Source organism: Streptomyces sp. ISL-98 (assembly GCF_018614055.1).
GTDB lineage: Bacteria > Actinomycetota > Actinomycetes > Streptomycetales > Streptomycetaceae > Streptomyces > Streptomyces spiramyceticus.
On the sequence record NZ_JAGGPB010000001.1, the window covers coordinates 54950 to 168469 of the forward strand.

A 113520-nucleotide genomic window follows, 5' to 3' on the forward strand; every position below is an offset into this window, starting at 1 on the left:
CGATAGGCCCTCGGCGGTCAGCGGGGTCTTGCCGCAGGGGGCGGGCTCGGGGAAGCGCAGCTTGGCGACCTTGTCGGAGACGCGTACCGCTTCGAGTCCGGACAGCAGGCGCTCGGCGCGCTTGGCCATGTTCTGCGCGGCGACGGTCTTGGTGGCCTTGGCGCGCATCTTGTCGGCCTGCGAGTTGAGGGCGGCGGCCTTCTTCTCGGCGTTCTGACGCTCGCGCTTGCGGCGCTTCTCGTCGGCCTCGCGCTGCTGCTGGTAAAGCTTCCAGCCCATGTTGTAGATGTCGATCTGCGAGCGGTTGGCGTCCAGGTAGAAGACCTTGTTGACGACGGTCTCGACGAGGTCGACGTCGTGCGAGATCACGATGAAGCCGCCGCGGTACGTCTTGAGGTAGTCCCGGAGCCAGACGATCGAGTCGGCGTCGAGGTGGTTGGTGGGCTCGTCGAGGAGCAGGGTGTCGGCGTCCGAGAAGAGGATGCGGGCCAGCTCGACGCGGCGGCGCTGACCGCCGGAGAGCGTATGCAGGGGCTGGCCGAGCACGCGGTCGGGCAGGCCGAGCGCGGCGGCGATGGTGGCGGCCTCGGCCTCGGCGGCGTATCCGCCCTTGGTGAGGAACTCCGTCTCCAGGCGCTCGTACTTCTTCATCGCCTTTTCGCGGGTCGCGCCCTGGCCGGTCGACATGCGCTCCTCGTTCTCGCGCATCTTGCGCAGGACGGAGTCGAGGTCGCGGGCGGAGAGGATGCGGTCGCGGGCGAGGACGTCGAGGTCGCCGGTGCGGGGGTCCTGCGGGAGGTAGCCGACCTCACCGGAGTTGGTGATGGAGCCGCCGGCGGGGGTTCCTTCACCCGCGAGGCACTTGGTGAGGGTGGTCTTGCCCGCTCCGTTGCGGCCGACGAGGCCGATGCGGTCGCCCTTGGCGATACGGAAGGACGCGTTCTCGATGAGGATGCGGGCGCCGGCGCGCAGCTCGATGCCGGAAGCGGTGATCACGGAAAAACTCCAGGGCGGTATGGACGGCGGAAGAAGGGCAGGCGGAGGTGATTCTTCGACGCCGGCTAATGCACAAGGAGAGATGCCATACGGCCCAGTCTAACGGGCGCCCGCAACCACTTTTCTGGCGCGGCCCTCTCCGCCCGGCAGGGCATTGCCGAGCGGTCTGCGGTCGGGCACGATCCGGCCGAGATCGTCGACGGCCACCAGCTCGGTGGTCCAGGCGGCGGTTGGCCCGCAGGGCTGGGCGACCAGGAGCGCGCCGCCGATACGGGCTGTGCGGCGCGGCTCGAAGGCGCATCCGCGGGCGGCGGGCAGCACCCAGCGCAGGTCACCGTCCATGGTGCGGTACGCGGCGATGCGCTGCGGGGTGATGACGGCGAGCATGCCGGAGGCGGGGTCGAGCGACTGCAGGACGTCGGCGGCCCGGCCGGTGCCTCCGGCCGCCAGCCAGCCGGAGAGCCCCGGGACGGCACGGTGCCAGTTGACCGTACGGCCGTGGGTGCGGGCGGTGTCGGTGACCAGACCGTCGCTCCACAGCGCAAAGGCGTGGCCGGGTGCGGGGCGCAGGGCGAGGGGGCGGCGGCCGTCACGGGTGTACGTCCAGTGGCGCCGGCCGGAGGCGGGGTCGTACGCCTCTACTGCCTGCCCCTTCATGCGCAGGGCCGGGTCGGCGCGGACCGCAGGGGTGTGGGCGGTGAGGTGATCGCCGTACGGGGTGGGCCGGATCTGGTGGGCAGCGGTGACCAGGGGCATGGCCAGGGTGGCCGCGGCGAGGGTGAGGGTGATGCGGATGCCTCGGCGGAGGGTCCCGTTCCTGGCTGCCGGTGCCGTCGGCGTACTGGCAGTCACGGTTTCCCCCTTGTGGCGCCGCCCATGGATCAGGGACAGAACGTAGCGGCGGGGATGTGGGGGGCGGGGCCGGGAGCCCGGCCGACACGGTGGTGGGCGTGCGCCGGTCCCCCATTCGGCCCTGTCCCGGTCCCCACCGAACACCCCTGGAACAGGGCGGAAGTGGATGAACTGGCCGATACTCGGCGGAGGGCGGCGGGGCTCCCGTCCCCCGTGGAACAGAGGGTTGGTGGGCCCGTGCGGTTCGACGACGACGCCGGTCCGGACGCCTCCGATGTGCGCCAGGTGCGCGGCAGCCGGGTCCCTGGCGGCAGGGCCACGATCGGCGGTGGCATCGTCGGCCTCGTCGCGCTGGTGCTCGGAGTGCTCTTCGGCGTCGGGCCCGAGCAGGTCGGGCTCTCCGAAGACGATCCGGAAGCGGGCGGTACGTCGTCGTCCCGGGCGCAGGTGCGGCTGAACTGCCGGAAGGGGCGGGACGCGAATACCGACGAGCACTGCCGGATCCTGGCGGTGGTCAACAGCGTGCAGGACCACTGGCGCCGGGAGTTCGTGCGGCGCGGTACCCGGTACGCGGGTGCGAGGCCGGTGTTCTTCGACGGCCGGGCCGGCACGGCGTGCGGTGCGGCCACGTCGGCGGCCGGGCCCTTCTACTGCCCGGGTGACCGGCAGGTCTATCTGGACCTCGGGTTCTTCGACGAACTGCGGACGACGTTCGGGGCCGGCGGCGGCCCCTTCGCGCAGGCGTACGTCGTGGCGCACGCGTACGGCCACCACGTGCAGAACCTGATGGGCACGCTGGGCCGGGCGCGGGACGGCGGGCAGGGCGCGGGCAGCAACGCGGCGAGGGTGGAGCTCCAGGCGGATTGCTACGCGGGGGTCTGGGCACGGCAGGCGGCGCGTACGCCCGAGGAGTCGACGGGGCTGCCGCTGGTCACCTCGCTGACGGACCGGGACATCGAGGACGGGCTCGACGCGGCGGCCGAGGTCGGTGACGACCGGATCCGGGAGCGGTCGCGGGGGCGGGTGACGCCGGAGTCCTGGACGCACGGCTCGGCGGCGCAGCGCCGGCAGTGGTTCCGGCAGGGATTCCGTACGGGGGACATGGCGCGGTGCGACACCTTCGCCCGGTGAGACGTCTCGCGGGGCGTTGTCAGTGGGCGGTGCAAAACTGGGATCCACGTCACATTCGGCGAGACGAGCGAGGAAAGAAGGTGGACCGCGTGACCGGAGCACCGAGCATCTATCCGACGGTTCTGTACAAGGACGCGAAGGCCGCGATCAGGACGCTGAAGGACGCTTTCGGCTTCCGCGAGGTGAGTCTCTACGAGAGTGAGGACGGCTACGTCGAGCATTGCGAGCTGGCGTGCGGCAACGGCGCGGTGATGGTGGGCTCGCACGGCCGGGAGGGGGTTTTTGCCAAGGTCATGGCGAACGCGGGACCGGTCGGTGTGTACGTCGTGGTGGACGACGTGGACGCACTCCATGCGCGGGCCGTGGAGCACGGGGTGGAGATCCTGATGCCGCCGACCGACCAGGATTACGGCTCGCGGGACTTCATGGCGCGGGATGCCGAGGGCAACGTCTGGAGCTTCGGGACGTATACCCCCGACATCGGCGGCTGACTTCCTTCTACGACCCGCCGGTGTGCACCTGGAACGCCGCCCTGCGCACGGCCTTGGCGAGCGCCGGGTCCGGGTGGGCCGCGGCCAGGGCCACCAGGACCTGGACGGTACGGGGGTGGCCTATGGCGCGTACCTCGTCGAGCAGGGCCGGGACGGTCGACTGCACGGCCGCGTCGAGGTGGCGTACCAGCAGCTGTGTCTCACCGTGGTCGGCGACGGCCGCGGCGGTGTCCACCCAGAGCCAGGTGGACTCCTGGCGGGTGAGGACCTCGTGGGCGTCCTCGGGGTCGGCGCCCTCGTGCTCCGCCAGCCACAGGAGGGCGTAGGGGCGCAGGGAGCTGTCCTTGGCGGCGGCGCGCACGTCGGCCTCCGCCGGGGCGCCGACCACGCGCAGCGCCTCGAAGGCGAGCCCGCGCAGCAGGGCGTCCTCGCCCCGGGCCGCTTCGAGGAGTTCGGTGACGGCGCTGGACACGGGGCGGGCGGCCAGCCAGGCGCGGTACTCGGCGCGGGCCGGGCCGGGGGTCAGGCGGGCGCAGCCGCGCAGCATGTCCTCGGCGGACTGCTCGATGTTGCCGGCGGGGCTCTGGGCGGCGACGCAGATCTGCTCCAGCTTGACCCACACCGCCCAGTTGCCGAGAGCGGTCAGGGTGGCGAGTCCGGGCCGGAGGGTCAGGGCGCCGACGGCGGCCATGCCTTCCAGGGCCCAGTCGAGGAGAGGGAGGAGCGGCAGGTCGGGTGCGGGGGGCTCCGCGGGCGTGAGGTGCTCTGCGGGTGCGGCCGGCCCGGGGAACGGCTGGGGGCCGTACGGGACCTCGCAGCGCTCTTCGCGGAGCTCGGCGACGCGCTGCTCCAGCAGGTCCAGGAGGGCCGGTACGTGTACGGGCCCCGCCGACAGCTGAAGGAGGGAGAGAACTTGGGGGACAGCTTCGACGACCTCGGCCACGGAGGTGGTTGCGATGCCGTCGGGTGCGGGGTGGACGATCGACCAGGCGTCGAAGAGCGCGACCCAGCCGCGCAGCACGGCCGCCTCGTCGCGGTCCCAGGCTCTCAGCCGCCAGCCGGGGCGGGTGCGGTCGCCGTGCAGTTCGACGAGTCCGGCGAGCCTGGCCCTGTCCCAGGCCGCGCGTACCTGAGCCGGGGTCAGTGCGAGGTCGGCCGCGGCCTGTTCGACGGCTGCGGCCGAGAGGGCGCCGGCCTGGCCGGGCTCGGCGTGGGACTTTCCGCCACGGAGTGACGGAGATGCCCACCGGGCGACCCGTACGGCGTCGGCGAGCACGATCCTGGCCTGGCGGGCCAGTTCCGCGGGGGGCGGAGTGCCCTCGGGGGGCCTCGGGGCCGGCCGGATACGCCGGTTCGTCACGGCCTGGGGTCCGCCCTGAGAAGTCAGGGGGAGGGAGGCGGTGAGGGGTCGCGGGCGGACAAGTCGGAGCCTGGAGTCGCGCGGGGTACGGGACGTCACGGGGAGCAGTCTCGCCGCTGACGCCCCGAAAGCCCAAACGGAACCGGACTTGCCGTTCAGGGCCGGCGCTGCGGGACTGCGGGGCGGGGTCCGACACCGGGACATTCCGCCCGGGGTGAGGTGCGGCCGTCGTGGCTTTCCCCTTACCCGCGGGGCTGGATCAAGGCTAGATCAAGGGGGTGAGGAAGCGGCGGAGGGTTTCTTCGTAGGCCGTTGGGTTCGCGTTCCACATCGATGCGTGCGGGGCGCCGCGGACCGTGTGGAGGGTGATCAGTTCGGGACGCAGGCGAGCCAGTTCGCGGGAGGGCTGCCACGGGGCCAGGGCGTCGTCCGGGCCGTGGAAGATCAGCGTGGGGACGCTCACCGCCTCGGGGTCGGCCGCTTCGCGCAGGCGGTCGCCGTGCACCCCCGTGCTGCCCTGTACGGACCGGACCGCGAGCGGGAGCAGCGCTCCCGGGATGCGGCGGGCGGTGGCCAGCGCTCGCACCGTGGCTTCCCAGTCCAGCACCGGGGAGTCGAGCACGAGGCCGCAGATGTGGTGGCGCAGCGCGGAGTTCGCCGCGGCGTGCACGGCCATGGCGGCGCCGGTGGACCAGCCGTGCAGGATGACGCGCTGCGCGCCGTACCGCACCGCGTAGCGGATGGCCGCGTCCAGGTCCCGCCACTCCGAGTCGCCGAGGTGGCCGAGTCCCCCGGGCGGCCGTGGGGCTCCGAGGTCGCCGCGGTAGGCGAGGTCCAGGACCGGCAGGCGCTGGTCGTGGAGGAAGCCCATGATGTTCATGGGGTGTTCCCGTGTGGTGCCGAGGCCGTGCACGGTGATCATCCAGGTGTCGCGGATGCCGGGCACGAACCAGGCGGGCAGCGCGCCGAGTTCGCCCAGCACGTCCACGTCGGCGTGGTCGAGGCCGAGCGCGGTGCGCGGGTCGCCGACGTACAGCTGCGGGGTGATCCGCACCTTCGTGCCGGTGCCGAGTCTGCCGTGGCTGACTCGTTCCAGGCGGCGTACGACGGTGTCCGCGGTGTGCGGCACGTCGTTGAGGACGGGGCCGACGACCGCGTGGACTCCGGAGCCTTCGATGCCGTACGTGCCGGGGCGCAGGGACGCCAGGCAGCGGGTCAGCGTGATCTGTCCCGCGGTCGTGGCGTGCACGGTGAGTCCGGGGTCGGAGGGCAGCGGGCGGCCGGGCGATGCGTTGAGCGCGGCGTGGCCGGCATATCGGCCGACCGCGACGGCCGCCGCACCGACGCCGATGAGTGTGGTGACGGCCACTGCCGCCGCTGTCGCCGGACGCATCGCTCCAGTGTCCGCACAGGCGGTGCGCAGGGCCAGTGGGCGGCGCCGTCCGGTCGTCAGCGGGGCTGGCCGTAGCCGCGGAGTTTCTCCTTGACCTCGTCCAGCTGCCCGCTGGAGAGCAGCGAAGGTTCGCGGCCGGGGACGGAACTGGCGGTCAGCCAGAGCCTGCACATCCACTCCAGCTGGGCGGTGCGGTCGTAGGCCTGGTCGAGGGTGTCTCCGTAGGTCACGGTGCCGTGGTTCTGCAGGAGCGCGCCGGTGCGGTCCTCCAGGGCGCGGAGCATGTTCGTGGCGAGCTCCTCCGTTCCGTACGTCGCGTACGGGGCTGTGCGGACGGGGCCGCCGAGGGCCGCGGCCATGTAGTGCACGAGGGGGAGCTCGGAGACGAGGGTGGAGACGGCGGTGGCGTGGACGGCGTGGGTGTGCACGACGGCCCGGGCGGAGGTGTTGCGGTAGACCGCGAGGTGCATGGGGAGCTCGCTGGTCGGTGCGAGTTCACCGAAGACCTGTTTCCCGTCGAGGTCGACGGCGACGGTGTCCCCATGACCGAGGCGGTCGTACGGGACTCCGCTCGGGGTGACCAGGACGAGTTCACCGAGGCGTACGGAGACGTTGCCGGACGTGCCGACGACGAGTCCGTCCGTCACTGTCCTGCGGGCCGCGTCCACGAGGTCGGCCCACGCCCGCTCGATCTCGCGCTCTCGCTCGCCCTGTCGCTCGTCCCGCCGCTGCTCAGCCATGCGGCAGATCCTGCCAGCCGGTGGCGGCGAACTGTAGTACGGAGCCCGGGACTCCGTAAGTCCGCATAAGAGAACTTTTCACCCGCTGGGGCGGATTGGCCGGAGATCGACCGGCATCTGTGGATCTTCCAGTAGCGTCTGCGGCATTTGTCATGCACGTCGCCATCGGGGGGAAATATGGCTCGTGATCACAAACCGTTCCGTCGCGCCCGGATGATCGGGGCAGCCGCCGCCGTCCTCGCCCTGGGGGGCACCGCTCTCGCCGAGATCCCGGCCTCGGCGGCCACCAAGCCGAAGGGGCACGACGTCTCCTCTCACCAGCGGAACGTCGACTGGCGGAAGGCGAAGAGCAAGGGCGCGAAGTTCGTGTACGTCAAGGCGACCGAGTCGCACAGCTACCGCAATCCCTACTACAACCAGCAGTACAAGGGGTCGCGCAATGCCGGGATCATCCGCGGCGCGTACCACTTCGCCGTCCCGGACAAGTCGTCCGGGAAGACACAGGCCTCGCACTTCGTGCGCAACGGAGGCCACTGGCGGGCCGACGGCCGGACGCTGCCGCCGGCCGTCGACCTGGAGCACAACCCGTACGGCAGGAACAAGTGCTACGGGCTGAGCAGGTCGAAGATGGTCTCCTGGATCAGATCCTTCAGTAACGAGGTCAAGCGCCGGACGGGCCGCAGGCCGGTCATCTACACCACCACGCTGTGGTGGAACGAGTGTACCGGCAAGAGCCGGGCGTTCGGTTCGAATCATGCGCTGTGGCTCGCCCGCTACAACGCGTCACCGGGCCCACTGCCCGCGGGCTGGTCGTACTGGACGATGTGGCAGTTCGATAACGGCAGCGGAAGCCTGCCGGGTGATCAGAATCTCTTCAATGGGTCGATGGCCCAGCTCAAGAGGTTCGCAGGGGGCTGACGGCCCAGGAAATCGCCGCCGTTCCGGCCACAACCGGAACGGCGGCGCCACTTTGGGACACCACACCGCCCGCCCCAGTTCACCTTCCGTTCATCCAGGTTGCCTACGTTCCACAAGCCACTGACGTCAAACGATTGCCTGGGTAAATGGAACACATCACCTTGCTGCTCGCGATTGTGATCGTGACAGCTCTAGTGTTCGATTTCACGAACGGTTTCCACGACACCGCCAACGCGATGGCCACGACCATCTCGACCGGCGCTCTGAAGCCCAAGACGGCGGTGGCCATGTCCGCCGTGCTCAACCTTGTCGGCGCGTTCTTGTCCGTTGAGGTCGCCAAGACGATCTCCAGCGGGATCGTGACCGAAGCAGGCATCACTCCCGAGGTCATATTCGCGGCGCTCGTCGGCGCCATCCTCTGGAACCTCATGACCTGGCTGATCGGCCTGCCGTCCAGCTCCTCGCACGCCCTCATGGGCGGCCTGATCGGCGCCACCATCGCCTCGGTCGGCATCAGCGGCGTCAACGGCGGCACCGTCGTCACCAAGGTGCTCATCCCCGCGATCGCCGCACCGCTGGTCGCCGGCCTCGCCGCGTACCTCGCCTCCCGGCTGACGTACAGGATCGGCAGGAACGCCGACCCGAAGGCCACCGCGAAGGGCTACCGCGCCGGCCAGATCACCTCGGCGGGCCTGGTCTCCCTGGCCCACGGCACCAACGACGCGCAGAAGACCATGGGCATCATCACGCTGGCGCTCGTCGCCGGCGGTGTGCTCTCCCCCGGCTCCAACCCCCCGATGTGGGTCATCCTCTCCGCCGGTCTCGCGATCGCGCTCGGGACCTACCTCGGCGGCTGGCGCATCATCCGCACCATGGGCAAGGGCCTCACCGACCTCCAGCCGCAGCAGGGCTTCGCCGCCCAGACCAGCGCGGCCAGCGTCATCCTCGCCTCGTCCAACCTCGGCTTCTCGCTGTCGACCACGCACTCCTGCTCCGGCGCCGTGATGGGCGCAGGCCTCGGTCGCAAGGGCGGCGTGGTCCGCTGGTCCACCGCCACCCGGATGTTCGTCGCCTGGGGTCTGACGCTGCCGGCCGCCGGTCTGGTCGCCGCGGGTTCGGAGTTCGTCACCAAGCAGGGCGACTGGGGCGTCGCGGCCATCGCGGTCTTCCTCGTCTCCGCCTGCACCGCGATCTGGTTCATCTCCCGCCGCCAGGTGGTCGACCACACCAACGTCAATGACGTGGACGCCGACAGCGAGCCGGCCGGCGTCGTCACCACCGCGATGGCAGCCGTCAGCGTGCCGCCCACCGCCGGTGCCGCTGCTGCCGCCGAGGACCTCAAGACCACCATCCCGGCCCCGGCCGGCAGCTCCGCCGAGCCGGCCAGCCCGGCCGCGGTGTAAGGACAGATCGCATGAACATCGACTGGGCAGCTCTCGGCTCCGTATTCGGCGTCAGCCTCCTGGCCACCGTCTCGCTGGTGGGCCTGTTCACCCTCGGCATCGTGGGCCTCTCCAAGCAGGAGAGCACATCGGGCCAGGGTGGCGGCTCCGCCGTCATGGCGCGCACCGGCGCGTACGCCTGCTTCGCGCTGTGCGCGGCGGCAGTGTCGTACGGCATCTTCCTGATCGTCTTCTGACGACAGTCACGCACCGCCCAGGGACCGCTTCCGCACCGCGCAACAGTCCCGGAAACCGTCCCGTACCCCGCCTTTCACGGCCGGGCGCGGGACGGTTTCTGTGTGCCCCAACACACTCTCCCTTCGCAGGTCAACAGCAAGTTGACGGGGTTCGCGGAGCGTGGTGGACTGCCCGAGCCAATACGGCGGCAGGAGAGGAAGTCCGGTGCGAATCCGGCGCGGTCCCGCCACTGTCACCGGGGGAACACGGTAAATACAGCCCCCCGGGAGCCAGGAACTCTCACCGCCGGTCACGTCGAACCAGGGCGCGGACCCTGAGTGAGGACATACGCCATGCCCGGCTGCCGTTCAGTCATCCCTGTGAGTACGAGTACGACAGTCCTTCGAGGCGCATCGGCCTGCTGAGCCATGCGTGCCGATCGCATCTTCGCGTACGGCGCCACCGCCGGCCTGATCGGCGACCTCGTGCTCGGCGACCCTCGCCGGGCACACCCGGTCGCCGCTTTCGGGCGGGCCGCGGGCGCCGTCGAGTCCCTGCTGTGGCGTGACCACCGCGGGTGGGGCGCGGTGCACACCTTGCTGTGCGCCGGGGGCGCCGCGGGTGCCGCCGCGCTGGCTTCCCGTGCCGTACGCCGGTCCCCCGCCGCCGCTGTCGCGCTGACCGCCGCCGCCACCTGGGCCGCCGTCGGCGGGACGTCGCTGGGCCGCGAGGCGCGGGCCGTCGGGGGCGCCCTGGAGGCCGGGGACATCGACGTGGCCCGCGAACGCCTTCCCCATCTGTGCGGGCGCGACCCGCAGTCCCTGGACGCACAGCAGATCGCCCGCGCCGTCGTCGAGTCGGTCGCCGAGAACACCTCGGACGCGGTCGTCGGCGCGCTGGTGTGGGGCGCCGTGGGCGGCGTACCCGGGCTCGTGGCCTTCCGCGCCATCAACACTCTCGACGCCATGGTGGGGCACAAATCAGCCAAATACCTGCGCTACGGCTGGGCTTCGGCCCGCCTCGACGACGTCGCCGGATGGCCCGGCGCCCGGCTCACAGCCGCCCTCGCCGTGGCCGCGGGCGGCAACCCGCGCGGTGCGGTGCGGGCCTGGCGTACGGACGCGGCGAAACACCCGAGCCCCAACGCCGGCCCGGTGGAGGCCTCGTTCGCGGGCGCGCTCGGCGTACGGCTCGGGGGGACGCTCTCGTACGCGGGGCGCGTCGAGCACCGGCCCGTACTCAACGCCACGGGACGCCCCGTCGGTGTACCGGACATCGAGCGGGCCGTGCGGCTGTCGCGCCGTGTCGGGGCGCTGGCTCTAGGGACGGCTGTCGCCGGGCGACTGGCTTTCGGCGCGCTGCGTCGCGCCGCCACTGGGGGGAGAAACGCATGAGCAGCTCATGGGGCGGTGGGGCACTGGGCGACGGCGCACTGGGCGGTGGCCTGCTTGTCGCGGGGACCACGTCCGACGCCGGGAAGAGCGTGGTGACCGCGGGGATCTGCCGGTGGCTGGTGCGGCAGGGGGTCAAGGTCGCACCGTTCAAGGCGCAGAACATGTCGCTGAATTCGTTCGTGACGCGCGAGGGCGCGGAGATCGGGCGCGCGCAGGCCATGCAGGCGCAGGCGGCCCGCGTGGAGCCGACCGCGCTCATGAACCCCGTCCTCCTCAAGCCGGGCAGTGACCGCAGCAGCCAGGTGGTGCTGATGGGCAAGCCGGTGGGTGAGATGAGCGCTCGCGGCTACCACGGAGGCAGGCAAGAAGCGCTGTTGGGGACGGTGACGGACTGTCTGCGGGAATTGCGGGGCACGTATGACGCCGTGATCTGCGAGGGGGCCGGCAGTCCGGCCGAGATCAATCTGCGGCGTACGGACATCGTCAACATGGGCATCGCGCGGGCGGCCCGCTTCCCGGTGGTCGTCGTCGGCGACATCGACCGGGGCGGTGTCTTCGCTTCCTTCTTCGGTACGACGGCCCTGTTGAGTGCCGAGGACCAGTCGCTCGTCGCGGGCTATCTGGTGAACAAGTTCCGGGGTGACGTGTCCCTCCTCGAACCCGGGCTCGACATGCTGGAGGGCCTGACGGGGCGGCGTACGTACGGCGTACTGCCCTTCGCGCACGGCCTCGGCATCGACGAGGAGGACGGCCTTCGGGTGTCCTTGCGCGGCGCCATTCGGGAGTCCGTCGTCGCCCCGCCGGTCGGGGAGGACGTGCTGCGCGTCGCCGTGTGCGCCGTGCCGCTCATGTCGAACTTCACGGATGTGGACGCGCTCGCCGCCGAACCGGGCGTCGTCGTGCGGTTCGTGGACCGGGCCGAAGAGCTCGCCGACGCGGACCTCGTGATCGTGCCGGGGACGCGGGGCACGGTGAAGGCCCTGGAGTGGCTCCGCGAGCGCGGGCTCGCCGGCGCGCTGGCCCGGCGGGCGGCGGAAGGCCGTCCGGTACTCGGCATCTGCGGCGGCTACCAGGTGCTGGGCGAGCGCATCGAGGACGACGTCGAGTCGAAGGCCGGGGCTGTGGACGGGCTCGGACTGCTGCCGGTGCGCGTGCGGTTCGCCGTCGAGAAGACGCTGGCGCGGCCGGTCGGCAGCGCCCTGGGCGAGCCCGTCGAGGGATACGAGATCCATCACGGGGTCGCCGAAGTGCTGGGGGGCACACCGTTCATCTCTGATGACAATGGACACAGCCTGGACGGGTGCCGCGCCGGCTCCGTCTGGGGCACCCACTGGCACGGCTCGCTGGAGAGCGACTCCTTCCGGCGCGCGTTCCTGCGCGAGGTCGCGGCCGCCGCAGGGCGCCGTTTCGTACCTGCACCGGACACCTCGTTCGAGGCGCTGCGCGAGGAGCAGCTCGACCGCCTCGGCGACCTCATCGAAGAACACGCGGATACAGATGCGCTGCTGCGGCTGATCGAGTCGGGCGCGCCGTCAGGACTTCCCTTCATCGCACCTGGAGCGCCCGCATGAACACTGTGCTTTTGCTGTCCACCGCCGATACGGATCTGCTGGCGGCACGCGCCTCCGGCGCCCCGTACCGCATCGGCAACCCCACCCGTATCGACGCGGCAGGGGAACTGCCCGCACTGATCGAGGGCGCCTCCGTCGCCGTCGTACGGCTGCTCGGCGGCAAGCGCGCCTGGGAGGACGGGCTCGCCGTCCTCAAGGCCTCCGGGATTCCGACCGTCCTGCTGGGCGGTGAGACGGTGCCGGACGCCGAGCTGATGGCCGAGTCGTCCGTACCGGCGGGCGTCGTCGCCGAGGCGCTGCGCTACCTCGTCGAGGGCGGGCCGGGGAACCTGGTCGAGCTGGCCCGGTTCCTGTCCGACACCGTGCTGCTGACCGGTGTCGGCTTCGCCGAGCCGCAGAAGATGCCCGAGTGGGGCGTGCACGGTGAGCGCGCCTACACCGAAGGGCGCCCGACGGTCGGCGTGCTCTTCTACCGGGCTCACGAGCTGTCCGGGAACACGTCCTTCGTCGACGTACTGTGCGACCAGATCGAGGCGAAGGGCGCCAACGCCCTCCCCGTCTACTGCGGCTCACTGCGCAGCGCCGACCCGGAGCTGTACGAGGAGCTGGGCAAGGCCGACGCGCTGATCGCCACGGTCCTGGCGGCGGGCGGCACGCGGGCCAGCGACGCCTCGGCCGGGGGTGACGACGAGGCGTGGGACATCGGCGCGCTCGCCGACCTCAACGTGCCCGTACTGCAAGGCCTCTGCCTTACGTCGTCACGCGCGACGTGGGACGAGTCCGATGCGGCGCTCTCGCCGATGGACGCGGCGATGCAGGTCGCCATCCCCGAGTTCGACGGCCGGCTCATCACCGTGCCCTTCTCCTTCAAGGAGCAGGGCGAGGGCGATGTCCCGGTGTACGTCGCCGATCCCGAGCGGGCCGCGCGCGTGGCCGGTATCGCCGTACGGCACGCCAGGCTGGCGCACAAGCCGAACGGTGAGAAGCGCCTCGCGCTGGTCTTCACGGCGTACCCGACGAAGCACTCACGGGTGGGCAACGCAGTGGGTCTCGACACGCCCGCTTCCGCGATCCGGGTCCTCGATGCCCTGCGCGACGCCGGATACGGCGTCGAAGGGCACCCCGACAACGGCGACGAGCTGATCCACCGGCTCATCAACGCCGGTGGGCACGACGTCGAGTGGCTGACCGAGGAGCAGCTGGCCGCCGCCCCCGCGCGGGTGCCGCTCGCCGACTACCAGGGGTGGTTCGACAAGCTGGAGCCCGAGCTGCGCGACGGGATGCTGGAGCACTGGGGCGAGGCACCGGGGCAGCTGTACGTCGACGGTGACGAGATCGTGCTGGCGTCCCTGCAGTTCGGCAATGTCGTCGTGATGATCCAGCCGCCGCGCGGCTTCGGCGAGAACCCGATCGCGATCTACCACGACCCGGACATGCCGCCCTCGCACCACTACATGGCGGCGTACCAGTGGCTCGAAAACAGCTTCGGTGCGGACGCGATCATCCACATGGGCAAGCACGGCACGATGGAGTGGCTGCCGGGGAAGGGCCTCGGGCTGTCGGCCGGTTGCGGTCCTGACGCCGTCATGGGTGAGCTGCCGCTGATCTACCCGTTCATCGTCAACGACCCGGGCGAGGGCACGCAGGCCAAGCGGCGCGGGCACGCGACGGTCGTGGACCACCTGGTGCCGCCGATGGCGCGTGCGGACACGTACGGGGACCTGGCGAAGCTCGAACAGCTGCTGGACGAGTACGCGCTGGTCAGCGACCTCGACCCGGCCAAGGCGCCCGCGGTGCGGGCACAGATCTGGACGCTGGTGACGGCGGCCCAGCTCCACCACGACCTGCACCTCGACGAGCAGCCGGACGACGACGACTTCGACGAGTTCGTCATGCACATCGACGGCTACCTGTGCGAGATCAAGGACGTCCAGATCCGCGACGGCCTGCATGTGCTGGGCGGTGGCCCCGAGGCCGAGCCCCGGGTCAACCTGGTGCTGGCCGTACTCCGTGCCTCCCAGGTGTGGGGCGGCAAGGCCAACGCGCTGCCCGGCCTGCGGGCGTGTCTCGCCGAGCACTTCGGCCTGGTCGAGAAGGAGCTGCTGGGCGAGCCCGGTGCGGCCGTGAAGGTGGCGGACGGTCTGACCGCGCTGGTCGACGGCCCGGCGCGGACCGGCGCCGACGCGATCGACCTGCTGGAGCAGCTGTGCCGACGGCTCGCCGAGGGCATGGAGGAGCGCCGCTGGGACGCCACGGAGGCCGCCGGCCTGGTGGACGAGGTGCTGGGCGTCGAACTGCCGGACGCGGTGGCCGTGCTGCGGTTCGCGTGCGACGAGGTCGTGCCGAGGCTTGCCCGTACGACTGACGAGATCGGCAACATCCTGCACGCGCTGGACGGCGGCTATGTTCCGGCCGGGCCCTCGGGTTCGCCGACGCGCGGTCTCGTGAATGTCCTGCCGACCGGGCGCAACTTCTACTCCGTCGACCCGAAGGCGATCCCGTCGCGGCTGTCGTGGGAGGTCGGGCAGGCACTGGCCGACTCGCTGGTGGCCCGGTACCTGACGGACACCGGCGAGTACCCGAAGTCGGTCGGCCTGACGGTGTGGGGTACGTCCGCGATGCGCACCCAGGGCGACGACATCGCGGAGATCCTGGCGCTGCTCGGGTGCCGGCCGGTGTGGGACGACGCTTCGCGGCGGGTGACGGGGTTCGACGTCGTGCCGCTGGAGGAGCTGGGGCGGCCGCGTATCGACGTCACGGTGCGCATTTCCGGGTTCTTCCGGGATGCGTTCCCGCATGTGGTGGGGCTCATTGACGATGCGGTACGGACCGTGGCCGAGCTCGATGAGCCCGGCGACCGCAACTTCGTGCGTGCGCACGCGGACGAGGACACCGCCGAGCACGGTGACCGTCGGCGCGCTACGGCTCGTATCTTCGGCTCGAAGCCCGGGGCTTATGGGGCGGGGCTGCTGCCGCTGATCGATGCGCGGAACTGGCGCTCGGACGCGGACCTGGCCGAGGTGTACGCGGTGTGGGGCGGTTATGCGTACGGGCGCGGGCTCGAGGGACGAGCAGCCCGCGGGGACATGGAGACGGCGTTCCGGCGGATCGCTGTGGCCGCGAAGAATGTCGATACGCGCGAACACGATCTGGTCGATGCCGACGACTACTTCCAGTACCACGGCGGCATGGTCGCCATGGTGCGTCACCTGACGGGTGAGTCGCCCGAGGCGTATGTGGGTGACAGCGCGACGCCCGACCAGGTGAAGACGCGGACGCTGGGCGAGGAGACGCACCGGGTGTTCCGGGCGCGGGTGGTCAATCCGCGGTGGATGGCGGCCATGCGCAGGCATGGGTACAAGGGCGCTTTCGAGATGGCCGCGACGGTGGATTACCTGTTCGGGTACGACGCTACGGCGGGTGTGGTCGACGACTGGATGTACGAGAAGCTCAGCTCCGAGTACGTCTTCGATCCGGAGAACCAGGACTTCATGAAGAAGTCCAACCCCTGGGCGCTGCGCGGGATCACGGAGCGGCTTCTCGAGGCGGCCGAGCGTGGGCTGTGGGCGGAGCCGGACGCGGAGACGCTGGAGCGGCTGCGGGCGACGTATCTGGAGCTCGAGGGCGACCTGGAAGGTGACGCGTGAGGGCGCCTGCGGGCTTGTTCCCCCGCCCCGCGCCTTCCCGCAATCCGCTTGATCTGGAGGCTTCCTCGTGAGTACGCCTTATCCCTTTACTGCCATCGTCGGACAGGACGATCTGCGGCTCGGTCTCCTGCTGAACGCTGTCTCGCCCGCCGTCGGTGGCGTGCTCGTACGTGGTGAGAAGGGCACCGCCAAGTCGACTGCGGTACGTGCCCTTTCGGCGCTTATACCGGAAGTTGCCGTTGTCGCCGGGTGTCGGTTCTCTTGTGCGCCCGGGGCGCCCGACCCGGCGTGTCCCGACGGACCGCACGAGGTTGCGAGCGGCACGTCGCGGGCCGCTCGGATGGTTGAGCTGCCCGTCGGCGCGTCCGAGGACCGGCTCGTCGGTGCGCTCGACATCGAGCGGGCGCTGGCCGAAGGCGTCAAGGCCTTCGAGCCGGGGCTGCTCGCCGACGCGCACCGCGGGATTCTGTACGTCGACGAGGTCAACCTGCTGCACGACCACCTGGTCGACCTGCTGCTGGACGCCGCTGCCATGGGCGCGTCGTACGTCGAGCGTGAAGGTGTTTCCGTACGGCACGCCTCCCGCTTTCTGCTCGTCGGGACCATGAACCCCGAAGAGGGCGAGCTGCGGCCGCAGTTGCTCGACCGGTTCGGGCTGACCGTGGAGGTGGCCGCGTCCCGGGAGACCGATCAGCGGGTGGAGGTCGTACGGCGAAGGCTTGCGTACGACGACGATCCGGCCGCGTTTGCCGCGAAGTGGGCCGGTGAAGAGGCCGCGCTGCGGGCCCGGATCGTGGGTGCGCGGGCGTTGCTGCCCGACGTGCGGCTGGGGGACGGTGCGTTGCGGCAGATCGCCGCCACCTGCGCGGCCTTCGAGGTCGACGGTATGCGGGCCGACATTGTGATGGCCCGGACTGCTACCGCTCTGGCCGCTTGGGCGGGGCGCACCGACGTAATAGCTGAGGATGTGCGGCAGGCCGCGTTGCTGGCGCTTCCGCACCGGCGTCGGCGCAACCCGTTCGACGCGCCGGGGCTCGACGAGGACAAGCTCGACGACACGCTGGAGCAGAACAGCGGATCCGAGGACGACGATCCTGATCCCGACGGGCCCGGTGGGGGTGGGCAGCCGCCGCAGGGTGATGGCGGCGGGGCGTCCGACGCGCCGGATCAGCCCGGTGAGGCCGAGCCCGAGGCCGGGGAGGGGCAGCAGGCTCCCGCCGGGTCCGGTGGCGAGCAGGCTGCCGCCAGGGCGGGTGAGCCGTTCCGCACGAAGGTGCTGAGCGTGCCCGGTCTGGGCGAGGGTGCTGCGGGGCGCCGGTCCCGTGCGCGTACCGAGCACGGGCGTACGACGGGTGCCCGGCGGCCTCAAGGGGCGCTCACCAAGCTGCACTTGGCGGCCACCGTGCAGGCCGCCGCGCCGCATCAGCGGGCGCGGGGGCGCAGTGGGCGCGGTCTGGTGGTGCGCCGCGACGATCTGCGGCAGGCGACGCGGGAGGGGCGCGAGGGGAACCTCGTGCTGTTCGTCGTGGACGCGTCCGGGTCGATGGCTGCCCGGCAGCGGATGAGCGCGGTCAAGGGGGCTGTTCTTTCGCTGCTGCTCGACGCCTATCAGCGGCGGGACAAGGTGGGGCTGGTGACGTTCCGGGGGAAGGACGCGGAGCTTGTGCTTCCGCCTACGTCGTCCGTGGATGCGGCCGCCGCCCGGCTGGAGATCCTGCCCACGGGCGGGCGTACGCCGCTGTCGGCGGGGCTGTTGAAAGCACATGACGTGCTGCGTGTGGAGCGGTTGCGGGATCCGTCGCGGCGTCCGCTGCTGGTCGTCGTGACCGACGGGCGGGCGACCGGCGGGCCGGAGCCGGTGGCTCTGGCCGCGCGGGCGGCCCGGCTGCACGAGGTGGAGGGTGTCGCCTCGGTGGTCGTGGACTGCGAGTCCGGGCCCGTACGGCTCGGTCTGGCCGGTGATCTGGCGCGTGAACTGGGCGGCAGCGCCGTCACGCTCGACGAGCTGCGGGCCGACAGCATTGCCGGGCTCGTCAAGGACGTACAGGGAACGAACAGCAGGAGGGCAGCCTGATGCCGCAGGGACAGCCGAGCGTCGTACCGGAAGACGGGCTCACCACGCGCCAGCGGCGCAACCGGCCGCTCGTCGTCGTGCACACGGGGATCGGGAAGGGCAAGTCGACCGCAGCCTTCGGGCTTGCGCTGCGGGCCTGGAATCAGGGGTGGCCGATCGGGGTGTTCCAGTTCGTCAAGTCGGCGAAGTGGAAGGTCGGCGAGGAGAACGCGCTGAAGGTGCTGGGCGCGAGCGGCGAGGGCGGGTCCGTCGCCTGGCACAAGATGGGCGAGGGCTGGTCGTGGGTGCAGCGCGACTCGCAGCTCGACAACGAGGCGGCGGCGCGTGAGGGGTGGGAGCAGGTCAAGCGGGACCTGGCCGCCGAGACGTACAAGCTCTATGTGCTGGACGAGTTTGCTTACCCGATGCACTGGGGGTGGGTGGACGTCGATGAGGTGGTCGAGGTGCTGCGGGACCGGCCGGGGACGCAGCATGTCGTGATTACCGGGCGCAACGCTCCCGAGAAACTGGTCGAGGCCGCTGACCTGGTGACCGACATGTCGAAGGTCAAGCACCCGATGGACGCGGGCCAGAAGGGGCAGCGGGGCATCGAGTGGTAGCACGTCTTGTTGTCGCGGCGCCGTCGTCGGGGAGTGGGAAGACCACTGTCGCGACGGGGCTGATGGCTGCCTTCGCGGCCCGGGGACTGCGCGTTTCGCCGCACAAGGTGGGGCCCGACTACATCGACCCCGGGTATCACGCGCTGGCCACCGGGCGGCCCGGGCGCAATCTTGATGCGTATCTGTGCGGGACCGATTTGGTCGCGCCGTTGTTCGCTCATGGGGCTTCCGGGTGCGACGTGGCAGTCGTCGAGGGCGTGATGGGGATGTACGACGGGGCGTCGGGGCAAGGTGAACTCGCGTCCACGGCGCAGATTTCCAAGCTGCTGCGGGCCCCGGTGGTGCTGGTCGTCGATGCGTCTTCGCAGTCGCGGTCGGTGGCGGCGCTGGTGCACGGCTTCGCGTCGTGGGATCCGGAGGTGCGGATCGGCGGGGTGATCCTGAACAAGGTGGGCTCGGAGCGGCACGAGGAGTTGCTGCGGGAGGCGCTGGACGCGTCCGGGGTGCCGGTGCTGGGGGCTTTGCGGCGGGCGAAGCAGGTGCGGACGCCTTCGCGGCACCTTGGGCTGGTGCCGGTCGCCGAGCGGCGGGCGGATGCGCTGGAGGCGGTTGCTGCGCTGGCGGAGCAGGTGCGGGTGGGGTGTGACCTGGATGCGGTGCTCGCCCTGGCCCGGAGTGCGCCGGAGCTCGGCGTGGCTGCGTGGGAGCCCGGGGGTGGGCCTGCCGCGGAGGGGCCGAGTTCGTCTGCGCGGCCTGTTGTGGCCGTCGCCTCCGGGGCCGCGTTCACGTTCTCGTACGCCGAGCACGCGGAGTTGCTCGCCGCCGCCGGGGCCGAGGTCGTGCCGTTCGATCCCCTCCGGGACGAGCGGCTGCCCGACGGGACCCGGGGGCTCGTCATCGGCGGCGGCTTTCCCGAGGTGTACGCCCCGGAGCTGTCCGGCAATGAGCCGTTGCGCAAGGCCGTTGCCGAGCTGGCGTTGTCCGGGGCGCCCGTTGCAGCCGAGTGTGCCGGGTTGCTCTATTTGTCGCGGTCTCTCGACGGGCAGCCCATGTGCGGGGTGCTCGATGCGGAGGCGCGGATGTCGGAGCGGCTGACGCTGGGGTATCGGGAAGCGGTTGCGGTTTCCGACAGTTCGCTCGCCGCCGTCGGGACTCGGATGCGGGGGCACGAGTTTCACCGGACGGTGATCGAGCCCGGGGCCGGTGCGGCTCCCGCCTGGGGGATGCATCTTCCCGAGCGGCGGGTCGAGGGGTTCGTACAACAGGGTGTGCATGCCAGCTATCTGCATACCCACTGGGCTGCCGATCCCGGCATGGCCAAGAGATTTGTCGAGAGGTGCGCGGGATGAGCGGGATGATCACAAAGCTGACCGGTGTCGGCGTCGGGCCCGGCGACCCTGAGCTGGTGACCGTAAAGGGCGTCAATGCCCTTCGGGACGCGGCCGTCGTGGTCGTACCGGTCATGGCTGCGGCCGATGGAACAGATGTCGGCGAACCCGGCCGGGCCGAGGCGACCGTGCTGCATTACGTCGATGCGGCAAAGGTCGTCCGGGTCGTCTTCGCGCTCAATGAGCGTGAGGACCGGGCGCGGCGCGAAGCCGCCTGGGACGCGGCGGGGTCGCGCGTCGCCGAACTGCTGCGTGCGCACGGCACGGTGGCGTTCGCGACGATCGGTGATCCCAACGTCTACTCGACGTTCACCTATCTCGCGCAGACGATCCTCGGTCTGGTCCCCGGTACCGAGGTGGTGACTGTGCCCGGCATCACCGCCATGCAGGATCTGGCGGCCCGCAGTGGTGCCGTCCTGACCGAGGGTACGGAGCCGCTGACCCTCGTTCCCGTGACAGCCGGTTCGGCTGTGCTGAAGGAGGCCCTTGAGGGGCCCGGGACGGTCGTGGCGTACAAGTTCGGGCGGCTGGCCGGCGAGGTGGCGACCGCGCTGCGCGAGACCGGGCGTGCCGAGGACGCGGTGTGGGGGTCCGCGCTCGGGCTGGCCGAGGAATCGATTCGGCCTGCGTCGGAGCTCGCCGACGGCGATTCGCTTCCGTATCTCTCGACTCTCATCGCGCCCGCGCGGCGCGACGGTCGGCGCGGAGGCAAGTTGTGAGATCAGGCCGCGACGCCCACCACCAGCCAGATGAAGGCCACTCCCGCGACCGTGCACAGCAGCGTGGAGCGGGCCGGGTGTTCGTGGTGGGCCTCGGGGAGGATTTCGGCGGCCGCGAGGTAGAGCAGGGCGCCGCCGAAGAAGCCCAGATAGCTTCCGAGGAGTTCCTCCGGAAGGGTGAACAGCGAGGTGGACGCCGCGCCGATCACGGGCGCCAGGGCGTCCGCGATCAGCATCGCCACGGCCTTGCTGCGCTTGTTTCCGTACAGGCTCGTGAGCGTGTACGTGTTGAATCCGTCGGCGAAATCGTGGGTGACGACGGCGAGCGCGACGGTCGTGCCCATGCCTTCGCCGACCTGGAATGCCGCGCCGATCGCGATGCCGTCCATCAGGCTGTGGCCGACCATGGCCGCCGCTGCCGTCAGCCCGACCTGAGGGGTGCGCCCTCCCGCCGCCCGACCACCACCCCTGGCCGAGGCGCTTCGCGCCGCTGTGACATGCGCGCCGTGTGCCGCCCGGCGTACGGCGAGCAGGCGTTCCACCAGGTGGGCCGCCAGAAAGCCGCCGACGAACAGCAGCAGGGCCTGTGGCACCCCGTACAGATCGTCGCCCGCGGCCTCCATCGCCTCCGGCAGCAGGTCCAGGCCGACGACGCCGAGCATCAGCCCGCCCGCCAGGCCCAGCACCAAGTGGCGGCGGTCGGTGACGCGCTGGGCGACCCACCCGCCGAACAGCGTCATGAAGAACGCGCCGAGCGCGACGAAAACCGCCATGTGCTCTTGCTAGCCGATTGCCCCTCTGCTTCGCACATCCAACTTCCGCCCCGTTTCATCCGATTCGCCTGATTCACCCCGTTTCGAGAGGACCCCACTCATGGCCGATGCCCCCACCGGCAAGGTGACCTTCGTCGGCGCCGGCCCTGGCGCCGCCGACCTGCTGACCTTCCGCGCCGCGCGCGCCATCGCCGAAGCCGATGTCGTGATCTGGGCGGCGAGCCTGGTGCAGGCAGAGATCCTGGAGCACGCGCGCGAGGGCGCCGAGATCCTGGACTCGGCGGCGATGTCCCTGGAGGACGTGGTCGCGGTGTACGAGCGGGCTCTGCGGGACGGTCTGAAGGTCGCCCGCGTGCACTCCGGCGACCCCGCCCTGTGGGGTGGCACGCAGGAGCAGGTCGACCGGTGCGACGAGCTCGGCCTGGCCGTCGAGATCGTGCCGGGCGTCTCGTCCTTCTCGGCGGTCGCCGCGATCGCACAGCGCGAGCTGACGATTCCCGAGGTCGCGCAGTCCGTGATCCTGACCCGCCTCGGCGGCGGCAAGACGCCGATGCCGCCCGGTGAGGAAGTGCGGGAGTTCGCGCGGCACGGCACGACGATGGCCGTGTTCCTGTCGGCGGCCCGGTCGGGGCAGCTGACGACGGAGCTGCTGGAGGGCGGCTACCCGACGGACACCCCGGTCGTCATCGCGTACCAGGTCACCTGGCCGGAGGAGTTGGTGCTGCGGTGCACCATCGCGACGCTGGAGGAGACGGTGAAGGAGCACAAGCTCTGGAAGCACACGCTCTTCCTGGTGGGGCCCGCGCTGGCCGCGTCCGGCACGCGCTCGCACCTCTACCACCCCGGGCACTTCCACGGCTTCCGGCGGGCCGACCTGACGGCGCGGGCCGCGCTGCGGGCGGCGCAGAAGTCCGCAGAGGTGAGTGCGGAGAAGTCCGGGTCATGATCACTGTTGTGGGTACGGGGACGGGCGCCCCGCTCTCCCCCGACGCCCGTGCGGCGCTCGACGCCGCCGGGCTTGTCGTCGGCGGGCGGCGCCACCTGGACGCCGCCGGGCTGCCCGACGGCACGGCCCGGGTGGTGCTCGGGCCGCTCGCGCCCGCGCTGGACGCGGTCGCGGAGCATCTGGCCAAGCACGCGGAGGCGGGGGTCGTGGTGCTGGCCTCCGGCGATCCCGGGTTCTTCGGGATCGTACGGGCGCTGGCCGAGCGCTTCGGCGCGGACGCTCTGGATGTACGGCCCGGGGCCCCCTCCGTCGCGGTCGCCTTCGCGCGGCTCGGGCTGCCGTGGGACGACGCGGTCGTCGTCAGCGCGCACGGGCGGGCGCTGCGGACCGCCGTGAACGTGTGCCGGGCGCACCCGAAGACGGCCGTCCTGACCGGGCCCGGCGCCGGGCCCGCCGAACTGGGCGCCGCGCTCGCCCGTACCGGCATTCCGCGCACCCTCATCGTCGCTTCCGCGCTCGGCGACCCGGCGGGCGAGAGCGTCGAGCGCCTCTCCCCCGCCGAGGCCGCGGCGCGCGACTGGCCGGGGGCGGTCAGCGTCGTCGTATGCCTGGACGAGGCGCGGGCGCTGGCGCCGGTCCAGCGGACGGTCGCCGGGCACGGTGTGGTGCCCGGCGGATGGGCCCTGCCCGAGGACGCGTTCGAGCACCGCGACTCGATGATCACCAAGTACGAGGTACGGGCCCTGGCACTGGCCAGGCTCGGCCCCCGCCTCGGCGACCTGGTGTGGGACATCGGCGCCGGGTCGGGATCCGTGGCCGTGGAGTGCGCGCGGCTCGGTGCGGCCGCGGTCGCCGTGGAGCAGACCCACGACGGAGTCGAGCGCGTCCGGGCGAACGCCGCCGCGCACGGCGTGGACGTACAGACGATGCACGGCGCGGCGCCCACGGTGCTGTCCCAGCTGCCCGAGCCCGACGCGGTGTTCATCGGCGGCGGCGGGCGCGAACTGCCCGCCATCGTCGCGGCGTGCGCCCGGCGTGCGCGGCGCACGGTCGTCGTCGCCCTGGCGGCGCTCGACAGGGTGCCCGCGGTACGCGCCGCCCTGTCGGCCGCCGGCTTCGAACCCGAGGGCGTACTGCTGCAGTCGTCCCGCCTCGCGCCGCTGCCCGGGGACGTGACCCGGCTCGCGGCGGCCAATCCCGTCTTCCTGCTGTGGGGTCATCGCCCCGCAGAACCCGTAGCAGAACCCGTAATTGAAGGAGCAGTTCAGTGATCGGCCTCATCTCAGCCACGGCGGCAGGCGCCGTGGCCCGCGACCGGCTGGCCGCGGCCTGGCCCGGGCGTACCCGCGTGTACGAGGGCCCGGTGCGGGAGGCTGTCGGGCGTGCCTTCGCGGAGTGCGAGCAGTTGGTGTGCTTCCTCGCGACGGGCGCGGTCGTACGGCTGATCGCCCCGCTCCTCGCCGACAAGGCGTCGGACCCGGGCGTGGTGTGCGTCGACGAGGCACAGCGCCACGCGGTGTCCTTGCTGGGCGGCCACGGCGGCGGCGCCAACGAGCTGGCGCTCGCGGTGTCCGAGGTGCTGGGCTGCGCCCCCGTGATCACGACGGCGACGGACGCCACGGACGTCCCGGGCCTGGACACCCTGGGCTGGCCCGTCGAGGGCGCGACAGCGACGGTGACCCGCGCGATCCTGGACGGCACCCCGGTGACGCTGGAGGCGGACGCGGTGTGGCCGCTGCCGCCGCTGCCGGGGAATGTGACGCCGGCGGGGACGGGACCGGCGGCGGACGCCGTCCTGCGTGTCACCGACCGCGTGGTCGAGACAGGCGAGCGGGAGGTCGTACTGCGGCCGCCGTCGCTGGTCGTCGGCGTGGGGGCCAGCAAGGGGGCTTCCGTCGACGAGGTGCTCGGGCTCGTCGAGGAGACGCTGGCCTCCGCCGGGCTCTCGGCGCGTTCCGTCGCCGCGCTCGCCACCGTCGACGCCAAGGCCGACGAGGCCGGGATCGTGGGGGCCGCCGCCCGGCTCGGGGTGCCCCTGACGACGTACGCCGCCGAAGAGCTCGCCCGTATCGACGTACCCAACCCCTCGGGGGCTCCGCTCGCCGCTGTCGGGACGCCGTCCGTCGCGGAGGCAGCCGCACTCGCCGGCGGGGGTGAACTCCTCGTGCCGAAGCGGAAGTCGGCCCCCGAGGGGCGTGCCGCGATGGCCACCTGCGCCGTCGTACGCAAGGAGCCGCGCGGGCGGCTCGCGGTCGTCGGGCTCGGACCCGGCGCACGCGATCTGCTGACGCCGCGGGCCCGGGAGGAGATCCGGCGTGCGTCGGTGCTCGTCGGGCTCGATCAGTACGTCGACCAGATCAGGGATCTGCTGCGGCCTGGCACGCGCGTCCTGGAGTCGGGACTCGGCGCCGAGGAGGAGCGGGCCCGTACCGCTGTCGCCGAGGCCCGCGCCGGGCACGCCGTCGCGCTCATCGGGTCCGGTGACGCGGGCGTGTACGCCATGGCGTCGCCCGCCCTCGCCGAGGCGAGCGACGACATCGACGTCGTCGGCGTACCGGGCGTGACGGCGGCGCTCGCCGCCGCCGCGATCCTGGGGGCGCCGCTCGGCCACGACCACGTCTCGATCAGCCTCTCCGACCTGCACACACCCTGGGAGGTCATCGAGCGGCGCGTACGGGCCGCGGCGGAGGCCGACATCGTCGTCACGTTCTACAACCCCCGCAGCCGGGGCCGCGACTGGCAGCTCCCCAAGGCGCTGTCGATCCTCGCGGAGCACCGCGAGCCCACGACGCCCGTGGGTGTCGTACGGAACGCCTCGCGACCGGACGGAACAAGCCGCCTCACCACGATCGCCGCACTCGACCCGACGACCGTCGACATGATGACCGTCGTGGTCGTCGGCAACACCGCCGCCCGCGAGATCGCCGGCCGCATGGTGACACCGCGCGGCTACCGCTGGCAGACGGAGGGTTCGTAATGCAGAGGGTTGTGCATCCCATCGAGCAGGAGTCCTTCCGGCGCCTGCGCTCCCGCCTCGACACCTCGCATTTCGCACCGCTGACGCGGGCCGTCGTCGAGCGCGTCATCCACTCCGCGGCCGATCTGGAGTACGCCACCGACCTGGTCTGCGACGAGCGCTCCCTCGAAGCCGCGCACGCCGCCCTGCACGCCGGTGCGCCGGTCGTCGTGGATGTGGAGATGGTCGCCGCGGGCATCACGCGGCGCGAGACGGTATGCCGGCTGAAGGACGCGAAGGCGGGGCCGGAACTGACCCGCAGCGCCCATGCGATCAGGCTGGCGTACGAGCAGGTGGGGCCCGGCGCCCTGTGGGTGATCGGCTGCGCTCCGACCGCCCTGGAGGAGCTGCTGCTCCTCGACGCCGCGCCCGCGCTCGTCATCGGCCTGCCCGTCGGCTTCGTCGGGGCGGCCGAGTCCAAGGCGGCGCTGCGCGAGAGCGGTCTGCCCGCCGTCAGCAATGTTTCGGAGAAGGGCGGTTCGGCGGTCGCAGCGGCGGCACTGAACGCCCTGCTCTACACCCCCCTCACCCCCCTCACCAAGGAGAACGCGTGACCACCGCGCCCGCACTGCTCATCGCCGGCCACGGCACCCGTGACGAAGCGGGTGCCGGAGCCTTCCGCAGCTTCGTGGAGGAGCTGGGCAGGCGGCACCCCGAACTGCCGGTCGCCGGCGGCTTCATCGAGCTGTCCCCGCCGCCGCTCGGCGACGCCGTCACGGACCTCGTGGAGCGCGGTGTCAAACGCTTCGCGGCCGTCCCGCTGATGCTGGTCTCGGCCGGTCACGCCAAGGGCGACATTCCGGCGGCGCTGACCCGCGAGAAGGAGCGCCACCCGGGCATCTCGTACACGTACGGCCGTCCGCTCGGCCCGCACCCGGGTCTGCTGGCCGTCCTGGAGCGGCGGGTCGACGAGGTCCTCGGCGACACGGACCGCTCCGAGGTGACCGTGCTGCTCGTGGGCCGCGGCTCGACCGACCCGGACGCCAACGCCGAGGTGTACAAGGCGGCACGGCTGTTCTGGGAGGGTCGTGGGTACGCGGGTGTGGAAACCGCCTTCGTCTCGCTCGCCGCTCCCGACGTGCCGAGCGGACTCGACCGCTGCACGAAGCTCGGGGCCAAGCAGATAGTGGTCCTGCCGTACTTCCTCTTCACCGGGATCCTGCCGGACCGGGTGCGGCAGCAGACGCAGGACTGGGCCGAGGCGCACCCGGAGACGGGGGTGCGTTCGGCCGATGTCATCGGTCCCGCCGAGGAGTTGATGGACCTCGTGATGGAGCGCTACCGGGAGGCCGTCAAGGGCGACCTGCGCATGAACTGCGACTCCTGTGTCTACCGGATCGCGCTGCCCGGCTTCGAGGACAAGGTGGGTGCGCCGCAGCAGCCGCACTTCCACCCCGACGACGACGGGCACAGTCACGGACACGGCCACCACCACCATGCGCACGCGCACTGACACCACGCACGATCTGCGTCACCACGGGGACGCAGAGGTGCGGGAGGGTGATCTCACCGATCTGGCGGTGAACGTACGGGCCGGCACTCCCCCGGCCTGGCTCAAGGCCCGTATAGCAGCATCCCTCGACACGCTCGCGGCCTACCCGGACGGGCGGGCCGCGCGCGCGGCGGTCGCGGCGCGGCACGGGCTGCCGGTCGAGCGGGTGCTGCTGACGGCGGGTGCAGCGGAGGCGTTCGTACTGCTGGCCCGCGCTCTCGCGGTACGTCGCCCCGTCGTCGTACACCCGCAGTTCACGGAGCCGGAGGCGGCGCTGCGGGACGCGGGCCACGAGGTCGGCCGTGTCCTGCTGCGTGAGGAGGACGGCTTCCGGCTCGCTCCGGCGGCCGTCCCCGAGGACGCCGACCTGGTGGTGATCGGCAACCCGACGAACCCCACGTCCGTCCTCCACCCGGCGTCCGCCATCGCCGGGCTGGCCCGCCCTGGGCGGACGCTGGTGGTCGACGAGGCGTTCATGGACGCGGTGCCGGACGAGCCGGAGGCCCTGGCGGGGCGTACGGACGTACCCGGCCTGGTCGTGCTGCGCAGCCTGACGAAGACTTGGGGTCTGGCCGGGCTGCGCATCGGGTACGTCCTGGCGGAGCCGGAGACGATCGCGGCGCTGGAGCGGGCGCAGCCACTGTGGCCGGTGTCCACGCCCGCGCTGACGGCCGCGGAGGCGTGCGTATCACCGGCGGCGCTCGCGGAGGCGACGCGGGCCGCGCACCGGGTGGCCTCCGACCGGGCGCATCTGCTGGCCGGGCTGGCGGAGTTCGACGAGGTACGGGCGGTGGAGGCGGCAGAGGGTCCGTTCGTACTGGTACGGATGAAGCGTGCGGAGGAGGTACGGGAACGCCTGCGCGGCCTCGGCTTCGCGGTGCGGCGGGGGGACACGTTCCCGGGGCTCGGCACGGAGTGGCTGCGCCTGGCCGTACGGGACCGGTCCACGACGGGCCGCTTCCTCCAGGCGCTGGACCAGGCACTGACGTTGGTGGCCGACTAGTTGTTGCCCACCCCTCCCCGGGAGGGGTGGGGAGGGGTGGGGAAACTGCGCCGCAGGCAGCCCCGCACCGCACCCCTGGCCCACCCCCACCTCAAGCCCGGCTACGAGCCCGAGCACGCACCAGCACCAGCGCCCCGCTCCCCACCGCAAGCAGCGCAACCGCACCACCCACCAGGTACGGCGTCGTCGAACTGCCCCCGGTCTCCGCGAGGTTCGCCTCGGGCCGCCGGGGTTCAGTCGCCGTCTGCACCTCCACATCACGCGCCCGCGGCGACTCGCACGTCGCCGCCCCGAGCGTGACTGTGCCCTCGACCTCCGCGACGTTCAGCTTGAGCGGGTTCACGGACACCTTGAGTTCAAGTGCCGTCGCCGCCGCCGTACGCGAAGTCGTATGCGTCTTCGACAGGTCGAGCGTCACCTCACCAACCGCTGGCACCTCCACCCGCGTCGGCCCGCTCGCCGACAGCGTGACCTTCTTGCCGAGCACCGTCACCGCACCCAGCACATTCGACTCCGCGACGGGCTGCTTGCCCGCCTCGCAGAGCGCCTTCGAGGTGACCTTCTCGACCTCGATGAGCGAGAGCAGCGGCAGCCCCGGCACATGCACCTTCGCGTGCGCGAGGTTGGTGTAGCCCTCGGCCTTGTGCGCGTCGGCCGTCGCCTTCGCCGTGGCGACGTCCGCGCGCAGCACGCTGACCGGGTTGCCCTGTTCGACGCCGTCCAACTCGACCGTCAGGGCGGTCTTTTCGGCGCTGGCCGGGGCCTTGACCTCGTTGAGCGTGGTCGTGAGCGGCACGTCGACGGTCTTGTTGAGCAGCGAGACGTCGAGCCCGGTGCGGAGCACGACGGCGCCTGCTTTTCCATCGCGGCCACCGCCACCGCCGTCGCCACCAGTGGCGTGCGCGGACGCCGCAGCAGGACCTGAGGCGAGTGCCAGAGCCGCCGCGGCGGCCGCCGAACGGCGTGCGGGCATGCTGAAGAGAGAGCTGTTCACGGTGGTGGAACCCCCACGGGTGACTTGGCGTCGCCCGGCGCACACCACGGGGACATCGTGGGCGCCGACGACCGGGACACCGGAATCTTTACGCACTGAGAGTGAACGGTCAGCAACCTGACGTGAGTTCACCCCAAAGTGGGGTTTCCGCCCTCGCATTCGAATCTCGCGGCACAGGCTTCCCCCTGCACCCCTCCCGCAACAGACAAAGGCCGTTCCTAGCCGACGACCCGCCCGTCGAGCACGATCACGCGCGGCGCCGCCAGCACCCGTACGTCCGCCCGCGGATCCTCGTCGTACACCACAAAGTCCGCGGGGGCGCCCTCCTCCAGCCCGGGCCGCCCGAGCCATTCCCGCGCGCCCCACGCGGTCGCCGAGAGCGCGTCCAGGGCCGGGATGCCGGCCTTCACCAGTTCGGCGACCTCGGCCGCCACCAGGCCGTGGGCCAGTGAGCCGCCCGCGTCGGTGCCGACGAAGACCGGGATGCCCGCGTCGTACGCCGAACGCACCGTGTCGTACCGGCGCTTGTGGAGGTCCCGCATATGGGCCGACCAGCGCGGGAACTTCGCCTCGCCGCCGTCCGCGAGATGCGGGAAGGTCGCGATGTTGACCAGCGTCGGGACAATCGCGACGCCGCGCTCCGCGAAGAGCGGGATGGTGTCCTCGGTGAGCCCGGTGGCGTGCTCGATGCAGTCGATCCCGGCCTCGACGAGGTCGCGCAGGGAGTCCTCGGCGAAGCAGTGCGCGGTGACCCTGGCGCCCAGCCGGTGCGCCTCGGCGATGGCCGCCTCGACCTCGCCGCGCGGCCAGCACGCGCCCAGGTCCCCGGTCTCGCGGTCGAGCCAGTCGCCGACGAGCTTGACCCAGCCGTCGCTGCGCCGCGCCTCCCGCGCGACGTAGGCGACCAGGTCGCCGGGCTCGATCTCGTGCGCGTAATTGCGGATGTAGCGGCGGGTACGGGCGATGTGGCGGCCCGCCCTGATGATCTTCGGCAGGTCGGCGCGGTCGTCGATCCAGCGGGTGTCGGACGGCGATCCCGCGTCGCGGATCAGCAGCGTGCCCGCCTCCCGGTCGGTGAGGGCCTGCTTCTCGCTGGTGGTTTCGTCGACCGGGCCGTGCCGGTCGAGTCCGACATGGCAGTGCGCGTCGACGAGCCCGGGCAGCACCCAGCCTTCGACGGTCGGCACGTCCCGTACGGCATCCCGTACACCGGCGGGCCGTTCGTAGGTGATCCGCCCGTCGACGGCCCACAGCTCGTCCCGTACGTCGTCGGGGCCTGCGAGCACCCGTCCCCTCACGCGCAGCACCATCTGATCGCTCATGCACAGCACTCTACGAGGGGGCGGATACGCTCGCCGCGGAGAGACGAACAAGAGACCGAACACTGATCCGAAGAGAGCTCCGCCGTGACACATCCGCTTCTGGACCTGGCCCCGCTGACCGCCGCGCACTTCGCGGCCATCGAGCGCCGGGTCGCCTCGCTGCTCTCCACCGAGCAGGACGTGGTCATCATGCAGGGCGAGGCGCTGCTCCCTCTCGAAGGCTGCATCCGCGGCGGCGCCCGCCCCGGCTCGGCCGCGCTGAACGTGGTGACCGGTCCGTACGGGCAGACCTTCGGCAACTGGCTGCGCGACTGCGGCGCGGCCGTCTTCGACCTGACCGTCCCGTTCCACACGGCGGTCACCGCCGAGCAGGTCGGCCGGGCACTCGACGAGCACCCGGAGATCGACTTCGTCTCGGTGGTGCACGCGGAGGCGGCGACCGGCAACACCAACCCGGTGGCCGAGATCGGTGAGGTCGTACGCGCCCACGGCGCCCTCTTCATGCTCGACGCGGTCGCCTCGGTGGGCGCCGAGCCGCTGCTGCCGGACGAGTGGGGTGTCGACCTGTGCGTGATCGGCGCGCAGAAGGCGATGGGCGGCCCGGCCGGTGTGTCGGCGGTGTCGGTCAGTGCGCGCGCCTGGGAGCGGCTCGCCGCCAACCCTTCGGCTCCGCGCCGCTCGTACCTCTCCCTCCTGGACTGGAAGGAGCGGTGGATCGACGGTGGCCGCAGGGCGCTGCTGCACGCGCCCGCGCAGCTGGAGATGCTGGCGCTGGAGGCGTGCGTGGAGCGTATCGAGGCGGAGGGACTGGACGCGCTGATGGCCCGCCACAGCGCCGCCTCCTCCGCGACCCGCGCGGGTGCGGTCGCCCTGGGCGGCGGTCTCGAGCCGTACGTCCTCGGGGCGCGGGAGGCGGCGCCGGTCGCCACGACGCTGCGCGCGCCTTCGGGCGTGGACGCGTCGGAGCTGGTCGCGAAGGCGCTCGCCGACGACCCTTCGCTGCCGCTGATCGCGGGTGGTGGGGCGCTGTCCAAGGAGATGATCCGGGTCAATCACTACGGGGTCGATGCCACGCGGGGTGCGGTCCTTTCGTCACTCGGCGCACTGGGGGCGGCACTGAGCGAGTTCGGCTGCCACGTCGACCTCGAAGCTGCCCGGACGGCAGTTTCGGAAACCTGGCCCAGCGAATAGATTCTTTGAATTCAATGAATTTATGATGACGGGAAGCCGCTTTATTCGGAGCAGCTTCCCGTTTTCTTCTGCCCGCTTTCTCCGACCCTAAACGCTAAGATTTCGGCAGGAGATCGAGGCAGTTACGAGCATGTGACCGACCCCACATGCAAGACGATTTGCCCGGTAATTTCCGGGCAAATCACCCGGATTTGCAGTCTGCTCGCGCGAAGTGCGCGCCCGCGCGATAACACAAAGAGGGCTCTCACCCAACCCCATCCGACGATGCACTTTTTGAATTTGCTCGGTAAATTCCCTCTGCATGACTGCCGCACAAGCAGACCTTGCACGTGCCCGAAGCGAATTCCTGCAGATCGAAGCGCCACGAGTGGAGGACGGAGCCGCGATCTGGCGCATTGCCCGCGACTCCAAGGTCCTGGACCTGAACTCCTCGTACAGCTATCTGCTGTGGTGCCGCGACTTCGCGGCGACCTCCGTCGTGGCCCGGGACAGCCCCGGAGGCGAACCGATCGCCTTCATCACGGGCTACGTACGCCCCGAGCGCCCCGAGACGCTGGTCGTCTGGCAGGTGGCCGTCGACCACGCCCACCGCGGCCGCGGGCTGGCCGGCACTCTCCTGGACGCGCTGACCGAACAGGTCGCCGCGCATCAGGGGGTCAGATCGATCGAGACGACCATCACCCCGGACAACACCGCCTCCGACCGGCTGTTCACGTCGTACGCCGAGCGCCGCGGGGCGTCCCTGGAACGCGAGGTGCTCTTCGACGGCGGGCTGTTCCCCGAGGGAACACACCTGCCGGAAGTGCTGTACCGCATCAGCCCGATCGCGTCCTGACCTGAGCCCCGGCTCCCCCCTCGACTTCCCACCCCCCTCTCTCCCCAGGAGACAGCTGTGACCATCACTCCTCCCGCCCTGAGCGTCTTCGAGACCCTGGAATCGGAAGTACGCAGCTACTGCCGCGGCTGGCCCGCCGTGTTCGACCGCGCGCAGGGCAGCTACCTCCACGACGAGGACGGCCACACCTATCTGGACTTCTTCGCCGGAGCCGGATCGCTCAACTACGGCCACAACAACCCGGTGCTGAAACGCGCGCTGATCGACTACATCGAGCGCGACGGCATCACCCACGGCCTCGACATGGCGACCACCGCCAAGCGCGCCTTCCTCGAAGCCTTCGAGAACGTGGTCCTGCGGCCGCGCGACCTGCCGTACAAGGTGATGTTCCCGGGCCCGACCGGCACCAATGCCGTCGAGTCCGCGCTCAAGCTGGCCCGCAAGGTCAAGGGCCGCGAGTCGGTCGTGTCCTTCACCAACGCCTTCCACGGCATGTCGCTGGGCTCGCTCGCCGTCACCGGCAACGCCTTCAAGCGGGCCGGCGCAGGTATCCCGCTGGTGCACGGCACGCCGATGCCGTTCGACAACTACTTCGACGGGCAGGTCCCGGACTTCCTGTGGTTCGAGCGTCTGCTGGACGACCAGGGCTCGGGCCTCAACAAGCCCGCCGCCGTGATCGTCGAGACGGTGCAGGGCGAGGGCGGCATCAATGTGGCCCGCGCCGAGTGGCTGCGCGCGCTCCAGGCGCTGTGCCACCGCCAGGACATGCTGCTGATCGTCGACGACATCCAGATGGGCTGCGGCCGTACCGGCGGCTTCTTCTCCTTCGAGGAGGCCGGCATCACGCCGGACATCGTCACCCTGTCGAAGTCCATCAGCGGCTACGGCATGCCCATGTCGCTGTGCCTGTTCAAGGCGGAGCTGGACATCTGGGAGCCGGGCGAGCACAACGGCACCTTCCGCGGCAACAACCCGGCGTTCGTCACCGCCACCGCCGCGCTCAACACCTACTGGGCCGACGGCCAGATGGAGAAGCAGACCCTGGCCCGCGGCGAGCAGGTCGAGCGGGCGCTGCTGGCCATCGCCGACGAGAACTCCGAAGCCGGCGTGAGCTTCCGGGGCCGCGGCCTGGTCTGGGGCATGGAGTTCACCGACAGGGCGCGCGCCACGGCGGTCTGCCGCCGCGCCTTCGAACTCGGGATGCTGCTGGAGACCTCGGGTCCTGAGAGCGAGGTCGTGAAGCTGCTGCCCGCGCTGACGATCTCCCCCGAGGAACTGGACGAGGGCCTGCGCATTCTGGCCCGGTCCGTACGAGAGACCGCCTGACCACCGTATTAGAGAAGGGCTCAACTCACCGTGATTGTCCGATCGTTCAAGGACATTGAAGGCACAGATCGCCATGTGAAGGCCGCATCGGGCACCTGGGAGAGCAAGCGCATCGTGCTCGCCAAGGAGAAGGTCGGCTTCTCGCTCCACGAGACCGTGCTGTACGCGGGCACGGAGACGTCGATGTGGTACGCGAACCACATCGAGGCCGTGCTGTGCACGGAGGGCGAGGCCGAGCTCACCAACGACGAGACCGGCGAGACCCACTGGATCTCGCCCGGCACGATGTACCTCCTGGACGGCCACGAGCGGCACACCATGCGGCCCAAGACCGATTTCCGCTGTGTCTGTGTCTTCAATCCTCCCGTGACCGGACGGGAGGACCACGACGAGAACGGCGTCTACCCGCTGCTGACCGAGGAGGTCTGAACCATGGGTCCGCACCCCGACCTGTACCCCACGCGCGGCGCCGCCGAGGTGACCGTCCCCCGCCAGGACCCGGTCGTCTGGTCCGCGCCCGGCGCGGAGGGCCCCATCGACGCCGCCACGCTCCAGGGCTTCGAGCGGGACGGTTTCCTCACCGTCGACCAGCTGATCACCCCGGACGAGGTGCCCCTCTACCGGGCCGAGCTGGACCGGCTGGTCACCGACCCGGCGGTTCGGGCCGACGAGCGCTCGATCGTCGAGCCGAAGTCCCAGGACGTGCGCTCGGTCTTCGAGGTGCACCGGCTCAGCGAGGTCTTCGCCGAGCTGGTGCGCGACCCGCGGGTGGTGGACCGGGCCCGGCAGATCCTCGGTTCCGATGTGTACGTCCACCAGTCCCGGATCAACGTCAAGCCGGGCTTCGGGGCTTCGGGCTTCTACTGGCACTCGGACTTCGAGACCTGGCACGCCGAGGACGGTCTGGCGAACATGCGGACCGTGTCCGTCTCGATCGCGCTGACCGAGAACTTCGACACCAACGGCGGCTTGATGATCATGCCCGGGTCGCACAAGGAGTTCCTGGGCTGCGCGGGCAGGACGCCCAAGGACAACTACAAGCGGTCCCTCCAGATGCAGGACGCCGGCACGCCCTCGGACGCCGCCCTGACGCGGATGGCGGACCGGCACGGGATCAGGCTGTTCACGGGCAAGGCCGGTTCGGCGACCTGGTTCGACTGCAATGCGATGCACGGCTCGGGGGACAACATCACGCCGTACGCGCGCAGCAACGTCTTCATCGTCTTCAACAGCGTGGAGAACGCGGCGGTCGACCCGTTCGCGGCGCCGGTGCCGAGGCCCTCGTTCATCGGGGCGCGGGACTTCACGCCGGTGAAGTGAGGCGGACGAGACACGTGGGCGGGGCCGGTTCGTATCGAACCGGCCCCGCCCGCTGCTGCCATCAGCTCACGGCCAGCGCCGGGTAGTCGGTGTAGCCCTTGTGGTCGCCGCCGAAGAAGGACGCCTGGTCCGGGGTGTTGTACGGGCCTTCGGTCCGCAGGCGGGCCGGCAGGTCCGGGTTGGCGAGGAAGAGGGCGCCGTACGCGATCACATCGGCGACGCCCTCCTCGACCAGCGGGAGCGAGCCGTGGTCGGTCGGGCCCTCGGTCGCCGGGTTGAGGATGAAGGTGCCGGAGAACTTCGCGCGCAGCGCCAGCAGCAGCTCCCGCTGCTCCGGGGAGACCTCGACGGCGTGCAGGTAGGCGAGGCCGAGCGGTTCGAGGGCCTCGACCAGCGCCGGGTACACGGCCTCGGTGTCCGTCTCGGCCATGTCGTTGTACGGGTTGGCGGGCGAGATGCGCAGCCCGGTCCTGTCGGCGCCGATCGCCTCCGCGACCGCCTTGGTGACCTCGACGGCGAAGCGGATGCGGTTCTCGACGGAGCCGCCCCACTCGTCGGTGCGCAGGTTGGTGCTGGTGGAGAGGAACTGCTGGATCAGGTAGCCGTTGGCACCGTGCAGCTCGATGCCGTCGAAGCCGGCGTCGATGGCGTTGCGGGCGGCGGCCGCGAAGTCGGCAATGGTCTCCCGTATCCCGGCGGCGGTCAGCTCGCGCGGGGCGACGAAGTCCTTCATGCCGTCGCCGGTGTAGAGCTGCCCGGCGGGGGTGACGGCGGAGGGGGCGACCGAGGTCAGCCCGTCGGGGAGCAGGGACGGGTGGCCGATGCGGCCGGCGTGCATGAGCTGGGCGTAGATCCGGCCGCCCGCTGCGTGCACGGCGTCGGTGACCTTGCGCCAGCCGGCGGTCTGCTCCTGGCTGTGCAGTCCGGGGGTGAAGGGATAGCCCTGGCCCACGACGGAAGGCTGGATGCCCTCTGTGACTATCAGTCCCGCCGAGGCGCGCTGGACGTAGTACTCGACGGTGAGCTCCGTGGGTACGCCGCCCTCGGCGGCCCGGCTGCGGGTCATCGGGGCCATCGCGATGCGGTTGGCGAGCGGGGTGCCGGAGAGGTCGATGGGGTCGAACGCTGTGGTCATGGCAAAGCTCCCGAGGAGATAGGTGGTCGGCCAAGTAATCCGACGAGAGCCACTGTAACGCATTAATTGGCCGACCAAGGTAAAGTTGTCCATGAGATCGTGAGAGCCGAAGAAGGAGTTCCGATGAAGGCCGACCCGGCTGCCCCCGCCTGTCCCGAGCCGCCGAGCGCGGCGGTCGGCGCCCCCGTCAGTCTCGCGATCTCGCAGACCGCACGGCTCCACCGCATCGCCGCGGGCAGGCTGCTGCGCGACCTCGGCCTTTATCCGGGGCAGGAATTCGTGATGATGCACCTCTGGGACGCGGGTGCGGTGCGGCAGTCCGAGCTCATCAAGGCGGTCGGCCTCGACCCGTCGACGGTGACGAAGATGCTCCAGCGTCTGGAGCAGTCGGGCCATGTACGCCGCTCCCCCGACCCCGCGGACCGCCGCGCCTCACTGGTCGAGGCGACCGATGCGAGCTGCGCGCTGAAGACACAGGTCGAGCAGGCGTGGGAGCGGCTGGAGGAGACGACGCTGGCCGGGCTCGACGAGCCGGAGCGCGAAGAACTCCACCGCCTGCTCGGCCGGGTCGAGGCGAACCTGTGCCCGCAGGCCAGGGAGGCGGTGGAGGAGTTGTGCAAGGAGGAAGGGGCGTGCGAGGGGTAGGCGGAACCGTTCCCCCCACCCACCCCTCGCCACCTGTTGGCGGACCTCAGCCGCCGAGTACGTCCAGCACCCGGTCCACGTCGGCGGTCGAGTTGTAGAGGTGGAAGGACGCTCGCAGGTTGCCCGCACGGACGGAGACGACGATGTCCTCCGCCGTCAGCGCGTCGAGCTTGTCGGTGAGTCCCGCGGTGGCGACGATCGGGGATTCGCCGGGCACCGGGCTGTGGCCGAGGCGCACGAGCCCTTCACGGAAGCGGGCGGCGAGCGCGGTGTTGTGGGCGCGCACGTTTTCGATGCCGACCTCCTCCAGGAGTGCGAGGGAGTGCTCGGCTCCGGCGTACGACAGGAAGGGCGGCGGCTCGTCGAAGCGGCGGGCGGTGCGCGCGAGTTGCTCCACGGGACCGTAGGTGCTGTTCCAGATGTCCTCGCCGGAGAGCCACCCCGCGTGAATCGGCGTGAGGGACTCCTGCGCCTCTTCCGTGACGGTGAGGAAGGACGTGCCGCGCGGCGCCATCAGGTACTTGTAGCCGCCGGTCACGGTGTAGTCGAAGAGCCCGGCGTCGAACGGCAACCAGCCGGCAGCCTGCGTGGCGTCGACGAGCGTACGGGCACCGTGGGCGGCGGCAGCGGCTCGTACGGCGGCCAGGTCGGCCGTACGCCCGTCGGCGGACTGCACCGCCGAGCAGGCCACCAGGGCGGTCCCCGGACGCACCGACTCGGCCAGCTCCTCCAGCGGCACGTACCGCATCTTGAGGTCGCCGCGCACCGCGAACGGGTTGATCACCGAGGCGAAGTCGCCCTCGGGACACAGGACTTCGGCTCCGGCGGGCAGCGAGGCCGCGATCAGCCCGACATGCACGGACACGGCGGTACCGACGGCAACCCGCTCCTCGGCGACGCCGACGATCCGTGCGAAGGAGGAACGGGCGGCGAACACGCAGTCGAAGGCGTCCGCGCCGCCCTGGCCCGTGGCGCTCTGCTCCGCCGTGGCCTTGACGGTCTCGACGGTGCGGCGGGGCAGCAGCCCGATGGAGGAGGTGTTGAGGTACGTCGTCTCCGGCGCGAACTCCGCGGCCACCACGTCAGTGAGAGTAAGAGGCTTCATGCCCCCACTCTGCTACGTCCCCAACTCCCCGTCCATTGCGTATTTTTGCCGACTCTCTCCAATCAACGCTTATACGCCGCACACCCCATCGGCGTCACATCCCACGCCCGCGCCCGCACCCGCGCCGCCAATCGTGGCAAGCGGGGCGACCGTGCGACTCTGCCAGGCCTGCTCCAGTGCCCGGGTGAAGACCTCGGCGGGCTGGCCGCCGGAGATCCCGTACCGCCGGTCGAGCACGAAGAACGGCACACCGGTCGCCCCCAGCTCGGCGGCCTCGCGCTCGTCGCCCCGCACGTCGTCGGTGTACGCGCTCTCGTCCGCCAGGACAGCTCGCGCCTCACCGGGGTCGAGCCCGGCCTCGACGGCGAGGCCGGCGAGGACCTCGGGGTCGAAGACCGACCGCTCCTCGGCGAAGTTGGCGCGGTAGACGAGGTCGAGCAGCTCGTTCTGGCGGCCACGGGCCTTGGCCAGGTGCAGCAGCCGGTGGATGTCGAAGGTATTGCCGTTGTCCCGGCCCTCGGCGAGGAACTCGAGACCCTCGGCATGCGCGTTGGAGGCGACATGCTGCTCCATGGCCCGCGCTTCCTCGTGCGTACGCCCGTACTTCTTGGCCAGCATGTCGGTCACCGAGCCGGTGACGCCCTTGGGCCCGGTGGGATCGAGCTCGAAGGAGCGGTGCACCACCTCGACCTGCTCACGGTGCGGGAAGGCGGCCAGCCCCTTCTCGAAGCGGGCCTTCCCTATGTAGCACCAGGGGCAGGCGATGTCGCTCCAGATCTCGACGCGCATGTGCTTCTTCACTCCAGGTCAGAGGCGTTCCCGTACGGCACGGAGGCAGCCTCCGCTCCCGGTCACAACACTGCGCGCGGCCGGGTCATTCCCGCCTCACTCCCTGTGCTTGCTCACTGATCGCGGCGGTGCACGCTGGTCACGGTGAGCATCATTGCCGCACGGGCGATACGGGCGGCAGGTCGAGGAGCAGCACCAGGTGGGCGCCCACGCGCGGCGTCTCCGGGTCGGGGTGCCAGCCGTGGCGGACGTAGAAGGTCTGGGCGCGCACGTTGTGTTCGTAGACCTCCAGGCGTGCCTGGCGGGTGCCGGTGCGCTGCCAGGTCTCGACGCAAGCGGTGTGCAACGCGGTGCCCAGGCCGCGGCTCCAGTGGGACGGGGCGACGTGGAGCTGGGTGAGGGTCATGATGCCGTCGCGGGTACGGAAGGCTGCGGCGCCCGCGACCGTGCCCTCGTGTTCTGCGCACAGGACGCTGCCGTCGTCCCGTGCGATGGCAGCGGCCCATCCCTCGCGTGTTCTGGCGAGTTCGGCGGGGCCGGAGAAGTCCTCTTCGGGGATGTGGCCGCGGTAGTACGTGGCACGGGCTGCCGTGTGCAGTGCGGCGATCGCTTCGAGGTCGGCGGGGGTTGCGTTTCTGATCATGAGAGACGAGACGCGGAAGCTCGTTGGGCGGTTGCAGCGGGGGCCCCTGCCCTACCCCAGCCGGTCGTTCACCCTCCTCGGCAGGCCCTCCGGGTTCGCGTCGCGGAGCTCCGGGGGGAGCAGGGGGTCCGGGGTCGACTGGTACGTGATCGGGCGCAGCCAGCGTTCGATGGCCGTGGCGCCCACCGACGTGGACGTGGAGGTGGACGCCGGGTACGGGCCGCCGTGGTGCTGCGCGGGGGCCACCGCAACCCCCGTCGGCCAGCCGTTGACCAGGACTCGCCCCGCTACCCGCGTCAGCTCGGCCAGCAGACGGGCGCCGGTGCCGGCACCGGAGTCCGTCAGCTCCTCCTCGGCCAAGTGGAGCGTGGCGGTGAGGTTGCCGGGGAGGCGTGACAGTACCGCGGCGATCTCCGTCGGGTCCTCGTAGCGCGCGACCACCGTGACCGGGCCGAAGCACTCCTCCAGGAGCAGGTCGTGCGGGCCCGGTGACGCCAGAGCCTGCGCCGGTACGGTCAGGAACCCCGCGCTCACCGTGTGCTCGCCCCCCGCGCCCGGGGTCACCGGCACTTCGGAGTCCGGGAGGGCGGCCCGTTCCCGTACACCCGCGACGAACGCGTCCCGCATCCGGTGGTCGAGCATCACGCCGGGCTCGGTGTCGCTGACGGCCGCCGCCAGGGACTTCAGCAGCCGGTCCCCGGCCGCCCCCGCCGGGGCCAGGACGAAGCCGGGCTTGGTGCAGAACTGGCCCTCCCCCAGCGTCATCGAGCCCGCGAGGCCCGCCCCGATCTGCTCGGCGCGCTCCTCCGCCGCGGCCTCGGTGATCACGACGGGGTTGAGCGAGCCGAGTTCGCCGTGGAAGGGGATGGGGGCGGGCCGGGCGGCCGCGGCGTCGAAGAGCGCCCGTCCGCCGCGCACCGATCCGGTGAAGCCGGCCGCCGCGACGAGGGGGTGCCTGACCAGTTTGATGCCCGCGTCGAAGCCGTGGACGAGGACCACCACGTCCTCCGGGAGGCCCACCTGCGCGGCGGCCCTGCGCAGCACCGAGGCGCAGAGCTCGGAGGTGGCGGGGTGGTCGGGGTGGGCCTTGACGACGACCGGGCAGCCCGCGGCGAGCGCGCTCGCGGTGTCGCCGCCGGGGACGGAGAAGGCGAGCGGGAAGTTGCTCGCGGCGTAGACGGCCACGACGCCCAGGGGGATCTTGTAGCGGCGCAGGTCGGGCCAGGGCGGTGTCCTGGTGGCGTCCTCGTGGTCGATCCTGATGTCGAGGAAGGAGCCCTCTTCGACGGCGTCCGCGAAAGCACTCAACTGGGCGGTGGTACGGGCCAGTTCGCCGGTGAGCCGGGTCGGCCCGAGTGCCGTCTCGGCATCGGCTGCCTCGACGACGTACCGGCCCGCCTCGTCGAGGAGTCCGGCGGCGGTACGGAGCAGGGCGGCCCGCACCGTACGGTCGGCGAGGGCGGGGCGGGCTGCGTGCGCGGCCCGGACCGCGCGGTCGACCTCCTCGGAAGTGGCCTCCACCGCAACCTGCTCACGCGGCTTCCCGGTTCGGGGGTCGACACTCCAGACTGGTGCTGCTGCCACCGTGGCGTCCTTCCGGCTGTTCGATATTCTGAACAGAGTTCCTGATGCTGAATATGCTGGGACTCTATTAACGGGCAATCGAAGGGGTCAAGGGCAATGTCGACTGCCGATTCGGGTGGGGCACAGGTCAAATCCGCGGTGCGGACCGTGGAGTTGCTCGAATACTTCGCGGGAAGTCCCGGTATGCACTCTCTCGCCTCCGTCCAGGAGGCTGTCGGCTACCCCAAGTCCAGCCTCTACATGCTGCTGCGCACGCTCGTGGAGCTCGGCTGGGTGGAGACGGACGCGACGGGCACGCGGTACGGCATCGGCGTACGGGCGCTGCTCGTCGGTACGTCGTACATCGACGGCGACGAGGTCGTCGCCTCCGCCCGCCCGACGCTCGACCGGCTCTCCGACGACACGACGGAGACCATCCACCTGGCCAGGCTCGACGGTACGAACGTCGTGTACCTCGCGACCCGCCAGTCCCAGCACTATCTGCGGCCCTTCACCCGCGTCGGCCGTCGGCTGCCCGCGCACTCGACCTCCCTCGGCAAGGCGCTGCTCGCGACGCACACCGACGAGCAGGTCCGCAAGCTGCTGCCGGAGACGCTGCCCGCGCTGACCGAGCACACCATCACCGACCGCGAGAAGCTCATCGAGGAGCTGCACGTCGTACGCGAGCAGGGGTACGCCGTGGACCGCGAGGAGAACACCCTCGGCCTGCGCTGCTTCGGTGTCGCCATCCCGTACCGCACCCCGGCCCGCGACGCGATCAGCTGCTCGGTGCCGGTCGCCCGGCTCACGCCGGCGCACGAACAGATGGTCAAGGACGCGCTGTTCGACGCGCGGGACCGTCTCACGCTCGCCACCCGGAGGCTCTGAATGACCTCTTCCGAGAGGGACGTGACGATGGATGTATCGCTGCGCGAGGTCGTCGACAGTGATGTGCCCGTCTTTTTCTCCCACATGAGCGACCCCGAGGCGATCCAGGTCGCCGCGTTCGTCGCGAAGAACCCCCCGGACCGTGCGGCCTTCGACGCGCACTGGGCCAGGATGCGTTCCTCGGACGAGATCTTCCTGCGCACCGTGGTCGTCGACGGCGCGGTGGCCGGCCATGCCGCGGTGTACGGACCTGCCGAGAAGCGCGAGGTGACGTACTGGATCGACCGCGCGTACTGGGGGCGCGGCGTGGCCACCGCCGCTCTGCGCGGGCTTCTCGCACTCGTACCCGAGCGGCCGCTGTACGCCCGAGCCGCGGCCGACAACACCGGCTCGGCGCGCGTGCTGCAGAAGTGCGGATTCGTCGTCACCGGTCACGACCGCGGCTTCGCGAACGGCCGCGGGACGGAGGTCGACGAGCTGGTTCTCGCCCTCGCCGAGTGAGATCCCGGGTGAGGCTCGGGTGAGGTCCCGGGTGAGGGGGTTCTCCGCCGCGCGGCGGAGACGGATCGTCGGCGCGCAGGACGCGCGGCGGCGGTCCGCCCGGGAGCGTGGAGGCATGACAGAAACCGCGCTCGTCCCCACTCCTCAAAGCCTCCGCACGGCCCCCGTCGGCCCGCTGCGCCAGACACTGCGCGCCGCCGCCATCGCCTCCTGCGTCCCGTACCTCGGCCTCAAGATCGCCTGGATCGCGGGCAGCCGCACCGGCATCCCCGAGGGCAGCGTCCTCCTCGACCACCCGGGCACCATGGCCGTGGTCAACGCCGTCACCGTCGTCATGGACTCCGCCGTGATCGTGCTGGCGCTGCTGCTCACCCAGGGCTGGGGGCGGCGCGTCCCGGCCTGGCTGCTCGTCCTGCCCATGTGGGCGGCGACCGGGCTGCTGACGCCGATCGTGACCGGCTATCCGCTCCAGTTGCTGGCCAAGGTGTTCACCGGCGCCGAGAGCGCACCGGCCGAGAGCGAAGCCTTCCTCGACGAATGGGTCTTCGGTGTCGTCTACACCGGCTTCATCGTCCAGGGCATCGCGCTGGGCACCCTCTTCGCGCTGTACGCCCGCGAGCGCTGGGGCCACCTGTGGCGGGGCACTGTGTGGGATCTGCCGAACTCGGCGGTCGGGCCCCGCCTGAGGGCGACCGCGGTGATCGCGTCCGTCCTCGCGGCGCTGTGCGCCGTACCGCATGCGATGTGGGCCGCCGGTTCGACGACCGGGCTCAACGAGGCGCGGATCGACGAACGTACGGCGGCCTTCCACCTCCTCGAAGGCGTCTACGTCCTCTTCGCGGCCGTCACCGTGGCCGGCGTGCTGATGCTCGGCCTGCGCCTCGGCCGCGGCCTCCCCCTCAAGACACCGCTGGTGCTCGCCTGGCTGGGCTCGGGCGCGCTCGGCTGCTGGGGCGGCTGGCTGCTCAGCACCGCCGTGATGCCCGCCGCAGAAGCGGCCGATCGGCCCACCACGCTGATGCTGCTGACCTACGCTGTGCAGATGATCACCGGTCTCGTCGTCCTCGCCGCGGGCGCCTCCTTCCTGCGGAAGCGCACCACGTGAGGCTTCTGTTCGGGGCGCGGGCCCGGCTGCGCTGGGTCCATCTGGTCCTCGGCGGCGCCCTGTTGATGCCGTACTTCCTCCTCGGCAGCGTCATGGTCGGCCCGTTCACCGACGACAAGAACGTCTTCACCTCGCTCCCCATGCAGTTCGGGGCCTTCGCCGTGGCTCTGCCGATCGCCTCGATCAGCGCGCTCTTCCCGCTCGCCCGGCCCCTGTCCGTGGGGGCCGTGCGGGCGTTGTGCGCGGTGCCCGACGGGCAGTTGGCGGACGGTCCGGCCCGGTCGAGGGCGGCGCGGATGCGGACGGCCGGGTGGTTCACGCTGCATCTCGGTATCGGCGGAATCATCAGCGGCATGACGCTCGCGGTGCCGCCGATGGCGGTCCTGCTGATCATCCTGCCGGTGTTCTCCTCGCTGCGCGAGTCCCGGTTCGGGCTGCCCGAAGTCCTCGACCACACCTGGGGATTGGCGCTCTCCCCCGTCGCCGGGATCGCGATGCTGGTGGCGCTGGCGGCGTGCGCGGCGGCGGCCGGGGCGCTGCTGGCCCGCTGGGCGCCTGTACTCCTCGGGCCGACACCCGCCGACCGGCTGGCGGCGGCGGAGCGGCGGGCCGCGGATCTGGCCGTACGCAACCGGCTGGCCCGCGAGCTGCACGACTCTGTGGGGCACGCGCTGAGCGCGGTCACGCTCCAGGCGGGTGCGGCACGCCGGGTGCTGGACAGCGATGCGGCGAGCGATGTGGAGTTCGTACGGGAGGCGCTGACCGCGATCGAGGAGACGACCCGGCGCACGGTGGGCGAACTCGACGCGGTGCTGGGGCTGTTGCGGCAGGGGGAGGACGGCGAGGGCTTCGACGACGCGTCCGGGCCGACGCTGGACGCCCTGGACGATCTGCTGGCCCGCAGCGGCGTGAAGGTGGCTTACGCGGAGCAGGGCGATCCGGTCGTACGGACCCCGGACAGGGTGTCCCGTGAGGCGTACCGCATCGTCCAGGAAGGGCTGAGCAACGCCCTGCGGCACTGCGGCGCCTCACCGGTGTCGCTACGGATCGCCCTGCGCGGCGAGGAGTTGGAGATCGTGATGGAGAACCCGCTGCCCGACAAAGCCCCGGTGGTACGCCCCGGGGGCGGCCGGGGCCTGCGCGGCGCGGCCGAACGGGCCACCCTGCTCGGCGGCCACGCCGAAGCGGGCCCGCACGGCGACATCTGGCGCCTCACGGCCCGCCTCCCGCTGAACGGCGGCGGGCGATGAGCACCCCTGTGAGTGCCCCGGTCAGGATCGTCCTCGCCGACGACGAGCGCATGGTCCGCACCGCTCTGCGCGTCATCCTCGACGCCGAGGACGGCCTGGAGGTCGTCGGCGAGGCGTCGACCGGCGCCGAGGCCGTGTCGGTGGTGCGTGAGCTGCGGCCCGACGTGGTGCTGATGGACGTACGGATGCCCGAGGTCGACGGCATCCGCGCCACCGAGCAGATACTGCGCGCGATGGAGGAGCCGCCGCGCATCGTCGTCGTCACCACCTTCGAGAACGACTCGTACGTGTACGACGCCCTGCGCGCCGGCGCCGCGGGTTTCCTCCTCAAGCGCGCCGCCGCCGAGGACCTCGTCCAGGCGGTCCGGCTGGTGGCACGCAGCGACTCGCTTCTCTTCCCCTCGGCGGTGCGCGGCCTGGCCGCGGAACACGCCAGGCGCCAACCTGCCGCCGCGCCGCCGTGGGCGGCGCGGCTCACCGACCGCGAGGCGGAGGTGCTGCGGCTGATGGCGACGGGCCTGACGAACGCGGAGATCGCGGACCGGCTGCGGGTCGGCCCTGCGACGGCGAAGAGCCATGTGGCGGCCGTGCTGGCCAAGACGGGGGCCAGAGACCGCACACAGGCGGTGATCAGGGCGTACGAGTCGGGTTTCATCGAGCCTCGCTGAGGCGGGCCGAGGGGCGCGCCGAGATGAAGATTCCCTGAGAAGCGCGACATTCCGGAACTGTCCCGGCCGCGCCGCTCGTCTCCCGTACGGGATGAACAAAACGATCAGGCGTGCTTCGGTCTTCTGCCTGCTGATGGTGCTCGCGCTGCTGGTGCGGATCACCTGGGTGCAGGCGTACCAAGGCCGGGCCCTCGCAGAAGACAAGCACAACCGGCGGAACACCATCGCGCAGTACGCGCAGCCGCTCGGGAACATCATCGTGGCCGGGTCGCCGGTCACCGGATCGAAGAAGACGGAGGGCAGTGATCTCGAGTACAAGCGCACGTACAAGAACGGCGAGCTCTACTCGGCCGTCACCGGCTACAGCTCACAGGCTTACGGCGCCACCCAGATCGAGGGCATCTACAGCAATGTCCTGGACGGGACCGACAACCGTCTGAAGAACCCGGCCGATCTCATCACCGGCAAGCAGACCGAGCCGGGCGACGTCGTGACGACCATCGACCCCGCCGTGCAGAAGGCGGCGTACAAGGCCCTGGGCGACAAGAAGGGCGCGGCCGTCGCCATCGACCCGAAGACCGGGCAGATCCTGGGGATGGTCTCCACGCCTTCGTACGACCCGTCGAAGATCAGCGGGACGACGGACGGCGACGCCTGGCAGCAGCTGAACGGTGACAAGGACAAGCCGATGGTCAACCGGGCGCTGCGGCAGCCGCTGCCGCCCGGGTCGACGTTCAAGCTGGTCGTCGCGGCGGCGGCGCTGGAGGACGGGCTCTACGGGTCGGTCGACGAGAAGACGGACAGCCCACTTCCGTACACCCTGCCCGGCACGCGGACGGTCCTCAAGAACGAGAACGCCTCAGCGCCCTGCGAGAACGCGACGCTGCGCACCGCGCTCAAGTACTCCTGCAACAACGTCTTCGGGAAGGTTGCCGCGGACCTCGGCCAGGACAAGGTGAAGGCGATGGCGGAGAAGTTCGGCTTCAACACCGAGAAGCAGGATGTGCCGGTCCGGGCGTCGGAAAGCGTGTACCCGTCCGGCATGGACAAGGCACAGACCGCGCTGACGGGCATCGGCCAGTTCGACGTGACGGCCACCCCGCTCCAGATCGCCATGGTCTCGGCGGCCCTCGCCAACGGCGGAGAGCTCGTCTCGCCCCACATGGTGTCCAAGGTGACGGACGCGGACGGCAACACACTGGAGGACCTCGCGGACGCCGACAGCAAGCAGGTCGTGTCCTCCTCCACGGCCGAGCAACTGCGGAGTGCGATGGTCACGGTCGTCGAGGACGGCACGGGCACGAACGCGCGGATCTCCGGAGCGGAGGTGGGTGGCAAGACCGGCACGGCGCAGCACGGGGTTGCCAACAGCAAGACGCCGTTCGCCTGGTTCACGTCGTACGCGAAGGACGAGTCGAGCGGCAAAGAGGTGGCGGTCGCGGTGCTCGTCGAGGACTCGGGGGCGGCGCGGTCGGAGGTGAGCGGCAATGGGCTGGCGGCGCCGATCGCCCAGAAGATGATGAAGGCGGCGCTCGGGCGCTAACTGGTGACCAGTGACAACGCCGGACGGGCTGGAGGACCGGCCCGTCCGGCGTTCCGGGAACCCCGTTCCTACTGCCCTGCCCACCGCTTGACCGTGGCCTCGGCCTTCGCCCGGTCCTCGGGCGTCAGCTTGGAGATCAGCGCACTGTGGTTGGTGTTCGGCGCGACGTAAAGCTGCGAGTCGTGCTTGCTCGGCTTGAACTGCTCCGCGCTCCACGGATCGTTCTGCCCGTACACGAACATCATCTGCTCGCCCCGGGTGGACACCCAGCGGTCGACGTCCTTTATGGTGCGGCCGTTGTACAAGGTGCGCATGTCGGCGGGCAGCACCGAGTTGGGCTGGTAGATGTCCGGGTAGCTGCGGACATCGCGCAGGTGCTTGAACTTCAGGTCCGCCCAGCCCAGTTGGGCCGCGGCCTGCCGGTAGTACGGGCCGCTGCCCTCGGCCCCGTTGCCCTGGTCCGAGTAGATGATCAGACCGTGGTCCAGCGACCACTTGTAGAGCTCGTCGTCGGTGGCCGCCTCGGCGTCGGGGACGGTGGGGCAGTCGGTGTAGGTGCCGCTCTGCCAGAAGTTCCACACCTGGTCGAGCACCGAGAACTCGAAGGCACGGTCGGCCGAGCCGAGGTACTTGAAAGTGAGGCCCTGCTCCTTGGACGTCGCCTCGAAGCGCGGCAGCATCGCTGCGCGGCGTACCAGCATTTCGCGCTGTACGGCGTCCAGGGCGGCACGGCATTCGGGCGTGCCCACGGTCTTGAAGAAGCTCTCGTAGACGCTGTCGTCGCGGTTGTTGGCGTCGTTCGGGGCGACGTACGCGACGACGGCGTCCAGGTCGTCCGGGTAGAAACGCTCGTGGTAGACCTGCGTCATTCCGCCCTTGCTGGCGCCGGTCCCGAGCCACTTGGCCCGGTAGATGCTCTTGAGCGCCTCGACGATCGCGTGTTCGTCGCTCGCCTGCTGCCAGACGTTCAGGTCGTCCCAGTCGACGCCGTCGCCGGGGCGGGAGGTGTTGAAGTAGCGGTGCTCCACGCTGACCTGGTTGGCGCCGAGCAGCGTGGTGATCTCGCGGGTGCTCGAGGACAGCCCGTATCCGCCGGTGTAGTGGACCACCGGCGCGGTCTCGCTCTTGTGCCAGAGCGTGAATCTCTGCTCGAAGGTGCCGCGGCCGGGGTCGCCGTGGTCGACGGGCTGAGTCAGGGTCAGGTTGTAGAGGGGAAATCCGCCCTTGTCGGTCACCGAGACCACAGTCAGTCCGGGGATCCGCTCCAGCTTTTCGCGGATGTCGGCCGCGGCGTCGCTCTGTGCTGCGGACGGCGCGGGTTGCGCGGCGAAGGCAGCGGTTCCGGTCAGCACGCTGGTGGCGGCTATGAGCCCAACACAGAGCAGGGAAGGCAGGACCTTGGTGCGCACGCTGAGTCCCCTCGGTCGGAGGTGATGACATGAATACGACGGCCGCATGGTATGCGCTTTCGGTTTCTCTGTGATCACTCTGAACGAGGTTGTCCGAGTGCGTGTCTGACGCATCGTCCACTGTGACGGCCCTCACTCTGCTTCTTTGCGTCCGGTGTCAACCGGAAGCGTGGCCCCGGGCGTATGCCTGATGAGACCGAAGAGATATCCAGGAGTGGTTGTTGACCGTCGAGGAGTTCGAAGAGTTCTACGCGCATACGGCCGCCCGCCTCACCGGGCAGCTGTATGTGATGCTCGGCGATCTGCACGAGGCCCAGGATGTTGTGCAGGAGGCCTTCGTCAGGGGCTGGGGGCGGCTTCGCCAGCTCGACGCGGCCGGTGAACCGGAGGCGTGGATCCGTACGGTGGCCTGGCGCCTGGCGGTGAGCAGATGGCGTGTACGCCGCCGCGCTGCGGACGCCTGGCAGCGGCGCGGCAGCCCGCCCGACGTCGCGGGCCCCGGCCCCGAACAGGTCGCGCTGGTGTCGGCGCTGCGCGAACTGCCCCCCAAACAGCGGCGGACCGTGACGCTGCACTACGTCTGCGACCTCACCGTCGCCCAGATCGCCGCCGAGACCGGCCTGTCCACCGGCACCGTCAAGACGCACCTGGTGCGGGGCCGGGCCGCGCTCTCCTACCTTCTGCAGGACCCGCGCGCTGAGGAGGCCTACGGTGCCTGAGCCCCATGACCTGCCCCATGACTCTGCCTATGACCCCGCCCATGACCTTCGCCATGACCCGTTGAGGAACGCGTTCAAGGAAGCGGCCGCCGCCGGGCAGGCGCACACGAAGCCCCTCCCGGTAGCGGTGATCTCGGCCCGCGGCACGCGTCTGCGGCGGCGCCGCCTGGCCATGGTGGCCGCCACCGCGTGCGTGGCCTTCGCCGGTACGGGTGCGGCGGCTGTGGCGGCGCTGGTGTCCGGCGGAAGTACGGGCCCCCTTGTGCCGGCCACCACGCCGTCCGACATGCATTCGGAGGCCCCTTCCTCCCTTCTCCCCTCTTCGATCCCCCCGTGGACCACGCCGCCTGCGGATCCTCCGGTGTCCAGTACGCCGTCGGACACATCGCTCGGTACGCCGACCAGCACACCCACGAGCACCCCCGACGGCAACCCCAGCAGCACCCCCACCAACACACCGTCAGGCACGCCGACCCAGCTGCCCACGTCCTCGTCGCCACCCGTGGACTGACCCGCCCCGTCCCCCGCTGACGCCTGCCGCTCTCCCCCCTGCCCGCCGCTTCCGCCGTGGGGCGATCCCGTATGCCCCGATGCCCGCACCAGGAGCTCGACCATGACCATCGCGACGCCTCTGCGGCCGCCCGGACAGCGCACCCGTACAAGCCCGTCAGGCACCGGACCGCCCGCGCGACGGCGGCTCGCGGACCGCCTGCGCCCGCTCTCGCCCGGCCCCACCGACCGGAACGTTCTGTGGTTGTACGTGCTCACCCGCACCGGCGTCTGGACCACCGCCTACTGCACGCGGTGGCTGTTCCCTTCCGACCGCAAAGACCCATGACGTACAGCCGGCGCTGGCGTCGTGGGGCCAGTGGGACTGGTGGCACTACCTGCACATAGCCCAGAGCGGTTACTTCCCCGACGGGGCCGGGCCCTGGACGGACGGCTGGGACAACAGGGAGGCCTTCTTCCCCGGCTTCCCGCTCCTCCTGCGCGCCGTCCACACCGTGATCCCCGACTGGACGGTGGCGGGGCTGCTCATCTCCTTCGTGTCGGGGGCCGTCGCCGTCCTGGCCCTCGCCCGGATCGCGCAACTCCACGGCGTCACGGGGCAGCGCACTGTGCTCTTCTTCCTGCTGTCGCCGTGTGCGGTATTCCTGGCCGCCGGCTACACCGAGGCGCTCTTCCTGGCCCTCGCCCTGCCCGCCTGGCTCGCCGCCCAGCGCCGCAACTGGCCGCTCGCGGGCGTCCTGGCGTGCCTGGCCACCGGTGTCCGGGTCAGCGGGCTCTTCCTGGCGGCGGCCCTGGCCGTGCACTTCGTCGTCACTGCCGAAGCCCCCAGACACTGGCGATCTCTCCCGTGGGTGGCGCTGCCCGCCCTCCCCGCCGCCCTCTACACCTGGTTCCTGCACACGCACACCGGTGACTGGATGGCCTGGAACCACGCCCAGGAACGCGGCTGGTACCGGAACTTCCACGCGCCCTGGGAGACGTGGCAGAACACCTGGAAAGCGGCCTTCGCGCACACCCAGTCCACCGGTTACGCCGTCATGTTCCAGGCCGAGCTGCTGACGATGGTGGTCGGCGTCGTACTGCTCGGTGTGCTGCTGAGGCGCCGGAGGTGGCCGGAGGTCGTGTACATCGGGCTCAGCCTGTGGGCCCTCGGGACGTCGTACTGGTACACGTCCATCCCGCGCGCCACCCTCCTGTGGTGGCCGATGTGGGTGCTCCTGGCGGGCTGGAGCGTGCGACGCCGCGGGCTGAAAGGGGCGTACATCTGCGTGGTCGCCCCGCTCTCGACGGTCCTCACCATCACGTTCCTGTCGGGCCGTTGGGCGGGGTGACGCGACTATCGTTCGGGGGACCAGGACGGGTTGCGGCCCGCGAGTCCGACGACGCGGTCGAGGAGCGGGGCATCGTCCGGTACGTCGACGACCGGTCCGAAAATGCGGTCCCGGCCCGGATCGCCGACCGCCGACGCCAGGAACTCGTACGACGCCCGAAGACTGGGTTCGTCACCCGGGTACGGCTGTCCGGTGGCGCGGGCCAGGTCCCAGCCGTGCAGCACGATCTCGTTGAGCGCGACCTGCCCGGCGATCTCCCCCGGCAGGTCGACCCCGCCCGCCTGGGTCATGCCCTCCCAGGCGTCGGGGCTGCGCCAGGCGTCGACGAGCTCGTCGAGCCGGCTCGGGAGCCGGGTGCGCCAGTCGTCGTCGAGTACGGGCAGGGCGGTGCCGGGGTCGGTACCGGTGGTCGGCCCGAACTCCTTCTTCGCCGCGTCACGGAAGGCGGCGGTCAGCCCGAGGAGGTGGCCCAGGAGATGACGTACCTCGTACTTCTCGCAGGGCGTGGGGGCGGAGAGCGCGTCGTCGCTGACCCCGTCGAGCAGCTGGGCGACCTGGCGGGCGGGGGGTGCGAGGTCGAACAGTGGCTTCTGGGCAGTCATGGCGATTCCTCCGGGGTGCGATGAGGATGGCGGCGTCTGTCGTGAGTGGTGACTGCGGCGCGGGCCGGAACTCATCGGTGCGGGTGCGGTGCGGCCAGTTGTCTTTCCCCACCCCGCCCCTTCCCGTAACTGGGGCTCCGCACCCAGCCCCGCTCCTCAGACGCCGGAGGGCTGAAGATTCAGCCCTCCGGGGGTCTGGGGGCTTTCCCCCCCCACGCGGCGGGGGCCGCAAATGTCACAGCCGGGAAGGGGCGGGGGGTGGATAGCGCCGCAGACAGCCCGCACCCGCACACGCACCCAATCGCCCACCCCTAGCCCACCCAATCCCCCCGCCCCAAGAACGCCAGCCGCGCCCGCTTCTCCGGCAGGAAGACGTCCGGCAGGTCGATCTCCGGCATCACGACCTCCGCCCCCAGCGCAAACCCCACCCTCTCCAGACGCGCTATCGCCTTGCCATTGAGCGCATCGGGCTCCGCCACCAACCGCTGCCGGTCCGGGTCCGCGAACAGGTAAGCGACCAGCACGGACAGCAGGTGCGCCGTGAAGCCCCGCTCCGCGCCGCCGCCGCCCGAGGGGCCGATCAGCAGGTGGACGCCGTAATCGCCCGGCTGGACGTCGTAGCACTCGCTCACCCGGTCCGCCTCCGGGTCGTACGTCTGGAAGAGCGCCACCGGCTCGCCGTCCCGCACAGCGAGGTACGCGTGGTGCGTGGTCAGCGAGTCGAGGTGCTCGTAGATCTCCTGGACCTGCTCGCGGGTCGCGCCGCCCATGCCCCAGAACCGGGCCCGCTCCTCGGTGACCCAGCCGTGGAGCAGCTCCGCGTCGCGTGCGGGGTTCACGGGGACCAGGCGGACCGTTCCGAAGCCTTCGATCTTCTGCTCGTACACCGGCTCAGCGGTCACGGGGGTCGCGGGGGTCATGGTTCTCCTTGGTCAGGTGGTTCCACTCGGTGGTCACGGGGACGAGTCCGCCCCGCAGCCACAACGGCATTTGGTCGTGGTGGTGAGCGTCGCCGGGAACGCCGGACGCACCGAGCGGCACCACCCAGAGGCTGTCCTCGCGCCGCGCGAGGTCCCATACGTAGCGGGCGGCGGGCCCGCGCGCACAGCGGTCGGTGACGCCGGGGACGCTCGACGTCGACAGCACGCAGTCGTGGTCGCCGGGCAGCCCGGGCCATCCCCCGGGCGGCGCCGACTCGACCGCCTGCCACGGCGTCAGGCGGTGTACGTCGCCCCAGGGCATCGTCGGCGTGTCAGAGGCTGCGGCCACCGCCTCGACGGCCGCCCTGACCGCCGCGGGCCTGTCGATGCCCGGCAGCAGGTCGGTCGTCAGCAGGGTTGCCAGCGCGAACCCGACCCGGGGAGTGAGCGCGAGCCAGGGCAGGAAGACCCCCGGGTACGAGGGGTCCGCCACCGGCTCGGTCAGCGCGGCCAGGTCGGGATGGGCCGCGAGCCGCCGCACCACCTCAGTCCGTACGGCGGCGTACACCGTGGCGTCGGTGCTGTCCGCCTCCATCCGCCGGTCCCAGCGCAGGAGTTGGTCCCGCAGGCGCTCGCCCTGCGGGCTGAGTCCGTCGAGTCCGGACAGCATGCCGAGCAGGGGGCGGGCCGAGGCGAGATGCGTGTCCGTGTGGACGGCGGCCATGTCCGGGGCCGACCAGGACTTCGACCCGTCGAGCAGCTGCTTGATGCGGTCGGCGCGGTACGGCGGTGCGAATTCGACGCCGAGCGGCGCGGCGAGTCCGCGCTGGTTCGCCATGACGGCGACGCCGCTCACGTCCGCGCGCGGCATCGGCTCGTGTACGCCGCGCCATGCGTGGCCCGGCTCCCAGGCAGGTACGACGCGCAGGCCGTTGTCCCGGTGGCGCAGCGGGACGCGGCCGGCGACGCGGTGCAGCAGGCCGCCCGCGGTGTCGGCGGCCTGTACGACGTTGACGGGCTCGACCCACTGGTCGACCGCCCGGTCCACGTCGTCGACGGTCCGCGCGCGGAGCAATGCGGGCAGCGCGCCGAAGCCGAGCTCCTCGTACACGCGGGTCGGGCAGCGCAGGCTGACAACCATCTCGTCGCCGGGGCCGCCGATGATGACGGGGCCGCGCTCGGTCTCGATCACCTCGACCTCGACGGGATCGCCGCCCGCGACCTCGATGGTCTCGGTGTGGGCGGTGGCGGGCCGCCAGCCGTCAGGGCCGAGGGCCTCGACCACCTTGACGTCCCCGGCCCCGTCCGTACTGCGACGCAGCCGCTCGCGGTAGAGGTCCTGGTAGTCGGCCATGGCGTTGGTGATGGCCCATGCCACGCTGTTCGTGTGCCCGAAGTGGGCGATTCCGGGGATGCCGGGGACGGCAAGGCCGATCACGTCGAACTCGGGACAGGCCAGCCGGATCTGCTGATACACCCCCGGGTCCTCGATGAACCTGTGCGGGTCGCCCGCGATCAGCGGAGCCCCGGTGGCGGTGCGCTCGCCGGTGACGAGCCAGCCGTTGCTTCCGGAGGTGCCGGGGCCGTCGGTGGCGAACAGGGTGATGGCGTCGTCGCCGAGCCTGCGGGCGACCTCCTCGCGCCACAGCTTGGTCGGGAAGCCCGCGAAGAGGATGTGCGTCGCCAGCCAGATGCCGAGCGGCGTCCACGGCTGCCACTCGCCCGGGGCCAGCCCGGTGCTGGCGAACTCCGGCGCCCGGAGCGCACCTTCGGCGAGACCGGCGTTGACCCCGTCGACGTAACTCTCGACCCACGCGGCCGTCTCCGCGTCGAGGCTGCGGAAGCAGCGCCGGGCGGTGTCGTCCAGCCGCGACTGGCGGGCGAAGCGGTCCCAGCCGACGGCGTCGGCGCCGAGGAAGGCGGCCGTGGTGCCCTGCGACCTGTGCCGCTCGACCTCGATCTGCCAGGCGCGGTCGGTGGCGGCGTTGCGGCCCTGGGCGAATGCGAGTTCATGTGCGCTGCTCGCGCGGAGATGGGGAATTCCCCAGGCGTCCCGGAAGACCTCGGTGCTCACTCTGTTCCTGTTCCCCATCTAGGTTTAGGTTAGGCTGACCTAACTTAAAGGACAGTTGTCCGGGAAACAATTCCCGGATCTGTGGGGGAGGAATCTGCGGTGGGTCATGGCTGGGAAGGCGCGGTACTCAAATTGCTGCGCGGCAAGGACTTCACCTTCACCGTGACCGGGGCGGAGCAGGTCACGGAGGACTACAGGCGCCTGCACTTCACGGACGGCGGCCTGCTCGGCGCGGCCGGCGTGCACCCGACCATGTGGGTGCGGATGTGGTTCGAGAACGCCGGCAAGCCGCACCAGCGCGCCTACACCCTGGTCGACCCCGACGTCGCCGCCGGGACGTTCAGCCTGGAGTTCGCCCTGCACGACGGGTGCGCGAGCGACTGGGCGCGCAAGGCGCAGCCCGGCGACACGATCGAGGCGACGCTCCAGGGCACGGGCTTCGACGCGCCGGAGCCGCGGCCGTCGCGGCTGCTGGTGATCGGCGACCCGGCGTCGCTTCCGGCGATCAACTCGCTGCTGGCGGCGATGCCCGAGGTGCCGGCGACGATCTGGTTCGAGACGTCGCACGCGTCGGACGCCGACCTGCCGATACGGGTCGACCCGGTACGCCATGAGCTGCGGAGGGTCCCTCGGCGGGATGCGGGTGGGCACCTGGTGGAGGAGGTGAAGGCGGCACTGCCGTCGCTGGTGTCGGCCGCGGAGGACGCGGAGGACGCGGCCGGTGTGTACGTCTGGATCGCGTGCGACACGGCGACGACGAGGACGCTGACGTCGTATGTACGGAAGGAAGTGGGCCTGCCGAAGGGGCGGGTGCACGGGCTGGGGTACTGGCGCGCGGCGTAGCTGAACCCCTGGGGGTCCTCCCTGGACGTAGTCCTTGCGGGAGTTCGAGGAGCGGGGTCTGGGTCGGCCCCCCGGGCGGCGGCAGCCGAAATGCCACAGGGGAGGAATCCCCCCACCTACGGCAACCGCCCGATCCCGCGCCCCCGCCTCAGATGCCACGCTGCCGCCCATGGCCCGGACAACACCGCACGTCCTGCGCGACCGCAGCGCAAGCCTCTGCCTGAGCGCCACCCTCGTCTCCGGCTTCGGCACATCCGCGATGTGGCTCGCAGCCGGGATCTGGGTCAAATCCCTCACCGGGTCGGACAGCCTCGCCGCCCTGACCACGTTCTGCATGTGGGCACCCACCCTCCTCGGCCCCCTCCTCGGCACCGTCGCCGACCGCGTACGCCGCAGAACGCTCCTGATCCGGACCAGCGCCGCCATGGCCGTCCTCCTCACCACCCTCCTCCTGGTCGACTCGGCAGCACACCTCTGGATCCTCTTCGCCGTACTGACCCTGTACGGCATCAACTCCGTCGTCCACGATGCCGCCGAGGCAGCCCTCATAGCCCGTGCCGTCGACAAACGACTGCTCGGCGACTTCAACGGGCTCCGCCTGACCGCGGGCGAAGGCATGAAACTGGTCGCGCCACTGGCCGGGGCCGGCCTGTTCGCCCAGTTCGGCGGCGCGACAGTGGCGCTGCTCGACGCCGCGACGTTCACGCTCGCCGCCGGGATCTTCGCCCTGCTCGGCATCGAGGAGGAGACGCCCGCCAGGCCCAAGGGGAAAGTGAACTGGTGGGCTCAAACCACCCACGGCGCACGCCACCTCTGGCACTCAGCCGCCCTCAGACCACTCGTACTCGCAGGCTCCGCCACGATGCTCCTCGCCGGCCTCAACGGCGCCGCGATCTTCGCCGTCGTCGACCGGGGCCTCGGCCACTCCCCCGCCTACGTCGGCCTTCTGTACGCGGTGCAGGGCGTCGGCTCCGTACTCGCCGGGCTGCTGGCGGGTCCGCTGATGCGGCGGATGTCCGAGCGCCGCTTCGCCGCCGCAGGGATCGCACTGTTCGCGACAGCCGTGGCCGCGCGTGCCCTGCCGTACGACGCGGTGGTGCTGGCGAGCGCAGCCGCGGTCGGCCTCGGCCTGCCCTGCGTCCTCGTCGCGGCACTGACGGCGGTCCAGCGCGAGACCCCGGACGCACTGCTCGGCCGCGTGGCAGCCACCGCCAACACCCTCGTCTACGCCCCGAACGCGCTCGCCCTCGCCCTCGGCGCCGGCCTGATCGCGGTCGTGGACCATGCCGCACTGCTGGCCACCACGGGCGCGGCCGGGCTGCTGACCGCCCTGGCACTCACGGCCGCAGGGCGTCGCGTACGAGCCTGAGATCGGCGTCGGAGGCCAAACCGGCGTGGTAGAGGCGCAGTTCGGTCGCGCCCAGCGACGCGGCCCGTTCGGCGTCCCGGGCGAGCGTGGCGGGGCTGCCGCCCATGCCGGACACGACGGTGAGGTTGGCGGCGACGACCTCACCACCGGTGCCGCGCCCCACGAAGCGCGCCAGCAGCTCCGGTCCGCCGGTGCACGGCACGACCACGCCGTCCGCGACACCGAGGATGTGCCGGGGCTCGACACCGGCGTTCGCACCGCAGTGGTACGCCGCCGGGTCGGCGTGCAGCAGCACTTGGAAGCCGGGGGGCGCGGCGGCCCGTACCGCTTCGACGGCCGCTTCCTGGAGCGTACGGGCGGACCGCGCACGCCACGCGAGGCTCACGGCCGCGAGATCCGCACCGAGGAGCTTCTCGACGCCCGGCCACCCGGCGCCGCAGGAGGACGCCCCGCCGGACCACACCGGCCCCAGCGCCCGCCGCACCGCTCCGCTCAACTCCCCTGCACCGAACCCAAGTTCCACATAGCCCGCCTCGCATACCGCGCAGAAGCAGAGCGACATCAGGTACTGCGCCGCGTCCCCGAGCCCCACCCCCGCGATCTTGTCGTGGCCGTGCAGATGGGCCAGCCCGTACCAGCCGCAGGACTCCAGCTCGGTGCCATGCGCCCCGGGGCGTACGGCCGCTTCCGCCGCGAGGCCGGTCAGGTACGTGCGTACGGCGGGCTGGGCGATGCAGGGGGCCCACGGGTAGCGGTCGCCGTACGCGTTGACGACGGAGGTGTCCGGGCGGTCGGCGCCGAGGCGGGAGTTGTGGGCGAGCACCACCCAGGAGTGGACGTCGAGCCCGGCGGCCGCGAGCGCTTCGGCCGCCTCGCCGTACGGGTCGGCGGTGGGGGCCCAGGCCCCGGCGGCGTACGGCCGCAGGCGCTGCCCGGCCCAGCGGCCCTCGTCGACGGGGTAGAGCACGGCGGCGTGTTCGGCGGTGACGATGCGGTGGCGCGGGTGGCGCGGAGTCAGGGCCCTGGTCGAGTGGTAAGCGGAGGCGAGGGTGACCTGTTGTACGCCTAGGTCCGCGATGCGGGCTGCGGCGTCCGGGTCGCCGACGACGTCCCAGGGGTAGAGGAAGGCGGCGGCCTTCACGCGCGCTCCCCGATCAGCACGCGGCCGCGCTCGATCAGCTCCGCCAGCAACTTGACGTGGGCCGGGTCGGGTTCGCTGAGCGGTGGCCGCACTTCGCCGACGTCGAGGCCGCCGAGCCGTACGCCCGCCTTGACGAGCGACACGGCGTATCCGCGGCCCAGGTTGCGCAGTTCGACGAGCGGGGCGAAGAAGCCGTCGAGGAGGCGGTTCGCGGTGTCGTCGTCGCCGGTGTTGAGGGCCCGGTGGAAGGCGAGGGCGATGTCGGGGGCGAAGCAGAAGACGGCGGAGGAGTAGAGGGTGACGCCGATGCCGCGGTAGGCGAGGCCGGTGAGCTCCGCCGTGGGCAGGCCGTTGAAGTACAGGAAGGGGTGGCCCGGAAGTGCGCGGCGTACGGCGCCGACGATGCGCTGCATCAGATCGAGGTCGCCATGACCGTCCTTGAGCCCGATGATGCCGGGCACCTGGGCGAGCCCGACGACGGTCTCCGGGGTGAAGACCGCGTTGTCGCGCTGGTAGACGATGACGTCGAGGGAGGTGGCCCCGGCCAGCGCGGCGTAGTGGCGCAGGAGCCCCTGCTGGTCGGCGACGACGAGGTACGGGGGCATGGCGAGCAGCCCGTCGGCGCCCGCCGCCTCGGCGGCCTTCGCGTACTGGATCGCGAGGGCCGTGCCGTATCCGGCGCCCGCTACGACAGGAACGCGGCCCGCCGCCTCGTCCACGGCGGCGGCGACGCACAACCGGAACTCCTCCGGCGTCAGGGCGTGGAACTCCCCGGTGCCGCAGCAGGCGAAGACCGCGGCGGCGCCGTTCTCGATGCCGTCACGTACATGAGCGCGGAACACGTGGAGGTCGAGTTCGCCGTCCGGTCCGTACGCGGTGACGGGAAAGAAGAGCAGGCCGTCGAGTCGGTCGGCGAGCGGGGCTGAGGTCACGGGCACTCCCTGTGCGTACACAATTCTGATCCGCGTCTATATCCCTGAACATCGTTACGCTAAGGCAGCCAGGCGGGACCGGTCAAGACGAGAAACCGCAACCAAGGGGCGAATTGGGCGCCCCCGCGCGACACTTGACGAGCCGCGTGGCACTCCCTAGCGTGTCCACGCATGTGAATGCTGTCCACGTACGCGCCCAAGCCCCATCGAGGAGACGCTCCGATGCCCGCACCCCGCACCGTCCTGCTCACCGGCGCCGCCGGCGGCATCGGCACCCTGATGCGCGGGATCCTTCCGGCGTACGGCTATGAACTCCGCCTGCTCGACGCGACCCCCATCGAGGGCGAACCGGACGCGATCACCGCCGACCTGGCCGACAAGGAAGCGCTGCGCGAGGCCGTGCGGGGCGTGGACGCGGTGATCCATCTCGCGGGCATCTCGCTGGAAGCCCCGTTCGAGAAGATCCTTCGCGCCAACATCGAGGGGACGTACAACCTCTACGAGGCCGCCCGCGAAGAGGGCGTCGAGCGGATCGTCTTCGCCTCGTCCAACCACACCGTCGGCTTCACCCCGCGCCCCGCCGACGGCGCACCGCTGATCCCCGTCTCGACCCCGCACCGGCCCGACACGTTCTACGGCCTCTCCAAGGCCTTCGGCGAAGACCTCGCGCAGCTCCACTGGGACCTGCACGGCATCGAGACCGTGTCGGTCCGGATCGGCTCCTGCTTCATGGAGCCCAGCTCGGTGCGGATGCTCTCGATCTGGATGAGCCCGGGCGACTGCGCCCGCCTCTTCCACGCCGCGCTCACCGCCGACGGGGTCGGCCACACCGTCGTCTACGGGTCCTCGGCCAACACCCGGCTGTGGTGGGATCTTTCATCCGCACGGGCCATCGGTTACGAGCCGAAGGACGACTCGGAGCAGTACGCGGAGAAGCTCATCGCGGAACACGGCGAACTGGACCCCGACAACCCCGGCCACGCCAACCTGGGCGGGGAGTTCTGCACCGACCCGCCCCAGTGGAAGCACTGACCACCTCAGCGGTACGGGCGGGTCCGGCCCGGCTACGGGGGCACCGGTCCGGACCCTTCACGAGGGGAACTTGGCCGGGGCGGCCGGGACCGCCGGTGAATATCACCGACGTGTTCACTGGCGGCGCCGGAGCCCACGGACACGTACTCGCGCCCGGCACAAGGTAGTTGCGCACGCCTGGAACCACGATCCATTACGCGCGCCCACTGTCCGGATTGCGCGGCGCGGCGGACCACCGGTCGGCTCGGGCCCGCTCAGCCCGACCGCAGCGTCTCCGACGGGGCCTCGCCGAAGCGCGCACGGTACGCACCGGAGAACCGCCCCAGATGGGCGAAGCCCCACCGGAAGGCCGCCTCACTCACCGTCAGTTCACCGGGCCCGCACCGCTTCAGCTCGTCGCGCACCCGGTCCAGCCGGACTCCCCGCAGATACGCCATCGGCGACATCCCGACGTACCGGCGGAACGCCTCCTGGAGCCACCGCACACTCACCCGCGCGAGGGCGGCCAGCTCCGCCGCGCTGTACGGGTGCTCGGGACTGTCGTGGATGGCGTCCACGACGCGCTTGACCGGCGCGGGCCGCAGTGTCGCCGCCGTCGGCCTGGTCAGTTCCTCCCTGTACGGATGGTCGACGGCCAGCAGCAGGCCGTTCAGCAGCGCCTCTTCGAGCGGCTTGGCCACCAGCGGCTCCCGTACGAGCGATCCGGCCTCGCTCGCCTCCCGCGCCGCCCACCGGACGAGCCGGCCCCAGCTGCGGCCCGCGCCCTGCGAGACGTCGAGCCGGTGCGCGAAGGCGACAGGCCCGCGCGGCGCCCTGCCCAGCGCGTGCGCCAGTTGCCCTTCCAGCGCCGAAGCGTCGATCTTCACCGCCAGCAGCCGGCAGTCGCCGCTCCACCGGTCCAGGAAGGTGTCGCCGGACGGCTGGAACACGGCGCCCTCCTCGGGTGTCGCCGTCGCCCCGGCCCGCGTGCCCTGATGCCAGGACAGCCGGCCCTCCAGCGGAATGTCGACGTGGTAGGCGCCCAGCTCCCCGAAGCGCATCCGCACGTCCGCGCCGCACTGGAGCTCACCCACCGTCAGCGCACCCAGCTGGATGATGCGGAACTTCGCCGCGAAAGCTCCCTCCCGGTCGAGCCGCTCGATGGAATTGGCGTAGAACTTCTCGCCGATCACCACGCGCGCCTCGTCCAGGTCCGCCGTACAGAACGTCTCCACAGAACTCCCCACACCCGAGTACGGTCCTCACCCCGCAGGATCCAACACATTCGGGCGACCCGGAGACCAGGAAGCGGGCACCATGCGGTCATGCCAAGACCTCATGGATTCAGTAACGAGCGGGCCGCCAGAAATCACCCGCGCAACAGGTGACGCAAGGGAACGGCGAAGCGGTGTCGGTCGTTAACTCTGGCATGACCGCAATGACCCCCGGCTCGAACATTCCGCTTCCCACCGCCCGCGTGGCCGTGGACGTTGCCGCCCCGGTGCGGCTCGACGTATCGGGCCTGCTCCTCACGGCCGACGGCAAGGTGCGCTCCGACGACGACTTCATCTTCTACAACCAGCCGTCGGGCCCCGGTGTCACCTACCGGTCCGGCGGCGGCACTGCCCCCGACGCGATCGTCGTGGACACGTCGGCCGTCCCGCCCGGCATCGAGAAGATCGTGGTCACGGCGAGCCCCGACGCCGCAGGCCAGACCTTCCAGGGCATCGAGCCCACCGCCACCGTGCGAGGAGCCGACGACGGCGCCGTGATCGCGACGTTCACCCCGCCGCAGCTGGGCACCGAGACGGCACTGGTGATCGTGGAGATCTATCTCCGCAACGGCGCGTGGAAGGTGCGCGCGGTCGGTCAGGGTTACGCGAACGGGCTGGCCGGCATCGCCACGGACTTCGGCGTCTCGGTCGAGGAACCCGCCGCCGCGGCCGCTCCTGCCCCCGCTGCGGCCCCTGTGGCACCCCCTGCGCCCCCGGTGGCCGCCCCCGGGATCACGGCCCCTCCGGCGGCTCCTGCGGCTCCCCCGGCCCCGCCGTCGGCGCCCGCCGCGAGCGGCAAGATCAACCTCGACAAGGGCCGGGTCAGCCTCCAGAAGAACCAGACGGTCTCGCTGGTGAAGGGCGGCCGCCCGCTGCTGTCCCAGGTCAAGATGGGTCTCGGCTGGGAGCCCGCATTCCGGGGCAAGGACATCGACCTCGACGCGTCCGTCATCGCCTACGACGGGAACCGCAAGCACCTGGACAGCTGCTACTTCGGCAAGCTGTCGATCCTGAACGGTGCGGTCAAGCACTCCGGGGACAACCTCACCGGCGAGGGTGCGGGCGACGACGAGGTGATCGTCGTCGACCTCGGCCGCATCCCCGCGGAGGCGACGGGCCTGGTCTTCACGGTGAACTCCTTCACAGGACAGAAGTTCACCGAGGTGGCCAAGGCCTACTGCCGTCTGCTGGACGCGGCGACCGGTGAGGAACTGGTCCGCTTCGACCTGACGGGCGCCGAGCCGCAGACGGGGGTCATGATGGCGAAACTGATCAAGCAGTTCTCGGGGGAATGGGAAATGACCGCGATGGGTGACTTCGTGAAGAGTCGCACCGTTCGCGGCATGGTCAAGCCGGCAGCCCAGGCCCTCTAGCGCTCCCGCGCCAGGGGGACTACAGCTTGGTCAGCTTGACGAAGGGGCTCAGGATGCGGCCTTGTCGCCCTGCGAAGTCGATGAGAACCGCTGCATCGCCTTCGACTGCGATGACCCTCCCGAGTCCGAACTGATCATGCGAAACCCGGTCGCCCACATCGAAAACCTCGATCGGTGGGGCGGCCGCGGCCGGGACGTTGAAGGGACTGGACGGCAGGTAGCGCCGGGCTCCGGCTGACTTTGTCATTAGTTGAGAGTATGCGCCCCGCGAGGCCGCCACGCCATGCCCGTCCATGATCACTTCACCCGGGGCCGGTCCGTGACCCTCCCCAGCACCGGTTGTTCGCCGGAATTCGGCCCGTCGGACCACATCGCACATTGGTACGGCCTCGGTGGTGTTGGTACCGCCGGGGCCGCCGAAGCGACCCCGGGCCTTCAGCGAGCTTCACCCGTTTCGTAAATGGTCTTCCGCGAAAACGAAATTGGCCCCGTCCATCAAATTCCTGTGCGGAGGAAGTGCATGCAGTTCCATTTGTAGCTGTATGCAGCAACGTTGTTTTGTGTCCGGAGATCGGACTCGACGGAACCGCCCCGCAGCCGCAACCAAGCGGGGGCCGCAGGCGTCGCACATGGCGTCCGGGAGACTGGATCACGATCACTGGACGGGCCGGACGACCGGTGACCGTACAACCGGGAGGACCACGGCATGGCCGAACGTGCTGAGTACCGCATCGTCTCGCTGATCGGCGAGGGCGGCACGGGCCGTGTCCATCTGGCGCGGACCGCCGCCGGGCGGCTCGTCGCGCTCAAGACCGTGCACGAGCACCTCGCCTCCACCCCGCGCTTCCGCGAGCGGTTCCGCCGCGAGGCCGCCGCCGCCCTGCGCATCGGCGGCCCCTTCACGGCCACGGTGACCGACGCCGGCACCGAGGACCAACACCCGTGGCTGGCCGCCGAGTTCTGCGTGGGACCGACGATCGTGGAGACGATCTCCACGGCGGGCCCGCTCGGGCCCGACGACCTCGGCACGTTCGGCTCGGCGCTCGCCGTGGCCATGTCGGCCATCCACGGCGCCGGGCCGGCCTGTCTCGACCTCAAGCCGGCCCACGTCCTCATCACCCGCAGAGGACCGAAGATCATCGACTTCGGTACGGCCGGGCGCTCCGCCGGACGCGCCTCCGAATTCCTCGGCTTCCTCGCCCCCGAACAGCTGACGCCCGGCGCCCCGACCGGCCCGCTCGCCGATGTCTTCGCGCTCGGCGCGCTCCTCGTCCTCTCCAGTACGGGACGCAACCCGTTCGGGTCGGGCAGCGCCCAGCAGGTGGCCCACAGGACCCTGCACGACGCCCCCGACCTCATCGGCGTACCGGGCCCGCAATGGACCGGCTTCCTCGCCGCCTGCCTCGCCACCGACCCCATGGCCCGGCCCAGCATCCCCGAGGCCCTGGCCTGGTGCGCGGAGCGCGCCGCCCCCGTGCCGTGGTGGGAACAGGAACCGGTGTCCGACCTGATCTGTGAGCACGAGGACGACGTGGCCGAGCTCCTGAACGTGGTCAGTGGCGACGCCGCCGCCACGGACCTGTGATCGCGAGCATGATGCCCGGGTCCTGAATGCTGGCGTAGAGAGTCTTTCCGTCGGGTGAGAAAACGACGCCGGCGAACTCGCTGAATTCCGGTTCGGCGTCGGTCCCGATATTGCATTCATTGCGGGCGATCGGGTACGTACGGCCGCTGTCGGTGGCACCGAAAAGGTGCTGGCCGCCCTCGCCGTCCTCCGCGATGACCAGGCCGCCGTACGGCGAGACGGTGATGTTGTCCGGGCCGTCGTACTCACCGCCCGTGCTCAGCAGGACCTTCAGCGTGAGCGTGCGGCGCCTCGGATCGTAGAACCAGACCTGGCCGTCGTGCGGCTCGCCCGGGCTCTCGTCACGGGCGTACGAGGACACGATGTACGTGCCGCCGTCCGCCCACCACATGCCCTCCAGCTTGCGGGCCCGGGTGATGTCCCCGTCGTCGAACTGCTCGCGCACCGAAACGGTCCTGCCGTCCCGGTCGGGCACCTCGGCCCAGTCGACGCCGTAGACCGTGCCGATCTTGGTCGCGCGCGACAGGTCGTCGACGAAGCGGCCGCCGGAGTCGAAGCACTTCGCCGCCTGGAGGGTGCCCGCGTCGTCCGCGAGCTTGCGGAGCCGGCCCCTGCCGTGCTTGAAGCCGTGCGGCGGTACCCAGCGGAAGAGGAGCCCGTTCGGGTTGGAGTCGTCCTCGGTGAGGTACGCGTGGCCGCGCTTGGGGTCGATGACCACGGCTTCGTGGTCGAAGCGGCCGAAGGCCTTGATCGGCTTGGGGTCGAGGTTGGCGCGTCGGTCGTAGGGGTCGACCTCGAAGACGTAGCCGTGATCCTTGGTCATGCCGTTCTCGCCGGCCCGGTCGGTGTTCTCCTCGCAGGTCAGCCACGTGCCCCAGGTCGTACGGCCGCCCGCGCAATTCGTGGAGGTGCCCGCGATGCCGACCCACTCGGCGACCTCGCCGCTGCGGTGCACCTCGACGACCGTGCAGCCGCCGGAAGCGGCCGGGTCGTACACCAGTCCCTCGGTGAGCGGCACCGGGTGCTTCCACTTGCTGCGCGGGCCCTTGAGCTCGTGATTGTTGACGAGGAGCGTCACACCGCGCGGGCCTTCGAAGGTGGCCGTGCCGTCGTGCTTGGACGGGGTGTATTCGCCGCTCTCCAGCTTGGTGACGCCGGAGTGGGTGATGATCCGGTACGTGAAGCCTGCGGGGAGGGCGACGACGCCCTCGGGGTCGGGCACGAGGGGGCCGTAGCCGGGGCCGTGCGGGGCTCCTGCGGCGTCCTCAGCGGTGTCCTCGGCCGTGTCGTCGGCCGTGGCGAGGGCGCCGGGGGCGGTGGCGAGGGCGCCGACACTGCCGATGAGTGCGACTCCGGCGCCGGTGAGCGCGGACCGTCTGGCGAAGTCCCTGCGGGTGAGCGTCATTCGGACCTCCTGAGGCGGCCCCCTGCGGGGCACGTGTTTTTCGGCCTCAGGCTTCCGGGCGCGTACAAACGTCGGCTGAACAACGCCCGACGTCCGGGAGGCGAGCGCCCGCCGTGACAGCACCCGCCGTAACCGGGTACAAGCCCGCCAGACCCCCGCATACCCACAGTTTCAGGAAGGGGCGGGGCGGGGAATCTTCGTATGAACAGACAGTGCCCTGCCAACCGGGGGCCCGGGGGAAGTCGCCGGGTGGATCCAGTACCCATTGGAGGGAGGCGAGCCATGTGGATGCCAAGCAGGCCCGCGCACTCCATGAGAGCCGACTGCTTCAGTTGCCCAATGTGACCGGCGTCGGCACCGGGAAGGACGAGGGCTCGGGCGCGGACGTGATCGTCGTCTTCGTCACCCGCAAGGTGCCCAGCGACCAGCTCCGGGCCGAGGACGTCGTACCGGAGGAGCTCGAAGGCGTGCCCGTGCGCGTGCTCCCCATCGGCGAGAGCTGACCGGCCAGGCGCTGATCGGCGCACGCACCCCCGAGGCGCGGCGGGCGGCGCAAGCCCTACTGGCTCACGCCGCCCGCCGTACCCCTCAATTCACGCTGCGCGAACGCGCCTTGAAGGCCGCCTTCCGGGCTTCCTTCGCCGCCTTCTTGTCGGGGTGCAGGCGCCCCATGGCCTCAAGGACGTCCGCCGTCGCCGGGTGATCCACCCGCCAGGCGGCGTCGAAGAAGCCACTGTGCCGGCCGGTCAGCCCGGCCACCAGGTCCTGGAGCTCCGCCGGTTCGCCGTCCGCGTCCAGCTGCGCGGCGATGGTGTCGATCGCCAGCCAGAAGATCATCGACTCGGGCGGCGGCGGCACGTCCGACGCGCCGCTCTCGGCGAGCCAGACCCGGGCCAGGCCGCCCAGCTCCGGGTCGTCGAGCACCTCGCGCACCGCGTCCTCCGCCTCCGGGCCGACCAGCGAGAGCGCCTGCTGGCTGCGGAGCCTGCGCAACGGAGCGCCCCGGTCGGCGCCGCGGGCGGCGGCGAGCAACTCCCGGGCGGCTGCGGCCGGTTCGCGGCGGGCGAGCCACTGCTCGGTCTCGGCGCCGGCCGACGCTTCGGGGAAGTACGCAATGCCGTCGAGCAGCGCCTCCGCTCCCTTGTCGGCGAGATCGCCGACCGCGGGCGCGTCGATGCCCGCTTCGAGCATCCGGACCCTGATGCCGTACAGGCCGAGCGGGGTGAGCCCGACCATGCCGTACCGGGACACGTCCTCGTCGTCGACCGGCGGTTCGGGCTCCGCGCCCTCCTCCGCCATCAGCGCCTCGTCGACCGGCTGGTAGGTGACGAGCCCGACCGGTTCGAGCACCCGGAACTGGTCGTCGAGCCGCATCATCGCGTCCGAGACCTGTTCCAGTACATCGTCGGTGGGCTCGCCCATGTCCTCGGGCACGATCATCGAAGCCGCGAGTGCGGGCAGCGGCACCGGGCCTTCCGCCGCGCCCTCGGTGACGGTCAGCAGATACAGGTTGCCGAGTACGCCTTCCAGGAACTCGGCCTCCGCGTCCGGGTCCCAGTCCAGCGAGTCGAAGTCGACCCGGCCGTCCTCGCCGACGAGCCCGGAGAGGTCGTCGAGGACAGGTGCGGTCGCGTCGGCGAAGACAGCCTCGAACGCGTCGAGCCAGATGGCGAGGACGTCCTGGGGGCTGCCGGAGGTGAGCAGCGCGAGGTTCTCACCGGTGGTGACGGTCCCGTCCGCTTCGCCCTCGCCTTCGCCCTCCTCCTCGGCGTCGGTGATGTCGACGAGCCCCGTGTCGACGGCGATGCGCCACGCTTCGCTCGCCTCCGCCGCGCCGTCCTCGTCGGCGGCGAGACCGAGGTGCTCGGCAGCCTCGGGCAGCTGCTCGTCGACGAGTTCGCCGCCCGCACCGACCCGGGTCGCGGGCCCTGCCCAGCGGGCGAGTCCGGCAGCGCGCGCGAGGAGCGGTGAGACGAGCGCCTCCCGAGCCAGCTCGGCGTCGGAGTGCAGGCGCACCGGCGGCAGGGTGGGGCGGTCTCCGGACATCTGAGGGGTCTCCTTGGGCATGCGGGTCGGGCTGCCCCCAGCGTAGACGTATTTGCCCCTATGCCACCGGGTTCATGTACCCGTCAGGATTCGTACACCTGGCGACCCTTGACAACCCCCTTGTCCACACAAGAGATTGACGCGCGTAGACCGTGCTCTACCCCTCATCCATCGGAGCTCGTACATGACTGCCCGTTCCTCTCTCCCCAGATCCGCCGCCGTCGCAGCCGTCGTAGCCACCGCACTGGCAGGCGGCCTGCTGGCCGCCACGACCGCCGCCTCCGCCTCGGACTCCCCCGCCTCCGTTGCGGAAACCCGGATTCACGACATCCAGGGCACCACCCGAATATCCCCGCTCGTGGGGCAGCAGGTCGCCGACGTCACCGGCATCGTCACGGGCGTGCGCACGTACGGCTCGAAGGGCTTCTGGTTCCAGGACCCGCAGGCCGACGCCGACGCCGCCACCAGCGAAGGCATCTTCGTCTTCACGAGCTCGGCGCCGACGGTGGCCGTGGGCGACGCGGTGAAGGTGTCCGGCACGGTCGGCGAGTACATCCCCGGCGGTACGTCGTCCGGCAACCAGTCGGTGACCCAGATCTCCAAGCCGACAGTGACCGTGGTGTCCTCGGGCAACCCGGTGCCCGCGCCGGTCACCCTCTCGGCGAAGTCCGTTCCTTCGTCGTACGCCCCGGAGGGCGACCCGGCGGCGGGCGGCAGCATCAACGCGCTGCCGCTGAACCCGCGCAAGTACGCCCTGGACCACTACGAGTCGCTGGAGGGCAGCAACGTCCGGATCGGCACGTCGCGCGTGGTCGGCGCGACCGACCCGTACTCGGAGCTGTGGGTCACGGTGAAGCCGCACGAGCACGACAACCGCCGCGGCGGCACGGTCTACGGCTCGTACACCTCCCAGAACACCGGCCGCCTCCAGATCCAGCAGCTCGCCCCGATCTCGCAGCAGCCGTTCCCGAAGGCGAATGTGGGTGACGTCCTGGCGGGTACGACCGAAGGCCCCCTGGACTTCAACCAGTTCGGCGGCTACACGCTGGCCGCCCGCACGCTCGGCACGGTCACCGACCGCGGCCTCAAGGCGGAGTCGACGCGGCCGCAGCGCAGCGGCGAGCTCGCGGTGGCGACGTACAACGTCGAGAACCTCGACCCGACCGACCCGCAGGCCAAGTTCGACGCACTCGCCGCGCCGGTCGTGAACAACCTGGCCTCCCCGGACGTCATCGCCCTGGAGGAGATCCAGGACAACAACGGCGCCAAGAACGACGGTACGGTCGCGGCCGACGAGTCGCTGAAGAAGTTCACGGCCGCCATCGCGGCGGCCGGCGGTCCGGCGTACGACTGGCGCACGATCGACCCGGCGAACAACAAGGACGGCGGCGAGCCCGGCGGCAACATCCGCCAGGTCTTCCTCTTCAACCCCGAGCGGGTCTCCTTCACCGACCGCGCGGGCGGCGACGCGGCCACCGCGACGGCCGTCGTACGGGACGGGCGCGACGCGGCCCTGACCCTCTCCCCCGGCCGGATCGACCCGGCCAACGCGGCGTGGGAGAACAGCCGCAAGCCGCTGGCCGGCGAGTTCACGTTCCGCGGCCGTACGGTCTTCGTGATCGCGAACCACTTCGGTTCGAAGGGCGGCGACGAGAGCCTGGTGTCGCACCACCAGCCGCCCGTACGCAAGTCGGAGATCAAGCGACTTGAGCAGGCGCAGGCGGTCAACACCTTCGTCAAGGACATCCTCAAGGTCCAGCGGAACGCGGACGTCCTGGTCCTGGGCGACATCAACGACTTCGAGTTCTCGGCGACGACGAAGGCGCTGACGGCGGACGGCGCGCTCTACCCGGCGGTCAAGTCCCTTCCCCGCTCGGAGCGTTACTCGTACGTCTTCCAGGGCAACAGCCAGGTCCTGGACCAGATCCTGACGAGCCCGTCGATCGACGACTTCTCGTACGACAGCGTGCACATCAACGCGGAGTTCTCCGCCCAGAACAGCGACCACGACCCGCAGGTGCTGCGCTTCCGCCCGTAGCCACCGCCATAGGGGGTGTCCGCCCTAGCCGCCTACACGCCCGCGCTGAAGCTGAGCGCGGGCGTGTACCGCTTCACGCCGCCGCCGGTCACGCCCGGATAGGTCCTCACCTTCGTCCACTGGGGCGTCGGCGAACCGACCCCGTCACCGGGCCCGGCGAGCGCCTCGATGTGCGCGTCGGCGCTCTCCCACTCCGCGTAGTTCAGCACCCGGGTGCCGTCCGTACTCACGTGGAAGTGCCCGGAGATTCCGCCCGGGTGGGGGTGCGGGTCCTCCCCCATAGCCTTAAGGGCATGGGAGGTGCCCCCGTCGAGGGCCTCGAAGACGGTGTCGACCCAGTCGCGCTGCCTGGCCGGGTCGGGCTCTTCGAACTCGACGTCGACGATCACGACGCAGCCCGGCACGCGGCCGGCCACCTGCCCCAGCGGGGTGCTGCGGTAGAGCTCGTACGTGTACAGCCCGAGCCGCTCGATGCCCGGCACAGCGGCGTCGACCTCGTCGAACCGCGCCGCGCGGCCCGCGCGCAGGAAGGCTGCGTGTGTCGCCTCGTCTGCCCACTGCGTGTAGTGGAGCAGGCTTTTGCCGTCCTCCCCGATGTAGACGCTGTACGAGAGGAGCCCCTCGTCCGGCCACTCCCGGCTGCCCCATACCTTGCTGATGGCCTCTATGGTCTCCCGCTGCCGCTCGGGCGTACCGACGTCCCAGACGGAGACCTTGGCGACGCCGACGCCCGAACGGGCTATCTGCGGAAGGGAGTTGAGATTCTGCACGGACGACAGCGACATGGCGGTACTACCTCCTGGCTCGACGCGCCGCTGTGACGCGTCCTCATGACCACCATCGTGAAACCTGAAGCGCGGTTGAGGTCAAGGCCGGTCCGTAATGCGATGGCGGTGATCGGCGATCCGGTGTTTGGATGCACCGCGTGACTTCTGGAGATCTTGAACTGCTGCTGGACCGGCTTGAGTCGTACTACGACGCGGTACCGCGCAATGGCGCCAGGACCGAGGACTTCGGCCCACTGACGTTGTTCGTACGGGAAGGCGCGGGCTGGCCTTTCTACGCGCGGCCGACCCGGGGCAGCTCCGGCGCCGTGACGGCCGCCGATGTGACCCGAGTCCGCTCCCGCCAGCGCGAACTCGGCATCCCGGAGAGCTTCGAGTGGGTCGCCGAGACGACTCCGACGCTGCGGGCCGCGGCCGAGGAGGCGGGTCTGGTGGTGCACGAGCACCCGTTGATGGTGCTCGACGCGACGGTCTCGGTGCCCACAGCGGACAAGCTGTCCGACGGGCCGTCGATACGCACCATCGCCCCGGACGATCCGGCACTGGCCAGCGCTTTGGTCGTACCGCACCTCGCCTTCACGGAGCCCGGTACGGGTGTCGGCCCGGCGGGACTTCCCGAACTTGCCGAAGCCGTCCGTACCCGGGCAGGCGACGGGTCGGTGGAAAGCGCGGTGGCGCGGATCGAGGCCGGTCTCACCACGGTCGCGGCAGCGGTCGAGGACGGGGCGGCGCTGTGCGCCGGCCAGCACCAGCCGGTGGGAACGGTCAGCGAAATCGTCGGCGTCGGTACCCTGCCCGCCGCACGCCGCCGCGGCCTCGGCCTCGCGGTCACAGCGGCGCTGGTGGCCGATGCGCGATCGCGGGGCGTGGAGACGGTCTTCCTGTCGGCGGGCGACGAGGACGTGGCCAGGATCTACGGCCGCCTCGGCTTCCGCCGGGTCGCCACCGCGCTGATCGCAGAACCGGAGTAGCGCGCGGCGCGGAACGGGAGTAGCCCGCCAACAGCCTTGCGCAGGGCCCGTGTCAGACTCCCGGCCATGATCTTCCGCACCGCCACCCGCCAGGACCTGCCCGCCGTCCTCGCGCTTCTCGCCGACGAGGAGAAGGTCGTCGATCCCGCATCCGTCGTGATCGACGAGGCGTATGAGCGCGCCTTCGAGGCAATCACCGGTGACAGCCGCAACGAGATGCTGGTGCTGGCCGACGACGACGGCGCTGTCCTGGGCTGCCTCCAGGCGACGTACATCCCGGGCCTCGGCAAGCACGGCGCCGAGCGCGCCCTGATCGAGGCGGTACGGGTCAGGGCGGACCGGCGCGGGGCCGGGCTCGGGCGGGAACTGTTCGAGCGGGCCGTCGAGCGTGCGCGGCAGCGTGGCTGCGCGCTGGTCCAGCTGACCAGCAACAAGCGGCGTACAGAGGCACACCGCTTCTACGCGTCGCTCGGCTTCGCGCGCAGCCACGACGGGTTCAAGCTCGCACTATGAGTGGGGCGTGCGGGCTGTGGGGCGGGGTCAGGGCGGCGGGCGGTCGCCCCAGGCTCTGACGTCGAGTACGCACAGCCCCATCGGCATGCCCCCGCTCCCCCGCCCCGACGTCACAGCAAGTGTCCGCCACCGTCGACGAGCAGCACCTCGCCGGTGATGTACGCGGCGCGGGTGAGGTCGTGGACCGCCTCCGCGATGTCCTCCGGCCTGCCCACCCGGCCCAGCGGGACCGACCCGGCCACTGCCTCCATCGCCTTGTCGGCGCCGTCGAGCCCGTCGAACCACGGGGTGTCGATCATGCCGGGGGCGACGGCGTTGACGCGTACCTCGGGTCCCAGGGTCTTGGCCAGCAGCTTCGTCATGTGGTTGACGGCCGCCTTGCTCACGGCGTACGGGATGGAGCTGCCGCCGGGGCGTACGCCCGCCTGCGAGGACACATTGACCACACAGCCCGCGCCGCTGGCCCGCAGGTGCGGGGCGGCTGCCGTGATGGTCTGCCAGACGCCGACGACGTTGACGTCGAAGATGTCCCGCCAGACGTCGGGGCTCGCCGCGTCGAGGTCGTCGTGCGGGATGAATCGCGTGATGCCCGCGCTGTTCACGAGGATGTCGAGGCGTCCGTACGCCGCTGCGGCCTCCGCCACCAGGCGCTTCGCGTCCTCCTCGACCGCCACGTTCGCCTGGATGTAGCGGGCGCCGGGCAGTTCTGCGGCCAATGCCTGACCCGCCTCGACCGAGTGGGCGGAGTTGACGACGACCCGGACTCCGGCCTCTGTCAGCCGTCGGGCCACGGCCGCGCCGATCCCGGACGACGAGCCCGTCACGAGGGCCACACGCTGTTCTGTCATGAAATTGTTCGCTTCCTTGTACGGCGTACCGCTTTCGCGGCCTGCCGCGCCCCTCAGGGATCATGCCAGGCGGCCGGAAACAGGCAATACTTCAGCGCTGCTTGCCATTCGTCCGGAGAAAATCTAAGTGGACCTTCACCGTCTGCCGCCCCGAGACTTCCGGCATGACGCCATCGCACCCTTCCCGTCCCTTCGGCCGCGCCCTCTGCGCGATGATCACGCCCTTCACCTCCGAGGGCACACTGGACCTGGACGGCGCGCAGGCGCTCGCCGAGCGCCTGGTGGCCGAAGGAGGCTGCGACGGCCTCGTGCTCAACGGCACCACCGGCGAGTCCCCGACCACCACCGACGCCGAGAAGAGCGCGCTCGTACGGGCCGTGTCCGAGGCGGTCGGCGGCCGGGCGTCGGTCCTCGCGGGGGTGGGCAGCGCCGACACCCGGCACACCGTCGAGCTCGCCAAGGCCTCCGCACGGGCGGGCGCGGATGGCCTGTTGGTCGTCACGCCGTACTACAGCCGCCCGCCCCAGGCCGCCGTCGAGGCGCACTTCCGCCGGGTCGCGGACGCGGTCGGCGTCCCGCTGATGCTGTACGACATCCCGGGCCGCACCGGCACCCGTATCGAGGTCGAGACGATGCTGCGCCTCGCGGAACACCCGCGTATCGCCGCCGTCAAGGACTGTGCGAACGACCTGCTCGGCAGCGCCACCGTGATCGCCGGCACCTCTCTCGCGTACTACTCGGGCAGCGAGGAGCACAACCTCCCCCTGTATGCACTCGGCGGCGCCGGCTTCGTCAGTACGGTCGCCAATGCCGCGCCCCGCGCGATGCGGGCGGTCCTCGACGCGTACGACGCGGCAGACACCGCGGCGGCGGCCCGGGCCCACCACCGCGCACTCCCGCTGATCACTCTCACGATGGCTTCGGGCCTGCCGGGCACGGTCACCACGAAGGGCCTGCTCGGCGCGCTCGGACTGCCCGCGGGACCGGTCAGGGAACCGCTGCAGCCCGCCGACCGGGACACGGTCGACGGGCTGCTGGCGGCGTACGAGAAGCTGGCCCAGCGCTACATGTAGGTGCTGCCGAGAACCGTCGCGTGTTCCAGCACGTCCTCCAGCGGGTCGTCGATCTGACCGGTCGAGATCAAGCTGAAGCGTGGTGCGTTGTGCGAATTCGTATGCGTCTCGTCGGCGTGCGCCGCCCCTGCGGGCAGCCCCACCGCCAGAAGAACCGCACCGCATCCGATGAACCACCGGGTCAGTGCCCGCGCCTGCTGTGCCCTCATGCCGTGTCCTCGCCCTGTTGCTCGTCCGATGTGCCGACCTGCTTATCTGCCAGAACCGCCGAAGGCGCCCGGAGGTCACGCACGTCGCGCAAGGCCATCCGTCCGAGCGGGACCGGCTTGACGGGGTTCACCATCCGGCGTAGTCCGGAATGAGAGACCAATCGGGCTTTTCCGGCAGCATTTCGAGAGGAGACCGATCATGCTCGGCGATGTGCTCGGCGAGGAACAGGGAGAGATCACCGGAATGCGGGTCCTGCCCAGCGAGGACGGCCTCCCCGCGATGGAGGCCTCCTTCCAGGGAGAGGGAACGCTCCTGGACACACCGGCCAAGGACATGGGGACCTACGAGTCGTACGTCCGCCTTGACGGCACCCTCTTCGGCGACGGGCAAGGAATCATCATGACCCCGGACGGGGAGACGGTCACCTGGCACGGCCAGGGCATCGGGCACTTCACCGACTCCGGCGGGGTGAACTGGCGCGGCGCCATCTACTACCAGACCGCCGCCGCCAAGTTCGCCCGGCTCGCGGGAACGGTCGGCGTGTTCGAGTTCGACACCGACGAGAAGGGCAAGGTCACGGCCAAGGTCTACGAGTGGAAGTAGCCCCCGGCCGAGCCACTGACAGAGCCAATGGCTGAGCGCCCTTCCAAGGCCGTCCGGGGCCGTGGAAGGGCGCTCCAGCGCGCAGGCTGATCAGGCGCGCGCAGGCTGATCAGTTGTGGCTGTGCAGTACGTCGTTGAGCCCGCCCCACACCGCGTTGTTCGGGCGGGCCTCCACGGCGCCGGTGACCGAGTTGCGGCGGAAGAGGATGTTGCTCGCGCCGGACAGCTCCAGCGCCTTGACGATCTGGCCGTCGGGCATCGTGACGCGGGTGCCCGCGGTCACGTACAGGCCCGCCTCGACGATGCACTCGTCGCCGAGCGCGATGCCGACGCCCGCCTCGGCGCCGACCAGGCAGCGCTCGCCGATCGAGATGATCTGCTTCCCGCCGCCGGAGAGCGTGCCCATGGTGGAGGCGCCGCCGCCGATGTCGGAGCCGTCACCGATGACGACACCGGCGGAGATACGGCCCTCGATCATGGAGGTGCCGAGGGTGCCTGCGTTGAAGTTGACGAAGCCCTCGTGCATGACGGTGGTGCCGGACGCGAGGTGCGCGCCGAGGCGGACCCGGTCCGCGTCGGCGATACGGACGCCCTCCGGGGCCACGTAGTCCGTCATCCGCGGGAACTTGTCGATCGAGGTGACCTGGAGGTTCAGGCCCTCGGCGCGGGCGTTCAGGCGCACCGTCTCGACCTGGTCCACGGCGACCGGGCCGAGCGAGGTCCAGGCAACGTTGGAGAGGAGACCGAAGACGCCGTCCAGGTTCTGGCCGTGCGGCCGGACCAGGCGGTGGCTCAGCAGGTGGAGGCGCAGGTACGCGTCGTGGGCGTCCAGCGGCTTGTCGTCGAGCGAGGCGATGACCGTACGGACGGCTACGACCTCGACACCGCGGCGGGCGTCGGGGCCGAGGGCCTTCGGCGCGGTCGCGCCGAGCAGCTCGGCGGCGCGCTCGGCGGTGAGGCGCTCGGTGCCGGCGGGGCCGGGCTCTGCGACGAGCTCGGGGGCGGGGAACCAGGTGTCGAGGACGGTGCCGTCGGCGGCGAGAGTGGCGAGTCCGGCGGCGACGGCGCCGGTGGTGCGAGTAGCAGTCGTATCGGTCATGACACGAACCTAACCGGCACTGGCCCGCGTGGGCGAACCGGTCTCGGCTGGCGGGCGCCCGTCCCGGCACTCGCCCGCCGACTGCCCCGCAGACTCTCCCGGCGTACGCATCCGGCCCGCCGCCAGTACGGCCAGTCCGGCGGCCACCGCGAGCGCCGCGCTCAGCGGCCACAGCAGCGCGGGCGCGGCGGCGTACAGCGCGCCGCCGAGCGGCGGGGCCAGGATGACGCCGCTGACGGAGACACCGGCGTACAGGCTCTGGAAGCGGCCCTGGGCGTGCTCGGGCGCCTGGTCGGCGACGTAGGCGGTGGCCGGGGTCTTGTAGAGGATCTCGCCCGCGGTGAGCAGCAGCATCATCGCGGTGGCGAGCGCGATGGTGGCGCCGAACCGCAGCAGGCCGTAGCCGAGGCCGACCAGGATCAGGCCGGTGCCGACGATGGCGAGCGGGGCGCGCTTGCGCAGGGCGACGGCGGCGGGGAGCTCCAGACAGAGGATGACGCCGCCACTGAGGGCGAGCAGCCAGCCGTAGACACGGGTGTCGATGCCGTGGTCGCCGAGGTAGACGGGGACCGTGGAGAAAAGCTGCCGGTAGACGATGTCGGCGAAGAAGATCGAAACGAGGAGTACGAGGACGGCGGGCCGGGCGCGCAGCTCCCGCCAGATGCTCTTCTGCGCGGGCGCGTGCCGGCCCCTGGCGGCCCGGGCGGCGCCCCGGGCGGGCAGGACCCGGGCGGCGTACAGGGCGAAGAGCAGGGTTCCGATGCCGTCCGCGACGAAGACGACGGTGTACGAGAAGTGGGCTGCGACCAGCGCCCCGAGCGGTGCGCCCACGGTGAAGCCCGCGTTGCCGGCGACGCGCATCACGGCGAAGCCCTGGCGGCGGGAGCCGTCGGTGACGGAGACGGCGATGAGGGCGGAGTTCGAGGCGCGGACGGCGCCCTGGGCGTAGTCGCAGAGCGGCAGGACGACGTACAGGGCGGCGATCGGGAGGAGAGGGAGGACGACGAGTCCGGCCCCGGCGAGGACGGCGGCGCACAGCAGGGTGCGGCGGTGGCCGTAGCGGTCGCCGAACCAGCCGCCGGTGAAGTTGCCCGCGACAATGCCTACGCCGCCGATGCCGCTGAGGAGACCGGCCTGCGGGACGGACAGGCCCCGCTCGCTCGTCAGGTAGACGAAGAGATAGATGAAGGTGCAGGCGACGACGCTGTTGAAGAAGATGCCGAAGGCAAGCATCCAGACGGCTTTCGGTACGTCTTTCAATGTCCCCAATATCCCCACCCCGCGAGTCAGTTCCTTTTGGGAACGGACTATGGCAGCATCATCATCACAGGTCAACGGGGTTCAAGGAAGGAGCAGCGGCCCATGCCACAGCGCACCCGCCTCACCGACGCGGACGCCGACTGCGCCATCGCGCAGGCGCTCGATGTCGTCGGCGACTGGTGGACCCTGCTGATCGTGCGCGACGCGGCGCGCGGAGTGCACCGCTTCGACGCGCTCCAGGCGGAGTCGGGCATGTCCCGCAAGGTCCTCGCCGAGCGGCTGCGGCTGCTCGTGGACGCGGATGTGCTGTCCCGGGAGCCGTACCAGGACCGCCCGGTCCGGTACGAGTACCGGCTCACGCGGCGCGGTCGCGCACTGCTGCCCGTACTGATCGCGCTCCAGGACTGGGGCGACACCTGGCTGCTGGGAGAAGGCGAGACGATGGCGACGACCGCGGAGGCTTCGCAGGAGGCGGAGCGCGTGCACGCCCTGCGCGGCACGCACCTGCCGGAGCTTCAGCTGCCGGATTTCGACGGGGAGTCCAGGGACCCGGTCGCGGCGGATACTCCGTACACCGTCCTCTACTGCTTCCCCGGCGCGTACGCCCGCCCGGACGCCTATCCGCCCGGCTGGGCCGGAATCCCGGGCGCCCCCGGCTGCACCCTCGAATCGTGCACGTACCGCGACCAGCTGGCCGAGTTCACGGCGGCGGGCGCGACCGTGCACGGCGTATCGGCCCAACGCCCGGACGAGCAGCGGGCGTTCGCCGACAAGGAGCGGCTGCGTTTCCCGCTGCTGTCGGACGCGGACCTGACGCTGACGGCGGCGCTGCGGCTGCCGACGTTCCGGGTGGCGGGGATCAGCAGGCTGAAGCGGCTGACGCTGGTGGTGGGCCAGGACCGTACGATCCGCGAAGTCCTCTACCCGATCACGGACATCGGGGCGAGCGTCGAGGCGGCGCTGGCCAGTGTCAGAGCCGGCGTCAAAGCTGACGTCGAATCCGGTGTCAAGAACGGCCGGCGAGGATCCGGTTGAGCATCTCCCGGGCGTACGCCGCGTCGTACTCGGCGCCGGTCAGCAGCACCTGGAGGCAGATCCCGTCCATCAGAGCGACCAGCGCCCGCGCGGTGACCGGATCGGTGCGCCGGGCCAGGTGGTCGGCCACTCCCGCGCACCACTCGGCGGCGACGGGGCGCAGCGCGGGCCGGCGCAGTGCGGCGAGGTAGAGCTCGTACTCCAGCTCGACGCCGGTACGGTCCCCGGAGATCCACTCCCCCATCAGTGCGGCGAGCTCCTCCGCGACGTCGGCCTCGGGATCCTGGAGGGCGCCGCGCTCGCTGACGAGCTTCGCGAAGCCTTCGCTCGCCTGGCGCAGGGCGGCGACCAACAGCTCGTCGAGGGTCTTGAAGTGATACGTCGTCGAACCGAGCGGCACATCGGCCTCGGCCGCGGCGGACCGGTGGCTGAGGCCCGCTATGCCCTTGCTGCCCACCACGCGGATCGCGGCGTCGATGATGCGCCGGCGCCGTTCGGGGTCGTAACGGCGGGCCATCAGTGCGCGCCCCCGAGATTGAGCAGCACGACCCCGACGATGACGAGCGCGATGCCCGTCAGCTTGACGGCGTTCGTCGACTCGCCGAGGAAGAACATGCCGATGGCGGCGACCGCTGCTGTGCCGACGCCCGCCCAGATCGCGTAGGCGGTGCCGACCGACATGGACTTGAGGGTCTGCGCGAGGAGGCTGAAGGCCAGCAGATAGCCGACGACTGTGCCGATCGAGGGCCAGAGCTTGCTGAATCCGTAGCTGTACTTCATGGCCGTGGTCCCGGCCACCTCCGCCGCGATGGCCGCGGCCAGCAGTACGTATGGCATGCGCACGAAGGTACACGCCGTTGTGTACGCCCGTACACATAAGCGGGGAACGCACCGCACCGCCATTCCGCCCCAGGCGCCCACCCGTTACGGTGTAGCGCCTGGTCAGGGCATGAAACGTAACGGAGTGACAGTGGCGCACGATTCGGGATGGAACGGCCCCCACAGCGGCGGACCGTACGCAGGACCCCCGCCGCCCGGCTGGGGCGGCGGATGGATGCCGCCTCCGCCCCCGCCGCCCAAGCCGGGAGTGATACCCCTCGGTCCGCTCGGCCTGGGCGACATCCTGGGCGGCACGTTCACCACCATGGGCCGCTACTGGAAGCAGCTGTTCGGCATAGCCGTGCTGATGTACGGCGGAGCGCTGCTCGTGGTGGTCGGCGCCGTCGCCGTCGCCCTCTCCGCCACCCACGACACCCTGCAGACGGTCTTCGACAGCACCAACGACGAGGACCCGCCGTGGGACGAGTTGTGGACTCTGCTGATCTCCTTCGGCGCGGTGTGGATCGTCGCCATGCTGTCGATGGTGGTCGCCACCGCCACCATCATGGCCGCCTGCCCCGCGGTGCTCCAGGACGCGGTGCTCGGCCGCCGTACGACCATCGGCGCGGTGTGGCGCCGTGCCTGGCCGCGGGTGCCCGCCGTCATCGGCGCGATGCTGCTGCCCTGGCTGGTCGCCATGGTCACCATGGGCCTGTTCATGGTGAGTTACGTCGTGCTGATCGTGTCGTTCCTGTCGCAGGACACCAGTGGCGCCTGGGCGGCCCTGGGCTTCGTGGCGTTCCTCGCGTTCGTCCCGCTGGCCGTCTGGCTCTGGGTGCGGTTCAGCCTGGCGCCGGCCGCCGTGGTCTTCGAGTCGCAGGGGCCGGTCGCGGCGCTGCGCCGCTCGTCGCAGCTGGTACAGGGCGCCTGGTGGCGGATCTTCGGCATCACCGTGCTGGCCTCGATCATGGCCATGGTCGCGGGCTACATCATCCAGCTCCCGCTCACCATGATCGGCGCGCTGACGAGCATGCCGGGCATGGCCGAGGCGGGCCCCGAGCCCGGCGTGGGCGAGGCGCTCGTCGCGATGGGCTCGTACCTGGTGTTCATCCTGCTGGGCAGCATCATCAGCCAGATCGTGGCCACCACTTTCCCCCAGCTGGTGACCGGCCTGCTGTACGTCGACCAGCGCATCCGCAAGGAGAACCTGGCCCCGGTGCTCGCCGAGGCGGCGGCGGACCGGTACTGAGCGGACCGTACTCGGACCGTACCGATACGCCGAGAGGCCCCCGGCAGTGCCGGGGGCCTCTCGGAAGTCTGGCTGGTCGGTCGGCTCGTCTCAGACGTTGAAGCCGAGCGCGCGGAGCTGCTCGCGGCCGTCATCCGTGATCTTGTCCGGGCCCCACGGCGGCATCCAGACCCAGTTGATCTTCAGCTCGCTGACGATCCCCTCGGTCGCCGACTTCGCCTGGTCCTCGATGACATCGGTCAGCGGGCAGGCCGCGGACGTCAGCGTCATGTCGAGCGTGGCGACGTTCGAGTCGTCGATGTGGACGCCGTAGATCAGGCCGAGGTTCACGACGTCGATGCCCAGCTCGGGGTCGACCACGTCGTAGAGGGCCTCGCGGACCTCTTCCTCGGAGGCCGGCTTGGTCTTGAGACTCTCGGTGGGTGTCGCAGCGTTGTCAGTCATGCGGTCTTCCTCTCGGCGCTCTCGCCCAGTGCCTGGGCCGTCGCGTCCTTCCATGCCATCCAGCTCAGCAGAGCACACTTCACACGCGCCGGATACTTCGAGACACCGGCGAACGCGACCGCGTCCTCCAGCACCTCTTCCATCGCGTCGTCCGGCTCGATCTTGCCCTTGGACTGCATCAGCTCCAGGAACGTGGCCTGGATCTTCTGCGCCTCGGCCAGCTCTTTGCCGACCAGCAGATCATTCAGCACGGAGGCACTGGCCTGGCTGATGGAACAGCCCTGGCCCTCGTACGAGACATCGGCGATCGTGTCGCCGTCGTACTTCACGCGAAGCGTGATCTCGTCGCCACATGTCGGGTTGACGTGGTGCACCTCGGCATCGCCGTCCCGGAGCCCGCGCCCGTGGGGGTGCTTGTAGTGGTCCAGGATGACTTCCTGGTACATCGAATCCAGCTTCACGATCCCAGTCCTCAGCCGAAGAAGTTCCGGACGTGCTCCAGGCCGTCGACCAGGGCATCGACCTCGGCCGGCGTGGAGTACAGATAGAACGACGCTCGCGTGGTCGCAGGAATTCCGTACCGCAGGCAGACAGGCCGCGCGCAGTGGTGTCCGACGCGGACCGCGATGCCCAGCTCGTCGAGGACCTGGCCCACGTCGTGGGGGTGGATGTCACCCAGTGTGAACGAGATCGTCGCCCCGCGCTCCTCGGCCGTCGTCGGGCCGATGATCCGCAGACCGGGTACCTCCAGCAGGCGCTTCACCGCGTACTCGGTGATCGCGTGCTCGTGCGCGGCGATGTTCTCCATGCCGATCGAGGTGAGGTAGTCCACGGCCGCGCCGAGGCCGACGGCCTGGGCGATCGGGGGCGTACCGGCCTCGAACTTGTGCGGAGCGGGCGCGTACGTCGACGAGCTCATCGAAACGGTCTCGATCATCTCGCCGCCGCCGAGGAACGGCGGGAGGTCCTCAAGGAGCTCCTGGCGTCCCCACAGCACACCGATGCCGGTCGGGCCGACCATCTTGTGGCCGGTGAAGGCCACGAAGTCGGCCTGCAGCGCCTGTACGTCGAGGGGCATGTGCGGCGCGGCCTGCGAGGCGTCGATGCAGACCAGCGCGCCGACCTCCTGCGCACGGCGGATGATCGCCTCGACCGGGTTGACCGTGCCCATGATGTTGGAGACCAGCGTGAAGGAGACGATCTTCGTCTTCTCGGTGATGATCTCGTCAATGTTGGACAGGTCGAGGCGGCCGTCGTCGGTGATGCCGAACCACTTCAGCTTCGCGCCCGTGCGCTGCGAGAGCAGCTGCCACGGCACGATGTTGGAGTGGTGCTCCATCTCCGTGATGACGATCTCGGTGTCGCTGTCCACGCGGTAGGGCTCGTCGGCCCAGCCCAGCATGTTGGCGACGAGGTTGAGCGACTCGGAGGCGTTCTTCGTGAAGATGACCTCGTCGCGGCTCGGCGCGTTGATGAAGGCGGCGACCTTGTCGCGGGCGCCCTCGTACAGCGCCGTGGCCTCCTCGGCGAGCACATGGACGCCACGGTGGACGTTGGCGTTGCTCTGCTCGTAGTACGCGTTCAGCGCGTCGAGGACCTGGCGCGGCTTCTGTGAAGTCGCCGCGTTGTCCAGGTAAACGATCTTCTTCCCGTCGTGGACCACACGATCCAGGATGGGGAAGTCCTTGCGGATCGCCTCGGTGTCGAGAAGGCCCGGCAGCTGTGTCACGCGGTTACGCCACCCTTCGTGTACTTCTCGTAGCCCTCGGCCTCGAGCTCGTCGGCCAGCTCAGGGCCACCGGACGCCACGATCCTGCCGTTGGCGAAGACGTGGACGAAGTCCGGCTTGATGTAGCGCAGGATGCGCGTGTAGTGCGTGATCAGCAGCGTGCCGACCTCGCCGCTCGCGTGGACGCGGTTGACGCCCTCGGAGACCTGGCGAAGCGCGTCGACGTCGAGGCCGGAGTCGGTCTCGTCGAGGATCGCGATCTTCGGCTTGAGGAGCTCCAGCTGGAGGATCTCGTGGCGCTTCTTCTCACCGCCGGAGAAGCCCTCGTTGACGTTGCGCTCGGCGAAGGCCGGGTCCATCTGGAGGGTCTCCATGGCCGTCTTGACCTCCTTCACCCAGGTACGCAGCTTGGGGGCCTCGCCGCGCATCGCCGTCGCCGACGTACGCAGGAAGTTGGAGACCGAGACGCCGGGGACCTCGACCGGGTACTGCATGGCCAGGAACATGCCGGCGCGGGCGCGCTCGTCGACGGTCATCTCCAGGACGTCCTCACCATCGAGGGTGACGGTGCCGCTGGTGATCGTGTACTTGGGGTGACCCGCGATCGAGTACGCGAGGGTGGACTTGCCGGAGCCGTTGGGGCCCATGATGGCGTGGGTCTCGCCCTGCTTCACGGTCAGGTCGACGCCCTTGAGGATCTCCTTCGTGGCGTTGTCGGCCTCGACGGAAACGTGCAGGTCGCGGATTTCAAGCGTAGCCATGGGTGTCTCAGGACTCCTGTGTGACGGAGACGAGCACATCGTCCCCTTCGATCTTGACGGGGTATACGGGGACGGGGCGCGTCGCGGGAAGGCCGGACGGCTTGCCGGTGCGGAGGTCGAAGCTCGAGCCGTGCAGCCAGCACTCGATCATGCAGTCCTCGACTTCGCCCTCCGAGAGGGAGACGTTCGCGTGCGAGCAGATGTCGTTGATCGCGAACACCTCGCCCTCGGTGAGGACGACGGATACCGGCGTGCCGTCGAGTTCCACCCTCTTCGGGGTGTCCTCCTCCAGCTCGCTCAGCGCACAGGCTCGGGCGAAGGCCATCAGACGGATGCCTCCAGCTCCGCGTCGATCTTGTCGAGGAGGCGCTCCTCCACGTCCGGCAGACCGATCTTCTGCACCAGCTCGGCGAAGAAGCCGCGGACGACGAGGCGGCGGGCCTCTCCGGCCGGGATGCCGCGGGCCATGAGGTAGAAGAGCTGCTCGTCGTCGAAGCGGCCGGTCGCCGAGGCGTGGCCGGCGCCGACGATCTCGCCGGTCTCGATCTCCAGGTTCGGCACGGAGTCGACGCGCGCACCGTCCGTGAGGACGAGGTTGCGGTTCAGCTCGTACGTGTCGGTGCCCTCGGCGGTGGCCTCGATGAGGACGTCACCGATCCACACAGCGTGGGCGCCCTCGCCCTGGAGCGCGCCCTTGTAGGCGACATTGGACTTGCAGTGCGGGGTGTTGTGGTCGACCAGCAGGCGGTGCTCCTGGTGCTGGCCGGCATCGGTGAAGTACAGGCCGAAGAGCTCGACCTCGCCACCGGTGCCCGCGTACTGCACGCGCGGGTGGAGGCGTACGACATCGCCGCCGAAGGTCACCACGACCGACTTGAACGAGGCGTCGCGGCCGATCAGCGCGTTGTGCTGCGCGACGTGGACGGCCTTTTCGTCCCAGTCCTGGACGGACACGACGGTCAGCTTCGCGCCGTCGCCGACGATGAAGTCGACATTGGCGGCAAGCACGGCGTCACCGGTGTGATCGATGACGACGACAGCCTCGGCGAAGGCGCCCAGCTCGACGACCTGGTGGCCGTAGGCGGTGCCACCCTCGCCGTGCACGGCGATCCGGATCGGCTCGCTCAGCACAGCCTCCTTGGGCACCGAGACGACCGAGGCCTTCTCGAAGGAGCTGTACGCCTGAGCGGCGACCCGGTCCGCCGGGGTGCCGGCCTTGCCGAGCCGCGCGTCGCCGCGGTCCACCGTCTCGACGGTGACGCCCTCGGGGGCGGACACCTCGACGGTGAGTACGCCGCCGGCCTCGGCGGTGCCGTCGTGCAGCCCGCGCAGGCGCTCGAGCGGCGTGAAGCGCCACTCCTCCTCGCGGCCGTGCGGCACCGGGAAGTCCGCCACGTCGAAGGACGGCGGGGCGCTCATGCGCGTGGCGACGGTGGACTCGGCGGCCACCGCGATGGACCCGGCAGTCGTGGAGCCCACCGGAATGTTCTGAGCCTCAGCCATGGCTGTCGTAGTGCTCTCTCTCTGGGTCAGGAATCAGTCGCTGCGGGGGGACGGTGGCGTCAGCCGACCGAACCCTCCATCTGCAGCTCGATCAGCCGGTTGAGCTCAAGCGCGTACTCCATGGGCAGCTCCTTGGCGATCGGCTCGACGAAGCCGCGGACGATCATCGCCATCGCCTCGAACTCCGTCATGCCCCGGCTCATCAGGTAGAAGAGCTGGTCGTCGGAAACCTTGGAGACCGTCGCCTCGTGGCCCATGGACACGTCGTCCTCGCGGACGTCGACGTACGGGTACGTGTCGGAGCGGGAGATCGTGTCGACCAGCAGCGCGTCACAGAGCACGTTGGACTTCGAGCCCGCGGCACCCTCGCCGATCTCGACGAGACCGCGGTAGGACGTACGGCCGCCACCTCGCGCCACCGACTTGGAGACGATGTTGGAGGAGGTGTTCGGCGCCATGTGCACCATCTTGGAGCCGGCGTCCTGGTGCTGGCCCTCGCCCGCGAAGGCGATCGACAGGGTCTCGCCCTTGGCGTGCTCGCCCATCAGGTAGACGGCCGGGTACTTCATCGTCACCTTGGAGCCGATGTTGCCGTCGACCCACTCCATGGTCGCGCCCTCGTACGCCACGGCGCGCTTGGTGACCAGGTTGTAGACGTTGTTCGACCAGTTCTGGATGGTCGTGTAGCGGCAGCGGCCGCCCTTCTTGACGATGATCTCGACGACGGCGCTGTGCAGCGAGTCCGACGAGTAGATCGGGGCGGTGCAGCCCTCGACGTAGTGGACGTACGCGTCCTCGTCGACGATGATCAGCGTCCGCTCGAACTGGCCCATGTTCTCCGTGTTGATACGGAAGTAGGCCTGGAGCGGGATGTCGACGTGGACGCCCTTGGGCACGTAGATGAACGAGCCACCGGACCACACGGCCGAGTTCAGCGAGGCGAACTTGTTGTCGCCGACCGGGATGACCGTGCCGAAGTACTCCTGGAAGAGCTCCGGGTGCTGCTTCAGCGCGGTGTCGGTGTCGAGGAAGATGACGCCCTGCTCCTCCAGGTCCTCACGGATCTGGTGGTAGACGACCTCGGACTCGTACTGGGCCGCGACACCGGCGACGAGGCGCTGCTTCTCCGCCTCGGGGATGCCGAGCTTGTCGTACGTGTTCTTGATGTCCTCGGGCAGGTCCTCCCAGGACTCCGCCTGCTTCTCCGTGGAGCGCACGAAGTACTTGATGTTGTCGAAGTCGATGCCCGACAGGTCGGCGCCCCAGTTCGGCATGGGCTTCTTGCCGAACAGCTTGAGGCCCTTGAGCCGCAGCTTCAGCATCCACTCCGGCTCGCTCTTCTTCGCCGAGATGTCGCGGACGACAGCCTCGGAGAGGCCGCGCTTGGCCTCAGCGCCTGCCGCGTCGGAGTCGGCCCAGCCGAATTCGTACGTACCCAGACCCTCGAGTTCGGGGTGGGCAGTCTCCGTGGGGAGAGTCATGCGGGGTTCCTCCCGGGCGTACTTGCAGATGCTGATGGAGTGGTCTGTGCGGTGCTGCGCGGAATGAACGTCGTACACACACCGTCGCCGTGGGCGATGGTGGCCAGACGCTGCACATGCGTTCCGAGCAGGCTGGAGAAGACCTCGGTCTCCGCCTCGCACAGTTGCGGGAATTGCTCGGCCGCGTGGGCGACCGGGCAGTGGTGCTGGCAGAGCTGCTCGCCGACCGGTGCGTTTCGCGCCGTAGCAGCGTACCCGTCGACCGACAAGGCCTTCGCAAGAGCCTCGGTCCGCTCTTCGGGAGCGACTGCATCGACCGCCTTGCGGTATGCCTCTGCCTGGACGGTCATACGCGCCCGGGCGAAGGCGGCGACTGCCGCTTCGCCCTTCTCGCCGCCGCCGGCCGCCTGGGAGATCCAGTGCAGCGCGTCGACCGCGAGCTTGTCGTACGACTGGTCGAAGGCGTCCCGGCCGCAGTCGGTGAGTGCGAACACCTTGGCGGGCCTGCCGCGCGTGCGCTGGCCGTAGACCCGCTGTTCACGGGGCTCCACGACGTTCTCCGCGACCAGTGAGTCGAGGTGGCGGCGGACCGCGGCCTGGGTGAGGCCGAGGCGCTTCGCGAGATCGGCGGCGGTGGACGGGCCGTGGTCCAGGACGGAGCGCGCGATCCGGTTGCGCGTGGATCGCTCACCGGTCGCGAGTTCCTCCTGCGGGGCCCAGCCGACGTATTTCACAACGCCATTGTTGCGTAATTCCTCAGAGCGTGACAACCCGCGTCCTGATCAAGCGCCGGTGGGCTGCATCACTTAGGTGCACCTAAGTTGACCTGCGGAAATGATCAATCCGGCCATGGTGGCCGACTATGGCCGGGACCCTCGCCGCGGCGCCCTCACCCGCCTGCCTAGACTTCCCATCATGCGCAGTGCCTTCCAGGGGGACACCCCCCGGACCCCCCGTGACCCCGTCGTCCAGGTCATAGGACTGGTCAAGCGGTACGGAACAAAGACCGCGGTCGACGGCCTCGACCTGGAGGTCCGCGCGGGCACTGTCACCGCCGTCCTCGGTCCCAACGGAGCCGGCAAGACCACCACGATCGAGACCTGCGAGGGCTACCGCAAACCGGACGCCGGCACCGCGCGCGTCCTCGGCCTCGACCCGGTCGCCGACGCGGCTGAGCTGCGCCCCCGGATCGGGGTGATGCTCCAGTCCGGCGGCGTGTACTCGGGGGCCAGGGCCGACGAGATGCTGCGCCACAAGGCCAAACTGCACGCAGATCCGCTGGACGTCGATGCGCTGATCGAGCGGCTGGGTCTCGGCAGCTGCGGCCGTACGACGTACCGGCGGCTGTCCGGCGGCCAGCAGCAGCGGCTCGCGCTGGCGATGGCCGTCGTCGGCCGCCCCGAACTGGTCTTCCTCGACGAGCCGACCGCGGGCCTCGACCCGCAGGCCCGCCGGTCCACCTGGGATCTCGTACGCGAGCTCCGTACGGACGGCGTCACCGTCGTCCTCACCACCCACTTCATGGACGAGGCCGAGCAGCTCGCCGACGACGTCGCGATCATCGACGCGGGCCGGGTCATCGCCCAGGGCAGCCCCGCCGAACTGTGCCGGGGCGGCGCCGAGAACACCCTGCGCTTCACCGGACGCCCAGGGCTCGACGTCGCGTCCCTCCTCAAGGCACTGCCCGCGGACAGCCTGGCCGCCGAGCTGACGCCGGGGACGTACCGGATCACCGGCAAGATCGACCCGCAGCTGCTGGCCACCGTCACCTCCTGGTGCGCGCAGCACGGCGTGATGCCGGACGGCATCGCGGTCGAGCGGCACACTCTGGAGGACGTGTTCCTGGAAATGACCGGTAAGGATCTCCGTTCATGAGCGTCGGTACTTACACCCCTCGGCCCGGTGCGGCGCCGCTGCCGCGGATGATCGCGGCGCAGACGGCCTTCGAAACGAAGATGCTGCTGCGCAACGGCGAGCAGCTGCTCCTGACGGTGATCATCCCGGCGCTGCTGCTGGTGCTGTTCTCGGCCGTCGACATCGTCGACACAGGCGCGGGCAAGGCCGTCGACTTCCTGGCCCCCGGCATCCTCGCCCTGGCCGTCATGTCCACCGCCTTCACCGGACAGGCCATCGCGACCGGCTTCGAGCGCCGCTACGGCGTACTCAAGCTGCTCGGCTCGTCTCCGCTGCCCCGCTGGGCCCTGATGACCGCGAAGACCCTGTCGGTGCTGGTCACCGAGGTCCTCCAGGTCGCGCTGCTGACGGCGATCGCCTTCGGCCTCGGCTGGTCCCCGCACGGCAGCCCGTTCTCCGTACTCCTGCTGCTCGTCCTCGGTACGGCCGCTTTCTCCGGCCTCGGCCTGCTGATGGCCGGCACGCTCAAGGCGGAGGCGACGCTGGCCGCGGCCAACCTTGTGTTCCTGCTGCTGCTGGTGGGCGGCGGCGTGATCGTCCCGCTCGACAAGTTCCCTGACGCCGTGCAGGCGGTGCTCGGTCTGCTGCCGATCTCGGTCCTGTCGGACGGTCTGCGCGACGTACTCCAGCACGGCGCGGGAATCCCGTGGGGCAACCTCGGGATCCTTGCGGCGTGGGCGGTACTGGGGCTCGGCACGGCCGCCCGTTTCTTCCGCTGGGAATAGGAAAACGCCCACTCCGCCCCCCCCTCGTGAATTCCTGCACAAGCCCCGCCCTACGATGGTTGCCGTGTTGACCCCCCTCGCTTTCATCGCGCAGCGCTGGACGCCCACCCCCCGTACGCTCCAGCGCGCCGCCCTCGCCGCCGTCGTGATGACCGTCGTCATCATCGTCACCGGCGGTGCGGTCCGGCTGACCAGCTCCGGCCTCGGCTGCGACACCTGGCCCAAGTGCACCGACGACAGCCTCTTCGCGACGCCCGAACAGGGCATCAACGGGGCCATCGAGTTCGGCAACCGGATGCTGACGTACGTCCTGTCGGCCGCGGTCGGCTGGGCGATCGTCGCGGCCAGGTCCACCAAGCCGTGGCGGCGCAGCCTCACCCGCCTCGGGTGGATTCAGTTCTGGGTCGTCATGGGCAACGCCGTCATCGGCGGCATCACGGTCTGGGCGGGCCTCAACCCCTGGACGGTGGCGGGGCACTTCCTCCTCGCCAATGCCCTGCTGACGGTCGCCGTGATCACCTGGCAACGCACGCGTGAGGGCGACACCGCGCCCCGGCCGCGCGTTCCGCGTCCCGTCCGCAAGCTGTCCTGGGTGCTCGTCGTGACCGCGGGAGTGCTCATCGCGCTCGGTACGACGGTGACCGGTTCGGGCAAGCACGCCGGTGACAGCAGCGACGTACCGCGCATGCCGTGGGACTGGGTCGACGCCGCCCACCTGCACGCCGTCGCCGCCTGGGTCGTCTGCGCGCTGGCCATCGCCATGTGGCTGGTTCTGCGCGTGGTGGACGCCCCCGACGACACCCGGGCCCGCGCCCGCGACCTGCTGATCGTCCTGCTCGCGCAGGGCGGCATCGGTTACGTCCAGTTCTTCACCGAGGTGCCCGAGATCCTGGTCGGCGTCCACATGCTCGGCTCCTCCCTCATGTGGATCGCGATCCTGCGGCTGGCGCTCAGCCTGCGCGAGCGCCCGCTCGAAGCGGCGGGCACGCTGCCCGCCCAGTCCGGTTCATCGGTTTCCGCCACCGTCTGACGACCGGTCCGGCAGGCCGTAGACGCGGCGGGCATTGCCCGCCGCGATCATCCCCGCCACCCGTTCCGCGTCGACCCGCGACCACGCGCCGTCGCCGACCCAGCCGCCGAGGACGCTGCTCAGCGCCTCACGGAACAGCCGCGCGCCCACCACGTGCAGCTCGGGCAGCCCGCGCGCGCCGCTGGAGAAGAGCAGCTTGCCGAAGGGCGCGAGCTCCAGGATCTCCGCGAGCACGGCGGCGGCCCGCGCGCCGGTGTGGGCGAGTGCGGGGCCCAGGTCGGCGTACACATGCGGGAAGACGCTCGCCAGGTGCGCGGCGTGGCGGTGGTACGGATAGCCGTGCAGCAGCACCAGATCGGTGCCGAGGCCCGCCGTGGCCGCGGCGAAGTCGGTGAGCAGCATCGGATCCGTACGGTCGATGCGCAGGCCGGGTCCCGCGGTGCCCGCGTGCAGTTGCAGCGGGAGCCCGGAGGCGACGGCGATCCACAGCAGGTGCCTCAGCAGTACGGGATCGGTGAGACGGCCGCCGACTCCGCGTCCCGCCAGCCAACGCCCCGCCGCCCCGCGCACCTCGCCGGGTCCGGGCGGGTCCGGCGCCAGTGCGAGTCCGTGGCGTACGCCCGCGACCGAGGTGAAGGCGACGGCGGAAGCGGCTGCGCCGTGCACGGCTTCGGCGAGGTTGGCGAGGAGGCCCTCGACGGTGCCGGAGGTGTCGGCGACCTGCTCGGCCAGCAGCTCCAGGCGCACGATCTCCCTGGCCTGCGCGTCGCCCGCGGCGGCGATCTCTCCGGGCCCTGTGAGGTCGCCCGGCAGTCCGGTGTCCACCAGATAGGTGGAAATACCAGTGCCCCTCAGCAGTCGCCTGCCCGACTCCAGCACGCCAAGTTCCCTGCGGCGCGCGAGGTAGCGCGCGGGCGGGCAGTGCGGTTCGAGGCCAAGGAGCGGCGGGCACCAGCGGCGTACGGCGAAGCCGGTCTGGGTGTCGAAGAAGGTGGTGCCCGGGGCGGGGGGCGCGGGGGTCCTGCCCAGGTAGGTCTCGAAGGTGCCGAGGCCGAGCTCCGTACGGAGAACTCCATGGCAGTACTGGTCCACCAGAGAGGGCGTATCGATCATCCGGGGCTCCTGTGGTGGATGTGCTTCCACAGGCTCTAACGGGTGACCCCCGCGTCAGGTGTTGCTCAACGGTGGCCCGACGGCCTTACGGCCGATTGTTGGAGGGGCCACCGATCTGGATGCCGGCCATGCGGCTCCACTCGTACGGGCCGGTGCGCACCTTGGCCGCGAAGTCGCCGTCGAAGGACTCGTGGAGCGTGATTCCGGCCTTCTCGGCCGCGCTCTGCGCGACGGCGTGGCTGGGGGCCACCAGGTCGCCCCACTCGCCGTCGTCACCGACGAGCACGATGCGGGTGCCCATCTGCCCTATGTACGCGAGCTGGCCTTCCGCACCGCCGTGCCGCTTGGCGAAGGCGCCGATCTCCTTGGCGAGCTTCGCCACCTTGCGCTCTGCCTGCTTCGTGTCTGCCATGAACAGGATGCTACCGACGGGTAGGCCAGTGGTCCAGCGCCTGATTCAGGGCCATGATCCAGCGCCGTCTAGGGCGTGTCCGGCGGATCAGGCCGACTTCAGGGTGCGGCTCGTTCTCGGTGCTGGTGAGCGGGGCCTGGTGCGTGCAGCTGCAAGGCGGAGGAGGGAGGCGACGCGATGGGGGTCCCCCTGTTCGAGCGCAGTCGAGAACTTGGGGGAGTCGCCGACCGACGACAACGCCGCAGATGTGCGTGCCAGGCCCCGCGGCCCAGACCTGATCCGCCGGACACGCCCTAGCGCAGGAAGGGGTCCACCGCGACCGCTACGAAGAGCAGCGAGACGTAGGTGATGGACCAGTGGAACAGCCGCATCTCCTTGAGCTTGGCGCCGGTGACTCCGGCCTTGGCGCGGGACTGCAGCCCGTGCGCCTCCTTGAGCCACCATCCGCCGGAGACGACCGCGACCACCGTGTAGAACCAGCCGGTGTAGCCGAGCGGAGTCAGCAGCAGGGAGACGGCGACCATCACCCAGCTGTAGGCGACGATCTGGCGGGCCACCACCAGGTTGGAGGCGATGACGGGAAGCATCGGCACGCCGACGCGCGCGTAGTCCTCCTTCACCTTCATCGACAGCGGCCAGTAGTGCGGCGGCGTCCAGAAGAAGATGACGAGGAAGAGAATGACGGCGGCCCAGGACATCGAGTTGGTGACCGCGGACCAGCCGATGAGGACCGGCAGGCAGCCGGCGATGCCGCCCCAGACGATGTTCTGCGCGGTGCGCCGCTTGAGGATCATCGTGTAGACGACGACGTAGAAGAGCAGCGCGCCCAGCGACAGTGCGGCGGACAGCCAGTTGATGAGCAGTCCGAACCAGAGTGTGGAGATCACCGCGAGGCTGATGCCGAAGACCAGGCACTCGCGCGGGCTCACCATGCCGGTGACCAGCGGGCGCTGCGACGTGCGGTCCATCAGGGCGTCGATGTCGCGGTCGATGTACATGTTGAGCGCGTTCGCGCCGCCCGCGGAGAGGTAACCGCCGAGGCAGGTCGCCAGGACCAGCCACAGATCGGGCACACCCTGCTCCGCCAGGAACATCACCGGAACGGTGGTGATCAGCAGCAGTTCGATGATCCGAGGCTTGGTCAGTGCCACGAACGCCTTGACCCGGGCTCCGAATGGCCGATGGCCCGCCGGGCTGGGAGTCAAGGCGACCCCTGCGGGTCGGGACTCGACGGCCGTCACGCACACCCCTGACAGAGAAATTCCAGCAAGCTACCGGACGTGAAGGCCCGGTAAAGACTTGCGCGTACCACGCCACTGTAGACGTTGCCCATAGGCCGATCTCCGCCGGGGTGGGTCGTGTTGAGCAGGGCCCGGACCGGGTCCGTAATGAGGAAGGTGAACGTCAGGAGGCGAACCCCCGCAGCCGCCCGCACCCTGGCCTGTGTCCGTTTTTGTCCACGACGTGAACTCGAAATGATGCGTGTTCTCGCGGGGGTAGGCTCGACAACGCCCGGTGCGGCTACCAGTCACCGGGATTCGACATGTGGAGAGGAGCCCTGACTCAGGGTGAGCACCAAGCCGACGAGCACAGATCTCGAGTGGACCGATCTGGACCAGCGGGCTGTCGATACCGTCCGCGTCCTGGCCATGGATTCCGTACAGAAGGTCGGCAACGGCCACCCTGGTACGGCCATGAGCCTCGCACCGGCCGCATATGTTCTTTTCCAGAAGTTGATGCGGCACGACCCGAGTGATGCGAACTGGACGGGCCGCGATCGATTCGTGCTCTCCCCCGGTCACTCCAGCCTCACGCTCTACATCCAGCTCTACATGGCCGGGTACGGCCTGGAGCTCGACGACCTCAAGGCGTTCCGCACCTGGGGCAGCCTGACGCCCGGCCACCCCGAGTACGGGCACACGGTCGGCGTGGAGACCACGACCGGTCCGCTGGGCCAGGGCATCGCCAACGCCGTGGGCATGGCGATGGCCGCACGCTACGAGCGCGGTCTGTTCGACCCGGAGGCCGCCGAGGGCGCGTCCCCGTTCGACCACACCATCTGGGCCATCGTCTCCGACGGCGACCTGGAGGAGGGCATCTCGGCCGAGGCGTCCTCGCTCGCGGGCCACCAGAAGCTCGGCAGCATCGTCGCTCTGTACGACGACAACCACATCTCGATCGAGGGCGACACCGAGACCGCCTTCTCCGAGGACGTGCTGAAGCGGTACGAGGCGTACGGCTGGCACGTCCAGCGCATCGAGCAGGACGCCAACGGCGACTTCGACGTCAAGGCGCTGTACGCGGCGCTGAAGGCGGCGCAGGAGGAGACCGAGCGCCCGTCGATCATCGCGGCGCGCACGATCATCGCCTGGCCCGCCCCCAACGCGCAGGGCACCGAGGCCTCGCACGGCTCGGCGCTGGGCGAGGACGAGATCGCGGCCACCAAGCGTGTGCTCGGCTTCGACCCCGAGCAGCACTTCCAGGTCGACGACGACGTCTTCGCCCACGTGCGCGAAGCGGCCGACCGCGGCCGTGAGGCGCACGCCGCCTGGGACAAGCAGTTCCAGGAGTGGTGCAACAACAACGCCGAGCGCGCCGCCACCTTCGACCGCATCGCCGCGGGCGAGCTGCCCGAGGGCTGGGAGAAGGCCGTTCCGGTCTTCGAGCCCGGCCACGCCGTGGCGACCCGTGCAGCGTCCGGCAAGGTGCTGCAGGCGCTCGGCGCGGTCGTCCCCGAGCTGTGGGGCGGCTCCGCCGACCTCGCCGGCTCGAACAACACGACGATCGACAAGACGTCGTCGTTCCTGCCCGTCGGCAACCCGCTGCCCGAGGCGAACCCGTACGGCCGTACGGTCCACTTCGGCATCCGCGAGCACGCCATGGGCTCGACGATGAACGGCATCGCGCTGCACGGCAACACCCGCATCTACGGCGGCACCTTCCTGGTGTTCTCCGACTACATGCGCCCCGCCGTCCGCCTCGCCGCGCTGATGAAGCTGCCGGTGACGTACGTGTGGACGCACGACTCCGTCGGCCTCGGCGAGGACGGCCCGACGCACCAGCCGGTCGAGCACATGGCCGCGCTGCGCGCCATCCCCGGCCTGAACATGGTCCGCCCGGCCGACGCCAACGAGACGGCGATCGCCTGGCGCGAGATCCTCCGGCGCAACGACGCGCCGCACGGTCTCGCGCTGACCCGCCAGGGCGTTCCGACGTACGACGTCAACGAGGACGCCGCGCGCGGCGGTTACGTCATGCTCGAGGCCGAGGGCGGCCAGCCGCAGGTCGTGCTGATCGGCACCGGCTCGGAGGTGCAGCTCGCCGTCGAGGCGCGCGAGCAGCTCCAGGCCGCCGGCGTTCCGGCGCGTGTGGTGTCGATGCCCTCGATCGAGTGGTTCGAGGAGCAGGACCAGGCGTACCGCGACAGCGTGCTGCCGCCGTCCGTCAAGGCCCGCGTCGCCGTTGAGGCGGGCATTGCCCTGACCTGGCACCGGTACGTCGGCGAGGCCGGCCGGATTGTCTCGCTGGAGCACTTCGGCGCTTCCGCGGACGCCAAGGTCCTCTTCCGTGAGTTCGGATTCACCGCGGACGCGGTTGCGGCCGCCGCGCGGGAATCTCTTGCCGCCGCAGCGCGCTGACGCCGGTATACGACAAGTAGGAGATGTAACTCTCATGACAGACGCACTCAAGCGCCTCTCCGACGAAGGCGTCGCGATCTGGCTTGACGACCTTTCGCGCCAGCGGATCACGTCCGGCAACCTCGCCGAGCTGATCGACCAGCAGCACGTCGTGGGCGTCACCACCAACCCGTCCATCTTCCAGAAGGCGATCTCGACGGGGCACGGTTACGACCAGCAGCTCACCGACCTCGCCGCCCGCAAGGTCACGGTCGAAGAAGCCATCCGCATGATCACGACGGCCGACGTGAGGGACGCCGCCGACATCCTGCGCCCGGTCTTCGACGCGACCGGCGGCCAGGACGGCCGGGTGTCCATCGAGGTCGACCCGCGCCTGGCGCACAACACCAGGGCGACGACGGCCGAGGCCAGGCAGCTCGCCTGGCTGGTGGACCGCCCGAACACCCTGATCAAGATCCCGGCCACCAAGGCGGGTCTCCCGGCGATCACCGAGACCATCGGTCTCGGCATCAGCGTCAATGTGACGCTGATCTTCTCGCTGGAGCGCTACCGCGAGGTCATGGACGCCTACCTGGCCGGTCTGGAGAAGGCGCGGGCCGCGGGCCTGGACCTCTCCAAGATCCACTCGGTGGCTTCGTTCTTCGTGTCCCGCGTGGACTCCGAGATCGACAAGCGCCTGGACGCCCTGGGCACCGACGACGCCAAGGCACTCAAGGGCAAGGCCGCACTGGCCAACGCCCGTCTGGCGTACGAGGCGTACGAAGAGGTCTTCTCCTCGGACCGCTGGAATGCCCTGGACAAGGCGCAGGCCAACAAGCAGCGTCCGCTGTGGGCCTCGACCGGCGTCAAGGACCCCTCGTACAAGGACACGCTGTACGTAGACGACCTCGTCGCGCCCGGCACGGTGAACACCATGCCCGAGGCGACCCTCGAAGCGACCGCCGACCACGGCCAGATCACGGGCAACACGGTCTCCGGCACCTACGAGCAGGCCCGGGCCGAGCTCGACGCCATCGAGAAGCTCGGGATCTCGTACGACGACGTGGTGCAGCTGCTCGAGGACGAGGGCGTCGACAAGTTCGAGGCGTCCTGGAACGACCTGCTCAAGTCCACCGAGGCGGAGCTCAAGCGCCTCGCCCCTTCGGAGGCCTAGAAATTGTCCAGCAGCAATCCGCTGCGTGACGCTCAGGACCGACGGCTCCCGCGTATCGCGGGGCCGTCGGGCCTGGTCATCTTTGGCGTCACGGGCGATTTGTCACGTAAAAAGTTGATGCCTGCGGTCTACGATCTTGCCAATCGTGGCCTGCTGCCGCCGGGCTTCTCGCTCATCGGCTTCGCCCGTCGCGACTGGGAGACCGAGGACTTCGCACAGGTCGTCCACGACGCCGTCAAGGAGCACGCCCGCACGCCGTTCCGCGAGGAAGTCTGGCAGCAGCTGATCCAGGGAATGCGTTTCGTCCAGGGCACCTTCGACGACGACGACGCCTTCGAGCAGCTGAAGGCCACGATCGAGGACCTCGACAAGAAGCAGGGCACCGGCGGCAACTTCGCCTTCTACCTGTCCGTACCGCCGAAGTTCTTCCCCAAGGTCGTCCAGCAGCTCAAGAAGCACGGGCTCGCCGACCAGCAGGAAGGCTCGTGGCGGCGTGCCGTCATCGAGAAGCCCTTCGGGCACGACCTGGCCTCCGCGCAGGAGCTCAACAAGGTCGTCCACGAGGTCTTCCCGCCCAACGAGGTCTTCCGGATCGACCACTACCTGGGCAAGGAAACGGTCCAGAACATCATGGCGCTGCGCTTCGCCAACACGATGTTCGAGCCGCTCTGGAACCGGTCGTACGTCGACCACATCCAGATCACGATGGCCGAGGACATCGGCATCGGCGGCCGCGCCGGCTACTACGACGGCATCGGCGCCGCCCGCGACGTCATCCAGAACCACCTCCTCCAGCTGCTCGCGCTGACCGCCATGGAGGAGCCCGCCTCCTTCGAGGCGGACGCGCTGGTCGCCGAGAAGACCAAGGTGCTCGGCGCCGTCAGGCTCCCCAAGGACCTCGGCCGCGACACCGTACGCGGGCAGTACGCGGCGGCCTGGCAGGGCGGCGAGAAGGCCGTCGGCTACCTCCAGGAAGACGGCATCGACCCCCAGTCGAAGACCGACACCTACGCGGCGATCAAGCTGGAGATCGACAACCGCCGCTGGGCGGGCGTCCCCTTCTATCTGCGTACGGGCAAGCGCCTGGGCCGCCGCGTCACCGAGATCGCGGTCGTCTTCCAGCGTGCCCCGCACTCGCCCTTCGACCACACGGCCACCGAGGAGCTGGGGCAGAACGCCCTGGTCATCCGCGTCCAGCCGGACGAGGGTGTCACGGTCCGCTTCGGTTCGAAGGTGCCGGGCACCTCGATGGAGGTCCGGGACGTGTCGATGGACTTCGCCTACGGCGAGTCCTTCACCGAGTCCAGCCCCGAGGCGTACGAGCGCCTGATCCTGGACGTCCTGCTCGGCGACGCCAACCTCTTCCCGCGGCTGGAAGAGGTCGAGCAGTCCTGGCGCATCCTCGACCCGATCGAGGACTACTGGGACGCGAACGGCAAGCCCGCGCAGTACCTGGCCGGTTCCTGGGGCCCGGTCGAGGCGGACGAAATGCTCGCACGAGACGGACGGAGCTGGCGTCGGCCATGAAGATCGACCTCACGGACACCACGTCCAGCAAGATCAACAAGGCGCTGGTCCAGGGCCGCCGCGCGATCGGCACTCCTGCCGTGGGCATGGTGCTGACCCTGGTCATCGTCACCGACGAGGAGAACGCGTACGACGCGCTCAGGGCGGCCAACGAGGCCTCCCGCGAGCACCCTTCGCGCACCCTCGTCGTCATCAAGCGGGTCTCGCGCTCGCCGCGCGACCGCTCGAAGGCACGCCTCGACGCCGAGGTACGGGTGGGCGCGGACGCGGGCACCGGTGAGACGGTCGTCCTGCGGCTGTACGGCGAGGTCATCAACCACGCCCAGTCGGTGGTGCTGCCGCTGCTGCTGCCCGACGCCCCCGTCGTCGTGTGGTGGGCGGTGAACGCGCCGCTCGACCCGGCGAAGGACCCGCTCGGCGCGCTGGCCCAGCGCCGCGTGACCGACACGTACGCCGCCGAGCACCCGATCGACGAGCTGTCGGCGCGCGCGGACGCCTACACCCCGGGCGACACCGACCTCTCCTGGACGCGCATCACGCCGTGGCGCTCGATGCTCGCGGCCGCGCTGGACCAGGTGGAGTGCGAGGTCACCTCGGTGGAGGTGGAGGGCGAGGAGTTCAACCCGAGCGTCGAGCTGCTCGGCATGTGGCTCGCCGACCGGCTGCACGTACCGGTGAAGCGGTCGATGTCGTCCGGGCCCGGCCTGACGGGCGTACAGATGGAGACCAACTGCGGGCCGATCAGGCTCCACCGGCCGGACGGTTCGCTGGCGTCCCTCTCCATCCAAGGACAGCCGGACCGCGCGGTGGCGCTCAAGCGGCGGGAGACCGCCGAGCTGATCGCCGAGGAGCTGCGCAGGCTCGACCCTGACGACACGTACGCGTCGGCGCTGAAGTTCGGTGTCGAGCGACTCGGTGAGCGGGCGACGGCAGCGCCGGCCGCGAACGAGAAGGCACCGGACGAGGCGGGCGCGGCGGACGAGCCGACGGCCAAGTCCTCCGCCGCCGCCGCGAAGAAGTCCGCACCGGCCAAGAAGGCGGCGTCGAAGTGAGCGCACCACAGCTTGTCGTTCACCACGACAAGGAGCTGATGGCGCAGGCCGCGGCGGCCAGGCTGATCACGAAGGTGGTCGACGCCCAGTCCGCGCGCGGTTCGGCGTCGGTGGTGCTGACGGGCGGCCGGAACGGCAACGGCGTGCTGGCCGCGCTCGCCTCGTCCCCCGCCAGGGACGCGATCGACTGGGCGCGGCTCGACCTGTGGTGGGGCGACGAGCGCTTCCTCCCCGCGGGGGACCCGGAGCGCAACTACACCCAGGCGTGCGACGCCCTGCTCGATTCGGTACCGGTGGACCCCGCCCGGGTCCACGCGATGCCGGCTTCGGGCGGTGCGTACAGCAATGACGTGGATGCGGCGGCCGCTGCGTACGCCACTGAACTGGCCGCGGCTGCGGGGCCAGAAGACCATGGCCCTGTCCCGACGTTCGACGTCCTGATGCTGGGCGTCGGCCCGGACACGCACGTGGCGTCGCTCTTCCCTGAGCTGCCGGCCGTCCGGGAGGCGGAGCGCACGGTGGTGGGCGTTCACGGCGCCCCGAAGCCCCCGCCCACCCGTATCTCCCTGACGCTGCCCGCGATTCGCGCGGCGCGTGAGGTGTGGCTGCTGGCGGCGGGCGAGGACAAGGCGAAGGCCGTGGCGATAGGGCTGTCGGGTGCCGGGGAGATCCAGGCCCCGGCGGCGGGCGCGTACGGGCGCAGCCGCACGCTGTGGCTGCTGGACGACGCGGCGGCCTCGCAGCTGCCGCGTGCGCTCTACCCTCCGGCAACTTTCTGACAGGAAGCGCCTGTTGCATGACTACGGCCCGGTCCGCCTTTCGGTGGACCGGGCCGTAGTCATAGGGGGTGCGGCTATTTGACGGAGCCCGCCATGACGCCCTGGACGAAGTGGCGCTGGAAGGCGAAGAAGACGGCCACCGGCACGACCAGGGAGAGGAACGCGCCGGGCGCCAGCACATCGATGTTGCTGCCGAACTGCCGTATCTGGGACTGGAGCGCCACCGTGAGCGGCTGCGACGCGCTGTCCGCGAAGAGCAGCGCCACCAGCATGTCGTTCCAGACCCACAGGAACTGGAAGATGGCCAGGCTGGCAAGGGCGGGGCGCCCCACGGGCAGGATCAGCTGGGCGAAGATCCGCCACTCGCTGCCGCCGTCCATCCGCGCCGCCTCCAGCATCTCGCGCGGGATCTCGGCGAAGTAATTGCGCAGCAGGAAGATGGCGAACGGCAGCCCGTACGCGACGTGGAAGAGCACGACGCCCGGGATGGTGCCGAAGAGCCCGAGCTGTCCGAACAGTTTCGCCACCGGCAGCAGCCCGACCTGCACCGGCACCACGAGCAGCGCCACCACCACCAGGAAGAGCGAGTCCCGCCCCGGGAACTCCAGCCAGGCGAAGGCGTACGCGGCCAGCGCGGCCAGTACGACGACCAGTGTGGTGGCCGGCACCGAAATCAGAACGGTGTTCCAGAACGCCTGGGTGATGCCCGTATCGGCGAGCAGCGCCGTGTAGTTGTCGAGCGAGAGCTGTCCGGGGCGGGTCAGCGAGGTCCACCAGCCGCTGCCCGCGTTGTCCCGCTCGGTGCGCAGTGAGGACAGGAAGAGCCCGGCCAGTGGCGTGATCCAGATCAGCCCCACGATGATCAGGACGGCCTGTACGACTCCGCTGCTGAGCCCGCGGGTCAGCCTGGCCGCCCAGGAGGGGCGTTTGGGCGCGGGGGCGGGCGGCGTCCCCGGTCCGTCCGCCGGTCGGCGCTCGCCGGTCTTGGCGACGGCGGTGACGGTCATGACTGACTCCTGCGGAAGCGGCGGACGTTGAAGAGCATGGCGGGTACGACCAGCACCAGCAGGAGCACACCGAGGGCGCTGCCAAGACCCTGGTCCTGGCCGCCGCCGAAGGACACCAGCCACATCTGGGTGGCCAGTACGGTGGCCTCTTCCTGCACCGGGCCGGGCGCGATGATGTAGACGAGGTCGAAGACCTTCATCACGTTGATCACCAGGGTCACGAAGACCACGGTCAGCACCGGGGCGAGCAGCGGCACCGTGATCCTGCGGAAGATCTGCCACTCGTTCGCGCCGTCCATCCGGGCCGCCTCCAGTGCCTCCCGGGGCAGGGCGGAGAGCCCGGCGCCGATGAGCACCATCGCGAAGCCCGTCCAGATCCACAGGTACGCGCCGATGACGGCCGGTGTGACCAGGGCGGGGCCCAGCCAGGAGATGCCCTCGTAGGGCGGCGCGAAGTTCTGTGCGGGGAGGCGGAGTTCGTACGAGCCGGGGGGCAGGTCCGCGAAGCGGAAGGAGCCGTCGGACGCGGTGGTGGCCCGCCCCGCCACCTTGCCGCCCTGTACCGCCTCGACCGCCATCTGCGGCAGTCCGCTCTCCTTGGCGTCGACCTTGCCCTGTTCGCCGCCCCCGCCGGGGGTGAAGTCCAGGTAGACGACACCGCGCAGTTCGTCCGCGGCGGCCTCGGCGGTGGCTGCCTGCCGGGCGGGCACGGCCCCGGCGGGCAGTTCGTTCGGCCGGACGCCGACGAGTCCGAGGGCGACGGTACGTCCCGGTCCCGTCTCGTCGGTCGTACGGAACGAGCCGTCGTCGGCCTTCGCCAGTCCCTGCCCGTCGCGTGCCCGGGCAGTGGGGTAGGAGGAGGCGTCCTTGAAGGTGTCGTGGACGCCGACCGCCACCGCGTTGAGCACACCCCGGTCGGGGTCCTCCTCGTACGCGAGCCGGAAGATGATGCCGGCGGCGAGGAAGGAGACCGCCATCGGCAGGAACAGCAACAGCTTGAAGGCGGTCGCCCAGCGGACCTTCTCGGTGAGTACGGCGAGGATCAGCCCGAGGCCGGTCAGCAGCGTGGGGGCGATGACGACCCAGAGGGTGCTGTTCCGGATGGCCTTGAGCGTCGCCGGGTCGCGGAACATCTCGGTGTAGTTGTCGCCGCCGACGAACCGGGTGCCCGTGGCGTCGAAGAAGCTGCGTCCTACGGAGAACAGCATCGGGTAGACGACCAGCACGCCGAGCAGCAGCAGGGCGGGGAGGGCGAACACCACGGCGACGATCCATCTGCGCCGGGTGGCGCTGCGCCGGGCACCGGCGGCGGACGAGGGGGTGGTGATGGCGGTCATGGCTGTCGCCCTCAGTTCTTGAAGGCCTTGGCCGCCGCGGCTTCGAGCGCGGCCGCGGTGCCCTTCGGGTCGGCGGGGTCGCGCAGGAAGTCCTGGAGGATCTTCCACTCGCCCATGCCCTTGGTGCCGCCGAAGGCAGCCGGGGCCTGGTCGGACATGTCGAAGCGGACGGTGTCACCGGCGTCGATGAGGGACTTGGCGGTCTTGCGTGCCGTGTCGTCGCCGTAGGCGGCCGGGTCGACCTTCTTGTTGGGCGAGAGGAAGCCGCCCGCGCCGGCCCAGACCTCGGCAGCTTCCGGGGTGGCGAGGTAGTCCATGAGCGCCATGGCGGCCTTGCGGTTGCGGCCGTCCTTGAGCACCACCGCGGCGTCGCCGCCGCTGACCACCGGTGCCTTGCCTCCGTCGACGGCGGGGAAGGGGAAGAAGGTGGCGTCCTCGCCGATCTTCCTGCCGTGCTCCTCCTTGGCTATCGAGCCGACGAAGTCGCCCTCGTAGACCATCGCGGCCTCGGGGTCGGCGCCGAAGACCTGTCCGACGGAGCTGGGGAAGTCGGTGCTCAGCGCGCCCGAACGGCCGCCCGCGACGAGGTCCTTGCCGGAGAACAGCTCGCCCAGGGTGGTGAGTGCCTTGACGACACTGGCGTCGGTCCACGGCAGCTTGTGGGCGGCGAGCCGGTCGTACTTCTCGGGGCCTGCCTGGGAGAGGTAGATGTTCTCGAACCAGTCGGTGAGCGTCCAGCCGTCCTCTCCGGCGACCGCGAAGGCGGGCAGTCCGGAGTCGGCGACCGTGGCGGAGCTCTTGAGCATCTCCGCGTAGGTCTTCGGCGGCTTGACCCCGGCCTGGTCGAGGGCGTCCGGGCTGTACCAGACCGTCGACTTGTGGGCGGCCTTGAAGTAGAGGCCGTAGAAGTCGCCGTCGACGGTGCCGTAGTTCTTCCAGACCGGCGCGAAGTTGTCCGTGACCGTCTGCTCGGTCTTCTTGTCGAGCGGCTGGAGCCAGCCCTTCTCGGCGAACTGCTTCAGCACGCCCACCTGAGGCACCATCACCACGTCGGGCGCGTTGCCACCCTCGATCTTGCTGCCGATGACGGTGGAGACGTTGTCGCCGGTGGAGATGAACTCGACCTTGGCGCCGGTCTTTTCCGAGAAGGCGTCGAGCACCTTGCGGAAGTTCTTCTGTTCCGTGCCGGACCAGACACCGGCGACAGAAACCTTCTTGCCGCTGAGGCTCTCGCCGCCACCGCCCGCGGGGGTGACGTCGCCGCCGCACGCGGTCGCGCCGAATGCGAGGGCGAGCGCCGAGGAGCAGGCTGCCATTGTCCGTCGTTGCAGTCTCATCATGGCTGTTCCTTCCGGAGAGATTGAGCAGGAGGGATCACAGGGGGGTTAAAGGGGGGCGTTGTCGCTGATCCACCAGGCGGCGGTGGACCCGGGCAGCACCCCGTTGGTACACGGGCCGCTGGCCAGCAGCGGGGTGCCCGCGACCGGAGCCGGCACAGGTGCGGTGCCGAAGTTGACCGCGCACACCAGGCCGTCGCCCCGGACGAAGGCGAGCACCTCGGGCGGGCTCTCCAGCCAGCGCAGGCCGCCGTCGGCGAACTGGGGCAGCCCGCGCCGCAGTTGCAGGCCGTCCCGGTAGAGGTGCCAGAACGAGCGGGTGTCGGCCAGCGCCCGGTCGGTTGCGTGTTCGGCGAACCACTCGGGCTGCGGCAGCCACGGCCGGGCCCCTTCGGCTCCCGAGGTGAAGCCGAACGGGGAGGCGTGGCCCGACCACGGGAGCGGGACCCGGCAGCCGTCACGTATGCGCTTGCGGCTGCCTGTACGGCGGAATATGGGGTCGGTGAGCACATCGTCGGGCAGGTCCACGACTTCCGGCAGGCCCAGCTCTTCGCCCTGGTAGATGTACGCCGATCCGGGCAGCGCCATCATCAGCAGGGCGGCGGCCCTGGCGCGCGCCGAGCCGAGGCCGCTGCCCTCGGTGCCGGATTCGCCGTAGCGGGTGACGGTGCGGACCTGGTCGTGGTTGTTGAGGACCCAGGTGACGGTGGAGCCGGTGCCCGCGATGTCCTGCATCGCGTCGGAGATGATCTTCTGGAACGCGTCGGCGTCCCAGGGGGCTCCGAGCAGGTCGAAGAAGAAGGCCTGGTGCAGCTCGTCGGGGCGTACGTACAGGGCATGTTCGCGGGCGGTGGGTACGGAGACCTCACCGACCAGCAGCCGGTCGCGGCCGTCGCGGGCGGCGTACTCCTCGCAGACCGAGCGCCAGTGGCGCCACACGTCGTGCACCTCGGGCTGGTTCCAGGCGAGCGGGTTGACCGAGTCGCGGGTCCGCTCGTCGGCCTCCGGGTCCGGGGAGTCGGGGAGTTCGGGGTGCTTGAAGAGCCCTGCCGCCACGTCGATACGGAAGCCGTCGACGCCACGGTCCAGCCAGAAGCGCAGGGCTCGGTCGAAGTGGTCGGCGACCTCGGGGTTGCGCCAGTTCAGGTCGGGCTGCTCGGGGGTGAACATGTGGAGGTACCACTGGCCGGGGGTGCCGTCCTCCTCCGTGATGCGGGACCAGGCGGGGCCGCCGAACATCGCGCGCCAGTTGTTGGGCGGCTCCTCGCCGTCCGGGCCCAGGCCGTCGGCGAAGTGGAAGCGGGCGCGGGCCGCACTGCCGGGCTCTGCGGCCAGCGCCTCGCGGAACCAGACGTGCTCGCTGGAGCAGTGGTTGGGGACAATGTCCAGCAGGATCTTGATGCCGAGCCGCCGGGCGGCGGTGACCAGCAGGTCGAATTCGGCGAGGTCCCCGAAGATCGGGTCGACGTCGCAGTAGTCGGCGACGTCGTAGCCGTGGTCGTGCTGCGGCGAGGGGTAGAACGGGCTCAGCCAGATGCCGTCGACGCCGAGCTTCTTGAGGTACGGCAACCCCGCCCGTACCCCGGCCAGGTCACCGATGCCGTCGCCGGTGCTGTCCAGGAAGCTGCGGACATACACCTGGTAAATCACCGCATCCCGCCACCAGTGGTGCGCGATGCGAAGGGGGAGGCCGTTGTCGGCCGGGGCAGTGAGCATCACCCGTTGACCTGTTCCTACTTGTGCGTGCGGGAGTGTCCAGAGCAGGCCCCCCGTTATGCATGCATGTTAAGTAGGCGTGTCGAGCAAGTGTCAACGACAAGACAGAAAGCTGCCCTTGGTTGTACCCATATGTCCAGGGATTCGTTAGGTCGCAGATACCTAACATGTAACTAGGCGGAGGTTTCTCAGCCTCTGCGTGCGACGGCCCGGAGCTCCCCGGCCAGCCTGAGGACCGCCTGCTCCGGAGACTGGCGCAGCGCCATCGCGTCGTACGCCACCGCCTGCACCGCCAGGCTCACCTGGTCGTAGCGCGGGCTCTTGGGCCGGGGCTCGGCCGCCAGCACACTCCTGCGCAGCGTCGGCAGGAACGGGTACGCGCGCACCAGCTCGGGATCGGTGTACAGGGCGGCCCGCACCGGTGGCAGTGAGCCCTCGGTGAGCACCTTGCGCTGCACGGGTTCGCTGGTCAGGTAGGCCATCAGGGCCTTGGCCGACTCCTGGTGACGGGAATGCGCGTTGACGGCGAGATTGGAGCCGCCCAGCACGCTCGCGCCGGGGCCGTCGGGGCCCGGCAGCGGTGTTACGCCGAACTTCCCGGCGACCTCGGAGTCCTTGCCTCCGGCGGCGGAGTAGACGTAAGGCCAGTTGCGCAGGAAGAGCAGTCGGCCGTTCTGGAACGCCTGCCGCGACTCCTCCTCCTTGAAGCGCAGCGCCTCCTGCGGAATCCAGCCGTCCCGTACTCCCCGGGCGAGGAAGCCCAGTCCGGCGCGGGCGGCGGCGGAGTCCACGGTGACCCGCTCGCCCTCGTCGCCGAGGAACGATCCGCCCGCCGAATGCACCGCCTCGGTGACGTTGACGGCGAGCCCCTCGTACGGCAGGAACTGCCCGGCATATCCGCCTATTCCGTACTTGGGGGCGATCGTCGACGCCTGTCGCTCCAGGTCCGCCCAGGTGCGGGGCGGCTGTTCGCCCTCGCGTTCCAGGAGGTCCTTGCGGTAGTAGAGCAACCCGGCATTCGTGACATACGGGACGGCGTACAGCTGTCCGTCGAAGGTGGCGGTGTCCACCACCGGCGGCAGGAAGGTGTCGAGCGGGAAGCGGCTCCGGTCGACCGGCGCGATCCAGCCCGCACCCGCGAACTCCGAGGTCCACGCCACATCGATATTGAGCACGTCGAACCGGCCGCTGCCGGCCCGCAGTTCGGTGATCATCTGCGCCCGGGTCTCGTCGGCCGAGTCCGGCAGCTCGACGAGGGTGACCTTTTCGTCCGGGTGTGTACGGTTCCAGCCGTCCAGCAGCGGACCGAGATAACCGGTGAGATCGCCGGCCGTGGCCAGCGTCATGGGCCCGCGCCCGTCCCCGCCGCCCGGCGGCCCTCCGGCCCGCACACCGGCCCCGGCATAGCCGGTCATGATCACGGCGGCGACCAGGAGACCCCTACCCGCGGCTCGTATCCACCGCATAGGTTCCTCCCTGTGCACCGGCGCCATTCTTCCTCGAGTGACGTCAGGGGCCATGTATACCCGTTAGGCATGGGCGATACTAGGGCCCGACGCATAACGCCAGGGCGATACGGGCCACACTCCGACCACGATCCGGTCCCGCCCCCAACGAGCAGGTACGGAACGGGGAGGAGGAAGCACGCGTGCGCCTGCCCCTTCTCGCTCTCCTCGCCCGTGGTCCCGCCCACGGATACGAGCTCAAACAGGGGCTTGAGCAACTGCTGGGCGCCGCGTACCCTCAGCCGAACGTCGGCCAGATCTATGTCACTCTCGGTCGGCTGGAGAAGTCGGGCCTGATCGAGGGCGAGGAAATCGCCCAGTCGAACCGGCCCAACAAGAAGATCTACCGGCTGACCGACGCCGGGCGGGAAGCGCTGAATGTCTGGTTCGAGGAGCCGACCGACGAGCCGCGCGTACGGGACGAGTTCTTCATGAAGCTCGCCCTCGCACCGGCGTCCGGCATGGCCGACCCGATAACTCTCATCAACAAACAGCGGCGTCAGTACCTCAACACCCTGCGGGACCTGTCGAAGCTCGCCGCCGCCGAAGACCGGGACAACCGGATCTCCCAGCTGCTGATCGAGGGCGCGATGCTGCACCTGCAGGCCGACCTCGACTGGCTGGAACGCTGTCAGGAGGAGCTGGAATGAGCGACGTAGCACCTCCTCCTGTCCTGCGCGCCGAAGGCCTCGTCAAGACCTACCACGGCGAAGGCGCCCCGGCCCACGCCGTGCGCGGTGTGGATCTGACCATCCGGCCGGGCGAGTTCATCGCGGTCACCGGACCGTCGGGCGCGGGGAAATCCACCCTGCTGCATCTGCTCGGCGGGCTCCAGCGGCCGGACAGCGGAAGCATCCGGCTGGACGGCGAGTGCGTCGACTCGTACAGCGAGGCCCGCTGGGCAGTGCTGCGGCGCCGCCGTATCGGCGTCGTCTTCCAGTTCTTCAACCTCGTGTCGAATCTGACGGTCGCCGACAACATCGAACTGCCCGCTCTGCTCGCCGGAAGCAACGCGCGTCAGGCCCGCGCCGAGCGCGAGAAGCTCCTCGCCGAGCTGGGCCTGGAAGGCACGGAGCGCAGGATGCCGGGCGAGCTGTCCGGCGGCGAACAGCAGCGCGTCGCCCTGGCACGGGCCCTGGTCAACCACCCCGGCCTGCTGCTGGCCGACGAACCCGCGGGCAGCCTGGACAGCAAGGGCACCCGCGAGGTGATGCGGCTGCTGTCCCGCTTCCACCAGCGCGGCCAGGCCATTCTGCTCGTCACCCATGACCACCGGCTGGCCAGCGCGGCGGACCGGGTCATCAGCTTCTTCGACGGCCGGATCGCCGACGACGCGACGCTCGGCACGGGGGCAGGCCGCTCCGGCGTCTCAAGCGTCCTGGAACTGAAGGACTGACAGCGGTGCGGGCCACTCTGCGCTGGGCGCACGCCGATCTGCGCACGCATCGCGGCGAGGCGCTGTTCATCGTGCTCACGACCGCCGGGATCATCGTCTCCCTGCTCCTGGCCGGTGCACTGCTCAGTTACGCCGCCAACCCCTGGCAGCGCGTCTTCACCCAGTCCCGCGGCGCCCATGTGTGGATCCACACCAGCCCAACCGCCGACGCTGCCGGACTGGCCCGGCTGGACGGGGTCGACGAGCTCGCCGGGCCGTACCGGACAGCCCGTACGACCGTACGGTCGCAGGGCGCCAAGGCCACCGTCGAACTGCGCGGTGCCACCCCGGAGCCCTCCGACGTCGGCCGTCCGCTGATCACTTCGGGGCGCTGGCTCGACCGGTCCGCACCCGGCGGCGTCGTCCTGGAGAGCAGCCTGGCCGACGCCCTGTGGGCCGGGCCCGGGGACACCCTCTCGGTGCCGGGCGCCCACGGCTCCGTACGTACGCTGACGGTCGTCGGCGTCGCGGACAGCGCCGAGTCCCCGTACCGTCCCGGCGACCGGCCGGGCACCGGCTGGGTACTGTCCGGCGAACCCGCCCTCGCCCACGCGCCGGGCGACCGCCTCGGACAGGTCGTCGGATTGCGGCTCGACCAGCCCGACGACACCGACTTCGCCGTACAGCGCGCGGTCACCGCGCTCCGCGCCGACGACGTCACCGAGGTCTCCAGCTGGCACCAGGCGCGCGCCGAGGCACAGAGCGACAACCGGCTGCTCGGCCTGCTCCTCGGCCTCTTCGGGCTCGGCGCCCTGCTGGCGGCCGCGCTGGCGGTGACCGGCGCGATCAGCACCCGAGTCCGCGGCCATCTCCGGGACATCGCCGTCCTCAAGGCCATCGGCTTCACCCCGGGGCAGGTCGTACGTATCTTCCTGGCCCAGCACCTCGCCTTCGCCCTGTCCGGAGTCGTCCTGGGGACCGCGCTCGTCGAGACCCTGGGCGCCCGGACGCCGGGCCGGATCGGCGAAGCGGTCGGCGTGTGGCAGGACCTTCCCGGGCACACCGCCGTCCTGCTGTCCCTCCCCGCCGCCACCGTGCTGTTCATCGGTGCGGCGACCGGCCTCGCCGCGTGGCGTGCGGGGCGCGTCCCGCCCGTTCCCGCGCTGCGGGCCGCCGCCCCGGCCGGCGGCCGGATGTCGGCCGTGGCCCGAAGCGCGCTCGGGCGGAACGTCCCGCCCGCGCTGGTGCTCGGCTGGCGCAACGCGTTCCGGCGCCGGGCCCGCTCCCTGTCGTCGATCGCCCGGCTGGCCCTGCCGCTGCTCCTGATCACGGTCGCGCTGAGCGCGTGGTCCACGCTGGACAGCTTCCAGGGCGGTGAACTCACGGCGCGGGCGTCCGACGGCCTCAAGGACCAGGAGGTACGGGCCGTGCTGGACGCGAGCCCGCACGTCGCCGCAGCCCACCCGGGCGTGGAGGTCGCGGCGCTGGTCCCCGGCCAGACCGGCACGATCGCCCTGCGCGGCCTGGGCTCGCGCACCGACCCGTACCCCTTCTCACCCGCCGAGGGGCGGGCTCCGCACGGGCCCGACGAGGCGGTGGCGGGCCAGGGTCTGCTCGATCTGCTCGACATCGAGGTCGGCGACTGGGTGCGGATGACGGTCGGAGGCCGCCCGCAGATCCTGCACATCGTCGGCCGCAGTATCGAGCCGGAGAACGCGGGCCGGGTGATCACCACCGACCTCGACACCCTCCGCGAGCGCGACCCCGCGCTGAATCCCACCTTCTACCAGCTACGACTGCGCCCCGGCGCGGACGCGCGCGACCTGGACGCCCGCCTGGAAATCAGGGAAGCGACCGCTCCGGCCGCCTGGCTCACCCCGGCGCGCGGGGTAGTGGTCGGCCTGATCGCCGTGCTCGCACTGATCGGGCTCACCGAACTGCTCACCATGATCGGCGCGGGCGTGCGCGAGCGGGAACGGGACCTGCCGGCGCTGAAGGCGATGGGGCTGACCCCACGCCAGATCACGGCGATGATCGTGGCGGCCGCCGGTTTCACGGCGCTGGCGGCGGCTGTGTCCGGCACGACGCTCGGTGTACTGGCCGGCAGCGCGCTGATCGATGCGCAGGGCCGCTCGAACGGAATCGGAGCGGGCATCGCACAGGCGCCGGACGCGGTCGTCCTGCTGCTGGTGGTGTCGGCGGCGGTCCTGGGCGCGGTGGCGGTCGCGGCGCTACCGGCGGCGCGGGCGGCCCGACGCAGATCGGCGGACACGCTGAGCGCGGCAGTCTGAGCGGGCTGCCTGCGGCGCTTCCCCCTTCCCGCCCCTTTCCGAAGTCCTCAACCGCCGGACGAGCTGAATCTTTCAGCCCTTGGGGGTCCCCCCTGGACGTAGTCCTTGGGGGAGTTTGAGGAGCGGGGTCTGGGGCGGAGCCCCCCCCACGCGGCGGCAGCCGCAAAATGTCACAGCGGGAAAGGGGCGGGCAGGGGAACAGCGCGCCGCAGGCAGCCCGCACCGCACCACCACCACCCGCACTAGTCGCCGCCACCCCGTTCCAAAAACGGCCCCAACAACCCCGGCACCGCCGCGTCCGCGAACGCCAGCCCCTCACCCTCCGCCGCGTCGTACACCGAATAAGCCCCCTCCCCGGCAGCCGTAGTAGCGGTCAGCGTGACAAGCCCCGCCCGACGCTGGAAGACCGACTGCTTGACCGTCCAGCCGATCACTCCACCCCGCTGGAGCGCCACCGTCGTGCGCCGCACCGTCCCCGACCGCGCCACCAGGTAGGCGCCACTGACGCCGTGCCCCAACGCGCGGTACGCGTCCAGAGCCAGCAGCACTGCCACCGGCAGCAGCACCACCGCGCAGCCCCCGGCAACGCACAGCAGCAGGACGTCCGCCAACAGCGCGCCGAGAAGAGCGAGCACGAGCACCGGAAGCAGCGCCGCCCCCAGCGCCCACCGCAGCCGACGCGTGCGGGCAGCGCGAGGGTGCGGCGTGAGGCGGGCCGTGCTCGTCGGCGAGGACGGCTCGCGCAGGACGTGCGCCGCGACCGCTTCCGCCGTCGCGCGCGGCGCAGGGGGAAGCAGCGTCTTGTGGTCGGCATGCGTACTGTCGTCGTCCTCGGCGAGCCCGGTCGCGACCGCGTCCACCCGCGCCGCCCCCAGCGTCCGTACACCGATCGGCTCGATGAGCTCAACGCCCCGCAGCCGGCGCTCCTCGATGGAGATCGACCGGGTGGTGAACAGTCCGCGGCGTACACGCAGCGTGCCGCCCGGCTCCCGCTCCAGCCGGTAGTTCCACCACATCTCGACCCACAGCCCGAGCGCCCCGACCACACCCGCCGCGCACGCCCCGGCCACGAGCACCACGACCACCCACACCACCGGGGTGTCCCGGAACCGCTCGCCCGCCCACTCGATCAACTTCCCCTGGGCACCGAACCATTCACTGACCTGCATCAGCCCGCCGGCCGCCGCACCGCCCAGCGCCGGGGCGACGAACGAGACGGGTGCGTAGCGGATCCAGGTCGGATCGAGGGTGGCGAGTTCGCCCTCGCGGTGGGGACCGGGCGACGTGGAGGCGGCTGCGCGGTTCAGCAGTTCCGTGCGAAGCCGTTCGCCCTCCTCGCGGGCCACCGGGTCGAATTCGAGGGTGGATTCGCCGCCGCCGGAGTGCTCGCCCGTACCGATACGGACCTTCACCAGGCCGAGGACCCGCAGCAGCACATTGGCCGTCAGGTCGACGCTGCGGATGCGTTCACGGGCCAGCGAGCGGCGTTTGACCAGCAGCAGTCCGGTGTGGAGTTCGGCGCGCTCGGGGCCGATGCGGTAGCGGGTCCTGCGCCACCGTATGTAGTCGATCCCGGCGCCGCCCGCGATCAGCACAAGGGATCCGGCCAGCACCCAGGCAAGTGCCTGCCACAGTGGCCTGCCGCCCGCGAGGCCGATGGTGACGGGCACTCCGGCGCCCGCCGCGATGCCCGCCATGACGAGCGCGGCGACGAGGACGGTGCGCGGATCGAGCCGCCGCCACCCGTCACCGCCCTCGCCGCCGTCGCCGCCCCCGTGCGAGCTCACGTCGCGTCCCCCGGCGTCGCCCGTGTGATCCGTGTCAGCTGCTCGGCCAGCTCCGCCGCCAGCTCGTGGTCGAGCCCCTCGATCTTCACCGCGCCCTTGGAGGACGCCGTGGTGACTATGACCGTGGCCAGCCTGAACGCCTGCTCCAGCGGACCGCGCACGGTGTCCACGGTCTGGATCCGCGACATCGGCGCGATCCGCCACTCCTGCCAGAAGAATCCGGTACGTACATACACCGCGTCGTCCGTGACCTCCCAGCGGTGCACCCGGAACCACCACAGCGGCAGGAACACCGCGCAGGCCGCCCCGAGCACCGCGAGCACCCCGGCGGACAGCAGCAGCCACGGCCGTGCGGGCGCGACAAGTGCGCCCAGCACGGCCAGTACGGCCACGGGGACCGCGGTCAGCAGCAGCCACTGCGTCCGCCACCAGCCGACGACGCGCCGGTCGAGCGTATTGTTCGGCGGCCTGAGCCGCACGGTCGCCCCGTTCGCCGCCCCGTTCGTCCCCCCGCTCACCGGAGCCGCGCCCCGGTCAGCGGCCGCGCAGCGTGCGGTATTTGGCGGCCAGCGTCGCGGTCGAGCTGTCCAGCTGCTCGCCGCCGGTGCCTTCCGTCAGTACCGGCTCGATCTTCTTCGCGAGGACCTTGCCGAGCTCGACGCCCCACTGGTCGAACGAGTCGATGTTCCAGATGGCGCCCTGTACGAAGACCTTGTGCTCGTACAGCGCGATCAACTGACCGAGCACGGACGGGCTGAGCTCCTCGGCGAGAATCGTCGTGGTCGGCCGGTTGCCCAGGAAGGTCTTGTGCGTGACCAGCTCCTCGGCCACCCCTTCCGCCCGCACCTCGTCGGGCGTCTTGCCGAAGGCCAGCGCCTGCGTCTGGGCGAAGAAGTTCGCCATGAGCAGGTCGTGCTGGGCCTCCAGCCCGGGCGTCAGGTCGGCGACCGGCCTGGCGAAGCCGATGAAGTCCGCGGGGATGAACTTGGTGCCCTGGTGCAGCAACTGGTAGTACGCGTGCTGCCCGTTGGTGCCCGGCGTGCCCCACACGACCGGCCCCGTCTGCCAGTCGACCGGGTTGCCGTCGCGGTCCACGGACTTGCCGTTGGACTCCATGTCGAGCTGCTGGAGGTACGCCGTGAACTTGCCGAGGTAGTGCGAGTACGGCAGGACCGCGTGCGACTGCGCGTCGAAGAACCCCCCGTACCAGACGCCCAGCAGCCCGAGGAGCAGCGGCGCGTTCCCCTCGGCCGGTGCGGTGCGGAAGTGCTCGTCGACGAGGTGGAAGCCGTCGAGCATCTCGCGGAAGCGGCCGGGGCCGATGGCGATCATCAGCGAGAGGCCGATGGCGGAGTCGTACGAGTAGCGCCCGCCGACCCAGTCCCAGAACTCGAACATGTTGGCCGTGTCGATGCCGAAATCGGCGACTTTTTCGGCATTCGTGGACAGCGCCACGAAGTGCTTGGCGACGGCGTCGCTGTCGGCCCGCAGGTTCGTCAGCAGCCAGTTGCGCGCGGACGTGGCGTTGGTGATGGTCTCGATCGTGGTGAAGGTCTTGGACGCGATGATGAACAGCGTCTCGGCCGGGTCCAAGTCCCGCACGGCCTCGTGCAGATCGGCCCCGTCGACGTTCGACACGAAGCGGACGGTGAGGTCGCGGTCGGTGAAGGAGCGCAGCGCCTCGTACGCCATGGCGGGTCCGAGGTCGGAGCCGCCGATGCCGATGTTCACGACGTTCTTGATGCGCCGGCCGGTGTGGCCGGTCCACTCCCCCGACCTGACGCGGTCGGCGAAGGCGGCCATCTTGTCGAGCACGGCGTGCACGGCGGGGACGACATTCTCCCCGTCGACCTCGATCACGGCGTCGCGCGGCGCGCGCAGAGCGGTGTGCAGGACCGCCCGGTCCTCGGTG

105 protein-coding genes, 1 pseudogene and 1 riboswitch (2 of these 107 only partly in view) are annotated in these 113520 nt (G+C 70.6%); of the genes and pseudogenes, 57 read left to right on the forward strand and 49 right to left on the reverse strand.

All coding sequences use genetic code 11. The annotated features are described in order from the left end of the window. Together J7I98_RS00290 and J7I98_RS00295 are read right to left on the reverse strand one after the other, a co-directional pair. A protein-coding gene (locus tag J7I98_RS00290) for an ABC-F family ATP-binding cassette domain-containing protein (protein ID WP_214914182.1) crosses the window boundary here: on the reverse strand, positions 1-996 show its 5' portion. Its footprint begins 603 nt before the window's first position; the window shows 996 of its 1599 coding nt (coding positions 1-996); its start codon is at positions 994-996; its stop codon lies beyond the left edge, outside the window. Positions 997-1095: 99 nt separating this feature from the next. After that, complete coding sequence (locus J7I98_RS00295) at positions 1096-1848, reverse strand: hypothetical protein (protein ID WP_308377602.1); 753 nt, start codon at positions 1846-1848, stop codon at positions 1096-1098. A gap of 237 nt (positions 1849-2085) precedes the next feature. Here J7I98_RS00295 and J7I98_RS00300 point away from each other — a divergent pair, with 237 nt between their 5' ends. Both J7I98_RS00300 and J7I98_RS00305 read left to right on the forward strand, forming a co-directional pair. After that, positions 2086-2979: a neutral zinc metallopeptidase gene (locus J7I98_RS00300; protein WP_214914185.1), complete on the forward strand. Its 894-nt coding sequence runs from the start codon at positions 2086-2088 to the stop codon at positions 2977-2979. Positions 2980-3068: 89 nt separating this feature from the next. Beyond that, a complete protein-coding gene (locus tag J7I98_RS00305; RefSeq protein ID WP_308377604.1) occupies positions 3069-3470 on the forward strand; it encodes a VOC family protein in 402 nt (133 codons plus the stop codon). 7 nt (positions 3471-3477) lie between these two features. On the opposite strand, the gene J7I98_RS00310 is transcribed toward J7I98_RS00305, so the two are convergent. The 3 genes from J7I98_RS00310 to J7I98_RS00320 all read right to left on the reverse strand — a co-directional run bounded on the left by J7I98_RS00310 (position 3478) and on the right by J7I98_RS00320 (position 6963). Further along, a complete protein-coding gene (locus J7I98_RS00310) occupies positions 3478-4830 on the reverse strand; it encodes a hypothetical protein (RefSeq protein ID WP_308377606.1) in 1353 nt (450 codons plus the stop codon). A gap of 265 nt (positions 4831-5095) precedes the next feature. Continuing rightward, positions 5096-6223 carry an alpha/beta hydrolase gene (locus J7I98_RS00315; protein WP_214914215.1) on the reverse strand — a complete coding sequence of 376 codons (1128 nt, stop codon included), beginning with the start codon at positions 6221-6223 and terminating at the stop codon, positions 5096-5098. A 56-nt stretch (positions 6224-6279) separates the two neighbouring features. Beyond that, complete coding sequence (locus J7I98_RS00320; protein WP_214914218.1) at positions 6280-6963, reverse strand: class II aldolase/adducin family protein; 684 nt, start codon at positions 6961-6963, stop codon at positions 6280-6282. Positions 6964-7140: 177 nt separating this feature from the next. On the opposite strand from J7I98_RS00320, the gene J7I98_RS00325 reads away from it, so the two are divergent. The 10 genes from J7I98_RS00325 to cobI all read left to right on the forward strand — a co-directional run bounded on the left by J7I98_RS00325 (position 7141) and on the right by cobI (position 20892). Then, positions 7141-7881, forward strand: a complete 741-nt coding sequence (locus J7I98_RS00325; RefSeq protein ID WP_214914221.1) for a lysozyme — start codon at positions 7141-7143, stop codon at positions 7879-7881. A gap of 146 nt (positions 7882-8027) precedes the next feature. Then, complete coding sequence (locus J7I98_RS00330; RefSeq protein WP_214914223.1) at positions 8028-9284, forward strand: inorganic phosphate transporter; 1257 nt, start codon at positions 8028-8030, stop codon at positions 9282-9284. A gap of 11 nt (positions 9285-9295) precedes the next feature. Then, positions 9296-9520, forward strand: coding sequence for a hypothetical protein (locus J7I98_RS00335; protein ID WP_214914226.1), 225 nt, complete (start codon positions 9296-9298; stop codon positions 9518-9520). A 146-nt stretch (positions 9521-9666) separates the two neighbouring features. Next, positions 9667-9821, forward strand: a riboswitch (cobalamin riboswitch). A 107-nt stretch (positions 9822-9928) separates the two neighbouring features. After that, entirely contained in the window at positions 9929-10894 is a 966-nt protein-coding gene (locus J7I98_RS00340) for a cobalamin biosynthesis protein (RefSeq protein ID WP_214914228.1), read from the forward strand. A 38-nt stretch (positions 10895-10932) separates the two neighbouring features. After that, entirely contained in the window at positions 10933-12465 is a 1533-nt protein-coding gene (locus tag J7I98_RS00345; RefSeq protein ID WP_214915529.1) for a cobyric acid synthase, read from the forward strand. Then, positions 12462-16112 (forward strand): cobaltochelatase subunit CobN, encoded by a 3651-nt coding sequence (gene cobN, locus J7I98_RS00350; RefSeq protein ID WP_214914231.1) that lies wholly within the window; start codon positions 12462-12464, stop codon positions 16110-16112. The genes J7I98_RS00345 and cobN overlap by 4 nt, the downstream gene beginning before the upstream one ends. A 67-nt stretch (positions 16113-16179) precedes the next feature. Next, positions 16180-18186: a putative cobaltochelatase gene (locus tag J7I98_RS00355; RefSeq protein WP_214914233.1), complete on the forward strand. Its 2007-nt coding sequence runs from the start codon at positions 16180-16182 to the stop codon at positions 18184-18186. Next, positions 18186-18785: a cob(I)yrinic acid a,c-diamide adenosyltransferase gene (gene cobO / locus J7I98_RS00360; protein ID WP_214914236.1), complete on the forward strand. Its 600-nt coding sequence runs from the start codon at positions 18186-18188 to the stop codon at positions 18783-18785. The genes J7I98_RS00355 and cobO overlap by 1 nt, the downstream gene beginning before the upstream one ends. Beyond that, positions 18779-20134, forward strand: coding sequence for a cobyrinate a,c-diamide synthase (locus tag J7I98_RS00365; RefSeq protein ID WP_214914239.1), 1356 nt, complete (start codon positions 18779-18781; stop codon positions 20132-20134). Before cobO ends, J7I98_RS00365 begins: the two co-directional genes overlap by 7 nt. Positions 20135-20139: 5 nt before the next feature. Further along, positions 20140-20892, forward strand: a complete 753-nt coding sequence (cobI, locus tag J7I98_RS00370; protein ID WP_214915532.1) for a precorrin-2 C(20)-methyltransferase — start codon at positions 20140-20142, stop codon at positions 20890-20892. Between the two features lie 2 nt (positions 20893-20894). Here cobI and J7I98_RS00375 read toward each other — a convergent pair whose 3' ends face one another. Beyond that, on the reverse strand, positions 20895-21665 hold the full coding sequence (locus J7I98_RS00375; RefSeq protein ID WP_214914242.1) for a ZIP family metal transporter: 771 nt from the start codon (positions 21663-21665) through the stop codon (positions 20895-20897). A gap of 100 nt (positions 21666-21765) precedes the next feature. Here J7I98_RS00375 and cobM point away from each other — a divergent pair, with 100 nt between their 5' ends. Genes cobM through cobC form a run of 6 tightly spaced genes read left to right on the forward strand, consistent with a single transcriptional unit; the run spans position 21766 to position 28122 of the window. Then, on the forward strand, positions 21766-22611 hold the full coding sequence (cobM, locus tag J7I98_RS00380; protein WP_214914245.1) for a precorrin-4 C(11)-methyltransferase: 846 nt from the start codon (positions 21766-21768) through the stop codon (positions 22609-22611). After that, positions 22608-23882 (forward strand): precorrin-6y C5,15-methyltransferase (decarboxylating) subunit CbiE, encoded by a 1275-nt coding sequence (gene cbiE, locus J7I98_RS00385; RefSeq protein ID WP_214914248.1) that lies wholly within the window; start codon positions 22608-22610, stop codon positions 23880-23882. Before cobM ends, cbiE begins: the two co-directional genes overlap by 4 nt. Continuing rightward, positions 23879-25588 carry a precorrin-3B C(17)-methyltransferase gene (gene cobJ, locus J7I98_RS00390; RefSeq protein WP_214914251.1) on the forward strand — a complete coding sequence of 570 codons (1710 nt, stop codon included), beginning with the start codon at positions 23879-23881 and terminating at the stop codon, positions 25586-25588. The genes cbiE and cobJ overlap by 4 nt, the downstream gene beginning before the upstream one ends. After that, positions 25588-26181 carry a precorrin-8X methylmutase gene (locus J7I98_RS00395; RefSeq protein ID WP_214914255.1) on the forward strand — a complete coding sequence of 198 codons (594 nt, stop codon included), beginning with the start codon at positions 25588-25590 and terminating at the stop codon, positions 26179-26181. Before cobJ ends, J7I98_RS00395 begins: the two co-directional genes overlap by 1 nt. After that, the gene (locus J7I98_RS00400) at positions 26178-27080 is read left to right on the forward strand and encodes a sirohydrochlorin chelatase (RefSeq protein ID WP_214914258.1); all 903 of its coding nucleotides are present in this window, start codon (positions 26178-26180) and stop codon (positions 27078-27080) included. The genes J7I98_RS00395 and J7I98_RS00400 overlap by 4 nt, the downstream gene beginning before the upstream one ends. Then, positions 27064-28122: an Rv2231c family pyridoxal phosphate-dependent protein CobC gene (cobC, locus tag J7I98_RS00405; RefSeq protein ID WP_214915535.1), complete on the forward strand. Its 1059-nt coding sequence runs from the start codon at positions 27064-27066 to the stop codon at positions 28120-28122. The genes J7I98_RS00400 and cobC overlap by 17 nt, the downstream gene beginning before the upstream one ends. 91 nt (positions 28123-28213) lie before the next feature. On the opposite strand, the gene J7I98_RS00410 is transcribed toward cobC, so the two are convergent. Together J7I98_RS00410 and J7I98_RS00415 are read right to left on the reverse strand one after the other, a co-directional pair. Continuing rightward, positions 28214-29095, reverse strand: coding sequence for an SCO1860 family LAETG-anchored protein (locus J7I98_RS00410; protein ID WP_251019964.1), 882 nt, complete (start codon positions 29093-29095; stop codon positions 28214-28216). Between the two features lie 239 nt (positions 29096-29334). Next, on the reverse strand, positions 29335-30438 hold the full coding sequence (locus tag J7I98_RS00415) for an amidohydrolase family protein (RefSeq protein WP_214914264.1): 1104 nt from the start codon (positions 30436-30438) through the stop codon (positions 29335-29337). An 84-nt stretch (positions 30439-30522) separates the two neighbouring features. Here J7I98_RS00415 and J7I98_RS00420 point away from each other — a divergent pair, with 84 nt between their 5' ends. The 5 genes from J7I98_RS00420 (at position 30523) to thpD (ending at position 35110) form a co-directional block, all read left to right on the forward strand. Continuing rightward, positions 30523-31629: an aminotransferase class V-fold PLP-dependent enzyme gene (locus tag J7I98_RS00420; RefSeq protein WP_214914268.1), complete on the forward strand. Its 1107-nt coding sequence runs from the start codon at positions 30523-30525 to the stop codon at positions 31627-31629. A gap of 301 nt (positions 31630-31930) precedes the next feature. Further along, positions 31931-32464 (forward strand): diaminobutyrate acetyltransferase, encoded by a 534-nt coding sequence (gene ectA / locus J7I98_RS00425; RefSeq protein WP_214914271.1) that lies wholly within the window; start codon positions 31931-31933, stop codon positions 32462-32464. A gap of 57 nt (positions 32465-32521) precedes the next feature. Continuing rightward, on the forward strand, positions 32522-33790 hold the full coding sequence (ectB, locus tag J7I98_RS00430) for a diaminobutyrate--2-oxoglutarate transaminase (RefSeq protein ID WP_214914274.1): 1269 nt from the start codon (positions 32522-32524) through the stop codon (positions 33788-33790). A gap of 30 nt (positions 33791-33820) precedes the next feature. Continuing rightward, complete coding sequence (locus tag J7I98_RS00435) at positions 33821-34219, forward strand: ectoine synthase (protein WP_214899606.1); 399 nt, start codon at positions 33821-33823, stop codon at positions 34217-34219. Between the two features lie 3 nt (positions 34220-34222). Next, the gene (gene thpD, locus J7I98_RS00440) at positions 34223-35110 is read left to right on the forward strand and encodes an ectoine hydroxylase (RefSeq protein WP_214914277.1); all 888 of its coding nucleotides are present in this window, start codon (positions 34223-34225) and stop codon (positions 35108-35110) included. 61 nt (positions 35111-35171) lie between these two features. Here thpD and J7I98_RS00445 read toward each other — a convergent pair whose 3' ends face one another. Continuing rightward, positions 35172-36245: an alkene reductase gene (locus J7I98_RS00445; RefSeq protein ID WP_214914279.1), complete on the reverse strand. Its 1074-nt coding sequence runs from the start codon at positions 36243-36245 to the stop codon at positions 35172-35174. Between the two features lie 123 nt (positions 36246-36368). Here J7I98_RS00445 and J7I98_RS00450 point away from each other — a divergent pair, with 123 nt between their 5' ends. Next, positions 36369-36890: a MarR family winged helix-turn-helix transcriptional regulator gene (locus tag J7I98_RS00450; RefSeq protein WP_214914282.1), complete on the forward strand. Its 522-nt coding sequence runs from the start codon at positions 36369-36371 to the stop codon at positions 36888-36890. 46 nt (positions 36891-36936) lie between these two features. On the opposite strand, the gene J7I98_RS00455 is transcribed toward J7I98_RS00450, so the two are convergent. The 4 genes from J7I98_RS00455 to J7I98_RS00470 all read right to left on the reverse strand — a co-directional run bounded on the left by J7I98_RS00455 (position 36937) and on the right by J7I98_RS00470 (position 41011). Next, positions 36937-37995 (reverse strand): aminotransferase class V-fold PLP-dependent enzyme, encoded by a 1059-nt coding sequence (locus tag J7I98_RS00455; RefSeq protein WP_214914285.1) that lies wholly within the window; start codon positions 37993-37995, stop codon positions 36937-36939. Between the two features lie 69 nt (positions 37996-38064). Continuing rightward, positions 38065-38784 (reverse strand): DsbA family oxidoreductase, encoded by a 720-nt coding sequence (locus J7I98_RS00460; protein WP_214914287.1) that lies wholly within the window; start codon positions 38782-38784, stop codon positions 38065-38067. Positions 38785-38935: 151 nt separating this feature from the next. Continuing rightward, positions 38936-39427 (reverse strand): GNAT family N-acetyltransferase, encoded by a 492-nt coding sequence (locus J7I98_RS00465; protein ID WP_214914290.1) that lies wholly within the window; start codon positions 39425-39427, stop codon positions 38936-38938. A gap of 51 nt (positions 39428-39478) precedes the next feature. Next, the gene (locus tag J7I98_RS00470; protein WP_214914293.1) at positions 39479-41011 is read right to left on the reverse strand and encodes an aldehyde dehydrogenase (NADP(+)); all 1533 of its coding nucleotides are present in this window, start codon (positions 41009-41011) and stop codon (positions 39479-39481) included. A gap of 96 nt (positions 41012-41107) precedes the next feature. Between J7I98_RS00470 and J7I98_RS00475 the strand changes: the two genes are divergently transcribed. From J7I98_RS00475 to J7I98_RS00500, 6 genes are all read left to right on the forward strand, one after another. Continuing rightward, positions 41108-41878: an IclR family transcriptional regulator gene (locus J7I98_RS00475; RefSeq protein WP_214914296.1), complete on the forward strand. Its 771-nt coding sequence runs from the start codon at positions 41108-41110 to the stop codon at positions 41876-41878. A gap of 27 nt (positions 41879-41905) precedes the next feature. Beyond that, complete coding sequence (locus J7I98_RS00480; RefSeq protein WP_214915537.1) at positions 41906-42379, forward strand: GNAT family N-acetyltransferase; 474 nt, start codon at positions 41906-41908, stop codon at positions 42377-42379. Positions 42380-42494: 115 nt separating this feature from the next. After that, the gene (locus J7I98_RS00485; RefSeq protein WP_214914299.1) at positions 42495-43484 is read left to right on the forward strand and encodes a hypothetical protein; all 990 of its coding nucleotides are present in this window, start codon (positions 42495-42497) and stop codon (positions 43482-43484) included. Next, complete coding sequence (locus J7I98_RS00490; RefSeq protein WP_308377615.1) at positions 43481-44734, forward strand: histidine kinase; 1254 nt, start codon at positions 43481-43483, stop codon at positions 44732-44734. Before J7I98_RS00485 ends, J7I98_RS00490 begins: the two co-directional genes overlap by 4 nt. Next, positions 44731-45402, forward strand: coding sequence for a response regulator transcription factor (locus tag J7I98_RS00495; protein WP_214914302.1), 672 nt, complete (start codon positions 44731-44733; stop codon positions 45400-45402). The genes J7I98_RS00490 and J7I98_RS00495 overlap by 4 nt, the downstream gene beginning before the upstream one ends. Positions 45403-45493: 91 nt before the next feature. Continuing rightward, positions 45494-46945 (forward strand): penicillin-binding protein 2, encoded by a 1452-nt coding sequence (locus tag J7I98_RS00500; RefSeq protein WP_214914305.1) that lies wholly within the window; start codon positions 45494-45496, stop codon positions 46943-46945. 68 nt (positions 46946-47013) lie between these two features. Here the strand turns inward: J7I98_RS00500 and J7I98_RS00505 are convergent, their stop codons facing one another. Then, positions 47014-48354 carry a S28 family serine protease gene (locus J7I98_RS00505; RefSeq protein WP_214914307.1) on the reverse strand — a complete coding sequence of 447 codons (1341 nt, stop codon included), beginning with the start codon at positions 48352-48354 and terminating at the stop codon, positions 47014-47016. A gap of 221 nt (positions 48355-48575) precedes the next feature. Between J7I98_RS00505 and J7I98_RS00510 the strand changes: the two genes are divergently transcribed. From J7I98_RS00510 to J7I98_RS00520, 3 genes and pseudogenes are all read left to right on the forward strand, one after another. Further along, positions 48576-49073 (forward strand): SigE family RNA polymerase sigma factor, encoded by a 498-nt coding sequence (locus J7I98_RS00510; RefSeq protein ID WP_214914310.1) that lies wholly within the window; start codon positions 48576-48578, stop codon positions 49071-49073. Next, positions 49066-49584: a hypothetical protein gene (locus J7I98_RS00515; RefSeq protein ID WP_214914313.1), complete on the forward strand. Its 519-nt coding sequence runs from the start codon at positions 49066-49068 to the stop codon at positions 49582-49584. The genes J7I98_RS00510 and J7I98_RS00515 overlap by 8 nt, the downstream gene beginning before the upstream one ends. 102 nt (positions 49585-49686) lie before the next feature. Then, positions 49687-50914 (forward strand): annotated as a pseudogene (locus tag J7I98_RS00520) (mannosyltransferase family protein). A 5-nt stretch (positions 50915-50919) separates the two neighbouring features. On the opposite strand, the gene J7I98_RS00525 reads toward J7I98_RS00520, so the two are convergent. From J7I98_RS00525 to J7I98_RS00535, 3 genes are all read right to left on the reverse strand, one after another. After that, on the reverse strand, positions 50920-51516 hold the full coding sequence (locus J7I98_RS00525) for a TIGR03086 family metal-binding protein (protein ID WP_214914316.1): 597 nt from the start codon (positions 51514-51516) through the stop codon (positions 50920-50922). Between the two features lie 311 nt (positions 51517-51827). Then, a complete protein-coding gene (locus J7I98_RS00530) occupies positions 51828-52436 on the reverse strand; it encodes a GNAT family N-acetyltransferase (protein WP_214914317.1) in 609 nt (202 codons plus the stop codon). After that, complete coding sequence (locus J7I98_RS00535; protein WP_214914320.1) at positions 52408-54510, reverse strand: penicillin acylase family protein; 2103 nt, start codon at positions 54508-54510, stop codon at positions 52408-52410. Before J7I98_RS00535 ends, J7I98_RS00530 begins: the two co-directional genes overlap by 29 nt. 99 nt (positions 54511-54609) lie before the next feature. On the opposite strand from J7I98_RS00535, the gene J7I98_RS00540 reads away from it, so the two are divergent. After that, positions 54610-55353, forward strand: a complete 744-nt coding sequence (locus tag J7I98_RS00540; protein ID WP_214914322.1) for a siderophore-interacting protein — start codon at positions 54610-54612, stop codon at positions 55351-55353. Between the two features lie 169 nt (positions 55354-55522). Next, positions 55523-56722 carry an MFS transporter gene (locus J7I98_RS00545; protein ID WP_214914325.1) on the forward strand — a complete coding sequence of 400 codons (1200 nt, stop codon included), beginning with the start codon at positions 55523-55525 and terminating at the stop codon, positions 56720-56722. Here the strand turns inward: J7I98_RS00545 and J7I98_RS00550 are convergent. Continuing rightward, a complete protein-coding gene (locus tag J7I98_RS00550) occupies positions 56691-57863 on the reverse strand; it encodes a hypothetical protein (RefSeq protein ID WP_214914328.1) in 1173 nt (390 codons plus the stop codon). The two genes, J7I98_RS00545 and J7I98_RS00550, sit on opposite strands and share 32 nt — an antisense overlap. Continuing rightward, on the reverse strand, positions 57860-58795 hold the full coding sequence (locus J7I98_RS00555; protein ID WP_214914331.1) for a 5-dehydro-4-deoxyglucarate dehydratase: 936 nt from the start codon (positions 58793-58795) through the stop codon (positions 57860-57862). Before J7I98_RS00555 ends, J7I98_RS00550 begins: the two co-directional genes overlap by 4 nt. 222 nt (positions 58796-59017) lie before the next feature. Between J7I98_RS00555 and J7I98_RS00560 the strand changes: the two genes are divergently transcribed. Further along, entirely contained in the window at positions 59018-59827 is an 810-nt protein-coding gene (locus tag J7I98_RS00560) for an NAD(P)-dependent oxidoreductase (RefSeq protein ID WP_214914334.1), read from the forward strand. Positions 59828-60081: 254 nt separating this feature from the next. Here J7I98_RS00560 and J7I98_RS00565 read toward each other — a convergent pair whose 3' ends face one another. Further along, positions 60082-61053 (reverse strand): AraC family transcriptional regulator, encoded by a 972-nt coding sequence (locus J7I98_RS00565; protein WP_308377621.1) that lies wholly within the window; start codon positions 61051-61053, stop codon positions 60082-60084. Between the two features lie 182 nt (positions 61054-61235). On the opposite strand from J7I98_RS00565, the gene J7I98_RS00570 reads away from it, so the two are divergent. Continuing rightward, positions 61236-62453 carry a TerD family protein gene (locus J7I98_RS00570; RefSeq protein WP_214914336.1) on the forward strand — a complete coding sequence of 406 codons (1218 nt, stop codon included), beginning with the start codon at positions 61236-61238 and terminating at the stop codon, positions 62451-62453. 19 nt (positions 62454-62472) lie between these two features. On the opposite strand, the gene J7I98_RS00575 is transcribed toward J7I98_RS00570, so the two are convergent. Beyond that, positions 62473-62700 (reverse strand): hypothetical protein, encoded by a 228-nt coding sequence (locus J7I98_RS00575; RefSeq protein WP_214914341.1) that lies wholly within the window; start codon positions 62698-62700, stop codon positions 62473-62475. A gap of 459 nt (positions 62701-63159) precedes the next feature. Between J7I98_RS00575 and J7I98_RS00580 the strand changes: the two genes are divergently transcribed. After that, positions 63160-64038, forward strand: a complete 879-nt coding sequence (locus J7I98_RS00580; RefSeq protein WP_214914344.1) for a serine/threonine-protein kinase — start codon at positions 63160-63162, stop codon at positions 64036-64038. Here J7I98_RS00580 and J7I98_RS00585 read toward each other — a convergent pair. Then, positions 64007-65443, reverse strand: coding sequence for an alkaline phosphatase PhoX (locus J7I98_RS00585; protein WP_214914347.1), 1437 nt, complete (start codon positions 65441-65443; stop codon positions 64007-64009). The two genes, J7I98_RS00580 and J7I98_RS00585, sit on opposite strands and share 32 nt — an antisense overlap. Before the next feature lie 284 nt (positions 65444-65727). On the opposite strand from J7I98_RS00585, the gene J7I98_RS00590 reads away from it, so the two are divergent. Beyond that, complete coding sequence (locus J7I98_RS00590; RefSeq protein WP_214914350.1) at positions 65728-65946, forward strand: hypothetical protein; 219 nt, start codon at positions 65728-65730, stop codon at positions 65944-65946. Between the two features lie 85 nt (positions 65947-66031). On the opposite strand, the gene J7I98_RS00595 is transcribed toward J7I98_RS00590, so the two are convergent. After that, positions 66032-67489 (reverse strand): hypothetical protein, encoded by a 1458-nt coding sequence (locus J7I98_RS00595; protein ID WP_214914352.1) that lies wholly within the window; start codon positions 67487-67489, stop codon positions 66032-66034. Between the two features lie 184 nt (positions 67490-67673). Here J7I98_RS00595 and J7I98_RS00600 point away from each other — a divergent pair, with 184 nt between their 5' ends. Continuing rightward, the gene (locus tag J7I98_RS00600) at positions 67674-69527 is read left to right on the forward strand and encodes an endonuclease/exonuclease/phosphatase family protein (protein ID WP_214914355.1); all 1854 of its coding nucleotides are present in this window, start codon (positions 67674-67676) and stop codon (positions 69525-69527) included. 32 nt (positions 69528-69559) lie between these two features. Here J7I98_RS00600 and J7I98_RS00605 read toward each other — a convergent pair whose 3' ends face one another. After that, entirely contained in the window at positions 69560-70312 is a 753-nt protein-coding gene (locus J7I98_RS00605; RefSeq protein WP_214914358.1) for an antibiotic biosynthesis monooxygenase, read from the reverse strand. A gap of 140 nt (positions 70313-70452) precedes the next feature. Between J7I98_RS00605 and J7I98_RS00610 the strand changes: the two genes are divergently transcribed. Together J7I98_RS00610 and J7I98_RS00615 are read left to right on the forward strand one after the other, a co-directional pair. After that, positions 70453-71283: a GNAT family N-acetyltransferase gene (locus tag J7I98_RS00610; RefSeq protein WP_308377626.1), complete on the forward strand. Its 831-nt coding sequence runs from the start codon at positions 70453-70455 to the stop codon at positions 71281-71283. Between the two features lie 66 nt (positions 71284-71349). Beyond that, positions 71350-71796, forward strand: a complete 447-nt coding sequence (locus J7I98_RS00615) for a GNAT family N-acetyltransferase (RefSeq protein ID WP_214914364.1) — start codon at positions 71350-71352, stop codon at positions 71794-71796. Between the two features lie 110 nt (positions 71797-71906). Here J7I98_RS00615 and J7I98_RS00620 read toward each other — a convergent pair whose 3' ends face one another. Continuing rightward, positions 71907-72644, reverse strand: coding sequence for an SDR family NAD(P)-dependent oxidoreductase (locus J7I98_RS00620; protein ID WP_214914367.1), 738 nt, complete (start codon positions 72642-72644; stop codon positions 71907-71909). A gap of 164 nt (positions 72645-72808) precedes the next feature. On the opposite strand from J7I98_RS00620, the gene dapA reads away from it, so the two are divergent. Beyond that, the gene (gene dapA / locus J7I98_RS00625) at positions 72809-73717 is read left to right on the forward strand and encodes a 4-hydroxy-tetrahydrodipicolinate synthase (RefSeq protein WP_214914370.1); all 909 of its coding nucleotides are present in this window, start codon (positions 72809-72811) and stop codon (positions 73715-73717) included. Here the strand turns inward: dapA and J7I98_RS00630 are convergent. After that, the gene (locus tag J7I98_RS00630; protein ID WP_214914373.1) at positions 73708-73926 is read right to left on the reverse strand and encodes a hypothetical protein; all 219 of its coding nucleotides are present in this window, start codon (positions 73924-73926) and stop codon (positions 73708-73710) included. The genes dapA and J7I98_RS00630 overlap by 10 nt on opposite strands. Before the next feature lie 199 nt (positions 73927-74125). Here J7I98_RS00630 and J7I98_RS00635 point away from each other — a divergent pair, with 199 nt between their 5' ends. Beyond that, positions 74126-74530: a hypothetical protein gene (locus J7I98_RS00635; RefSeq protein ID WP_214914376.1), complete on the forward strand. Its 405-nt coding sequence runs from the start codon at positions 74126-74128 to the stop codon at positions 74528-74530. A 109-nt stretch (positions 74531-74639) separates the two neighbouring features. On the opposite strand, the gene dapD is transcribed toward J7I98_RS00635, so the two are convergent. Together dapD and J7I98_RS00645 are read right to left on the reverse strand one after the other, a co-directional pair. Beyond that, complete coding sequence (gene dapD / locus J7I98_RS00640) at positions 74640-75629, reverse strand: 2,3,4,5-tetrahydropyridine-2,6-dicarboxylate N-succinyltransferase (RefSeq protein ID WP_214914379.1); 990 nt, start codon at positions 75627-75629, stop codon at positions 74640-74642. Between the two features lie 9 nt (positions 75630-75638). Continuing rightward, a complete protein-coding gene (locus tag J7I98_RS00645; RefSeq protein WP_214914382.1) occupies positions 75639-76898 on the reverse strand; it encodes an MFS transporter in 1260 nt (419 codons plus the stop codon). 93 nt (positions 76899-76991) lie between these two features. Between J7I98_RS00645 and J7I98_RS00650 the strand changes: the two genes are divergently transcribed. Further along, on the forward strand, positions 76992-77924 hold the full coding sequence (locus J7I98_RS00650; RefSeq protein WP_214914384.1) for a winged helix-turn-helix transcriptional regulator: 933 nt from the start codon (positions 76992-76994) through the stop codon (positions 77922-77924). Here J7I98_RS00650 and J7I98_RS00655 read toward each other — a convergent pair. Continuing rightward, entirely contained in the window at positions 77896-78441 is a 546-nt protein-coding gene (locus J7I98_RS00655; RefSeq protein ID WP_214914386.1) for a TetR/AcrR family transcriptional regulator, read from the reverse strand. The two genes, J7I98_RS00650 and J7I98_RS00655, sit on opposite strands and share 29 nt — an antisense overlap. Further along, positions 78441-78761 (reverse strand): multidrug efflux SMR transporter, encoded by a 321-nt coding sequence (locus J7I98_RS00660; protein ID WP_214914388.1) that lies wholly within the window; start codon positions 78759-78761, stop codon positions 78441-78443. The genes J7I98_RS00655 and J7I98_RS00660 overlap by 1 nt, the downstream gene beginning before the upstream one ends. A gap of 112 nt (positions 78762-78873) precedes the next feature. Here J7I98_RS00660 and J7I98_RS00665 point away from each other — a divergent pair, with 112 nt between their 5' ends. Next, positions 78874-79992: a hypothetical protein gene (locus tag J7I98_RS00665; protein ID WP_251019919.1), complete on the forward strand. Its 1119-nt coding sequence runs from the start codon at positions 78874-78876 to the stop codon at positions 79990-79992. Positions 79993-80082: 90 nt separating this feature from the next. Here the strand turns inward: J7I98_RS00665 and J7I98_RS00670 are convergent, their stop codons facing one another. The 8 genes from J7I98_RS00670 to J7I98_RS00705 are packed head-to-tail and all read right to left on the reverse strand — an operon-like array spanning position 80083 to position 86644. Next, complete coding sequence (locus J7I98_RS00670; RefSeq protein ID WP_214914390.1) at positions 80083-80436, reverse strand: metal-sulfur cluster assembly factor; 354 nt, start codon at positions 80434-80436, stop codon at positions 80083-80085. After that, positions 80433-80897 (reverse strand): Fe-S cluster assembly sulfur transfer protein SufU, encoded by a 465-nt coding sequence (sufU, locus tag J7I98_RS00675; RefSeq protein ID WP_214914392.1) that lies wholly within the window; start codon positions 80895-80897, stop codon positions 80433-80435. The genes J7I98_RS00670 and sufU overlap by 4 nt, the downstream gene beginning before the upstream one ends. An 11-nt stretch (positions 80898-80908) precedes the next feature. Continuing rightward, a complete protein-coding gene (locus tag J7I98_RS00680) occupies positions 80909-82165 on the reverse strand; it encodes a cysteine desulfurase (protein WP_214914394.1) in 1257 nt (418 codons plus the stop codon). Further along, entirely contained in the window at positions 82162-82926 is a 765-nt protein-coding gene (gene sufC / locus J7I98_RS00685) for a Fe-S cluster assembly ATPase SufC (protein ID WP_214914396.1), read from the reverse strand. The genes J7I98_RS00680 and sufC overlap by 4 nt, the downstream gene beginning before the upstream one ends. 7 nt (positions 82927-82933) lie before the next feature. Next, positions 82934-83251 (reverse strand): non-heme iron oxygenase ferredoxin subunit, encoded by a 318-nt coding sequence (locus J7I98_RS00690; RefSeq protein WP_214914398.1) that lies wholly within the window; start codon positions 83249-83251, stop codon positions 82934-82936. Then, positions 83251-84429 (reverse strand): Fe-S cluster assembly protein SufD, encoded by a 1179-nt coding sequence (gene sufD / locus J7I98_RS00695; RefSeq protein WP_214914401.1) that lies wholly within the window; start codon positions 84427-84429, stop codon positions 83251-83253. Before sufD ends, J7I98_RS00690 begins: the two co-directional genes overlap by 1 nt. Positions 84430-84488: 59 nt before the next feature. After that, the gene (sufB, locus tag J7I98_RS00700; RefSeq protein WP_214914404.1) at positions 84489-85910 is read right to left on the reverse strand and encodes a Fe-S cluster assembly protein SufB; all 1422 of its coding nucleotides are present in this window, start codon (positions 85908-85910) and stop codon (positions 84489-84491) included. Continuing rightward, positions 85907-86644, reverse strand: coding sequence for a metalloregulator ArsR/SmtB family transcription factor (locus J7I98_RS00705; RefSeq protein WP_214914407.1), 738 nt, complete (start codon positions 86642-86644; stop codon positions 85907-85909). The genes sufB and J7I98_RS00705 overlap by 4 nt, the downstream gene beginning before the upstream one ends. Before the next feature lie 181 nt (positions 86645-86825). Here J7I98_RS00705 and J7I98_RS00710 point away from each other — a divergent pair, with 181 nt between their 5' ends. From J7I98_RS00710 to J7I98_RS00720, 3 genes are read left to right on the forward strand one after another with little or no spacing between them, the layout of a single operon-like run. After that, entirely contained in the window at positions 86826-87785 is a 960-nt protein-coding gene (locus tag J7I98_RS00710; RefSeq protein ID WP_214914410.1) for an ABC transporter ATP-binding protein, read from the forward strand. Then, a complete protein-coding gene (locus tag J7I98_RS00715) occupies positions 87782-88549 on the forward strand; it encodes an ABC transporter permease (RefSeq protein ID WP_214914413.1) in 768 nt (255 codons plus the stop codon). Before J7I98_RS00710 ends, J7I98_RS00715 begins: the two co-directional genes overlap by 4 nt. Before the next feature lie 55 nt (positions 88550-88604). After that, entirely contained in the window at positions 88605-89579 is a 975-nt protein-coding gene (locus tag J7I98_RS00720; RefSeq protein WP_214914415.1) for a heme A synthase, read from the forward strand. On the opposite strand, the gene J7I98_RS00725 is transcribed toward J7I98_RS00720, so the two are convergent. The 3 genes from J7I98_RS00725 to J7I98_RS00735 all read right to left on the reverse strand — a co-directional run bounded on the left by J7I98_RS00725 (position 89556) and on the right by J7I98_RS00735 (position 92351). Further along, positions 89556-90692, reverse strand: coding sequence for an amidohydrolase family protein (locus tag J7I98_RS00725; RefSeq protein WP_214914418.1), 1137 nt, complete (start codon positions 90690-90692; stop codon positions 89556-89558). The two genes, J7I98_RS00720 and J7I98_RS00725, sit on opposite strands and share 24 nt — an antisense overlap. An 85-nt stretch (positions 90693-90777) precedes the next feature. Beyond that, positions 90778-91104, reverse strand: a complete 327-nt coding sequence (locus J7I98_RS00730; RefSeq protein WP_214914421.1) for a hypothetical protein — start codon at positions 91102-91104, stop codon at positions 90778-90780. 293 nt (positions 91105-91397) lie between these two features. Next, complete coding sequence (locus J7I98_RS00735) at positions 91398-92351, reverse strand: heme o synthase (RefSeq protein WP_214914424.1); 954 nt, start codon at positions 92349-92351, stop codon at positions 91398-91400. Between the two features lie 321 nt (positions 92352-92672). On the opposite strand from J7I98_RS00735, the gene tkt reads away from it, so the two are divergent. From tkt to pgl, 5 genes are read left to right on the forward strand one after another with little or no spacing between them, the layout of a single operon-like run. Then, positions 92673-94742: a transketolase gene (tkt, locus tag J7I98_RS00740; protein ID WP_214914426.1), complete on the forward strand. Its 2070-nt coding sequence runs from the start codon at positions 92673-92675 to the stop codon at positions 94740-94742. Positions 94743-94776: 34 nt separating this feature from the next. Beyond that, positions 94777-95895 carry a transaldolase gene (gene tal / locus J7I98_RS00745; RefSeq protein ID WP_214914428.1) on the forward strand — a complete coding sequence of 373 codons (1119 nt, stop codon included), beginning with the start codon at positions 94777-94779 and terminating at the stop codon, positions 95893-95895. A 3-nt stretch (positions 95896-95898) separates the two neighbouring features. After that, complete coding sequence (gene zwf / locus J7I98_RS00750; RefSeq protein WP_214914430.1) at positions 95899-97422, forward strand: glucose-6-phosphate dehydrogenase; 1524 nt, start codon at positions 95899-95901, stop codon at positions 97420-97422. After that, positions 97419-98474, forward strand: coding sequence for a glucose-6-phosphate dehydrogenase assembly protein OpcA (gene opcA / locus J7I98_RS00755; protein WP_214914432.1), 1056 nt, complete (start codon positions 97419-97421; stop codon positions 98472-98474). Before zwf ends, opcA begins: the two co-directional genes overlap by 4 nt. Then, positions 98471-99253, forward strand: a complete 783-nt coding sequence (gene pgl / locus J7I98_RS00760; protein WP_214914434.1) for a 6-phosphogluconolactonase — start codon at positions 98471-98473, stop codon at positions 99251-99253. Before opcA ends, pgl begins: the two co-directional genes overlap by 4 nt. Positions 99254-99327: 74 nt before the next feature. Here pgl and J7I98_RS00765 read toward each other — a convergent pair whose 3' ends face one another. From J7I98_RS00765 to J7I98_RS00785, 5 genes are all read right to left on the reverse strand, one after another. Next, positions 99328-100260, reverse strand: coding sequence for a carbohydrate ABC transporter permease (locus J7I98_RS00765; RefSeq protein WP_214914436.1), 933 nt, complete (start codon positions 100258-100260; stop codon positions 99328-99330). Further along, on the reverse strand, positions 100257-101597 hold the full coding sequence (locus J7I98_RS00770; RefSeq protein WP_214914438.1) for an ABC transporter permease subunit: 1341 nt from the start codon (positions 101595-101597) through the stop codon (positions 100257-100259). Before J7I98_RS00770 ends, J7I98_RS00765 begins: the two co-directional genes overlap by 4 nt. Positions 101598-101608: 11 nt before the next feature. Then, positions 101609-102913 (reverse strand): ABC transporter substrate-binding protein, encoded by a 1305-nt coding sequence (locus J7I98_RS00775; RefSeq protein WP_374225048.1) that lies wholly within the window; start codon positions 102911-102913, stop codon positions 101609-101611. A 69-nt stretch (positions 102914-102982) separates the two neighbouring features. Beyond that, on the reverse strand, positions 102983-104650 hold the full coding sequence (locus tag J7I98_RS00780) for a glycoside hydrolase family 13 protein (protein WP_214914444.1): 1668 nt from the start codon (positions 104648-104650) through the stop codon (positions 102983-102985). Positions 104651-104838: 188 nt separating this feature from the next. Beyond that, the gene (locus J7I98_RS00785; protein WP_214914447.1) at positions 104839-106116 is read right to left on the reverse strand and encodes an ABC transporter substrate-binding protein; all 1278 of its coding nucleotides are present in this window, start codon (positions 106114-106116) and stop codon (positions 104839-104841) included. A 182-nt stretch (positions 106117-106298) separates the two neighbouring features. On the opposite strand from J7I98_RS00785, the gene J7I98_RS00790 reads away from it, so the two are divergent. The 3 genes from J7I98_RS00790 to J7I98_RS00800 are packed head-to-tail and all read left to right on the forward strand — an operon-like array spanning position 106299 to position 109821. Next, positions 106299-106805: a PadR family transcriptional regulator gene (locus J7I98_RS00790; RefSeq protein ID WP_214914450.1), complete on the forward strand. Its 507-nt coding sequence runs from the start codon at positions 106299-106301 to the stop codon at positions 106803-106805. Further along, positions 106802-107551, forward strand: coding sequence for an ABC transporter ATP-binding protein (locus J7I98_RS00795; protein WP_214914453.1), 750 nt, complete (start codon positions 106802-106804; stop codon positions 107549-107551). The genes J7I98_RS00790 and J7I98_RS00795 overlap by 4 nt, the downstream gene beginning before the upstream one ends. 5 nt (positions 107552-107556) lie before the next feature. After that, entirely contained in the window at positions 107557-109821 is a 2265-nt protein-coding gene (locus J7I98_RS00800) for an FtsX-like permease family protein (RefSeq protein WP_214914462.1), read from the forward strand. Positions 109822-110063: 242 nt separating this feature from the next. Here J7I98_RS00800 and J7I98_RS00805 read toward each other — a convergent pair whose 3' ends face one another. The 3 genes in view from J7I98_RS00805 to pgi are tightly spaced (at most 16 nt apart) and all read right to left on the reverse strand, a layout consistent with a single transcriptional unit that may run on beyond the window. Continuing rightward, on the reverse strand, positions 110064-111608 hold the full coding sequence (locus J7I98_RS00805) for a PH domain-containing protein (RefSeq protein ID WP_308377641.1): 1545 nt from the start codon (positions 111606-111608) through the stop codon (positions 110064-110066). Beyond that, complete coding sequence (locus tag J7I98_RS00810; RefSeq protein WP_308377642.1) at positions 111605-112126, reverse strand: PH domain-containing protein; 522 nt, start codon at positions 112124-112126, stop codon at positions 111605-111607. Before J7I98_RS00810 ends, J7I98_RS00805 begins: the two co-directional genes overlap by 4 nt. 16 nt (positions 112127-112142) lie before the next feature. After that, positions 112143-113520, reverse strand: partial view of a glucose-6-phosphate isomerase gene (gene pgi / locus J7I98_RS00815; RefSeq protein ID WP_214915587.1) — the 3' portion only. It continues 275 nt past the right edge of the window; 1378 of the gene's 1653 nt are visible here — the last part of the coding sequence; its start codon lies off the right edge, out of view; the stop codon is at positions 112143-112145.

Coding starts and splice junctions, on each gene's coding strand:
- J7I98_RS00770 (WP_214914438.1), bottom strand. CDS start 101,597: ATGACCGCCATCACCACCCCCTCGTCCGCCGCCGGTGCCCGGCGCAGC.
- J7I98_RS00690 (WP_214914398.1), bottom strand. CDS start 83,251: ATGGCCTTCGCCCGAGCCTGTGCGCTGAGCGAGCTGGAGGAGGACACC.
- J7I98_RS00715 (WP_214914413.1), top strand. CDS start 87,782: ATGAGCGTCGGTACTTACACCCCTCGGCCCGGTGCGGCGCCGCTGCCG.
- J7I98_RS00585 (WP_214914347.1), bottom strand. CDS start 65,443: ATGACGCTCACCCGCAGGGACTTCGCCAGACGGTCCGCGCTCACCGGC.
- J7I98_RS00340 (WP_214914228.1), top strand. CDS start 9,929: ATGCGTGCCGATCGCATCTTCGCGTACGGCGCCACCGCCGGCCTGATC.
- J7I98_RS00595 (WP_214914352.1), bottom strand. CDS start 67,489: ATGTCCGGAGACCGCCCCACCCTGCCGCCGGTGCGCCTGCACTCCGAC.
- J7I98_RS00465 (WP_214914290.1), bottom strand. CDS start 39,427: ATGATCAGAAACGCAACCCCCGCCGACCTCGAAGCGATCGCCGCACTG.
- ectA (WP_214914271.1), top strand. CDS start 31,931: ATGACTGCCGCACAAGCAGACCTTGCACGTGCCCGAAGCGAATTCCTG.
- J7I98_RS00765 (WP_214914436.1), bottom strand. CDS start 100,260: ATGACCGTCACCGCCGTCGCCAAGACCGGCGAGCGCCGACCGGCGGAC.
- J7I98_RS00395 (WP_214914255.1), top strand. CDS start 25,588: ATGCAGAGGGTTGTGCATCCCATCGAGCAGGAGTCCTTCCGGCGCCTG.
- J7I98_RS00560 (WP_214914334.1), top strand. CDS start 59,018: ATGCCCGCACCCCGCACCGTCCTGCTCACCGGCGCCGCCGGCGGCATC.
- J7I98_RS00600 (WP_214914355.1), top strand. CDS start 67,674: ATGACTGCCCGTTCCTCTCTCCCCAGATCCGCCGCCGTCGCAGCCGTC.
- J7I98_RS00780 (WP_214914444.1), bottom strand. CDS start 104,650: ATGCTCACTGCCCCGGCCGACAACGGCCTCCCCCTTCGCATCGCGCAC.
- J7I98_RS00320 (WP_214914218.1), bottom strand. CDS start 6,963: ATGGCTGAGCAGCGGCGGGACGAGCGACAGGGCGAGCGAGAGCGCGAG.
- tal (WP_214914428.1), top strand. CDS start 94,777: ATGACAGACGCACTCAAGCGCCTCTCCGACGAAGGCGTCGCGATCTGG.
- J7I98_RS00410 (WP_251019964.1), bottom strand. CDS start 29,095: ATGCCCGCACGCCGTTCGGCGGCCGCCGCGGCGGCTCTGGCACTCGCC.
- J7I98_RS00495 (WP_214914302.1), top strand. CDS start 44,731: ATGAGCACCCCTGTGAGTGCCCCGGTCAGGATCGTCCTCGCCGACGAC.
- J7I98_RS00330 (WP_214914223.1), top strand. CDS start 8,028: ATGGAACACATCACCTTGCTGCTCGCGATTGTGATCGTGACAGCTCTA.
- J7I98_RS00475 (WP_214914296.1), top strand. CDS start 41,108: ATGTCGACTGCCGATTCGGGTGGGGCACAGGTCAAATCCGCGGTGCGG.
- J7I98_RS00730 (WP_214914421.1), bottom strand. CDS start 91,104: ATGGCAGACACGAAGCAGGCAGAGCGCAAGGTGGCGAAGCTCGCCAAG.
- sufD (WP_214914401.1), bottom strand. CDS start 84,429: ATGGCTGAGGCTCAGAACATTCCGGTGGGCTCCACGACTGCCGGGTCC.
- J7I98_RS00785 (WP_214914447.1), bottom strand. CDS start 106,116: ATGCGGTGGATACGAGCCGCGGGTAGGGGTCTCCTGGTCGCCGCCGTG.
- J7I98_RS00650 (WP_214914384.1), top strand. CDS start 76,992: ATGCCACAGCGCACCCGCCTCACCGACGCGGACGCCGACTGCGCCATC.
- J7I98_RS00455 (WP_214914285.1), bottom strand. CDS start 37,995: ATGAAGCCTCTTACTCTCACTGACGTGGTGGCCGCGGAGTTCGCGCCG.
- J7I98_RS00670 (WP_214914390.1), bottom strand. CDS start 80,436: ATGACTGACAACGCTGCGACACCCACCGAGAGTCTCAAGACCAAGCCG.
- J7I98_RS00720 (WP_214914415.1), top strand. CDS start 88,605: ATGGTTGCCGTGTTGACCCCCCTCGCTTTCATCGCGCAGCGCTGGACG.
- dapA (WP_214914370.1), top strand. CDS start 72,809: ATGACGCCATCGCACCCTTCCCGTCCCTTCGGCCGCGCCCTCTGCGCG.
- J7I98_RS00795 (WP_214914453.1), top strand. CDS start 106,802: ATGAGCGACGTAGCACCTCCTCCTGTCCTGCGCGCCGAAGGCCTCGTC.
- J7I98_RS00450 (WP_214914282.1), top strand. CDS start 36,369: ATGAAGGCCGACCCGGCTGCCCCCGCCTGTCCCGAGCCGCCGAGCGCG.
- J7I98_RS00725 (WP_214914418.1), bottom strand. CDS start 90,692: ATGATCGATACGCCCTCTCTGGTGGACCAGTACTGCCATGGAGTTCTC.
- sufC (WP_214914396.1), bottom strand. CDS start 82,926: ATGGCTACGCTTGAAATCCGCGACCTGCACGTTTCCGTCGAGGCCGAC.
- J7I98_RS00775 (WP_374225048.1), bottom strand. CDS start 102,913: ATGGCAGCCTGCTCCTCGGCGCTCGCCCTCGCATTCGGCGCGACCGCG.
- sufB (WP_214914404.1), bottom strand. CDS start 85,910: ATGACTCTCCCCACGGAGACTGCCCACCCCGAACTCGAGGGTCTGGGT.
- J7I98_RS00460 (WP_214914287.1), bottom strand. CDS start 38,784: ATGCGCGTCGAGATCTGGAGCGACATCGCCTGCCCCTGGTGCTACATA.
- J7I98_RS00655 (WP_214914386.1), bottom strand. CDS start 78,441: ATGGCCCGCCGTTACGACCCCGAACGGCGCCGGCGCATCATCGACGCC.
- thpD (WP_214914277.1), top strand. CDS start 34,223: ATGGGTCCGCACCCCGACCTGTACCCCACGCGCGGCGCCGCCGAGGTG.
- J7I98_RS00665 (WP_251019919.1), top strand. CDS start 78,874: ATGAAACGTAACGGAGTGACAGTGGCGCACGATTCGGGATGGAACGGC.
- J7I98_RS00480 (WP_214915537.1), top strand. CDS start 41,906: ATGGATGTATCGCTGCGCGAGGTCGTCGACAGTGATGTGCCCGTCTTT.
- J7I98_RS00605 (WP_214914358.1), bottom strand. CDS start 70,312: ATGTCGCTGTCGTCCGTGCAGAATCTCAACTCCCTTCCGCAGATAGCC.
- J7I98_RS00485 (WP_214914299.1), top strand. CDS start 42,495: ATGACAGAAACCGCGCTCGTCCCCACTCCTCAAAGCCTCCGCACGGCC.
- cobM (WP_214914245.1), top strand. CDS start 21,766: ATGGCCGATGCCCCCACCGGCAAGGTGACCTTCGTCGGCGCCGGCCCT.
- cobC (WP_214915535.1), top strand. CDS start 27,064: ATGCGCACGCGCACTGACACCACGCACGATCTGCGTCACCACGGGGAC.
- J7I98_RS00530 (WP_214914317.1), bottom strand. CDS start 52,436: ATGACCCCCGCGACCCCCGTGACCGCTGAGCCGGTGTACGAGCAGAAG.
- J7I98_RS00445 (WP_214914279.1), bottom strand. CDS start 36,245: ATGACCACAGCGTTCGACCCCATCGACCTCTCCGGCACCCCGCTCGCC.
- opcA (WP_214914432.1), top strand. CDS start 97,419: ATGAAGATCGACCTCACGGACACCACGTCCAGCAAGATCAACAAGGCG.
- J7I98_RS00570 (WP_214914336.1), top strand. CDS start 61,236: ATGACCGCAATGACCCCCGGCTCGAACATTCCGCTTCCCACCGCCCGC.
- cobO (WP_214914236.1), top strand. CDS start 18,186: ATGCCGCAGGGACAGCCGAGCGTCGTACCGGAAGACGGGCTCACCACG.
- J7I98_RS00525 (WP_214914316.1), bottom strand. CDS start 51,516: ATGACTGCCCAGAAGCCACTGTTCGACCTCGCACCCCCCGCCCGCCAG.
- J7I98_RS00325 (WP_214914221.1), top strand. CDS start 7,141: ATGGCTCGTGATCACAAACCGTTCCGTCGCGCCCGGATGATCGGGGCA.
- cobI (WP_214915532.1), top strand. CDS start 20,140: ATGATCACAAAGCTGACCGGTGTCGGCGTCGGGCCCGGCGACCCTGAG.
- J7I98_RS00635 (WP_214914376.1), top strand. CDS start 74,126: ATGCTCGGCGATGTGCTCGGCGAGGAACAGGGAGAGATCACCGGAATG.
- J7I98_RS00315 (WP_214914215.1), bottom strand. CDS start 6,223: ATGCGTCCGGCGACAGCGGCGGCAGTGGCCGTCACCACACTCATCGGC.
- cbiE (WP_214914248.1), top strand. CDS start 22,608: ATGATCACTGTTGTGGGTACGGGGACGGGCGCCCCGCTCTCCCCCGAC.
- J7I98_RS00620 (WP_214914367.1), bottom strand. CDS start 72,644: ATGACAGAACAGCGTGTGGCCCTCGTGACGGGCTCGTCGTCCGGGATC.
- J7I98_RS00615 (WP_214914364.1), top strand. CDS start 71,350: ATGATCTTCCGCACCGCCACCCGCCAGGACCTGCCCGCCGTCCTCGCG.
- J7I98_RS00575 (WP_214914341.1), bottom strand. CDS start 62,700: ATGACAAAGTCAGCCGGAGCCCGGCGCTACCTGCCGTCCAGTCCCTTC.
- J7I98_RS00710 (WP_214914410.1), top strand. CDS start 86,826: ATGCGCAGTGCCTTCCAGGGGGACACCCCCCGGACCCCCCGTGACCCC.
- J7I98_RS00500 (WP_214914305.1), top strand. CDS start 45,494: ATGAACAAAACGATCAGGCGTGCTTCGGTCTTCTGCCTGCTGATGGTG.
- cobN (WP_214914231.1), top strand. CDS start 12,462: ATGAACACTGTGCTTTTGCTGTCCACCGCCGATACGGATCTGCTGGCG.
- J7I98_RS00335 (WP_214914226.1), top strand. CDS start 9,296: ATGAACATCGACTGGGCAGCTCTCGGCTCCGTATTCGGCGTCAGCCTC.
- dapD (WP_214914379.1), bottom strand. CDS start 75,629: ATGACCGATACGACTGCTACTCGCACCACCGGCGCCGTCGCCGCCGGA.
- J7I98_RS00660 (WP_214914388.1), bottom strand. CDS start 78,761: ATGCCATACGTACTGCTGGCCGCGGCCATCGCGGCGGAGGTGGCCGGG.
- J7I98_RS00630 (WP_214914373.1), bottom strand. CDS start 73,926: ATGAGGGCACAGCAGGCGCGGGCACTGACCCGGTGGTTCATCGGATGC.
- J7I98_RS00415 (WP_214914264.1), bottom strand. CDS start 30,438: ATGAGCGATCAGATGGTGCTGCGCGTGAGGGGACGGGTGCTCGCAGGC.
- J7I98_RS00375 (WP_214914242.1), bottom strand. CDS start 21,665: ATGGCGGTTTTCGTCGCGCTCGGCGCGTTCTTCATGACGCTGTTCGGC.
- J7I98_RS00580 (WP_214914344.1), top strand. CDS start 63,160: ATGGCCGAACGTGCTGAGTACCGCATCGTCTCGCTGATCGGCGAGGGC.
- J7I98_RS00545 (WP_214914325.1), top strand. CDS start 55,523: ATGGCCCGGACAACACCGCACGTCCTGCGCGACCGCAGCGCAAGCCTC.